General features: G+C 71.4%; 88 protein-coding genes and 3 pseudogenes. 49 read left to right on the forward strand and 42 right to left on the reverse strand.

What is annotated here, in order from left to right; genetic code table 11:
* Window positions 1–93 precede the first annotated feature (93 nt).
* Together ACWC21_RS24710 and ACWC21_RS24715 are read right to left on the reverse strand one after the other, a co-directional pair.
* Window positions 94–1,734, reverse strand: coding sequence for a protein kinase domain-containing protein (locus ACWC21_RS24710; protein WP_450884988.1), 1,641 nt, complete (start codon window positions 1,732–1,734; stop codon window positions 94–96).
* Between the two features lie 174 nt (window positions 1,735–1,908).
* Window positions 1,909–3,189 (reverse strand): lipase family protein, encoded by a 1,281-nt coding sequence (locus ACWC21_RS24715; protein WP_450884989.1) that lies wholly within the window; start codon window positions 3,187–3,189, stop codon window positions 1,909–1,911.
* Window positions 3,190–3,464: 275 nt separating this feature from the next.
* Between ACWC21_RS24715 and ACWC21_RS24720 the strand changes: the two genes are divergently transcribed.
* Window positions 3,465–3,920: a peptidoglycan-binding protein gene (locus tag ACWC21_RS24720; RefSeq protein WP_450884990.1), complete on the forward strand. Its 456-nt coding sequence runs from the start codon at window positions 3,465–3,467 to the stop codon at window positions 3,918–3,920.
* 6 nt (window positions 3,921–3,926) lie between these two features.
* Here ACWC21_RS24720 and ACWC21_RS24725 read toward each other — a convergent pair whose 3' ends face one another.
* Both ACWC21_RS24725 and argG read right to left on the reverse strand, forming a co-directional pair.
* On the reverse strand, window positions 3,927–5,078 hold the full coding sequence (locus ACWC21_RS24725; RefSeq protein WP_450884991.1) for a hypothetical protein: 1,152 nt from the start codon (window positions 5,076–5,078) through the stop codon (window positions 3,927–3,929).
* Window positions 5,079–5,212: 134 nt separating this feature from the next.
* Entirely contained in the window at window positions 5,213–6,658 is a 1,446-nt protein-coding gene (gene argG / locus ACWC21_RS24730) for an argininosuccinate synthase (protein WP_450884992.1), read from the reverse strand.
* A gap of 343 nt (window positions 6,659–7,001) precedes the next feature.
* On the opposite strand from argG, the gene ACWC21_RS24735 reads away from it, so the two are divergent.
* Together ACWC21_RS24735 and ACWC21_RS24740 are read left to right on the forward strand one after the other, a co-directional pair.
* A complete protein-coding gene (locus ACWC21_RS24735) occupies window positions 7,002–7,748 on the forward strand; it encodes an SOS response-associated peptidase (protein WP_450884993.1) in 747 nt (248 codons plus the stop codon).
* Between the two features lie 121 nt (window positions 7,749–7,869).
* The gene (locus tag ACWC21_RS24740) at window positions 7,870–9,060 is read left to right on the forward strand and encodes an alginate lyase family protein (protein ID WP_450884994.1); all 1,191 of its coding nucleotides are present in this window, start codon (window positions 7,870–7,872) and stop codon (window positions 9,058–9,060) included.
* A 188-nt stretch (window positions 9,061–9,248) separates the two neighbouring features.
* Here the strand turns inward: ACWC21_RS24740 and ACWC21_RS24745 are convergent, their stop codons facing one another.
* Both ACWC21_RS24745 and ACWC21_RS24750 read right to left on the reverse strand, forming a co-directional pair.
* On the reverse strand, window positions 9,249–10,169 hold the full coding sequence (locus ACWC21_RS24745) for a hypothetical protein (protein ID WP_450884995.1): 921 nt from the start codon (window positions 10,167–10,169) through the stop codon (window positions 9,249–9,251).
* Between the two features lie 163 nt (window positions 10,170–10,332).
* Window positions 10,333–11,661: an ROK family transcriptional regulator gene (locus ACWC21_RS24750; RefSeq protein ID WP_450884996.1), complete on the reverse strand. Its 1,329-nt coding sequence runs from the start codon at window positions 11,659–11,661 to the stop codon at window positions 10,333–10,335.
* Between the two features lie 169 nt (window positions 11,662–11,830).
* Between ACWC21_RS24750 and ACWC21_RS24755 the strand changes: the two genes are divergently transcribed.
* The 5 genes from ACWC21_RS24755 to ACWC21_RS24775 are packed head-to-tail and all read left to right on the forward strand — an operon-like array spanning window position 11,831 to window position 17,019.
* Window positions 11,831–13,180, forward strand: coding sequence for an ABC transporter substrate-binding protein (locus tag ACWC21_RS24755; RefSeq protein WP_450884997.1), 1,350 nt, complete (start codon window positions 11,831–11,833; stop codon window positions 13,178–13,180).
* A complete protein-coding gene (locus tag ACWC21_RS24760; protein WP_450884998.1) occupies window positions 13,177–14,130 on the forward strand; it encodes a carbohydrate ABC transporter permease in 954 nt (317 codons plus the stop codon). The genes ACWC21_RS24755 and ACWC21_RS24760 overlap by 4 nt, the downstream gene beginning before the upstream one ends.
* A complete protein-coding gene (locus ACWC21_RS24765) occupies window positions 14,127–14,963 on the forward strand; it encodes a carbohydrate ABC transporter permease (RefSeq protein WP_450884999.1) in 837 nt (278 codons plus the stop codon). The genes ACWC21_RS24760 and ACWC21_RS24765 overlap by 4 nt, the downstream gene beginning before the upstream one ends.
* A 14-nt stretch (window positions 14,964–14,977) precedes the next feature.
* Window positions 14,978–15,967 (forward strand): Gfo/Idh/MocA family protein, encoded by a 990-nt coding sequence (locus tag ACWC21_RS24770; protein WP_450885000.1) that lies wholly within the window; start codon window positions 14,978–14,980, stop codon window positions 15,965–15,967.
* 11 nt (window positions 15,968–15,978) lie between these two features.
* Window positions 15,979–17,019: a Gfo/Idh/MocA family protein gene (locus ACWC21_RS24775; protein WP_450885001.1), complete on the forward strand. Its 1,041-nt coding sequence runs from the start codon at window positions 15,979–15,981 to the stop codon at window positions 17,017–17,019.
* A gap of 17 nt (window positions 17,020–17,036) precedes the next feature.
* Here the strand turns inward: ACWC21_RS24775 and ACWC21_RS24780 are convergent, their stop codons facing one another.
* Window positions 17,037–19,853 carry an FtsX-like permease family protein gene (locus ACWC21_RS24780; protein ID WP_450885096.1) on the reverse strand — a complete coding sequence of 939 codons (2,817 nt, stop codon included), beginning with the start codon at window positions 19,851–19,853 and terminating at the stop codon, window positions 17,037–17,039.
* Between the two features lie 5 nt (window positions 19,854–19,858).
* Complete coding sequence (locus ACWC21_RS24785) at window positions 19,859–20,536, reverse strand: ABC transporter ATP-binding protein (protein ID WP_450885002.1); 678 nt, start codon at window positions 20,534–20,536, stop codon at window positions 19,859–19,861.
* A 112-nt stretch (window positions 20,537–20,648) separates the two neighbouring features.
* Here ACWC21_RS24785 and ACWC21_RS24790 point away from each other — a divergent pair, with 112 nt between their 5' ends.
* A complete protein-coding gene (locus ACWC21_RS24790; RefSeq protein ID WP_450885003.1) occupies window positions 20,649–21,248 on the forward strand; it encodes a PadR family transcriptional regulator in 600 nt (199 codons plus the stop codon).
* A gap of 101 nt (window positions 21,249–21,349) precedes the next feature.
* A complete protein-coding gene (gene rpmG / locus ACWC21_RS24795; protein ID WP_450885004.1) occupies window positions 21,350–21,514 on the forward strand; it encodes a 50S ribosomal protein L33 in 165 nt (54 codons plus the stop codon).
* A gap of 66 nt (window positions 21,515–21,580) precedes the next feature.
* Here the strand turns inward: rpmG and ACWC21_RS24800 are convergent, their stop codons facing one another.
* Entirely contained in the window at window positions 21,581–22,630 is a 1,050-nt protein-coding gene (locus ACWC21_RS24800) for a LacI family DNA-binding transcriptional regulator (RefSeq protein WP_450885005.1), read from the reverse strand.
* Between the two features lie 101 nt (window positions 22,631–22,731).
* Here ACWC21_RS24800 and ACWC21_RS24805 point away from each other — a divergent pair, with 101 nt between their 5' ends.
* The 5 genes from ACWC21_RS24805 to ACWC21_RS24825 are packed head-to-tail and all read left to right on the forward strand — an operon-like array spanning window position 22,732 to window position 30,227.
* A complete protein-coding gene (locus tag ACWC21_RS24805) occupies window positions 22,732–24,027 on the forward strand; it encodes an ABC transporter substrate-binding protein (RefSeq protein ID WP_450885006.1) in 1,296 nt (431 codons plus the stop codon).
* Entirely contained in the window at window positions 24,024–24,956 is a 933-nt protein-coding gene (locus ACWC21_RS24810; RefSeq protein ID WP_450885007.1) for a carbohydrate ABC transporter permease, read from the forward strand. Before ACWC21_RS24805 ends, ACWC21_RS24810 begins: the two co-directional genes overlap by 4 nt.
* 8 nt (window positions 24,957–24,964) lie before the next feature.
* Window positions 24,965–25,831 (forward strand): carbohydrate ABC transporter permease, encoded by an 867-nt coding sequence (locus ACWC21_RS24815; protein WP_450885008.1) that lies wholly within the window; start codon window positions 24,965–24,967, stop codon window positions 25,829–25,831.
* A complete protein-coding gene (locus tag ACWC21_RS24820) occupies window positions 25,831–27,579 on the forward strand; it encodes a DUF2264 domain-containing protein (protein ID WP_450885009.1) in 1,749 nt (582 codons plus the stop codon). Before ACWC21_RS24815 ends, ACWC21_RS24820 begins: the two co-directional genes overlap by 1 nt.
* Window positions 27,576–30,227, forward strand: a complete 2,652-nt coding sequence (locus ACWC21_RS24825) for a discoidin domain-containing protein (RefSeq protein WP_450885010.1) — start codon at window positions 27,576–27,578, stop codon at window positions 30,225–30,227. Before ACWC21_RS24820 ends, ACWC21_RS24825 begins: the two co-directional genes overlap by 4 nt.
* Window positions 30,228–30,287: 60 nt before the next feature.
* Here the strand turns inward: ACWC21_RS24825 and ACWC21_RS24830 are convergent, their stop codons facing one another.
* On the reverse strand, window positions 30,288–30,779 hold the full coding sequence (locus ACWC21_RS24830; protein WP_450885011.1) for a peptidylprolyl isomerase: 492 nt from the start codon (window positions 30,777–30,779) through the stop codon (window positions 30,288–30,290).
* A gap of 67 nt (window positions 30,780–30,846) precedes the next feature.
* On the opposite strand from ACWC21_RS24830, the gene ACWC21_RS24835 reads away from it, so the two are divergent.
* From ACWC21_RS24835 to ACWC21_RS24850, 4 genes are read left to right on the forward strand one after another with little or no spacing between them, the layout of a single operon-like run.
* On the forward strand, window positions 30,847–31,350 hold the full coding sequence (locus ACWC21_RS24835) for a hypothetical protein (protein ID WP_450885012.1): 504 nt from the start codon (window positions 30,847–30,849) through the stop codon (window positions 31,348–31,350).
* A gap of 27 nt (window positions 31,351–31,377) precedes the next feature.
* A complete protein-coding gene (locus ACWC21_RS24840; RefSeq protein ID WP_450885013.1) occupies window positions 31,378–31,656 on the forward strand; it encodes a hypothetical protein in 279 nt (92 codons plus the stop codon).
* A 31-nt stretch (window positions 31,657–31,687) separates the two neighbouring features.
* Window positions 31,688–31,861, forward strand: a complete 174-nt coding sequence (locus ACWC21_RS24845; RefSeq protein ID WP_450885014.1) for a hypothetical protein — start codon at window positions 31,688–31,690, stop codon at window positions 31,859–31,861.
* A 58-nt stretch (window positions 31,862–31,919) separates the two neighbouring features.
* A complete protein-coding gene (locus ACWC21_RS24850) occupies window positions 31,920–33,263 on the forward strand; it encodes a lanthionine synthetase LanC family protein (RefSeq protein WP_450885015.1) in 1,344 nt (447 codons plus the stop codon).
* Between the two features lie 10 nt (window positions 33,264–33,273).
* Here the strand turns inward: ACWC21_RS24850 and ACWC21_RS24855 are convergent, their stop codons facing one another.
* From ACWC21_RS24855 to ACWC21_RS24870, 4 genes are all read right to left on the reverse strand, one after another.
* Window positions 33,274–35,664, reverse strand: a complete 2,391-nt coding sequence (locus tag ACWC21_RS24855; protein WP_450885016.1) for an ATP-binding cassette domain-containing protein — start codon at window positions 35,662–35,664, stop codon at window positions 33,274–33,276.
* A 219-nt stretch (window positions 35,665–35,883) separates the two neighbouring features.
* Window positions 35,884–36,537, reverse strand: a complete 654-nt coding sequence (locus ACWC21_RS24860; RefSeq protein ID WP_450885017.1) for a hypothetical protein — start codon at window positions 36,535–36,537, stop codon at window positions 35,884–35,886.
* Window positions 36,534–38,021, reverse strand: coding sequence for a sensor histidine kinase (locus ACWC21_RS24865; RefSeq protein ID WP_450885018.1), 1,488 nt, complete (start codon window positions 38,019–38,021; stop codon window positions 36,534–36,536). The genes ACWC21_RS24860 and ACWC21_RS24865 overlap by 4 nt, the downstream gene beginning before the upstream one ends.
* Window positions 38,018–38,710: a response regulator gene (locus tag ACWC21_RS24870; RefSeq protein ID WP_450885019.1), complete on the reverse strand. Its 693-nt coding sequence runs from the start codon at window positions 38,708–38,710 to the stop codon at window positions 38,018–38,020. The genes ACWC21_RS24865 and ACWC21_RS24870 overlap by 4 nt, the downstream gene beginning before the upstream one ends.
* Before the next feature lie 472 nt (window positions 38,711–39,182).
* Between ACWC21_RS24870 and ACWC21_RS24875 the strand changes: the two genes are divergently transcribed.
* Window positions 39,183–39,977 carry an FUSC family protein gene (locus ACWC21_RS24875; RefSeq protein WP_450885020.1) on the forward strand — a complete coding sequence of 265 codons (795 nt, stop codon included), beginning with the start codon at window positions 39,183–39,185 and terminating at the stop codon, window positions 39,975–39,977.
* Between the two features lie 120 nt (window positions 39,978–40,097).
* Window positions 40,098–41,204 (forward strand): NAD(P)/FAD-dependent oxidoreductase, encoded by a 1,107-nt coding sequence (locus ACWC21_RS24880; protein ID WP_450885021.1) that lies wholly within the window; start codon window positions 40,098–40,100, stop codon window positions 41,202–41,204.
* Window positions 41,205–41,247: 43 nt separating this feature from the next.
* Here the strand turns inward: ACWC21_RS24880 and ACWC21_RS24885 are convergent, their stop codons facing one another.
* Complete coding sequence (locus ACWC21_RS24885; RefSeq protein WP_450885022.1) at window positions 41,248–42,762, reverse strand: YfbK domain-containing protein; 1,515 nt, start codon at window positions 42,760–42,762, stop codon at window positions 41,248–41,250.
* 250 nt (window positions 42,763–43,012) lie between these two features.
* On the opposite strand from ACWC21_RS24885, the gene ACWC21_RS24890 reads away from it, so the two are divergent.
* From ACWC21_RS24890 to ACWC21_RS24900, 3 genes are all read left to right on the forward strand, one after another.
* A complete protein-coding gene (locus ACWC21_RS24890) occupies window positions 43,013–43,327 on the forward strand; it encodes a hypothetical protein (protein WP_450885023.1) in 315 nt (104 codons plus the stop codon).
* Window positions 43,328–43,465: 138 nt separating this feature from the next.
* The gene (locus ACWC21_RS24895) at window positions 43,466–44,233 is read left to right on the forward strand and encodes an SAM-dependent methyltransferase (protein ID WP_450885024.1); all 768 of its coding nucleotides are present in this window, start codon (window positions 43,466–43,468) and stop codon (window positions 44,231–44,233) included.
* 3 nt (window positions 44,234–44,236) lie between these two features.
* A complete protein-coding gene (locus ACWC21_RS24900) occupies window positions 44,237–44,986 on the forward strand; it encodes a Type 1 glutamine amidotransferase-like domain-containing protein (protein WP_450885025.1) in 750 nt (249 codons plus the stop codon).
* A 15-nt stretch (window positions 44,987–45,001) separates the two neighbouring features.
* Here the strand turns inward: ACWC21_RS24900 and ACWC21_RS24905 are convergent.
* From ACWC21_RS24905 to ACWC21_RS24925, 5 genes and pseudogenes are all read right to left on the reverse strand, one after another.
* Window positions 45,002–45,520 (reverse strand): annotated as a pseudogene (locus ACWC21_RS24905) (GNAT family N-acetyltransferase).
* Between the two features lie 29 nt (window positions 45,521–45,549).
* Entirely contained in the window at window positions 45,550–46,677 is a 1,128-nt protein-coding gene (locus ACWC21_RS24910; RefSeq protein WP_450885026.1) for a CapA family protein, read from the reverse strand.
* 67 nt (window positions 46,678–46,744) lie between these two features.
* Window positions 46,745–47,893: a site-2 protease family protein gene (locus ACWC21_RS24915; RefSeq protein WP_450885027.1), complete on the reverse strand. Its 1,149-nt coding sequence runs from the start codon at window positions 47,891–47,893 to the stop codon at window positions 46,745–46,747.
* Window positions 47,894–48,086: 193 nt separating this feature from the next.
* Entirely contained in the window at window positions 48,087–49,769 is a 1,683-nt protein-coding gene (locus ACWC21_RS24920) for a diguanylate cyclase domain-containing protein (protein ID WP_450885028.1), read from the reverse strand.
* A 361-nt stretch (window positions 49,770–50,130) separates the two neighbouring features.
* Complete coding sequence (locus ACWC21_RS24925) at window positions 50,131–51,432, reverse strand: RICIN domain-containing protein (RefSeq protein ID WP_450885097.1); 1,302 nt, start codon at window positions 51,430–51,432, stop codon at window positions 50,131–50,133.
* Window positions 51,433–51,932: 500 nt separating this feature from the next.
* Here ACWC21_RS24925 and ACWC21_RS24930 point away from each other — a divergent pair, with 500 nt between their 5' ends.
* A complete protein-coding gene (locus ACWC21_RS24930; protein ID WP_450885029.1) occupies window positions 51,933–53,864 on the forward strand; it encodes an N-acetylmuramoyl-L-alanine amidase in 1,932 nt (643 codons plus the stop codon).
* A 52-nt stretch (window positions 53,865–53,916) separates the two neighbouring features.
* Here the strand turns inward: ACWC21_RS24930 and ACWC21_RS24935 are convergent, their stop codons facing one another.
* Both ACWC21_RS24935 and rox read right to left on the reverse strand, forming a co-directional pair.
* Window positions 53,917–54,726, reverse strand: a complete 810-nt coding sequence (locus tag ACWC21_RS24935; RefSeq protein ID WP_450885030.1) for an SGNH/GDSL hydrolase family protein — start codon at window positions 54,724–54,726, stop codon at window positions 53,917–53,919.
* A 183-nt stretch (window positions 54,727–54,909) separates the two neighbouring features.
* On the reverse strand, window positions 54,910–56,406 hold the full coding sequence (rox, locus tag ACWC21_RS24940; RefSeq protein WP_450885031.1) for a rifampin monooxygenase: 1,497 nt from the start codon (window positions 56,404–56,406) through the stop codon (window positions 54,910–54,912).
* Between the two features lie 259 nt (window positions 56,407–56,665).
* Between rox and ACWC21_RS24945 the strand changes: the two genes are divergently transcribed.
* Entirely contained in the window at window positions 56,666–56,848 is a 183-nt protein-coding gene (locus ACWC21_RS24945; RefSeq protein WP_450885032.1) for a hypothetical protein, read from the forward strand.
* A 180-nt stretch (window positions 56,849–57,028) separates the two neighbouring features.
* Complete coding sequence (locus ACWC21_RS24950) at window positions 57,029–58,036, forward strand: NADP-dependent oxidoreductase (protein ID WP_450885033.1); 1,008 nt, start codon at window positions 57,029–57,031, stop codon at window positions 58,034–58,036.
* A gap of 35 nt (window positions 58,037–58,071) precedes the next feature.
* Here the strand turns inward: ACWC21_RS24950 and ACWC21_RS24955 are convergent, their stop codons facing one another.
* On the reverse strand, window positions 58,072–58,662 hold the full coding sequence (locus tag ACWC21_RS24955; RefSeq protein ID WP_450885034.1) for a TetR/AcrR family transcriptional regulator: 591 nt from the start codon (window positions 58,660–58,662) through the stop codon (window positions 58,072–58,074).
* Between the two features lie 117 nt (window positions 58,663–58,779).
* Here ACWC21_RS24955 and ACWC21_RS24960 point away from each other — a divergent pair, with 117 nt between their 5' ends.
* Entirely contained in the window at window positions 58,780–59,427 is a 648-nt protein-coding gene (locus tag ACWC21_RS24960) for a peroxiredoxin-like family protein (protein WP_450885035.1), read from the forward strand.
* 553 nt (window positions 59,428–59,980) lie between these two features.
* Here the strand turns inward: ACWC21_RS24960 and ACWC21_RS24965 are convergent.
* A complete protein-coding gene (locus tag ACWC21_RS24965; protein ID WP_450885036.1) occupies window positions 59,981–60,484 on the reverse strand; it encodes a peptidoglycan-binding domain-containing protein in 504 nt (167 codons plus the stop codon).
* Window positions 60,485–60,724: 240 nt separating this feature from the next.
* Entirely contained in the window at window positions 60,725–64,393 is a 3,669-nt protein-coding gene (locus tag ACWC21_RS24970) for an nSTAND1 domain-containing NTPase (protein WP_450885037.1), read from the reverse strand.
* 476 nt (window positions 64,394–64,869) lie between these two features.
* Here ACWC21_RS24970 and ACWC21_RS24975 point away from each other — a divergent pair, with 476 nt between their 5' ends.
* The 4 genes from ACWC21_RS24975 (at window position 64,870) to ACWC21_RS24990 (ending at window position 71,742) form a co-directional block, all read left to right on the forward strand.
* A complete protein-coding gene (locus ACWC21_RS24975) occupies window positions 64,870–66,132 on the forward strand; it encodes a GH25 family lysozyme (protein ID WP_450885038.1) in 1,263 nt (420 codons plus the stop codon).
* A 49-nt stretch (window positions 66,133–66,181) separates the two neighbouring features.
* On the forward strand, window positions 66,182–69,538 hold the full coding sequence (locus ACWC21_RS24980; RefSeq protein ID WP_450885039.1) for a hypothetical protein: 3,357 nt from the start codon (window positions 66,182–66,184) through the stop codon (window positions 69,536–69,538).
* A gap of 63 nt (window positions 69,539–69,601) precedes the next feature.
* Window positions 69,602–70,114, forward strand: a complete 513-nt coding sequence (locus tag ACWC21_RS24985; RefSeq protein WP_450885040.1) for a hypothetical protein — start codon at window positions 69,602–69,604, stop codon at window positions 70,112–70,114.
* A gap of 158 nt (window positions 70,115–70,272) precedes the next feature.
* Window positions 70,273–71,742: an FG-GAP-like repeat-containing protein gene (locus ACWC21_RS24990; protein ID WP_450885041.1), complete on the forward strand. Its 1,470-nt coding sequence runs from the start codon at window positions 70,273–70,275 to the stop codon at window positions 71,740–71,742.
* A gap of 24 nt (window positions 71,743–71,766) precedes the next feature.
* Here the strand turns inward: ACWC21_RS24990 and ACWC21_RS24995 are convergent, their stop codons facing one another.
* The 4 genes from ACWC21_RS24995 to ACWC21_RS25010 all read right to left on the reverse strand — a co-directional run bounded on the left by ACWC21_RS24995 (window position 71,767) and on the right by ACWC21_RS25010 (window position 74,489).
* On the reverse strand, window positions 71,767–71,892 hold the full coding sequence (locus tag ACWC21_RS24995) for a hypothetical protein (protein WP_450885042.1): 126 nt from the start codon (window positions 71,890–71,892) through the stop codon (window positions 71,767–71,769).
* Window positions 71,893–71,930: 38 nt separating this feature from the next.
* The gene (locus tag ACWC21_RS25000; protein ID WP_450885043.1) at window positions 71,931–72,650 is read right to left on the reverse strand and encodes an Lrp/AsnC family transcriptional regulator; all 720 of its coding nucleotides are present in this window, start codon (window positions 72,648–72,650) and stop codon (window positions 71,931–71,933) included.
* 95 nt (window positions 72,651–72,745) lie between these two features.
* Window positions 72,746–73,213, reverse strand: a complete 468-nt coding sequence (locus ACWC21_RS25005; protein ID WP_450885044.1) for an SUKH-3 domain-containing protein — start codon at window positions 73,211–73,213, stop codon at window positions 72,746–72,748.
* 421 nt (window positions 73,214–73,634) lie between these two features.
* Window positions 73,635–74,489 (reverse strand): NAD(P)H-binding protein, encoded by an 855-nt coding sequence (locus tag ACWC21_RS25010; RefSeq protein ID WP_450885045.1) that lies wholly within the window; start codon window positions 74,487–74,489, stop codon window positions 73,635–73,637.
* 87 nt (window positions 74,490–74,576) lie between these two features.
* Here ACWC21_RS25010 and ACWC21_RS25015 point away from each other — a divergent pair, with 87 nt between their 5' ends.
* Window positions 74,577–75,173, forward strand: a complete 597-nt coding sequence (locus ACWC21_RS25015; RefSeq protein ID WP_450885046.1) for a TetR/AcrR family transcriptional regulator — start codon at window positions 74,577–74,579, stop codon at window positions 75,171–75,173.
* Between the two features lie 138 nt (window positions 75,174–75,311).
* Here ACWC21_RS25015 and ACWC21_RS25020 read toward each other — a convergent pair.
* Window positions 75,312–76,213 (reverse strand): annotated as a pseudogene (locus ACWC21_RS25020) (IS110 family transposase); the annotation flags it as partial.
* A gap of 239 nt (window positions 76,214–76,452) precedes the next feature.
* On the opposite strand from ACWC21_RS25020, the gene ACWC21_RS25025 reads away from it, so the two are divergent.
* Together ACWC21_RS25025 and ACWC21_RS25030 are read left to right on the forward strand one after the other, a co-directional pair.
* Window positions 76,453–76,950 carry an inorganic diphosphatase gene (locus ACWC21_RS25025; protein WP_450885047.1) on the forward strand — a complete coding sequence of 166 codons (498 nt, stop codon included), beginning with the start codon at window positions 76,453–76,455 and terminating at the stop codon, window positions 76,948–76,950.
* Window positions 76,951–77,074: 124 nt separating this feature from the next.
* Window positions 77,075–77,893 carry a class I SAM-dependent methyltransferase gene (locus ACWC21_RS25030; RefSeq protein ID WP_450885048.1) on the forward strand — a complete coding sequence of 273 codons (819 nt, stop codon included), beginning with the start codon at window positions 77,075–77,077 and terminating at the stop codon, window positions 77,891–77,893.
* 32 nt (window positions 77,894–77,925) lie between these two features.
* Here ACWC21_RS25030 and ACWC21_RS25035 read toward each other — a convergent pair whose 3' ends face one another.
* On the reverse strand, window positions 77,926–78,189 hold the full coding sequence (locus tag ACWC21_RS25035; protein WP_450885098.1) for a transglycosylase family protein: 264 nt from the start codon (window positions 78,187–78,189) through the stop codon (window positions 77,926–77,928).
* A 274-nt stretch (window positions 78,190–78,463) separates the two neighbouring features.
* Between ACWC21_RS25035 and ACWC21_RS25040 the strand changes: the two genes are divergently transcribed.
* Window positions 78,464–79,489, forward strand: a complete 1,026-nt coding sequence (locus ACWC21_RS25040; protein ID WP_450885049.1) for a phosphotransferase family protein — start codon at window positions 78,464–78,466, stop codon at window positions 79,487–79,489.
* Window positions 79,490–79,534: 45 nt separating this feature from the next.
* Here the strand turns inward: ACWC21_RS25040 and ACWC21_RS25045 are convergent, their stop codons facing one another.
* Together ACWC21_RS25045 and ACWC21_RS25050 are read right to left on the reverse strand one after the other, a co-directional pair.
* Complete coding sequence (locus ACWC21_RS25045) at window positions 79,535–79,909, reverse strand: signal peptidase I (protein WP_450885050.1); 375 nt, start codon at window positions 79,907–79,909, stop codon at window positions 79,535–79,537.
* A gap of 121 nt (window positions 79,910–80,030) precedes the next feature.
* On the reverse strand, window positions 80,031–80,594 hold the full coding sequence (locus ACWC21_RS25050) for a DUF488 domain-containing protein (protein ID WP_450885051.1): 564 nt from the start codon (window positions 80,592–80,594) through the stop codon (window positions 80,031–80,033).
* Between the two features lie 77 nt (window positions 80,595–80,671).
* Here ACWC21_RS25050 and ACWC21_RS25055 point away from each other — a divergent pair, with 77 nt between their 5' ends.
* Window positions 80,672–82,402, forward strand: a complete 1,731-nt coding sequence (locus tag ACWC21_RS25055) for a SpoIIE family protein phosphatase (protein ID WP_450885052.1) — start codon at window positions 80,672–80,674, stop codon at window positions 82,400–82,402.
* Window positions 82,403–82,488: 86 nt separating this feature from the next.
* On the opposite strand, the gene ACWC21_RS25060 is transcribed toward ACWC21_RS25055, so the two are convergent.
* The gene (locus ACWC21_RS25060) at window positions 82,489–82,770 is read right to left on the reverse strand and encodes a DUF4190 domain-containing protein (protein ID WP_450885053.1); all 282 of its coding nucleotides are present in this window, start codon (window positions 82,768–82,770) and stop codon (window positions 82,489–82,491) included.
* A gap of 206 nt (window positions 82,771–82,976) precedes the next feature.
* Between ACWC21_RS25060 and ACWC21_RS25065 the strand changes: the two genes are divergently transcribed.
* Window positions 82,977–83,615: a LysE family translocator gene (locus tag ACWC21_RS25065; protein WP_450885054.1), complete on the forward strand. Its 639-nt coding sequence runs from the start codon at window positions 82,977–82,979 to the stop codon at window positions 83,613–83,615.
* A 124-nt stretch (window positions 83,616–83,739) separates the two neighbouring features.
* Window positions 83,740–85,650, forward strand: coding sequence for a molecular chaperone HtpG (gene htpG, locus ACWC21_RS25070; RefSeq protein ID WP_450885055.1), 1,911 nt, complete (start codon window positions 83,740–83,742; stop codon window positions 85,648–85,650).
* An 82-nt stretch (window positions 85,651–85,732) separates the two neighbouring features.
* On the opposite strand, the gene ACWC21_RS25075 is transcribed toward htpG, so the two are convergent.
* From ACWC21_RS25075 to ACWC21_RS25095, 5 genes are all read right to left on the reverse strand, one after another.
* Window positions 85,733–86,299, reverse strand: coding sequence for an antibiotic biosynthesis monooxygenase (locus tag ACWC21_RS25075; protein ID WP_450885056.1), 567 nt, complete (start codon window positions 86,297–86,299; stop codon window positions 85,733–85,735).
* Window positions 86,300–86,434: 135 nt separating this feature from the next.
* A complete protein-coding gene (locus ACWC21_RS25080) occupies window positions 86,435–88,417 on the reverse strand; it encodes an acetoacetate--CoA ligase (RefSeq protein WP_450885057.1) in 1,983 nt (660 codons plus the stop codon).
* Window positions 88,414–90,015 (reverse strand): bifunctional 3-(3-hydroxy-phenyl)propionate/3-hydroxycinnamic acid hydroxylase MhpA, encoded by a 1,602-nt coding sequence (mhpA, locus tag ACWC21_RS25085; RefSeq protein ID WP_450885058.1) that lies wholly within the window; start codon window positions 90,013–90,015, stop codon window positions 88,414–88,416. The genes ACWC21_RS25080 and mhpA overlap by 4 nt, the downstream gene beginning before the upstream one ends.
* Window positions 90,016–90,050: 35 nt before the next feature.
* Entirely contained in the window at window positions 90,051–90,989 is a 939-nt protein-coding gene (locus ACWC21_RS25090; RefSeq protein WP_450885059.1) for a fumarylacetoacetate hydrolase family protein, read from the reverse strand.
* Between the two features lie 29 nt (window positions 90,990–91,018).
* A complete protein-coding gene (locus ACWC21_RS25095; RefSeq protein WP_450885060.1) occupies window positions 91,019–92,173 on the reverse strand; it encodes a VOC family protein in 1,155 nt (384 codons plus the stop codon).
* A gap of 158 nt (window positions 92,174–92,331) precedes the next feature.
* On the opposite strand from ACWC21_RS25095, the gene ACWC21_RS25100 reads away from it, so the two are divergent.
* The 5 genes from ACWC21_RS25100 (at window position 92,332) to ACWC21_RS25120 (ending at window position 97,570) form a co-directional block, all read left to right on the forward strand.
* Entirely contained in the window at window positions 92,332–92,967 is a 636-nt protein-coding gene (locus ACWC21_RS25100) for a TetR/AcrR family transcriptional regulator (RefSeq protein WP_450885061.1), read from the forward strand.
* A 502-nt stretch (window positions 92,968–93,469) separates the two neighbouring features.
* Entirely contained in the window at window positions 93,470–94,405 is a 936-nt protein-coding gene (locus tag ACWC21_RS25105) for a GNAT family N-acetyltransferase (protein ID WP_450885062.1), read from the forward strand.
* Complete coding sequence (locus tag ACWC21_RS25110) at window positions 94,402–95,742, forward strand: ABC transporter substrate-binding protein (RefSeq protein WP_450885063.1); 1,341 nt, start codon at window positions 94,402–94,404, stop codon at window positions 95,740–95,742. Before ACWC21_RS25105 ends, ACWC21_RS25110 begins: the two co-directional genes overlap by 4 nt.
* Window positions 95,736–96,704 (forward strand): carbohydrate ABC transporter permease, encoded by a 969-nt coding sequence (locus ACWC21_RS25115; RefSeq protein WP_450885064.1) that lies wholly within the window; start codon window positions 95,736–95,738, stop codon window positions 96,702–96,704. Before ACWC21_RS25110 ends, ACWC21_RS25115 begins: the two co-directional genes overlap by 7 nt.
* Window positions 96,701–97,570, forward strand: a complete 870-nt coding sequence (locus ACWC21_RS25120) for a carbohydrate ABC transporter permease (RefSeq protein ID WP_450885065.1) — start codon at window positions 96,701–96,703, stop codon at window positions 97,568–97,570. The genes ACWC21_RS25115 and ACWC21_RS25120 overlap by 4 nt, the downstream gene beginning before the upstream one ends.
* Here the strand turns inward: ACWC21_RS25120 and ACWC21_RS25125 are convergent.
* Window positions 97,534–98,814, reverse strand: coding sequence for a hypothetical protein (locus tag ACWC21_RS25125; protein WP_450885066.1), 1,281 nt, complete (start codon window positions 98,812–98,814; stop codon window positions 97,534–97,536). The genes ACWC21_RS25120 and ACWC21_RS25125 overlap by 37 nt on opposite strands.
* A 469-nt stretch (window positions 98,815–99,283) precedes the next feature.
* Here ACWC21_RS25125 and ACWC21_RS25130 point away from each other — a divergent pair, with 469 nt between their 5' ends.
* From ACWC21_RS25130 to ACWC21_RS25145, 4 genes are all read left to right on the forward strand, one after another.
* Window positions 99,284–100,234 carry a quinone oxidoreductase family protein gene (locus ACWC21_RS25130; protein WP_450885067.1) on the forward strand — a complete coding sequence of 317 codons (951 nt, stop codon included), beginning with the start codon at window positions 99,284–99,286 and terminating at the stop codon, window positions 100,232–100,234.
* 94 nt (window positions 100,235–100,328) lie between these two features.
* On the forward strand, window positions 100,329–101,132 hold the full coding sequence (locus ACWC21_RS25135) for an IclR family transcriptional regulator domain-containing protein (protein ID WP_450885068.1): 804 nt from the start codon (window positions 100,329–100,331) through the stop codon (window positions 101,130–101,132).
* A 119-nt stretch (window positions 101,133–101,251) separates the two neighbouring features.
* Window positions 101,252–101,833, forward strand: a complete 582-nt coding sequence (locus ACWC21_RS25140) for a TetR/AcrR family transcriptional regulator (RefSeq protein ID WP_450885069.1) — start codon at window positions 101,252–101,254, stop codon at window positions 101,831–101,833.
* Window positions 101,834–101,880: 47 nt separating this feature from the next.
* Window positions 101,881–102,846, forward strand: coding sequence for a DMT family transporter (locus ACWC21_RS25145; RefSeq protein ID WP_450885070.1), 966 nt, complete (start codon window positions 101,881–101,883; stop codon window positions 102,844–102,846).
* A gap of 18 nt (window positions 102,847–102,864) precedes the next feature.
* Here ACWC21_RS25145 and ACWC21_RS25150 read toward each other — a convergent pair whose 3' ends face one another.
* Window positions 102,865–103,953 carry an AraC family transcriptional regulator gene (locus tag ACWC21_RS25150; RefSeq protein ID WP_450885071.1) on the reverse strand — a complete coding sequence of 363 codons (1,089 nt, stop codon included), beginning with the start codon at window positions 103,951–103,953 and terminating at the stop codon, window positions 102,865–102,867.
* Window positions 103,954–104,005: 52 nt separating this feature from the next.
* On the opposite strand from ACWC21_RS25150, the gene ACWC21_RS25155 reads away from it, so the two are divergent.
* Entirely contained in the window at window positions 104,006–104,257 is a 252-nt protein-coding gene (locus ACWC21_RS25155) for a DUF4242 domain-containing protein (RefSeq protein ID WP_450885072.1), read from the forward strand.
* A 114-nt stretch (window positions 104,258–104,371) separates the two neighbouring features.
* Here ACWC21_RS25155 and ACWC21_RS25160 read toward each other — a convergent pair.
* A pseudogene (locus tag ACWC21_RS25160) lies at window positions 104,372–104,650 on the reverse strand (DMT family transporter); the annotation flags it as partial.

Here is a 104,650-nt window from a genome sequence, read left to right on the forward strand (position 1 = left end):
AGCGGGGGGACCCCCATCGAGGGCTCTCCGGCGCCTTGCGATGCACGGCACCGGACCACGCGACCTCATCGGGCGCTCATAGTGCAAGGACCCCTAAGCCGTGCCGCGCAGTGCGCCCCAGGTCTCACGGCCCACGACGCCGTCGGCGCCCAGTCCCTTGTCGCTCTGGAACTCCCGCACCGCGGCCTCGGTTCCGGAGCCGAAGTCACCGTCGACGCCGGTGCTTCCCACGTCGTATCCGCGCTTCGTCAGCATGCACTGCACCTGTAACACGCGTTTGCCGCTGTTCCCCGCGCGGGTCCGTCCGTTGCCGTGGTAGTACGTGCAGTCGGAGATCCACGGCGGAGTCGCCGGCCCGGAGTGCGTGGCGCTCGTGGACGAAGCGGTGCCGGCCGAAGCCGCAGGGCCGGCGGTGGAGCCGGAGTGATCGGCCCGTCGGACGTCGTCCGTGGACCTGGGCACAGCGGGACGTGAGGTGTGTACGCCGGTGCCGACGGCGTCGCCCGCGCCCTTCCCGGCCCCGGAGGGGCCGGACGTCCCGTCCGCGGCCTCCGACACCGGGGCTGTGGTGTCCGGGGGAGAGGCGCCCACCTCGGTCGTCCCGCCGGTTGCGGTGGGCGGCGCGCCCGCGGTCGTGTCGTGACGCGGGAGGAGAAGGACTCCCGCCGCCACCGCGCAGAGTACGGCGGCCGCGGCGACGGTCAGCAGCGGTTTCCTCCGTGCCCACGTCCGGGCCCTCGGTGCCTGCTCCGCCGGCGTGGCAGCGGAAGGACCTCCCCGCTCCTCGGGTTCCGGCGAACCGGAGGGAGCGGCCCGCGGAAGACTCCGTAACGCCTCGAACGCGCGCAGGCGGGCCAGCACTCTGCCGTGCAGCGGCTCGGGCCAGCCGTCCGGCGCGCGCCCCCTGGCCGCCTCGACGAGTTGCCGCGGGGTGGGCCGCCGCCCGGGCTCCTTGGCCAGGCACGCGGACAGCAGGGAACCGAGCGCCGGATCCGCCTCGGCGATCGCACCGATCAGCTCGGGGTTCGGCTCCTCGAACGCCACCCGGTGCATCACGTCCACACCGGTGCCGTCACCGAAGGGAGCGTGTCCCGTGGCCGCGTAGACCAGCGTGCCGGCCAGTGAGAACACGTCCGCCGCCGTGTCGCACCGGCCCTCCCTCAGATGTTCCGGCGACATGTAGGCGGGAGTGCCCACCCGGTTGCCCGTGCCGGTGATCGCGCTCGCGTCGGCGGCCTTCGAGATGCCGAAGTCGATCACGTGTGCGCCCCGCACCGACAGCAGCACGTTGGACGGCTTGAGATCCCGGTGCACGATCCCCGCGGCGGACAGATCGGCGAGCGCCTGGCCCAACTGCGCGGCCAGGCGCCAGACCGCGGCCGTCTCCAGGGCGCCGACCTCGCGTACGGCGACCGCCAGATCGAGCCCCGGCAGGTACTCGGTGGCCATCCACAGCATTTCGTCCTGAAAACCCGTGCCGCACAACCTCGATGTGTGCGGCGTACGGAGCCGGGCGTGCACCGACGCCTCACGCTCGAACCGGCGCCGGAACCTGGGGTCCTCCGCGTACTCCGGCCTGATCACCTTCACGGCGACCAGGCCGGGACCGTCGTCCGCGGGGCGGGCCAGGTAGACCCGTCCCATGCCGCCGCTGCCCAGCAGTCCCAGCGGGACGTAGGGGCCGACGCTGCCGGGGTCGCCGGGCCGCAGAGGTGAGGCACCGGTCTGCCGCAACGCCGCGGCCTCGTTCGGTGATGAGACCGGTGGCAACGGCGGCTGTTCGGACAACGCATCCCCCGAAGTGCTATTCGACGTACGTCAGTTCGTAACCAAGAGGGGACGAGGCTAACGCAGCCCGGACGCACGTTCAGGGAATCGCCGACTTCCGCCGGGCGCGAACAGCGGTTGTCAGCAGTCGTTCTGCGCGGTGCGGCCGCCGAAGCGGTCGCCGAGCCAGGAGACGACGTCGCCGATGGCCTGGTTGTCGGTGAGGAGATGGTCGCCGAGGTAGGTCCGCCAGGTGGTGGGGATGCCGGCGGCGCAGTAGGCGGCGCGGGTGGCGTCCTCCGTGGCGGTGGGGATCACCTCGTCGAGCAGGCCGCGGTACTGCAGCACCGGGAAGGAGACGCGGTAGCGGGCCGGTGAGGAGGTGGAGCCCACGTCCGCGCCGAGCCGTTGGGCGTCGAGGACCTGACCCCAGGTGCGGCCGTCGGTGCCGCGCTGCTGGTAGAGCTGGTCGAGGCTGAGCCGGTCGGTGGTGAAGTCGCTGATGTGCTTGCCCGCGAGCGTGGTCGTGGTGCCGACCAGGCACACGGACGACGCGGTCCTGACGGAGTCGCGGCCCTGGTCGTTGAGCAGGGAGTCGAAGGGCAGCGCCGGGTAGGCGGTGTGGATGCCGACGGCCGCGTCGGCGAGGAAGCCGACGAAGGCGCTGCCGTCCAGTGAGGCGGCCACGGTCTTCAGATCGCCGGGGACACCGCCGGAGGCGTCCCCCACGACGTTGAGTTCGGGCGCGTAGCCGGCGGCGAGCTGGGCCGCCCAGAGACTGGCCGCGCCGCCCTCGGAGTAGCCCCACAGGCCGATGCGGGTCCGCGGCGAAAGACCGCTGCCCGGCACGGCGGTGGCGGCGCGGGCCATGTCGAGCAGGGCGTGACCGGCGTCGGTTCCGGACATGTACCGGTGCGTCTGCCCGTCGAGGTAGCCGGGGCCGTCCGTGGCGGCGACGGCATAGCCCGCCTTGAGCAGGGCCGCGATGTTGTCGCCCTCGTACTCGTCCTGGAAGGCGCCGGCGAGCTGCTTGGAGAACGCGCACTGGGAGCCCAGTCCGAGCGTGCCCGGGTTGAAGGCGACCACGGGTCGCGTGCCGGGACCCGTCCAGGTGGCTGCCGGTACGGCCACGGTGCCCGAGACGGCGGTGGGGCGCCCCTGGTTGTCGGTGGAGCTGTAGCGCACCTTCCAGGCCGACATGGGGATGCCGCCGGGTACCTGGGAGAGGGTGACCGGACGGCACGCCAGGACCGTTCCCGGTGTGGACGGCACGGTGGTGGGAGGGGTGTAGATGTCCTTGTCGGAGGCGGCGCAGGCGGACACCGCGACCGGCTGCCCGGTGGCGGCGGCGGACTGCGACACCAGCGCACCGGTGAGCAGGACGGCGGTCGTCAAGGCAGTGAGCAGGGGGGATCTCTTCATCGCTGAGGCGCATCCCTTTCGCGGAGGGCGGTGTGTGCTGGGGCCTTCCGACGCTAGGACGCGCCCGACTTGACCAATAGTCAGCAGACGCGCACCTTTGCCGCCCGCGCTGTGCCCTCGGGAAAAACCGTCGCCGCGCTCTTGCGTGAAGTGATGGCGAAAGCCCGTTGATTCGTAAACAGATGAAAACTGAATCAGTGGCAGGGGCCGGGCTTCGTGGTGCCTTTCGGGTATTTCGGCTTTTGGGTACGAGTGTCCGCCATTAGAGTGGTCATATGGACACAAAAACCTTGTATTACACGGTCGAAAGCGGTGACACCCTCTCCAGGATCGCGGCCAGATTCCATGTGACGCTGGCCCAGCTCCTGGAGTGGAACCCCGAGATCACCAACCCGGACGTCATCCGTGCCGGGCAGCGGCTCCGGGTGTCGTCACCGGACTCGCAACCGCCTCCGGACGGGCAGTACGTGCCCTTCCCGGGCAAGGACTTCTTCCAGCCCTGGAGGGCCGACCCGATCATCGAGGCCATGGCCGTCCGGCTCATCGATGTGGGCTGCTCCGCGTACGGAGGGGACGGGCCCGACTACCGGTGGGACGACGAGGACCGGGAATCGTACGCCAGATGGCAACGGCAACTCGGTTTCAGCGGCCCGGACGCCGACGGCATTCCGGGCAAGTTCACCTGGGACAAACTCCACGTGCCAGCGTACGCGACCGGGAGCGACGAGTAACATCCGTCAGCCCGTCGCCCCTTCCGTGCCCGCCGGCGGTTTGCCGCCGCTCCGGTTCACGGCAGGGGCCGACGGGCCACGCACCGCGTCGAGCACCATCTGGCCGCGCTGGTCGACGAATTTGGTGAACAGTTCCTGTGAATAGCCGAACACGATCGCCCAGGCGATGATCTGAGCGGAAGTGTCCAGCGCGCTGAGTCCGGGCACGAACCCACCCCGCATCAGCAGCAGTCCGCCCACCGCGGTCAGCGCCCCGGCGGGGAGTTTCAGCGCTGCGAGGGCGACGGGGATCGGGTACGGGGTGGAAGTTCCCCTGATCTTCCGCAGGGACGAGGCGGACGCCAGGCTCGCCGCCACGAGTCCCACGGTTTCCACCGCGATGTAGTCGCCCCGGGTGGCGACCTGCCCGAAGCTCACGTCGAGGTCCGTGGACGACGGCGCGGGATCGCTGCCCAGGGGACACACGACGGTGTAGCCGACCGCAGGCGGCTGCCCGGACCCGCCCGTCGTGCCGGAGGTGCTCGTGCCGGGCCTCGGGCTGAAGCACAGCGGCACCGCCATCGGCCACACCGCCGTGATCACGCACACGGTCACCGCGAGCGCGAAGAGACCTCCGGTGACGGCCCAGACGATGCGGACGAAACTGCCGGCCCGCAGGTTCTCCCGGAGGGCCGCCTCGTTCGCCGCCTCCAGCGCCTGGATGAGCCGTACGACACCCTGCCGTGTGAGCGGCTTGCCCCGGGGCAGGGCCTCCACCACCGCACGCCGCTCGTCGTCCCTGGCCAGGTGCTCGCGGATCACCGCGCGCAGCCCGGGTACGTACGGGTCGATGGCCTGCGGGGACGACGTGAAGGACTTGATCCACAGCAGTCGTGCGGTCTCGAGGTGGATGCGCGCGGCCGTGACGTGCGAACCCAACGGGGCTCTGCGGTGCTCGCCGAAACTGAGCAGCTTCCCGGCCGACTCCAGTTCCGCCGCGGCGGCCCGAAGCATCACCTTCGCCTCGTCGGTGGTGTCCGGAGCCGCCTGCCTCGCGGCCAGCAGCGCCTCGAGTGTGCGCAGTTCGGCCCGTGCCTGCTCGCTGAGCTCCCACGACCGGCGTTCGCGGTACCACTCGCTGAGGCGACCGGGAACCAGTCTGGACGTCGAAGCACTCATGACAGAGGGATTGCCTGCCGGCGGCGCGACCTGTCACCCGCTTACTCCAGGCGGCGCAGCGCATTACCGCGACGGTCGGCGGAAAGAGGCGGGCCCGGCGCCGTCCCCGGCGCCGGGCCGCGTCACGGGACCGGTCAGTCCGTGCCGAACTCCATGGCGGCGCGGTCCAGCATCTCGTCCTCCTCGGAGACCTCGCCGCGGGAGGCGATGGCCTCCGCGCCACCCTCGGGCATGCTGCCGATCAGACCGGTCGCGGCGGCCTGGGCGGCACCGATGGCGGGACCCGTGGTGCCGATCAGGCCCAGCCCCGCGTACTGCTCCAGCTTGGCGCGGGAGTCGGCGATGTCGAGGTTGCGCATGGTGAGCTGGCCGATCCGGTCCGTCGGGCCGAACGCCGAGTCCTCGGTGCGCTCCATCGACAGCTTGTCCGGGTGGTAGCTGAACGCCGGGCCGGTGGTGTCGAGGATCGAGTAGTCCTCGCCGCGCCGCAGCCGCAGTGTCACCTCGCCGGTGATCGCCGCGCCGACCCAGCGCTGCAGCGACTCGCGCACCATCAGCGCCTGCGGGTCCAGCCAGCGGCCCTCGTACATCAGCCGGCCCAGACGCCGTCCCTCGTTGTGGTACTGGGCGACGGTGTCCTCGTTGTGGATCGCGTTGACCAGCCGCTCGTAGGCGGCGTGCAGCAGCGCCATGCCGGGCGCCTCGTAGATGCCGCGGCTCTTGGCCTCGATGATCCGGTTCTCGATCTGGTCGGACATGCCGAGACCGTGGCGGCCGCCGATGGCGTTGGCCTCCATCACCAGCTCGACGGCGGAGCCGAACTCCTTGCCGTTGACGGTGACCGGACGGCCCTGGTCGAAGCCGATCGTCACGTCCTCCGTGGCGATCTCGACCTCGGGGTCCCAGAAGCGCACGCCCATGATCGGCTCGACGGTCTCGATGCCGGTGTCCAGGTGCTCCAGCGTCTTCGCCTCATGGGTGGCGCCCCAGATGTTGGCGTCCGTCGAGTACGCCTTCTCCGTGCTGTCCCGGTAGGGCAGCCCGTGGGCGAGGAGCCACTCGGACATCTCCTTGCGGCCGCCCAGCTCCGTCACGAAGTTCGCGTCCAGCCAGGGCTTGTAGATCCGCAGGTGCGGGTTGGCGAGCAGGCCGTAGCGGTAGAACCGCTCGATGTCGTTGCCCTTGAAGGTCGAGCCGTCACCCCAGATCTGCACGTCGTCCTCGAGCATGGCCCGCACCAGGAGGGTGCCGGTGACGGCGCGGCCGAGCGGGGTGGTGTTGAAGTACGCCCGCCCGCCCGAGCGGATGTGGAACGCGCCGCAGGCGAGCGCGGCCAGGCCCTCCTCGACCAGCGCCGCACGGCAGTCGACCAGGCGCGCGATCTGGGCACCGTAGGTCTTCGCGCGGCCGGGCACCGAGGCGATGTCGGGCTCGTCGTACTGGCCGATGTCGGCGGTGTACGTGCACGGGATGGCGCCCTTGTCGCGCATCCACGCGACCGCGACCGAGGTGTCGAGGCCGCCCGAGAAGGCGATGCCGACGCGCTCGCCGGCGGGCAGGGAGGTGAGGACCTTGGACATAGGAAGATTATGCATGGAGACGTATGGTCATGCAAAGCCTGGATCTGTGGTTCACTCCGCGTAATGACCCGGTGGCTCATCGGCCGGCCGGTCCGGGCGCGCGCCGATCGCCGTGCGACGCTCCGGCGGCCACCGTGTCGTCGTCGGTCGCGTGACGGCGACCGGGGGTGCGGCTCGCACCCGGTGCCTGCCGGTATCTGCGGGGCATGGCGACTCCGGGACGTCCGGCGGGCTGCGAGCTCGAACTGTTGCGGTGTCGCCGCACCGTGGTGAACGGATGCCTCCGCGGCCCCACCGGGTGGCACCGCCTTGCGTGCGGCGCGCGCGGTGCGAGAGTGGCTGCATGTGCGGTCGATATGTGTCCACGCGCAGCCCGCAGGACCTGGTGCGGCTGTTCCACGTCACCGACTGGCGCGCCGAGGAGAGGCTCGCGCCGAGCTGGAACGTCGCCCCCACCGACGATGTGTGGGCCGTGCTCGAGCGCACCCCGCGCGACCGTGGCGAGGGCGCTCCGGCGGAGCGGGAGTTGCGGCCGCTGCGCTGGGGCCTGGTGCCGTCATGGGCCAAGGAGCGTGCCATCGGTGCGCGGATGATCAACGCGCGGGTGGAGACCGTGCACGAGAAGCCGGCTTTCCGCCGCGCCTTCCTCCGGCACCGCTGTCTGCTCCCCGCCGACGGCTTCTACGAGTGGGAGCAGGTCAGGGATCCGGCCACGGGCAGGACGCGCAAGCAGCCGTACTTCATCCACCCCGAGGGCGACAGCGTGTTGGCGCTCGCCGGCCTGTACGCGTACTGGCGCGACCCGGCCGTGAAGCAGGACGACGACCCTGCCGCCTGGCTGATGACCTGCACCATCATCACCACCGAGGCCACCGACGCGGTCGGCCGCGTCCACCCGCGCATGCCGCTCGCACTCGCCGAGGCCCACTACGACGCCTGGCTCGACCCCGGCCACCAGGAGCCCGGCCGACTGCGCACCCTCCTGATCCGGCCGGCCGACGGCCGGCTGCACGCGCGGCCGGTCGCCACGGCCGTCAACGACGTCCGCAACAACGGGCCGCAGCTCCTCGACGAGCTCGACGAGCATTGACATGTTCACGCAGCACCCTTATGGTCCAGGCCAATCCGTCCGTATTCGGAACGGTGTTCTCATATCTGAACAGAATCTCAGAACGATTCTGCGCGGATTCCTGCAGGGAAGAGGTCATCGGATGCCACGGACCAGAACCGCACTGCTCGGCGTTCTCGCCCTCCTGACCGGCCTGCTGAGCCTTCAGTGGTCCGGCCCGGCCGCACGGGCGACGGCCGCACCGGCCGCCTTCACCCACCCCGGTGTACTGGTCAGCCGGGCCCAGCTCGACTACGCCCGGTCCAAGGTGCAGGCAGGCCTGCAGCCCTGGAAGGGCGCGTACGACAACATGATGGCCAGCTCCTACGCCTCACTGTCGCGTACCGCCAAGCCCCGGGCCGTCGTGGAGTGCGGCTCGTCGTCCAACCCCAACCACGGCTGCACCGAAGAGCGTCAGGACGCCATAGCGGCCTATACCGACGCGCTCGCCTGGTACTTCACCAGGGACAGCAGGTACGCCAGGAAGTCGATCGAGATCATGGACGCCTGGTCCGCCACCATCACCGACCACACCAACAGCAACGCCCCGCTGCAGACCGGCTGGGCCGGATCCACCTGGCCGCGCGCCGCCGAGATCATCAAGTACACCTATGACGGCGGCTGGCCGAACGCCGGCCGCTTCGCGACCATGCTGCGCGACGTGTACCTCCCTGAGGTGATCAAGGGTGCGGCGACCAAGAACGGCAACTGGGAACTGGTCATGACCGAGGCCGCGATCGGCATCTCGGTCTTCATCGAGGACCGCGCCGACTACGGCAAAGCGGTCAGCACCTACCTCGCCCGCGTTCCGGCGTACGTCTACCTGGCCGGCGACGGCGACCTGCCCGCGCCGCCCGCGAACAGCAGCATCGACACCGGCGCCGAGATCATCAAGTACTGGCAGGGCCAGAGCACCTTCACCGACGGCCTGGCGCAGGAGACCTGCCGCGACTTCGGGCACACCGGCTGGGGCATCGCCTCCATCGCGGACATCGCGGAGACCAGCCGCATCCAGGGACAGGACCTCTACCCGAAGATCCAGGAGCGGCTGCGCTACGCCCTGGGCTTCCACACCTCGTACGAGAACGGCACCGCCGTGCCGTCCTGGCTGTGCGGCGGCTCGGTCAGGACGGGGCTCGGCCGGGTCACCGAGGTCGGCTACAACGCCCTCCACAACCGGCTCGGCATCAGCATGTCCAGCACCCAGAAGTACACCGAGTCGCACCGGCCGTCCGGCACGGACAACTACTTCAACGCCTGGACCACGCTGACGCACGCGGACAACCGCGCCTGAGCGCCGCCGGCCCGTCAGTCCCGGACGTGCCAGACGAACACCTCGGTGCTCGGCCGGCGCTCGCGGTGCCCGAGAACAATGTCTCGTCCCACTCCCGGCCTGCCGTCAAGCCGGCCCACCGCCCTCAGGGATACCCGCAACCGACCGACCGCCCATGATGACACGGCGTGACGAACGGCTGCGCGCCGTCAGGGCCTCGGGGTCCGTCCTTCTCCGCGCAGCTGCTCGATGGCCTCCATGACGTGTTTGCGGTGGGCGTGAGTGCGTTCGTACTCATCGATCAGCGCCAGCTCCGCCTCGGACAGTTCGGGCAGCCGCCGCTGGATCTGCTCGGTGCTGAGCTGACTGAACCCGTGAATCGGCAGCTCGTCCTCCCGGATCTCCGCGGCGACGACGGGTGCGGCGTCCGCGCCGCTCCCGGGCATCCTCCGCACCGCGTTCCCGGCCGCGCCCGTGGCCTGCCGCCCGCCGCGCCGGCCGGCCTCGAGGGTCCGGTCGAAAGCCGTGCGCAGCGTCCGGGCCGTGGCCTCGGCCAGGCCGCCGTCGCGGCTCCCGCCCGGCTGGGAGCCGTTGGCTCCCGCCACGGCACGGGCCTGCTCGGCCAGGCTGTCCTCCAGTGCCCGCAGCAGCTCCTCGTCGTGGCGGCGCAGTGAGCCGAGCAGTTCGGCGGTGGTCCGGTCGTCGACCTCTTCGGCGAGGACCTCCCCGGCCCGGCAGACGGCCAGTGCTCGCGCCGCCGCCGCGTACTCCTCCTCCGTGTTCCTCAGGATCTGCCGGGCGTCGGCCGGGCCACCGCCGGGCAGCAGCCCCTTGACGACCTTCGCTCCGACCGTCATCGGCAGCATCGCGGTACGCATGGCGCCCAGCGACACCCATCGGGTCACACCGACCGCCGTGCCGAGCAGTCCCCGGTGTCCTTCCAGACCGCGCACCCGGTGCTGGATGCGCTGCAGACCGTCCTGGACCTCCGCGGCCCGGGTCTCGAGCGTCCGCCGGACCGGGCCCGGCGGTGTGACCACGGCGTCCGCCCGGAACCGGTCGAGGACCGCGGTGTGCGCTCGACGCGCGTCCTCCAGAGCGGGTACGAGTTCTTCCGCCATCACTGCCATGCGGGCTCCCTGAGTGAAGGATGGGGCGGCGGTCCGCCGCGTCCGGGAAGCGGCCGCCCCAGCGGCTCCATGGCGGGGCGACCCGGCCCCATTCTGCGGGACCCGTACCCGGATCGCCCGGCGGGCGCGGGGGACACTGGGCCGGGTCGGTGATCCGCGTCGGTCAGGGCGCGCCCTGGGCCCGTGCCGTCAGACTCGTCGGCCGCGTACGCAGCACGACCTCGACGGAGGACAGCGCGAACCGGACGGCGCCGGTGAGTACGGCGTCGTCGCCCAGGGCGGACAGCCGCCAGCGTGGTGGGTCGACGAGGAGGGTGTCCGCGTGTCCCCGGGCGGCGCCGAGCAGGAGATCGGCGGCCGGGGCGGTCCGGGGGAGCGGGAACTGGCCGGTGCCGAGGACGATCAGGGCCGGGTCCAGGGCCAGCAGGACCGGGGCGATGCCCTCGGCGAGCCGCCGGCCGTACGACTCGACGGCGCGGACCGCGTGCGCCTTGCCCGCGGCCGCGCCCGCGACGACGGAGGCGGGCAGTGGCTCCAGACCGGTGGAGGCGGGTGAACCCGAAGACCCCGGGAACCGGATGAAGCCGATCTCGCCGGCCGCGCCGTGGTGGCCGCGCAACAGCCGGCCACCCGTGATGACGCCCGCGCCGAGGCGTTCACCGAGCAGGACGAACACCATCTCACCGACCGCCGCCCCGGCCTCGCCGGACGGTTCACCGGACCGTTCGCCCGGCCACTGCCCGGACCGTTCGCCGCGGTCCGTGCCTCCGCCCGTGCCGTCACCGGGCGCCCGCCCGACCCCACGCCACTGCTCGCCCAGTGCCGCGAGGTTCGCGTCGTTCTCGACGGCGACCGGGCAGTGCAGCAGGTCGCGGAGGATGCCGGCGATGTCGGTGCCCGACCAGTCGCGCAGGTTGTCGGCCTGGCGGACGCGGGAGTTGGCCCGGTCGACGAGACCGGGGGTTCCGACGGCCGCCGCCCACACCCGGGCGGGATCGACCTCGGCACAGGCCAGGGCGGCCTGGACCAACGAGGTGACGGCACGCGCGCGGGCCGCACCCGTGAGGTCCGCGCGGACCGCCCGGCGCTGCACGGCGACCGCCTCGCCGTCGAGGTCGGCGAGGCAGGCGGTGACCGAACGGGGGCGAACGTCGACGCCGACGACGAAGCCGGCGTGCGGGCGGAAGCGGAAGCGGCGCGCCGGGCGGCCGGGGGACCGCCGGCCGCGGGCGGACACGGCGGGGGTGACCTCGATCAGGCCGCGGTCGGCGAGTTCCTCGGCGATGGCCTCCACCGTGGGCCGTGACAGGCTCGTCGCCTTGACCAGTTCCGACAGCCGCGGATGCGGATCGGCCGAGCGTACGACGGCCAGCACGGCTGCCGCGTTCGTCGCGCGCAGGTCCGCCACGCCGACGACCGCCGGCGCGCTCGGTGCGACCGGCTCCATGGCTCCGCTCAGCGGCCACACGGCCTCCGTCTCCAGGGCTGCCACCGCCACCTCCCCGGGAAGTCTTGACGTCCATCGACGCCGAGCTGATTATATAACGCAACTGCTTTATTAAAAGCCTCGTGCAGCGTCCGCGTCCCCCACGGCATGCGCCCGTCGGGCCGGCCCCACCCGGCGCCCGGCATCCCTCTCCGCTGTCACAGGAGATACCGCCATGAGCCACAGCCACACCCACCTCTCCGCCCCCCTGCCCAGACGCGTCTTCCTCGCCTCCGCCGGATCCTCGCTGCTCGCCGCGTGCAGCAGCTCCCTCACCCCCGGAGCCAAGGCGGCCGCGACCGCGAACGCCTCCGGGCCCGCCGCCACCGCGGTGCCCACCCACAAGAAGATCACCCTCGTGGTGGCCGACGCGGACGACACCACCATGACGCCCGGTCTGCTGGCCGCCTTCCACGCCAAGTACCCCAACGTCACCTTCAAGCGCCAGTACACCGGCTGGGACGACTACCTCAAGAGCATCGACACCACGATGTCGGCGGACACCGCCCCCGACATCGCCCAGTTCGTCTCCGGTATGAACAACCTGGTCAAGGGCCGGCTGCTGCTCGACGTCGGAGCGTACGGCAAGGCCTACGGCTGGCCGGGGAAGTTCCCCGGCCTCGACCAGATCACCTTCACCGCCGACGGCCGCACCACCGGCACCGGAGCCCTGTACGGCGTGCCCGGCGGCCTCTCCTTCGAGGGCGTCTACTACAACAAGGCCAAGGCGAAGAAGCTCGGGATCACCGTCCCGCCCGCCACCGTGGCCGAGTTGGAGGCGATGTTCGCCAAGGCCAAGGCGGCGGGCGAGACCGCGCTCGTCGCGGGCAACCTCGACGGCGGCCTCAACCACCCCTTCAACGTCCTGCTGTCCCTGTACATGAAGCCCGCCGACCGGGAGGCCTGGGCGTTCGGCCACAAGGGCGCCAAGATCACCGGTGCGGAGGCGGTCGCCGCGGCCACCACTCTCAAACGCTGGGTGGACAAGGGCTATGTGACGCCGAAGGTCAACGGCGTCAGCGACAACGACGCCACCGCCGCGTTCGCCAAGGGCACGGGTGTCTTCCGGATCAGCGGCAACTGGGCGGCGGCCGCGGTCGCCAAGGGACTCGGCGCCGACGCGGGCCTGTTCAACGCGCCGCCCGCCGACAAGGGCGGCACCCTGCACACCACGGGGGCGGGCGTCTACTACTGCGTCTCCAGCAGGACGAAGAACGCCGCGGCGGCCGCCGCCTTCCTCGACTTCTGCGCGAGCCGGCAGGCGGCGCCCGTCATCGCCAAGTCCGGGTTCATGGCCCCTGCCGCCACCGCCATGCCCGAGCAGAGCGGACTGCTCGGTGACGTCGGCAGCGGCTGGCAGGCGATCGTCAAGGACTCCGGTCTGGAGCCGTTCATCCAGAACGCCTCCACCCCCACGATGCCGGACACCCTCACCACCCAGCTGCAACTACTGGCCGGCGGCAAGGTCGGCGTCGAGAAGTTCCTCGCCCAGCTGCAGTCCGACTTCGACCGCTACCACACATGATGGCCGTCACCGCACACCGTCCCCGGCCCCTGGCGACCGACCGTACCCGCGCCGCGGCCCGGCGGCGGCCCGGGACCCGTCACCGGCGCCGCCGCCGCGCCACGGCGCTGCTCTACGTGCTGCCCGCACTGCTGCCCTACACCCTGTTCGCCGTCCTGCCCGCGCTGCACACCGCCTACCTGTCGCTGTACGACTGGGACGGGGTGACCCTGCCGACCTTCACCGGCATCGCCAACTACCGGCAGGTCTTCGCCGATCCCCAACTGCGCGCGGCGGCCTGGCACGCGGGCGCGCTGATCGTCTTCTTCTCCGTGCTGCCGATCTGCGTCGGCCTGGTCGCGGCGGCCGTCGTCGCCCGCCGCTCCGGCCGCCGCGGCACCGCGGCCGTCCGAACGCTGCTGTTCCTGCCGCAGGTCGTACCGCTCGTCGCGGTCGCCATCATCTGGCGCTGGGTGTACGCCGACGACGGCACCCTCAACCAGGCGCTGCGCGCCCTCGGGCTCGGGCGCTTCGCCGACTCCTGGCTGGGCAGCTTCACCTGGTCGCTGCCCGCCGTCGGACTGATCGGCACCTGGGTGGTGGCCGGGCTGTGCATGGTGCTGTTCCTGTCCGGAACGCAGCGCATCGACCGGGAGATCTACGAGGCCGCGCGGATGGACGGGGCGGGCCCCGTGCGGGAGTTCTGGTCCGTCACCGTGCCGCTGCTGCGGCCCGAGATCGCGGTCGCGCTGTCCGTCACGGTGATCGCCGCGCTGTCCAGCTTCGACCTGATCTACATCACCACCGGCGGCGGACCCGGCGACAGCACCGTGGTGCCCGGAATCCTCATCTACCGTCTCGCCTTCGGAGGCGGTCAGGTGGGACTGGCGAGCGCGCTGGCGGTGGTGCTGACGGCCGTCATCTCGGTCGCCGTCCTCGTCATCAACCGCCTTGCCAGGGAGGCCGCGTGACGTCGGCCGACACCCTCAGACCCGGACGGCTCGCCGCGCCCGCCGTGCTGGCGGTGTTCTGCGCCGCCGTGCTCGTACCGTTCCTGTCGCTGCTGCTGGCCTCCGTGCAGCCGGCCGGCACACCGCTCACCGGACTCGCGCTGCCGAGGCACGGCATCCACCTGGAGAACTTCGTCCACGCCTGGTCGCGGGCCGGGTTCGGCCCGCTGCTGCGCTCCAGCACGGTCATCGCGCTCGCCGTCGTCCCGGCCGCGGTGCTGTGCGCCACGCTCGCCGGATACGCGCTGGCCACCATGGACGTCCCCGGCGGCGGGAAGCTGTACGCGTACCTGCTGCTCGGGCTGTCCATCCCGACCGAGGTCACCGTCATCCCGCTCTACTACGACCTGCGGGCGCTCGGGCTGACCAACACCGTGCCCGGGCTGGCGCTCGCGGAGATCGCCGCCTTCATGCCGTTCGGCGTGTTCTGGATGCGGGCGCACTTCGCGACCATGCCACGCACCCTCATCGAGGCCGCCCGGCTGGACGGGGCCTCGTCGTGGACGACGCTGTGGCGGGTGCTGATGCCGAGCTCCCGGCCCGCCGTCAGCACCCTCGGCGTCCTGTACTTCGTGTGGAGCTGGAACCAGTTCCTGCTGCCGCTGATCCTCATCCAGGACCCGGACAGGCGGACCGCCCCGGCGGGCCTCGGCTTCTTCACCGGCCAGTACGACGTCGACGTGCCGCTGCTCGCCGCGGCGACGCTGATCGTGATCGCCCCGGTCGTGGTCGTCTACCTGTTCTTCCAACGGCACTTCATCAACGGCGTGCTCAGTGGCGCGCTCAAGGGCTAGGAGGCCCGCGACAGATGGCAGAACTCGACGTCGCGCTGATCGGCGCGGGCGGCATCGCCCGCCTCCATCTGCCCGCCTGGGCCGCGCTCGGTGCCCGGGTCCGCGTCTACGCCCCCGACGACCGGGCACCCGGCCTGGCCCGGGAGTTCGGCGCCACCGCGGCCGGATCACGGGAGGAGGCGATCGCGGGCGCGGACGTGGTGGACGTGTGCACCCCGACCGACACCCACCGGAAGATCGCCCTGGCCGCACTCACCGCCGGGGCGCACGTGCTGTGCGAGAAGCCGCTGGCGCTGACCGCCGCCGACGCCGGGGTGATCGCGCGTACGGCCGGGGCCGCGGGGTTGCGCCTCTACCCGGGGCACGTGGTGCGCTTCTTCCCGGCCTACGCCCGGCTGCGCGAACTCGTCTCGGCCGGCGCGCTGGGCCGGGTCGCGGTGGCCCGCTTCACCCGCACCGGGCTGTACCCCACCTGGAGCCCCTGGTTCGCCGACCCGGCACGCTCCGGCGGGATCCTGGTCGACCAGATGATCCACGACTACGACATCGCCCGCTGGCTGTTCGGCGAGGTGGTACGCGTCCACGCCCACCAACGGGGCCACCTCACCACCCCGGTGCCCGAGGGGGCCGTCGCCGCGGGCGTGGCCGTCCTCACCCATGCCGACGGCGTGATCACACAGGTGGTGGGTGTGTGGGCACCGCCCGGCACCCCCTTCCACACGACCTTCCACGTCGCCGGCACCGACGGCACGGCCGGGCACGACTCGCTGGCCGCGCCCGGGCTGCGGGTCACCGGCGGCGGCCGGGACGGAACCGGGGCCGAGGGCATTCCGTCCGGGGACTTCGGCGAGTCACCGTACGCCGTGCAGATACGGGAGTTCGCCGCCGCCTTCACCGGGAACGGCCCGGAGCCGAGGGTGAGTGCCCGGGACGGTGTGGCAGCCGTCCGCATCGCCGAGGCCGCCGCCGAGTCGGCACGTACCGGGCGTGCCGTCGACATCTAGGGGAGCCCCGTATGAGAGTCGCCGTACTGTCCTTCGCCCATGTCCACGCCGCCGCCTACATCAGGCTGCTGCGCGACCGCGAGGACGTGGAGCTCGTCACCGCCGACCCCGCAGCACCGTGGGACGACCCGGACCGAGGGCCGGCCCTGGCCGAGCGGCTCGGCGTGCCGTACGCCGAGACCTGGGACGAGGTCTTCGCACAGCCCCTCGACGCGGCCATCGTCACCAGCGAGAACGCCCACCACCGCGAGCTCGTCGAACGGGCCGCGGCGGCCGGCGCCCATGTGCTGTGCGAGAAGCCGCTCGCCACCACCGAGGAGGACGCCCGGGCCGTCATCGACGCCTGCGCCCACGCCGGGGTGGGCCTGATGACCGCCTATCCCGTCCGCTTCGGCTCCGCCTTCGCCGCACTGCGCCGCGCCGTCGGCGACGGCTCGCTCGGTCGCCTGATCAGCGTCCACGGCACCAACAACGGCCGCAACCCGGCCCGTTCACAGGCGTGGTTCGGCGAACGCGAACTCGCGGGCGGCGGCGCGGTGATGGACCACACGGTGCACATCGCCGACCTGATGGACGTGCTGCTCGACGGTGAACAGGCGGTGGAGGTGTACGCCCAGGCCAACTCGGTCCTGGACGCCGACCTCGGCCTGGACGTGGAGACCGCGGGCCTGGTCACCATCAGCTACCCCGGCGGTGTGGTGGCCGCCGTCGACTGCAGCTGGAGCCACCCGCAGGACCACCCCACCTGGGGCGGCCTCACGCTGACCTGCATCGGCGAGCGGGCCATCGTCGAGTTCGACGCCTTCCCCCGGCTGCTGGGCGGCTTCGACGCCGCTGCCGGCCGCGCCCGCTGGGAGCCCGGCGGCGACGACCTGGACGCGACGATGCTGGACGCCTTCCTCGACGCCGCCCGGACGGGACAGCGGCCCTCCCCGGACGGCGAGGCGGGCCTGCGTTCGCTGCGGGTGGTGCTGGCCGCCTACGAGTCGCTGCGCACGGGACGGCCGGTGACGCTGCCCGGGCAGCGGGCCGACGCGGTCGAAGCGCCGTAGCGGCCGGCTGCCCGACGTCAGTCGGCGGCGAGCAGTTGGCTCGGGGCGATCCGGCTCAGAGAACGGATGGGCACGGTCAGAGCGGCGCAGACCAGGCCGCTGGAGGCCAGCACGGCCACCAGCGCCGCGCCGGCCACGGCCGGCAGGTGTCCCTCCAGTACCCCCTGAGCGATGGTCAGGACGGTCGCCAGACCGATGAGGGCGCCGCTCAGACTGCCCAGGAGGGCGAGACCGAGGCCCTCGTACAGGGTGAGCCGGGCCAGTTCACGCTTCGTCCAGCCGGTGGCGCGCAGCACGGCGAGGTCGGTGGCCCGCTCGCGCTGGGACATGACCAGGACATCGACGGCACCGGCCGCACCCAGCAGCAGTGTCAGAGCGACGCTCAGATAGTCGGCGGTGCGTGCCCGGGCGACGACGGCATTGCCGAGCAGGGAGCCGGCCACCTCACCGCGGAAGGCGAGGGTCAGGCTCAGCAGCACGGTGAAGGCCGCCACCGCGAGAGCCAGTCCGGCCGCGCCGAGCAGGGTCCGGCCGCGCATCCGCTGCAGATTGCGCGCGGCGAGGCCCGGTACCGACCGCACGGCCGCCGAGCGCCGGACGGCGGTCACCGGGGGTGTGACGGCGTCCAGTGGGCTGATCCGGGTCGCCCGCCAGGCCGGGAGCAGACCCGCCGCCAGGGCGAGCAGCAGGGCGACCGGCAGAACCAGCACCGCCTTCGCAGCCGACTGATGCAGTCCGAGCAGGGCGCCCAGCCCGTAGGCGAGGAGCGAGCCCAGCGCACCCGCGCAGGCCCCGACCACCGCCAACTCGCCCAGGATGAGCCGCAGGACCTCGGCCGCGCTCCAGCCCGTGCAGCGCAACGTGCCGATCTCGGTGCGGCGGGAGCGCACCGAAGCCAGTGTCGCCTGGGTGAGGGAGAGCGCGCACACCACCAGCACCAGCCCGAACAGCACCGCGCTCTTGGTGTCCACGGCCCGCAGGATGCGCACCGCCACGCCCTTGGCGGTCCAGTTCTCCCGGATGGTCAGGTCCGAGGACAGGGCGACGGTCTGCGGTGCGGGGGAGCTGCCGACGGTGACGTCGACGCGCAGCTTCGGCAAGGCGTCCTGGATCCGGGCGGCGACGGCGTCGACCCGGGCCCGGGAAGCGGCGTCGACGCCCGTCACCCCGGCCACCCGGATACGGACGGCGCTGACGGGCGCCTTCTCCTGGGCGGTGGGCGTGTGGCGGCTCTTGGTGAAGGCCGCTATGGAGTCGAGGGTGGTGAGGAGGGTGGGCGGCGGGCTGAGGTAGCCGCCGAGGTTGCGGTCGGGCCGCAGGGGCCGGCCGCCGAGGGCGGCCCGGCTCGCCGCGTCGGCCCCGGTGACCTGCGGTGACCGGTAGGTCTCGAGCGGCACGTCGGAGAGCGCGGAGAAGCCGTGGAGGCGGGTGGGGTCGTAGCGGCCGACGAGGTTCAGGGTAGGGATCGGCTCGCGGCCGGAGTCGACGCCGGTGCAGTACCGTGTGGCCTCGCAGTTGGTGGAGGGGTGACTGGTGACCGTGCGGTACTGCGGACCGGCGTTCTCCTCCGGGATGTCGGCGAGGAACGAGGACGTGCCGTCGACGTTGTTCTGCCAGACCTTGGCCGGCTGTGCCGGGCGGGTCCGTGCCACCAGGCCGTGCGCGGTGGAGCCGTAGGTCACGGGGCCGACCGTCCAGTAGCCGCCCGTGTCGAAGTTGACGGCCCTGTTCGCCGACCGGAACGCCTTGTCGAGGTCGGCGCTCACCTTGCCGACCTGTCTGCCGCGCAGACCGGTGACGAAGGCGTGGGCGGCCGGGCTGCCGAGCTTGGCGGGCAGGCGGGCGGGGTCACCGGCGTCCAGCCGCTCCACGGTGGCCCGGACGCTGCCGGAGGTCAGGGCGTGGCTGCTGAGCATGACCGGGACCTGGTAGTCGTGCTGCCGCTTGGCCACCGGAGCCGGGTCGTAGGGGTCGGGTCCCCAGACCGGCCGTTCGCCGGCCTTGAGCATGCGGCCGGAGGTGACCGTGTCGCCGAGCCCCACCAGCCGGTTCTCGGCCACCGGGTCGATCGCCGACACCAGCACCGGGAAGGAGGCGGGGATCTGGGCGGTGCCCTTGTCGTGCCCGGACTGGCAGGTCAGACGCGAGCGCGCCTTCCTGTCGAACGCCGTCTTCGGCACGGGGTTGTAGGCCGGTTCGGCCTTCGGCGTCAGGGCGGAGCCGTCGACGCTCTTCCTCACACCGGACTTGTCCTCGTTGAAGTACCAGCACACCCAGTACTGTCCGTCGGGGGCCGTCTCCTGCTCCAGGCCGGACCAGCCGGTCTCCTCCATCAGGTCGTCGCGGATGGCGATCGGGTTGCGGGTGAGATAGACGTACTGGTCGGCGGAGGGGTAGCTGCGCAGGCCCGCCGTCACGGTCGATCTGATGCGCAGGAGCTGGCCGGACGCACCGGAGTCCAGGAAGCCGGAGACGTCGATGTCCAGGTGAGTGGCCACCATGAGGTAGCCGATGTTGGCGACGGGCGCCGCGACGTCGATGCCGGGTACGTCCTTGATGCGCCGGTAGTCGTCGAGGGTGATGCCGCCGAAGACACCGGAGAGGAAGTTGGGCTGGACCAGACCGCGGTGCCGCTCGACGGCGGTCCGGCCGGCGGGCGGGCGGACCAGGATGTCGTAGGCGGAACGGGCGTTGCGCCGGACCAGACCGGTGGTCTGCGCCTTGCTGGTGGCCACGGCCGAGGTGAGCAGCGTGAAGCTGGTCGCGGCGACCAGGACGGCAACGGCCAGGGCGAGGGCGCGGCCACGGCGGCGGCGCAACTGGGAGAGGATCATCGCGATCACGGACGCAGGCCTCCGAGCCGGCCGAGCACCTCGGTGTCCGGCGCGATCCGGTCGTCGGCGACGATCCGGCCGTCGTGCAGCCGCACGATCCGGTCGCAGTCGGCCGCCACCTCCGCGTCGTGCGTCGCGACCAGCATCGTCATCCCGTACTGCTCACGCAGGGAGAGCAGCAGATCGATGATCTCCCGCCCGGTCCCGCTGTCCAGGCTGCCGGTCGGCTCGTCCGCCAGCAGCAGCCCGGGACGGTTGATCAACGCCCGGGAGATGGCGACCCGTTGCTGCTGGCCACCGGACAACTCCGAGGGCAGCGCGTCGGCCCGGTCCAGCAGCCCGACCGCGTCCAGCAGCTCCCTCGCCCGGGAGCGCCGGTCGAAGTCCACCCGGCGGGGCAGTACCGGTGCGAGCACGTTGTCCAGGACGGTCAGCGCGGGCAGCAGATGGAAGCGCTGGAAGACGAAGCCGACCCGGCGGCGGTGCACGTCCAGGCGACGTGCCGTCAGCTCTTCCCCGTCGACGGCGACAGTGCCCTCGTCCGGCCGGTCCATGCCGCCGAGCAGATGCAGGACGGTCGACTTCCCCGAACCCGACGGCCCGGTGAGCGCGACCGCGGCGCCGCTCTCGATGTGCAAGTCGACGGCGTCCAGCGCGGTCAGCCCTGGGTACCGGCGGGTCACGCCTCGTAACCTCACGTCCACCGTGTTGCCCACCCTCCCTGCATTGCCACAATGCAGCGGTACATTGTCACAATCCAAGAGGCCTGTAAACGCCGACGCATGAGGGGTGTCCATGCCACTGCACCACGCGGTGCTCGCGTTGCTGGCCAAGGGGCCGGACCACGGGTACGAGCTGAAGGCACGCTTCGAGGAAGCCATCGGCCCGCAGTGGGGCGGGCTCAACATCGGTCACCTCTACCAGATCCTGGACCGCCTGGTCCGCGACGGCTATGTCACCCGATCCCATGTGGCCCAGGCGGACCGGCCGGACAAGACCCGCTACACCCTCACGTCTGCGGGGCGGGAGGAGTTGCTGGGCTGGGCGACCGGCGCGTGGGTGCGCACGGGCGGATTCCGTGACGAACTGTTCCTCAAACTGTTCGGCGCCTCCTCCCTGGGACCCGAGGCCCTGGAAGCCCTCGTGACGGCGCAGCGCCAGACCTACGTCTCGGAACTGGCCGGCCTGACCAGGCTGCGGCGCTCCCACACGGCCGATCCCCTGGTGTCCCTGCTCATCGACGCGGCCATCGCCCACACCAAGGCCGACCTGGAACTCGTCGACACCGCCGCCCAGCGGCTGGCACCCCTCGCCGGACGCGACGCCGGTGCGCGGTCGCGAGCCGACCTGCACGGTGACGAGGACCGTGGGCCGACGCGTGAGCAGGGGGCATGACCGGACGGGGCCCGCGGGAATGGTGCGGGAACTCGCGTTGTTGAGCTGGGCGACTGACATGCCCGGGTCATCACCGGGCGGTCGGTGAAAGGAGAAACCTCATGGCACGCAGCACCGTGCGTCCCGTCGTCAGGCTGAAGTCGACCGCGGGGACCGGCTCCACCTACGTCACGCGGAAGAACCGCCTCAACGACCCCGACCGGCTCGTCCTGCGCAAGTTCGACCCGGTCGCCGGCAAGCACGTCACCTTCCGCGAGGAACGCTGATCCCCTACCGGGGCCGACCGTCGGGCCCGGTCCCGCCACCCGCGGGGCCGGGCCGGCCCCGTCCTCCTACCGCGCGGCCGGCGGCGCACTGCTCTCCCGTACCACCAGTTCCGTCGCCACCTCCACCCGGGTCGGCTCCGGCTGCTCCCCGGACAGCAGCCGCAGGACCATCCGCGCGGCGAGCGCGGTCATGTCGGCCAGGGGGGTGCGGATCGTCGTCAGCCGCGGAGTCACCCAGTCCGCGAAGGGCAGATCGTCGAAGCCGACCACGCTGACGTCCTCCGGTATGCGCAGGCCGAGTTCGGCGGCGGCCCGATAGGTGCCCAGTGCCTGGTGGTCGCTGCCGGCGAACACCGCGGTCGGGCGGTCGGCCGTGGCCAGCAGGTCCAGGGCGTGCCGGTGGGCGAGGCCGTGGGTGAAGTCGCCGTAGCGCACCAGCGCCGGGTCGAAGGGCAGGCCCGCCTCGGCCAGTGCCGAGCGGTAGCCGTCGACCCGCGCCCGTGAGGTGAGCCGCCGTTCGGGGCCGCTGATGATCGCGATGCGCCGGTGGCCCAGTTCGATGAGGTGGCGGGTGGCCACCAGTCCACCCGGCCAGTTGGTCGCACCCACCCAGGGTGTACCGGGTGCTGGTTCGTCGATCGGCGCCACCAGCGCGTACGGGATGCCCAGCCGGCCCAGTTCCTCGTGCTGCCGCGGGGTCAGTTCGGGCACCACCAGGATCGCCCCGCGGGTGGGGCGGGTGGCCAGCGAGTCCAGCCACTGGCGGGCACGCCGGGTCCTGCCGTGCGTGGCCGATACCACCAGCCCCATGCCCGCCTCGTGCAGCGCCTCCTCCGCCCCCCGGATCAGCTCGACCGCCCAGGGGCTGTCGAGTTCGTTGATGACGAAGTCGATCAATCCGCCGGGCGCCGCCGCGGTGGCCACCGGACGGTGTTTCGCCAGATAGCCGTGCTGCTCCAGGAGCCGCTGGACGCGTGCTCTGGTCTCCGGCGATACATCGGATCTGTTGTGCAGGACTTTGGAGACGGTCGACACCGAAACGCCAGCCTGTTCCGCAATTTCGGCCAGCGTGCGCGGCCTTCCCTCGCCTGATCCTGTCCGAACCGTTGACGTCATCGGATGAATCTCCTACGTTTCCGGGGGCGGTCGCCGGTTGCGAAAACTATCGCAATCCGGGTCACCGGAGTAGAGCTCCCCGGCTGTAAAGGTGGTCCCCGATGAAGAGATGGCACGCCGCTTCCCTGGCCGCGGCCCTCGCGCTGGTGGTCTCCGGATGCGGAGGAACCGGCGGTGGCGGCACATCGGGAGGCGGGAAGGGCGAGCTGCTGGTGTGGGTGGACAACACCCGGATGCCCGCGGCGCAGCAGTACGAGAAATCCCATCCCGGTCTGAAGATGCGGATCGTCACCATCCCGCCCGACGCGGGCTACGTACCCACCAAGATCTCGCTCGCCAACCGGACCAGGAGCGGCTGGCCGGACGTCGCCTTCCTGGCCAACCCCGCCGAGGCGGCGATCCTCGCGAGCGCCAAGTTCGGCTACGCGGCACCGCTCGACGACCTCGTGCCCAAGTCCGTCCGCGACGGTTTCGCCCCAGGCGCCCTGGACACCTGCACCTTCGGCGGCAGGACGTACTGCCTGCGCAACGACATCGCCCCGACCGTGCTCTGGTACGACACGACTCTGATGAGGAAGTACGGCTACGACGTCCCCAGGACCTGGGCCCAGTACCAGCAGACCGGTCTGAAGGCGGCCAAGGAGCACCCCGGCACCGTCGTGGGAGCGATCAACGGCAAGTACGGCGCCGGAATCTACTTCGGCAGCAGCGGCTGCCCCACTCGCGACACGCTCAGCCTCACCAAGGTCGACATCGACCTCACCGACCGGCGTTGCGCCCGGGTCGCCGACCTGCTCCAGCCACTCGCCCGCAAGAAGGCCGTCACCACCGTGGCCCCCATCGACCCCGCCTTCGCGAAGCTGGGCAAGGACAACAAGATCCTGATGCTGCCGGGGCCCGCCTGGTTCGGCGACTTCATGTTCCAGCCCGCCTTCAAGGTGCCGAAGGGCCGCATCGCCGCGGCCCCCATGCCCACCTGGCCCGGTGAGGACAAGTCGTACGCGGGACAGGTCGGCGGCGGTGCGTTCCTCGTCTCCACCCACGCCGGGCAGCGCGCCAAGGCCGCCGCGGACCTCGTGCGCTGGATGACCACCGACGTCGCGCTCCAGGCGAAGCAGCCCACCTACCCCGCCTTCACGGCAGCCGCCCGGAAGTGGGGCGAGGCCAAGTCGAAGGACCCCTACTACGCCTCCGACCCCGTGCCCGCCCTCAGCGCGGCGGCCGGCGCCCTGCGCCCCGGCTTCGGCGCCGTCCGCTACGAAGCCGACTGGCAGAACAGCTTCAACGACACCGTCGGCAGGGCGGCCGACTCCGGCGGTTCCCTCGAGGACGCACTCGGCCGGTGGCAGGACAAGCTCGAGGACGCCGCCGAGTCCACCGGATACACGGTCGGATGAAGACGCTGACCCCGCCCCGGCCCATGACGGTGAGTGCCGTGCCGCCGGTGCGGCCCCGCCGCAGGCGGCCCGCGCACACCGCCGCCGTCTGGATCCTCGCGGGCCCCTACGCCCTGTTCCTCGTGGTCTTCGGGCTGGCCCCCGCCGGATACGCCCTGTGGACCTCCTTCGTCCACGACGGCTCCTTCACCGGGGGACGCGAGTGGACGGCCGTACTCCACGACTACCGGCTCGGCGACGCGGCCGCCCACGTGACCACGTATCTGCTGCTGTGGCTGCCGATCCTGCTGCTGACCGTCCTGTCGCTCGCCTTCACCCTGCACGCCCGCCCCGGCCGCGCCACCAGCGCGCTGCAGCTCGTCTACTACCTGCCGGGCGCGGTCACCGGATCGGCCGCCGCGCTCCTGTGGCTGTTCATGGTCAGCCCCGACAGCAGCCCCTTCGCGCCCCTGCTCCGGCTCATGGACGTCAGGAGTGCCACGGACGCTCTCTCCGGCGGCAGTCTGCTCGCGGTGCTCACCGTGATGGGTGTCGCGGTGCACGCGGGCGGCTGGATCGTCGTCCTCCACGGTGCGCTCAACGCGCTCCCCAAGGACGTCCTGGAGCAGGCCCAGGTCGACGGCGCCTCGGCCTGGCGGGCCATGTGGCACGTGAAGCTGCCGATGGTCCGCACCTACGTCGCCTTCGTGCTGATCTCCAGTTTCGCGTCCGGCAGCCAGGTGTTCGTAGAACCGACCGTGCTGTCCACCGGCGCCCCCGGCCAGATCAGCCCGGCCTGGTCCGTCAACCAGCTCGCCTACCTGTACGCCACCCAGGACGGCGACTTCGGCAAGGCCGCCGCCCTGTCGCTGGCCATGCTCGCGGTCGGACTGCTCGCCGCCTGGATCGTGATCACCCGCACCCGCATGTACACCACGGAATCCCGGTAGGTGAGGCGATGACCGCCCTGTCCCGCGGCGCCCGCGCCCTCTTCCTGCTCGGCGCGGCCGTCTTCTTCGCCCTTCCCCTGCTGTGGTTACTGCTCGCACCCACCCGCACCGCCGACGACCTGACCACCGGCTCACCGCTCGGCTTCGGCTCCCTCGGCAACGTCGGCTCGGCCTGGTCACACCTCACCTCCTACAACGACGGCGAGATCACCCTGTGGATCGGCAACTCCGTCATCTACGCGGTCGCGAGCGTGGTCCTCGCCCTGCTGCTGTGCGTGCCGGCGGGCTACGTGCTCGCCAAACACGAGTTCGCCGGACGCCGCACGCTCCTGACCCTGTCGGTGGTGACGATGATCCTGCCGCCGGCCGCACTGGTCCTGCCCCTCTACCTGGAGATGTCGGCGGTCGACCTCACCGGCACGGTCTGGTCGGTGATCCTGCCCCTGTCGTTCTACCCCTTCGGCGTGTACCTCGCCTTCCTGCACTTCCAGGCGAACCTGCCCGACAGCCTGCTGGACGCCGGACGGGTGGACGGCGCGAGCGAGCTGCGCCTGTTCTGGTCGGTCGCGCTGCCGCTGGCCCGCCCCGCGGTCGCGCTGATCGCCTTCTTCGGGTTCGTCCGCTGCTGGACCGACTTCTTCCTGCCCTTCGTGATGCTCTCCGACGACCGGACCTACACCCTCCAACTCGGCCTGATGTCCCTGCTGCAGTCCACCGGCGCCGTCAACAACTCCAGTGGTTTCGCCGACCTCGACATCCACCAGCCGGAAGCCGCCCTGGCCGGACTCGTGGCCTGCGCACCCCTGTCGATCGGGTTCGTCCTCGCGCAGCGCCACCTGCGCACCGGGCTGCTGGCGGGGGCGGAGAAGGGCTGATGGACGTCTGGGGCGAGACCCACGCACGCACGGAACTGACCAAGCGGTTGACGGAGTTGACCGCACCCCTCGCGCACCGCTTCAGCCCAGGCCGGGCCCGGGTACGGCTCGGGGTGAACACCGCGATCCACGACGACACGGCCGCCGAACTGGAGGCGTTCGCCCGGCCGCTCTGGGGCCTGGCCCCGCTCGCCGCGGGCAAGCAGACGGTGCCGCACGCGGAGTTGTGGATCGCGGGACTCACCCACGGCAGCGACCCCGCGCACCCCGAGTACTGGGGCGAGCCTGGTGACCGCGACCAGCGCGTCGTCGAGATGGCCGCCATCGGCTTCGCCCTGGCACTCGCCCCCGAACAGTGGTGGGACCCGCTGAGCGGGGCGGCACGCGACCGGCTGGCACGCTGGCTGCGCAGCGCGCTGCCCCGCGAGACCGCCGACAACAACTGGCACTTCTTCCCGGTGCTCATCGGTCTCGGCCTCGACCGGGTGGGAGTGTCCCACGACCGCTCGCTGACCGCCGCCCGTCTGAGACGCCTGGAGACCTTCTGGCTCGGGGACGGCTGGTACACCGACGGCCCCACCGAGCGGCGCGACTACTACGTGCCGTGGGCGATGCACTTCTACGGGCTGCTGCACGACACGCTCACCGGCGGGACACGCTTCAAGGAGCGGGCGGCCCGGTTCGCGCACGACTTCCGGCACTGGTTCGCGGACGACGGCGCCGCCGTCCCCTACGGCCGCAGCCTCACCTACCGCTGGGCACAGGCCGCCTTCTGGGCCGCGCTGCCCTTCGCCGGCGTGGACGCACTGCCCTGGGGTGTCGTCAAGGGCTACCTGATGCGGCACCTGCGCTGGTGGCAGGGGCGACCGGTGACCGGACCGGACGGGCTGCTGTCCATCGGCTACGGCTACCCGCAGCCCGCGCTCGCCGAGCAGTACAACGCGCCGGGCTCCCCGTACTGGTCACTGAAGGCGTTCCTGCCGCTCGCCCTGCCCGAACACCACGCCTTCTGGGCCGCCCCCGAGGAGCCGGCACCCGAACTGCCCACGACCAGCGCCCAGCCCCACGCCGGCGCGGTGCTCATGCGGGCCCACGGCGACGTCACCCTGCTCGCCGGACGCCAGCACCACTCCTGGCTGCGCCACGGCGCCGAGAAGTACGCCAAGTTCGCCTACTCGACCCGCTTCGGCTTCAGCCTCCCCGGCGGCACGGTCGGCCTGGCGCAGGGCGCGTACGACTCCATGCTGGCGCTGAGCGACGACGGCGGAACGCACCACCGGGTGCGTGAGGAGCCGGCCGGCTGGTACGTCTCGTCCGGCACCGGCACCGTGCACAGTACCTGGCACCCCTGGCCCGACGTGGAGATCACCACCTGGCTGACCGCCAGGCCACCCTGGCACCTGCGCGTCCACCGCGTCCGGACCGGCCGCGCCCTGCACACCGCCGAGGGCGGCTTCGCCGTGGACCGGGACGCCGGCACCCACCGCAGGACCGGCCCCGGTTACGCCCGGGTGTCGGCCCCGGCCGGACTGACCGGCATCCGCGACCTCGACGGCCCGCGCCCGGGCGAGGTCGTCGACTGCCTGCCCGGCACCAACGTCCTCGCCCGGCGCACGGCCCTGCCGGTACTCGTCGGCCGGCTCCCGCCGGGGGAGCACTGGCTGCGGTGCGCGGTGCTGGGCGCCCCGGACGGACCCGAGGCCGAGAAGGCCTGGCGACAACCCCCGACGACTGGAGACGGGACATGAGACTCAGACATCTGTCCGTACTGGCCGCCGTGACCGCGCTCCTGGCCCTCCCGGTCCAGGCCCACGCGGCAGGCCCCGCCCGCACCTACCACGTCGCCCCCTCGGGCAGCGACCACGCGTCCGGCTCGCCGGCGCGCCCCCTGCGCACCATCGGCGCCTGCCTCGCCCACGTCCACCCCGGCGACACCTGCCTGGTCCACCGCGGCACCTACCGCGAACAGCTCACCCCGCCCTCCGGCACCGAGGGCGCCCCGATCACCATCGCCGCGTACGGCGACGGCCCGGTGACCGTGGACGGCACCGAACCGGTCACCGGCTGGCAGAAGGCGGGCGGCGACCTGGTCGCCGCCGACACCGACCTGCCGCTCGACCCCGACTTCAACGCGGTGTTCCTCGACGGCGGCCGCGCCGCCGAAGGCCGCTGGCCCAACTCCGGCGCAGATCCGCTCAACGCCACCTGGGCGGAGGCCGACGCCACCTCCACCGACCAGCACATCGACGACACCGACCTGCCCGACGCCGACTGGACCGGCGCCACCGTGCACCTGTGGGCCGGCTCCAACCCGTGGGCCCAGCAGACCGGCACGGTCACCGCCACCGCCCACGGCGAGCTCGACTTCAAGGGCGGCAACCACCGCTGCCCACCGCTGTGCATGGGCAACCAGAACTACCGGAACTACTACCTCGTCGGCTCCAGGGCGGCACTCGACCAGCCGGGGGAGTGGTACTACGACAAGGCCGCCCACCGCCTCTACCTGGTGCCCCCCGAGGGCGGGCTCGCCGGACACACGGTGACCGCCAAGCACCGGCAGTGGGGCGTCGACCTGAGCCACAGCTCCTTCGTCACCGTGCGCGGCCTGAACCTGTGGGGCACCTCCCTGCGCACGGGCAAGGACAGCACGGGGGTCGTCGTCGACGCACTGCACGCGACCTACATCTCGGAGTTCTCCACCCTCCCCATGCCACCGGACAGCGACCTCGCGATCCCGCCGTTCGAGGGGCACATCGTCGCCTCGCGCATCCTCGACTCGGGCGTCCAGCTCCTCGGCACCGGCAACACCCTGGAGAACAGCGAGATCTCGCAGTCGGCGGGAGACGGCGTCCTGGTCCGCGGCACCGGCAACACCGTCACGGACAACTACATCCACGACGTCGGCTGGATGGGCAGCTACACACCCGGAATCGAGATCAACGGCAACGGCCACACGGTCACGCACAACACGATCCGCCGCACCGGACGGGCGGCCATCGACACGGCCTGGCAGCTCAACGGCACCGAGTTCCACGACAACCGCATCGCCTACAACGACATCTCCGAAGCGATGCGCACCTCGCGCGACGGCTCCCCCTTCTACGTCTGCTGCAGCCTCGACGGCTCCGGCAGCTCCATCGACCACAACACCGCGCACGACGCCGACGGCCAGGTCGGCTACTACGTCGACAACTACTCCGGACACTTCCTGCTGCACCACAACGTCGCCTGGAACACCGGCAGCCGGGGCGCCTTCTTCAACGGTCACACCGGCCCGAGCATCGCCAACCAGGACCACAACTCCAGCTACGGCGTCGGTATCGACGGTACTTCGGTGCAGCTGAGCGGTGCGACGGACGCCTCCGGTTCGTACTTCAGCAACATCGTCGGCCCGAAACCGGTCACCGCGACCCAGAAGGGCGACCCGCTTCCGGTCGTCCGCTCCAACCTGATCAGCGCCGACCCCGGCTACACCGACGCCGTCAACGGCGAGCTGTGGCTGAAGCCCGGTTCACCCGCCGTCGACGCCGGCGAGTCGATCGAGGGCATCACCACCGACGTCCGCGGCGCGGCCCCCGACCAGGGCGCGTACGAGTACGGCGCACCGGTCTGGTCCGCCGGCTGCGACCTGCCCGGCTGCCAGGAGCGGGTGCGTCACGGCAACTGGAGCGCCACGGCGAGTGACGGCACCGACGCCTCGGCCGCCGTCGACGGGGACATCGACACCCGCTGGACGGGTGCCGCCGCGCAGGCCCCCGGACAGAACCTGACCGTCGACCTCGGCGAAAGCAAGACCTTCGACCGGCTCTCGCTCGACGCGGGACGCGACACCAGCGGCCAGCCGTACGGCTTCTCGGTCTCCGTGAGCCGCGACGGCACCCACTGGGGCCGGCCGCTCGCCCGGGTCTCCGGCCGGTCCTTCACCCAGGACGCGGTGTTCCCGGCGCAGACCACCGCGCGCTACGTGCGCGTCACGCTCACCGCCGCGGGATCCGCCCCGTGGGTCGTCAACGACATCCGGCTGTACGGCGCCGGACCCGACGCCGCCTCGACGCTCCAGGCGGAACAGGCCACCGGGACACGAGGCGCGGAGCGGGACACCGCGGCCGCCACCCTGCGAGGCGGGGGCCGGGTGGCATTCCACGAGGTCGACGTCCGGGGCAAGCACCTCACCCTGCGCGTCGCCCCCGCCTGCGAGCGCGGCTGCTCACTTCAGCTGCGCCTGGACGCGACCGACGCGCGCCCGGCCGCGGTGGTGCCGCTCAGCGGCGCCGGTGACTGGCAGGAACGGTCCGTCACCCTGGCGCACGAGGTCACCGGAGTACACGACCTCTACATCGTGGCCAAGGGCACCGGCCGGGTCGCCGCGCTGGACTGGCTGACCATCCGCCCCTGACCCACGCCGGACGGGCCGGGCGGGAAAAGGTGCCCGGCCCGTCCGACCGCGACGGTCCGGTCAGACCGTCCCGCTCGCGGCGATCGTGACCTTCGCCTTGGGCGCTCCGCTCTGGCTGCCGAGGCCTTCGATCCTGTCGACGATGTCCTGGCCCTCGACGACCTCGCCGAAGACCACGTGCTTGCCGTCGAGCCAGCCGGTCACGACGGTGGTGATGAAGAACTGGGACCCGTTCGTGTTGGGACCCGCGTTCGCCATGCTCAGCAGGTAGGGCCGGTCGTGCTTGAGGCTGAAGTTCTCGTCCTGGAACTTCTCGCCGTAGATGCTCCGGCCGCCGGTGCCGTTGCCCCGGGTGAAGTCGCCGCCCTGGAGCATGAACTGCGGGATGACCCGGTGGAACGAGGAACCGGCGTATCCGTAGCCGTTCTGCCCGGTGGCCAGCTCACGGAAGTTCCTGGCGGTCTTGGGAACGACGTCGTCGAAGAGCCTGAAGGTGATCCGGCCGGCCGGTTCGTCGTTGATGGTGATGTCGAAGTAGACGTTCTCGCTCATGCCGATCAACCTACCCTCAACCGCTCTCCGGGGTCGCCGAGGGCCCTCGCGTGGCACACTGCACCGCATGACCACCCTGACGCCCGCCCGCGCGCTCCTGCTGCTGTCCAGCGGGATCACCTGCCTGGTGGCCGTGGCCGGAGGCGTACTGGGTGCGCTGCTCGGCGGCTGGACCGCGTCGGCCGTCACCGGGCTGTCCGCCGGAGCGGTCTGCCTGACCACCTCCGTCTTCGTCCGACGGCGGGCCATGGCCGGGTTCGCCGTCGCGGAACAGGAGGCGATGGCCCGCGGCTATGCCGAGGGTCTCTCCCACGGCCTCCTCACCGTCGTCGTCCAGTACGAGGCGGCCGTCTTCCCCCTGAGCGCCGGCGGAGTGACCGACGAGGAGCGCTTCGCCCGTCGCGGCGCGGCGTACCGCGTCGCCGCCGAGGCCGCACTGCCCACCCCGGTACGCGCGGCCGCGGCCGCCGCCCTGGCCGCGCTGGACGAGGGGGACCCTCGTCGCTCCCGCGACACCATCGGCAAGCTCCTGGCCACCGTCAACGGCGGAACCGGAGTCCTGGGCCGGTAACGGCTCCCTCCCGCCTACCATGGACTCATGGGCGAGATCGTCGTCGTGTACGAACTCGACAAGCCGAACGCCACACACGCCTCCCCGGACCCGGACGGCGAGGAGCGGCCCGTGCGCAGGGTGCACGCCGCGCCCACGGCTCCCGGGGCGCCTGCCGCCACCGGACCGCGGACCCTGTGCGGCAAGGACACCTTCGCCATGCGGACGGCCTCCCGGACCTCCGCGGAAGCCCCCGGAGGACGCTGGTACCCGGCGCGGTACGCACCCCTGGTGTGCCCCGACTGCGCCGCCGTGATCGAGACCTGACCGGCACACCACCTCGCGAGGGAGGCCTGCCATGACGACCGGAGCTTCCGAATACGACACCTGGCTGTACTCTCACACCCCCTCCCAGGCCGAGGGCGAGCGCGACGAGCCGACGGAACGCGCGGCCGTGGAGCAGCACCCGGACGTCCCCCGGACCGAGCCGTCCCAGGCGGAGGGCGAGAGGGACGACACCAGGCCCGCGTGACCGCCGCGAAACTTCCGGCCATGTGCCCCTGGACGGCGCTCAGTTGTAGCGTGGCCGGATGATCTCGAGCGATGTCTACCGGGAACTGGGCGAGGCCGCCTGGTCGTGGGTGCTGAACCAGGTGCGGGAGGACGAGGGGCCGTGGCTGCCGGAGACGGTGCCGGACGACGGCCCGGACACGGCACCGTCGAAGCACCGCGACACCCTGTACTCGGGGATCGCGGGACTCGCCCCGGTACTGGCGGAGATCGCACAGTACCGGGAACCGGTCGAGCGCGAGCGCACCCTGGCGACGGGGATCGTGACCAGGCTGTCGGCGCAGGCGGCGGACCGGACGGAACCGTCGCTGTACGACGGCCTGGCCGGCGACGCCATGGCGCTGAAGCTGCTCGCACCGGGCATGGAGGCGGTCGCGTTGCGGCGGCTGGCCGACCTGGCGACCCCCGAGGGCTGGCGGACGACGGTCGAGTTCGTACCGGGCTCGGACGCGCCCCTGAACGACATCATTGCGGGCACCGCCGGTGTGGTGATGACGGCGGTCTGGGCGGGCGGAGAGCATGCGGCGGCGATCGCGGCCACCGGCTGCGAGGCCCTGCTCCGAGTGGCCGACCGCACGCCGGCCGGTCTGGACTGGGGGATAGCGGCGGACACGGAGTGGAGGGCGCCGAACTACTCGCACGGCACCGCGGGAGTGGCCGCGGCGCTGGCGGTGGCCGGTGCGGCACTGCGCCGGCAGGAGTTCGTCGGGGCAGCGGTGGAGGGAGCCCGGCACGTACTGGCCATGGGCTCCCTGGAGGACGGCGGGTTCATCGTCCCGCACACCATCCCGCCGTCGAAGCGGGAGGTGGAGCCGGTCACGTACACCTGGTGCCACGGTCCGGCAGGCACCTCCCACCTGTTCGCCGCGCTGTCGTACGCGGGTGTGGCCGAGGTGGCCGGCATCGAGGTCGGCGAACTGCGGGACCGGTGCCTGACCTCGATCCTCACCTCCGGAGTCCCGCAGCGTCTGCGCCCGGGGTTCTGGGACAACGACGGCCGCTGCTGCGGAACGGCGGGGGTCGGCGACATACTCCTGGACGCGGTGCAGGACTGCGAGGACCCGGCGAGAGCGGAAACCCTCCTGCGTGCGGCACGCACGATGGGCGACGCGCTCGCCCAGCGGGTCGTCAGGGACGAGGACGGAGCCCGCTGGCGCTTCCGGGAGCACCGCCAGGATCCACCGCTGCTGCCCCCGGGCACCGCGTGGATGCAGGGCGCGGCCGGTATCGCCGCGTACCTCCTGCGCCTCGCCCGGTTCCTCGAAACCGGTCCGGAGGCTCCGGTGGTGGACCGCCCGGACCAGTGGTGGGCGGTACCGGCGCGTCTGCGCAGTACCGCCGCGCCACGGGGTGCTGAGAGGTGAACGGCCTCGGTCAGGCGCCGACGTAGGCCGCGAGGTGCTCGCCGGTGAGGGTGGACCGCGCGGTGACGAGGTCGGCGGGAGTGCCCTCGAAGACGATCCGGCCCCCGTCGTGGCCGGCGCCGGGACCGAGGTCGATGATCCAGTCGGCGTGCGCCATGACCGCCTGGTGGTGTTCGACGACGATGACCGACTTGCCGGAGTCGACGAGCCGGTCGAGCAGGCCCAGCAGCTGTTCCACGTCGGCGAGATGCAGGCCCGCGGTCGGCTCGTCGAGGATGTAGACGCCGCCCTTCTCCGCCATGTGCGTGGCCAGCTTGAGCCGTTGCCGCTCGCCGCCGGACAGTGTGGTGAGCGGCTGCCCGATGGTCAGGTAGCCGAGCCCGACGTCGACCAGCCGCTGCAGGATCCGGTGGGCCGCCGGGGTGTGGGCCTCGCCGGCGCCGAAGAACTCCTCGGCCTCGGCCACCGGCATCGCCAGCACCTCGCTGATGTCGCGGCCGCCCAGGTGGTGGTCGAGGACCGACGCCGCGAACCGCCTGCCGTCGCACTCCTCGCACGTCGTGGCGACACCGGCCATCATCGCCAGGTCGGTGTAGACGACTCCGGCGCCGTTGCAGGTCGGGCAGGCGCCCTCCGAATTGGCGCTGAACAGCGCCGGCTTCACGCCGTTGGCCTTGGCGAACGCCTTGCGGATCGGGTCGAGCAGTCCGGTGTACGTCGCCGGGTTGCTGCGGCGCGACCCCCGGATCGCGGCCTGGTCGACCGACACCACGCCCTTACCGGCGGGGATCGACCCGTGCACGAGCGAGCTCTTGCCGGAGCCGGCGACGCCGGTGATGACGGTGAGCACGCCGAGCGGGATGTCGACGTCGACCCCGCGCAGGTTGTGCGTCGTCGCCCCGCGGATCTCCAGCAGGCCGGTGGGCCGGCGCACCGTCTCCTTGAGCGCCGCCCGGTCGTCGAAGTGGCGGCCGGTGAGGGTGCCACCGGTGCGCAGCCCCTCGACGGTGCCTTCGAAGCAGACGGTGCCCCCCGCCGTGCCGGCGCCGGGGCCGAGGTCGACGACGTGGTCGGCGATCGCGATGACCTCCGGTTTGTGCTCGACGACGAGCACGGTGTTGCCCTTGTCCCGCAGCCGCAGCAGCAGGTCGTTCATCCGCTGTATGTCGTGGGGGTGCAGGCCCGTGGTCGGCTCGTCGAAGACGTACGTGACGTCGGTGAGCGAGGAGCCGAGGTGGCGGATCATCCTGGTGCGCTGTGCCTCGCCGCCGGACAGCGTGCCCGCCGGCCGGTCGAGCGAGAGGTAGCCGAGGCCGATCTCCGTGAACGAGTCGAGGGTCTCACCCAGCGTCACGAGCAGCGGCGCCACCGACGGCTCGTCCAGGCCCCGCACCCAAGCCGCCAGGTCGCTGATCTGCATCGCGCACGCGTCGGCGATGCTGATCCCCCCGATCTTCGACGACCGCGCCCCGTCGTTCAGCCGGGTCCCGTCGCAGTCGGAGCAGGTGGTGAAGGTGACCGCCCGGTCCACGAACTCACGGACGTGCGGCTGCATCGCCTCCCGGTCCTTGGCGAGCATCGACTTCTGGATCCGGGGGATCAGCCCCTCGTAGGTCATGTTGATGCCCGCGATCTTCATTCTGGTCGGCTCGCGGCGCAGGAAGTCGTGCAGTTCCTTCTCGGTGTACTCACGGATCGGCTTGTCCGGATCGAAGAAGCCCGACTCGGCGTAGAGCCGGGAGTTCCAGCCGCCCCCCTTGTAGCCGGGGACGGTGATCGCGCCCTCGGTGAGCGACTTCGAGTCGTCGTAGAGCTGCGTGAGGTCGAGGTCGGTGACCGTACCCCGGCCCTCGCAGCGCGGACACATCCCGCCGGTGATGCTGAAGCTGCGGCGCTCCTTCACGGTCTGCCCGGCACGCTCCACGGTGACCGCGCCCGCACCGCTGATCGAGGCGACGTTGAAGGAGAACGCCTTCGGCGAGCCGATGTGCGGCCGCCCGAGCCGGCTGAAGAGGATGCGCAGCAGCGCGTTCGCGTCGGTGGCGGTGCCGACCGTGGACCGGGGGTCGGCGCCCATCCGCTGCTGGTCCACGATGATCGCGGTCGTCAGTCCTTCGAGCACGTCGACCTCGGGCCGCGCCAGCGCCGGCATGAAGCCCTGAACGAAGGCGCTGTAGGTCTCGTTGATCAGCCGCTGCGACTCCGCGGCGATGGTGTCGAACACGAGCGAGCTCTTGCCCGATCCGGAGACACCGGTGAACACGGTCAGCCGGCGCTTCGGGATCTCGATACTGACGTCCTTGAGGTTGTTCTCGCGCGCACCGTGCACGCGGATCAGGTCGTGGCTGTCGGCGACGTGCGACACAGGGGACTGCGTGTCCGTGCTCGTGGCCATGCTCATCGTGTCTCCCTCTGCCGTCTGGCTGTCCTTCGCCGGCGCGCTGGTGGCGACGGTATCGCGGTCACACTAGGTCCGCCTCGACGGCCGGCGCTTCTCGAATCCTGATCCGTGCGGCCGTCGGTCAGGGCCGCTGCACCCGGCCCGAAGCATGGTTCGCGCGGTCCCCCCGTGCCGGGACACGTCGGGCCGGCGCCAGGCACCGGGACGGACGCCGGATCTTCACTGAACGCCCCCCGAGAAACCCGACCAGTCGTGCACCTCACCCGAGGAGCCGTGGGGGCACCGCGCGGCGCTTCCTTCGACGCGCCGGCCGTCAGGGCCCGTGACGGTGACCGCTCCCGGTGCGGCCCCGGGGTCGGCGACGCGCTCCGCCGCGACAGCCGTGCAGATGATCTGGGCCGCCGCGAGCTCGCTCAACCCGTCTTCGGACGCGGAGAGCCGCACGGAAACGGTGCCCTCCCGTGTCACCACCCGCACGGTGGAGCCCTCCGTGGGCGCGGGAGTCGGGGCAGCCCGGGTAGTGGGGTCGGCTGTGGTGGTGGCCGGTGCAGTCGTGGCGGTCGGCGGCATGCCCGCGGGCAGCGGCAGCCGCGTGGTCAGCCGCCCGCTCCGCTCCGCGTCCGTGGGGCCCAGGAGCAGCATCCGCAGGGCCGACTCGACGTCGCCGGGTGCGTCGGTCCGGCGGGACACGGCCGTCAGGTGGCCGTCCAGTACGAAGTACAGCCAGGTCATCGGCACGACGCCACTGGCGGGACCGCCGGCCTGCACCACTCCGGTCGTGGGGATGCCGCACGACGTGAGTGCGCACACGGCGGGAACGAACAGCAGCGCGGACCGGCGCAGCGCGGTCATGGCTCGGCGTGCGGATGTCACCACTGGCTCTCCTGGGGCGGCTCGTCACTGGGCAACGGGAGACGAACGGTGAAGACGGCGCCCCCCTGGGGCCGGTTCTCCGCGCGGACGGTGCCGCCGTGCACCCGGACGTTCTCCGCGGTGATCGCGAGGCCCAGACCGCTGCCCTCGGTGCGGGTACGGGCGGCGTCCGACTTGTAGAACCGCTCGAAGACATGCGGCAGCACGCTGTCGGGGATACCGGGCCCGCTGTCCAGGACCTCGATCACCGCGAGCCGCTCCCCGCCGGGCTCCCCGCCCTCGTACAGGCGGAGTACGACGGGCCGGGCGCCGTGCCGCAGCGCGTTGCCGACCAGGTTGGCGACGACGACGTCGAGGCGGCGCGGGTCGACGCGTCCGCGCAGGGTGCCGGGCGGCGGCAGGTCGGTGTCCACCAGGTCGGTCCAGGCGCGGGCGGCGAGGGTGCGGCGCAGTGACTCGGCGAAGTCGATCTCGTCCAGGTGCAGCACCGCGGCGCCCGCGTCGAAGCGGGAGATCTCCATGAGGTCGTCCACCAGACGGGCCAGCTTGACGGTCTCCTCGCTGATCAGACGGACCGCTGTGGCGGTGTCCGGGTCCAGACCGGCGGCGTCCTCGTCGAGGACGTCGGTGACCGCCGACATGGCGGCCAGCGGGGTCCGCAGTTCGTGCGACACGTCGGCGGCGAAGCGGCGGGCCCGGGCCTCCATGCCGCGCAGTTCGGCCACCGACTCCTCCAGCGCGGCGGCCGTCTCGTTGAACGTGTGTGACAGATCGGCGAGTTCGTCGGATCCGTTGACCGCGAGCCGGGTGTCCAGCCGTCCCTCGGCGATGCTGCGGGTGGCGCGGCGCAGTGCCCGTACCGGCCGCAGAACCCCGCGCGCGGCGAGCAGCGCCAGGAGCACGGCCAGCGCCAGCGCGGGCACGGTGGCCCGTTCGACGGCGGTCACCAGGGCGTCGACGTAGGCCCGTTCCGTGGTCTGCGGCACCGTCAGGAAGACATGGACCCCGGAGGCGTAGACGCCCTTGACGCCGGGGGTGGCGAACGTGACCGACATGCCGACGACCAGAAAGGTGCGGTCGCCGCTGTGCACCCGTTGGAAGACGGTCGCCATGCTGGAGTTCACGGCCTCGCGCACGGCGGGTGTCAGCTCCTCGAAGCGGTCGTCGGGGACGGAGGTGGCGCTCAGCCCGCCGTAGGTGACCATGACCCGCCAGGTCCCGGACGGCTCGGCGCGGGCCACGTCCGCCGCCAACCCTCGCAGCTCGTCCTGGCCCGGAGGGAAGCCGAGTTGCGGGGCCAGCCGGCCGACCTGGGCGCGCAGCAACTGGATCACGTTGTCCTGGCTCTGCTGGAGCACGCCGGTGCGCGCCTCACGGAAGGTCAGGGCACCGGTGGTGGCCGCGGTGAGTGCGGCGACGAGCGTGAAGGCCACCACCAGCCGTACGCGCAGACCGCGCAGTTGCGGGGCTCGTGGACGTCTCACCGTGCCGCGAACCGGTAACCGAAGCCGCGCACGGTCTGGATGTGCCGAGGCTCGCGCGGTGGTTCGCCCAGCTTGGCACGCAGCCGCTTGACGCAGGCGTCCACCAGCCGGGCGTCGCCGTGGTAGCTGTGCTCCCAGACCGCCTCCAGCAGCTGTTGCCGGCTGAACACCTGACCGGGCGAGGCGGACAGGGTGAGCAGCAGCCGTAGTTCGGACGGGGCCAGCGCGATCGGTACGCCACCGCGGGCGACCGAGAGTCCGGCCCGGTCGACGGCCAGGTCCCCGTACGTGTCGATCTTCGGAATGCCGCCCTCGGCGGGCGCGCCGGCCACCCGGCGCAGTACGGCACGGATGCGTGCCTGCAACACGCGCGCCTGAACCGGCTTCACCACGTAGTCGTCGGCTCCCGCCTCCAGTCCCACGACGATGTCCTCGTCGTCGCCCCGCGCGGTCGCCATGATGATCGGCAGGGCCTGGTCGATGGTGCGTATCTCGCGGCACACGTCCAGGCCGGCCATGCCGGGCAGCATGAGGTCGAGTACCACCACGTCCGGCCGGAAGGACCGCACGTGCTCCAGCCCGTCCTCGCCGGTCTCGACGGCGGCGACCTCGTGTCCCTGGCGGCGCAGGGCGAGTGCTACTCCCTCCCGCACGGCACGGTCGTCTTCGATCAGCAGAACGCGTGGCATGCGCTCAGTATCCGCAGGGCATCCGGCCGTCTGCGCGTTTGTTACCGGATGATCATATAAACCCGAGTGCGCGTTGCCCGTCGTCCGCCGGCATATCTCCGCTCGAGAGAGCCACCTGTCCTGGGAGCCAGGAGAGCACATGAGCTGGAGGACGCTGCGGTGGAGGCCAGGCGGTGGAGGATCGCCGAAGTACGGGCGCGGGCCGGGGACATGAACTGGTCGCGGGCGGTGCCGTGGGCGGGGCTGCGGTACGCGCTCGGGGCGGGCACGGTGCTCGCCGCCGCGACGGCCCTGTGGGGCCCGCGGCCGGGCATGATCGTCGCCTCGGGCGCCGTCAACGCCGGGGCCGTGGGCACCACGGCCGGGCCGGCCCGCCCGCGCGCGGCCATGTGCGTGTCGCTCGCCGCCCTCGCCTCGGCGGCCTTCCTGGGCATGGTCACGGCAGACAGACCTCCCCGTCTTCTCCATCGCCGTGCCGGCCCTCCTCGGGGCCGTCGCCGGCCTGCTCGCCGGCACCGGCCAGGCGGCCGCCACCATGGGCGTGCAGGCCATGGTGGGGTTCGTGACGCTGGGCCGTTCTCCCCAGCCGGCCGGCACCGCCGCGCTGCTGGCCGCGGGCACCGTGATCGGCGGCCTGGCCCAGATCGCGCTCGGTCTGCTCTTTCGCGGGGCCACACTTCGCGCCGCGGTACGGGCGGTGTCGTCCGCGCCGAGCCGGCCGCCCGGCCCCGACCCGGAACGGCCACCGGTCCGGGCCGTCCTGCGGTCGACCGGCCGGGCGCTCAGGCATCCGGCTCCACTGGCCCGCTGGCACGCCCTCCGGCTCGCCCTCGGGCCGGCACTCGCACAGACGGCCGCCGCACGGCTGCTGCCGGACGAGCGGGGTTACTGGATCACCCTGACGTTGCTGAACGTCCTCAAACCGGGCTGGGTCTCCACGGCCAGCCGGGGTGTGGACCGCTGGGTCGGCACCCTCACCGGGGTGCTGGCGGTCGGGGCCCTGGCCGACGCCGTTCCGCTGCGGGGCCTCGCACTGGTGGCGGCGGTGACGTTCCTGCTCTGGGGCGCGTTCGGGCTGCAGTCGGTGAACTACGGGCTGTTCTGCGCCTTCATCTCGGGTTACGTGCTGCTGTTCCTGCAAGTGGTGGCCGCACCGCCGAGCGACTCCGCCCTCTACCGCGCGGTCGACACCACCCTTGGCGGGCTGTTGGCCCTGCTCCTGCACGCCCGGCTCCGCCGCCCGGGCAGCCGCCCGAGCGGTGACTGACCACCGGCTGCTGCCCGAGGGCAGAGCTCTTCACAGCACCCACACCAAGCCCGCCATTAGCTTTAAGTTTCAAGTGTTAGTTTCCTTCTCGTTCCCCCCACCACGGCACAGGAGACCGTTGTGCGAGACGCCAACGTAGTAGTGATCGGCGGCGGTTACGCGGGCGTCCGCCTTGCGAAACGGCTCGACTCGACGGCGCGGGTCACGCTCGTGGACCGCAAGGAGGTGTTCTTCCACCGCATCGCCTCCCTGCGGGCCGGCGTGCGCCCCGCCTGGACGGTGACCCCCTTCATCCCGTACGACCGCCTGCTGCGCAACGGCAACGTGGTCCTGGGCAAGGCGGTGCGCGTCGACACCGACGGGCGACAGGTCGTACTGGCCACGGGCGAGCGGCTGCCGTACGACGTGCTGGTCGTCGCCACCGGCGCCGACTACCCCGAACCGGCGCGCTTCACCGGCACCACGGCCGAGGAAGCGACCAAGTCGTTCGCGGAACACCAGCACAAGGTCGCCACCGCCGAACACCTCCTCGTCGTCGGTGGCGGCCCGTCCGGTGTCGAACTCAGCGCCGAGATACGGCTGGCCCGGCCTGACGCACGAGTGACGCTCGCCCACTCCGGGCCGGAGTTGCTGCACTCCACCGGCAGCGCCCGCGCCGGGCACAGGGCCCGCGCCTGGCTCGAGACCCACGACGTGGAGGTACGGCTCGACTCCTTCATGTCCCCGGGGAACGAGTTCGGCACCTACCGCGACGGCCGAGGCGCCGTCATCACCGCCGACGTGTCCTACTGGGCCACGGGCACCACCCCCAACACGCTCTGGCTGCGTCTCGCCGGGCTCGGTGACTGGCTGAACGGTACGGGGCACGTCAAGGTCGACCGGATGCTCCGTGTCGAGGGACGGCCCGACGTGTACGCGGTCGGTGACGTGAACGACACCGGCGAACTCAAGGTCACCCCCGCCGCGCTCGCCCAGGCGGAGGTCGCCGCGCACAACATCTGTGTCTACCTGCGCGGTTCGGGCAGGCACCGCAGACAGCCCCGCTCCTACCGGGCGGTTCACCGCACCCCGCTCATCGTGCCGTTCGGCTCCAGCGACGGAGTGACGATGCTGCCCGTGCCGGGCGGGGAGAGCGCCGTCCTCGGCAGCCGCGTCACCACACTGGCCAAGGCCAAGACGCTCATGACGCCCTTCATGAGGCGCCAGCTCGGATACACCGCCGCCTGACGACGGCCGTCACCCGTTCCGGTCGGTGGCGGCCGATCCGCCGTCAGTCCAGGCCTTGACCCGCTTCCGCGATGGCATCGGCCAGCCGGCGTACCGCCGGGTCCTCGGTGGTACGGGCCAGCGTGGCGGCGTGGCGGTGCAGGGCGTCGAGGCCGGGTGCGCCCGGAAGCGGGGCACGGTCGTGGTCGGTGGAACGCAGGGCGTCGGCGAAGTAGGCGGCGACCGCGGTCACCTGGAAGCGCGGGCCGGCCGCCCAGAGGGAGGGGTGCAGGGCGCCGGTCTCCAGGCCGCCGGAGGCCTCGTGCGGGGACCTGGTACGCGGGTCGAGCCAGCGGACGGTGGCGGTGGCGAGGTGCCCGTCGTGGCCGGGCCGGGTGCGCACGGCGTAGACGGCGGTGACGGTGTGGCCGGGGCCGACCTCGCCGCCGTCCACGTGGTCGTCGCGGAAGTCGTCGTCGGCGACGCGGCGGTCGTCGTAGCCGACGAGACGGAACTCGGCGACGGTCTCGGGGTCGAAGGCGACCTGCGCCTTGGCGTCACGTGCGGTCAGCTCGATGTTCTGCGGGAGTTGCTCGACGAACACCTCGCGGGCGGCGTCGGCGTCGGACACGTACGCCGTGTGCCCGTCGCCCTTGTCGGCGAGGCGTTCCATGAGGGCGTCGCCGTAGTCGCTGCCGACGCCGACTCCGAAGAGGGTGATGCCGTGTTCGCGGCGCGCGGTGGCGATGCGTTCGAGGATGGCGTCCGGGTCGGTGTTCCCGTCGTTGGCGAGTCCGTCGGACACCAGGACGACGCGGTTGGTGGCGTCCTTGCGCAGCCCCTGGACAGCCGTGGCGTACCCCCTCTCGACGCCCGCGCCGAGGTCGGTCGAGGACAGCGCCTCGAGACCGTCGATCGCGTCGTGGACCTGCCCGCGATGGCCGCCGAGCCGGGTCATCGGCAGGACGGTCTCCGCCTTCTCGCTGAAGGTGACGAGCGCGACCGAGTCGTCGTCACGCAACCGGTCCGTCATCGTGGCCAGGGACTTCTTGGCGAGGTCCAGGCGGCCCGGTTCCTCCATGGAGCCGGAGACGTCGACGACGAAGGTGAGGGCGGCGGGCGGCCGTCCGCCCTCCGGGTCCGCCGCCCTGGTGGCGAGACCGACCCGTACCAGGGACCAGTTCGCCTTGTCGGTGCGGGCGCCGTCGACGGTCACCGAAAAGCCGTTGCCGTCGGGACGGGGGTAGTCCTGCCGGAAGCTGTTGACGAACTCCTCCGGCCGGATGGTCGACGGTGCGGGCCGGCGTCCCTCGGCGAGCAGTCGGCACGCATAGCCGTAGGAGGCGGTGTCGACATCGAGGGCGAAGGTGGACACCTGGCCGGACGGCGAGTTGGAGCCGGCGGCCGTCCCGTCAGAGTCCCTGGTCCGGGCGGGAGCCGGCACCCAGTGCTTCCCGCGCTCGGGGCCGTCGACCCGGGAATCGTCGTTGTACGCGCCGCAGCTCGTCAGCAGCAGGCCGCCCGCCGTCGCGAGCGCGAGCAGGGCGCCGCTCAGCCGCCTGATCCGGTTCCGCTCCATGTTGTCCGTCCCCTGTGTCCGTTGACGCCATCCTGTCCTGTGTGACTGTGACGGCGCGAGCGGCGGGAACGTGCGCCGTGATGTGTTGCGGACGGATGTCGAAGCGGCCACAAAAGCAGCCTTCCTGGACCGGTGGGTGGGCGTTTCCGCCGACCCTGGACGCCAGTTGCCGGACGTACGATCGGGTGTAGTTGCCCGCGCAGGGGCCTGTCGGCTTTCCGGCGGAGCTTCCCGTGCGCAGAGTGTGATCATGAAGAATCCGCGTTCGCACCGTGTGCACCGCTCCCTCGCACACTCGGCCGCTGCAGCAGTCATCGTCCTCGCAGCGGCCCTGGCCTCCGCCGCACCCGCCGCCGCCCGCACCGCTCCTGGTCCCGACCTCGGCAGACAGGAGGAGAGGTGTGAGGTGACGGTCAAGGATTCGGGTGGTGGAGGCGTTCTCTGGGCACTCGCGCCCGGGGCCGCGGGCACCACGGTGCAGACGACCCAGTGCGCGACCCAGCCGTCGGGCGGTTCCGCGACGCGGGAAGGGGCCGGAGCGGAAGATCCGGTCCCGGTGTCCTGAGCAGGGGCTTGCCGCGCCGCACAACGCCGGCCATGGTTCCGGCCCGGACCTGACGGTCCGGGCCGTGCGCCCGACCGTGGGCCGCCGCACCGAAAACCGGTGTCGCCGACGGCCCGACCCTCCTTACTGTGCGGGTTCATGGATGACAGCGCCGCCCCACCACGACTGACCCGGCTCACCTTCCACGGTCCCCTCTCCGAGGACCGCGCGGCCAGGATGATCCGCCGGCTCACCGCGCAGGCCGCCCCGGCAACCGTGCTCGACATCGGTTGTGGCTGGGGCGAGTTCATGCTGCGTCTGCTCGAGGCGACCCCCGGTGCGACCGGCACCGGCATCGACCTGAACGAGGAGGACCTCGCCCGCGGACGCGCCAACGCCGAGGCCAGGGGCCTGGGCCGGCGTGTCCGCTTCGTCCAGGAGTCCGGCGTCGGCACCACCCGCGGCCCCGCGGACCTCGTACTCTGCCTGGGCGCCGGCCACGCCCTCAGCGCCGCGCAGCCACCCGGGCACATCACCGCGGCCCTGCGCGCCCTGCGCACGCTGGTCACCCCGGGCGGCCGAGTCGTTCTCGGCGAGGGCTTCTGGCAACGGCCGCCCACGACGGACGAATTGGCGGCGATGTGGCCCGACGCCTCCTCCTCCGAGTTCCACGACCTCGCCGGCCTTGTCGACCTCGCCATCACCGCCGGCTTCCGCCCTGCCTGGATCGAGACGGCGAGCGACGACGAATGGGAGGAGTTCGAGTCGGCCTACCAGTCGGACGTCGAGGAGTGGCTGGCCACCCACGCCGGCCACCCGCTGGCGAAGGAGACCCGCGACCGCGTCGACGAGCACCGCAGCCGTTGGCTCAGGGGGTACCGCGGCGTCATGGGCCTCGCCTACCTGACCCTCGTGCCGGTGAGTTGAGCCATGGACCGATCGCCCACTCCCGCCGCCGCTCCCGCCCGCCGCGTGGTACTCCTCGGAGGAGGCTTCTCGACCGACGACGACGGCCTGCTGGACGACTGGCTGCTGTCCCACGCGAGAGCCCCTCGGCCCAATGTCTGTTTCGTCCCCACAGCCAGCGGAGACGCACCTGCCTACATCGAGCGGTTCCTGAGCGCGTTCCGGTCCCGCGACTGCGAACCGTCCGTGCTGCCGTTGTTCCGGCGTGAGCTCGACGACGACGCTCTGCGGGCGTTCGTCCTCTCCCAGGACGTGGTGTACGTCGGTGGCGGCAACACCGCCAACCTGCTGGCGGTCTGGCGGGTACACGGGCTGGACCGGCTGCTGGGCGAGGCCTACGACAGCGGAACGCTGCTGTGCGGGATCAGCGCCGGTGCCAACTGCTGGGCCGAGGGCTCACACACCGACTCCTTCGGCCCGCTGACGTTCCTGCCGGACGGGCTCGGCCTGCTACCGGGATCGGTGTGCCCGCACTACGACGGCGAGCCGGGCCGGCGTCCCTCCTACCGGAAAGCCGTGGCGACCGGCATGCTGCCGGCCGGGTGGGCGGTGGAGGACGGCGTGGGCGCCCTCTTCACCGACGGACGCCTCACGGAGACGGTGACCCGGGCCCCGGGGGCCTGCCTGTACCGGATCGAGTGCGCCGGGGAGGACACCGTCAGCGAGCGGGCGGTGCCGTGCCGCCTGCTGGGCGGAGCGGCGGCCGGACCGTGACGCGCCCCGTGGAGGTCAGACCCCGCCGAGATCCACCCGCCAGTCGTTCGACGTGATCCAGTGATCCCTGGGGTATTCGAACCCCACCGCACCGAGCAGCTCGAATCCGGCCTTCCGGCAGACCGCGTTCGACGCGGGGTGATCCGCGCTCGGAAAGGCATGGAGGTAGCGGTGTCCTCCGGCCGCCCGCGCCGCCTCGACGAGCGCGCGGGCCGCCGTCACGGCGAGACCCCTCCCCTGGAACTCGGGCAGCACCCCCCACCCGGTCTCCCACACCGTTCCCGCCCGCCACTCCCGCTCCCAGAGACCGATCGAGCCCACGGTGTCACCGGTGCCGGCCGGCGCGACCCGGTACATCTGCCCCGACTCCAGCCGGAGGTAGCGCCGGTGCCGGGCGACGAGCTGCTGCTCCGTCTCCGGACCGCCCAAGTGCTCCGTCATCTCAGGGCTGTTCTATCTCCGCAGCAGCCAGAAGTCGTCCTGCGCCCAGGGCTCCAGCGTCACTTGTGCGTCCATGGCGTCCACGGCGGTCATCCTAGGGCGCGGGTCCGACAACCCCCGGCTCAGAGCGCGGGTCCTCCCGGTGACCGGAGGAAGAGTGTGTCGTCCGGCTCGCGGGCGACACGCGACCCGATGCCTCGGCCTACCCGGTTCAGAACGGTCCGCAGCCACTCCGCGTCCTCGTGCGACGCGCGCACCAGCCGCATCCGCCGCGCCTGGAGCGGCACCATCCGCACGGTGGCCGGCGTCCCGGTGCCCGGCTCCATGGTGACCAGGTACAGCAGCCGCAGGTCGTCCCGGTACCGTTCGTGGCCGCTGATTCCCTCGTAGTCGTCGACGAAGTCGCCGCAGCCGTACAGGATGGGCTTCCCCCGGTAGAGCTCCACCGGACGCGGATGGTGCGAGGAGTGTCCGTGCACGACGTCCGCTCCGCCGTCCACGAGCGCGTGGGCGAAGGCGACCTCCTCACGGGAGATACCGAACCCCCAGTTCGTCCCCCAGTGCACCGATACGATCACGATGTCGCCCGGCCGCTTCATCTGCCGCACGCGGCGGGTGATCGCGGACGCGGCCGCACCGGACGGCTCGGCCACGAAGTCCACACCGCCGTGCGCGCCGGTCGCGGCCCAGCCGCCTGGTATGCCGCTCGACGCCGTCCCGCACGAGAAGACCAGCACCCGGCCCCCTCCGGCGAGGGGGACGATCGCCGGCCGTCGCGCCTCGCCCGCGTCCCGGCCGGCCCCGGCGGTCCTCAGCCCCGCGTCGGCCAGGGCGACGAGCGTCTGGTCGAGTCCGCCGAGCCCGAAGTCCAGCACGTGGTTGTTGGCGATGACACAGACGTCGGGACGGACGGCGGTCAGGCACGGCAGGTTGGCCGGGTTCATCCGGTAGTGGACCTCCTTGCCGGGCGCGAACCGGCCGGCCTGGGTGACGCTGGTCTCGAGGTTGATGATCCGGGCGTCGGGAGCGGCCTCGTCGAGTATCCGCAGTGCCTCGCCCCACGGCCAGGAGAAGCCGACCGGTGCCGGAATCGCTCCGTTCACGGCCTCGGCCATCTCGACGTAGGCACGGGCGTCATGGACGTACGTCTCCCGGAGCACCGGATCCCCGGGGTGCGGAAGGATCTGATCGACACCCCGGCCCAGCATCACGTCACCGCAGAGGAACAGGGTGACCGGGCCCCCGCGCATGCCCCCAGGCTAAGCCGTTCGAAGCCGTGCCGCAGACGGAGTGCGACGCAGGAGGGCCGGTCGCCCGTCACCGTCCGCCGTGTCCACCGTGGGCGGACGGGGCCGGCCAGGACAGGGCGCGGGCGACGTCGGCGACGGTCAGGATGCCGACGAGGCGGCCTTCATCGAGGACCAGGGCACGGCGGGCGGGGCTCGCCTCCAGACGGGGGAGCAGATCGAGCACCGGCTCCTGAGGGGTGACCGTGACGATGTCGCCGAGAGGGTGCATCACCTCACGCACCGTGGTGCTCGCCCGCTTTCCCGGTGGTGTCGCGTCGACGCGTCGGACGGTGAGCAGTCCGGCCACCGAGCCGTCCGCCTCCAGGACCGGGAACGCCGAGTGGCGGTAGGGGCCGAAGGGCCCCTCCGCCAGGAAGCCGGCGAGCGTGGCCGTGGCCGGCACGGCGACCGGGTCGGGGGTCATGACGCGGCCGACCGGCACTCCGCCCAGTACGCCCCGCGTCTCGGCCTGCCGGGCCTCGGCCGTGGCGGCCGCGATCAGGAACCAGCCGATCAGCGCCAGCCACAGGCCGGACAGGTCACCGGCGAACAGCACGGTCGCGAAGCCTGTCACCACCATGATCCAGCCCAGCACCCGACCCGCCGCCGACGCGCCCTGCGTGGCCCGCAGCCGGTCACCGGTGCGGTGCCACAGGTACGCCCGGAGCAGCCGCCCTCCGTCCAGCGGCGCGGCGGGCAACGCGTTGAACACGGCCAGCAGTACGTTGATCGCGGCCAGCCAGGCCACCGCCTCCACCACCAGCCCGGACACGTGGAGCGCGTCCAGGCCCACGGCCGCGCCGGCCAGTACCCCGCCGGCCAGCAGGCTGGTGAGCGGACCCACGCCCGCGATGCGCAGTTCCGCGGCCGGTGTCGGGGCCTCGCCCCGCAGGCGGGCGGCACCGCCCAGCATCCACAGGGTGATGCCCTCCACCTGGACGCCGTTGCGGCGGGCGACCACGGCGTGCGCCAGCTCGTGGGCCAGCAGCGAGCCGAGGAAGACGACCGCGGTGAGCAGGGCGAGCGCCCAGTACAGGGCGGGGGAGTGGCCCGGGTGCGCGTCGGGGAAACGGCCGCGCGCCAGCGCGACCGTCACCAGGACGATGATGACCAGGACACTCCAGTTCAGACCGACCCGCACGCCGGCGATCCGGCCGAGGGACACCGTCTCGTTCATGATCCTCGCCTCACAGCACGGTGCGACACCTCCATCCTCCGGCGGAGCGGTTCAGGACGGGAGGGGCCGTTCGGCTCGGATCCGGCGCCGGGCCACGGCGGAGTGTTCCGCTTCCCGGCCGTGCCGCGTCGGGCCGCCGTCATCCTGACCGGTGCGCGGCGCGGCCACTCCCGCTGATGTCGCGAACGGGACCTCAGTGACGAGTCGGCGTGCGGCTCCGTCCGGGGAGTTGCCGCAGGCCGTGCACGTGGACCCGGCCCTTCCCCGCGGTTTTGGCCTCGTACATAGCCAGGTCGGCCCGGTGCAGCAGTTCCTGCGGGGTGCTGTCCGCGGCGGCCGCCGCCATGCCGATGGACGCCGAGACCACGGCTGTCGTGCTGCCGAGCCGGTACGGCTCCGCCAGCGCGGCCAGCATCCGCCGGGCGACCTCCAGCGCGCCGGAGGAGCCCGGTCGGCCGTGCGAGACCAACAGGGCCGCGAACTCGTCGCCGCCGAGACGGGCGACGACGTCACCGGCCGGTACCGAGGCCTCCAGCCGCCGGGCGGCCTGTACCAGGAGGGCGTCGCCGGCCGCATGCCCGGCGGAGTCGTTGACGGCCTTGAATCCGTCCAGGTCCACGAAGAGCACCACGGGCGCCGCCGCCCCGGCGGTTCGGTTCCGCAGTGCCCCGGCGACGCGGTCGGTGAACAGTGCCCGGTTGGGCAGCCCGGTCAACGGGTCGCGGAAGGCGAGACGCTCCAGCCTGGCCCGTTCCGCGACCCGGTCGCCCGCGTCACGGCTGATGACGATCAGTCCCTGGGGGTGGTGCCCGATCACCGCTTCCACATGGCGCCACCGTCCGGCGGCGTCCCGCACACGGGAGACCACACGGTGGCCGGTGCAGCGGCCGTCCGTCGCGGCGTCCCGCCGCAGGACACGGACGGCGCGCAGCAGTTGCTCCACGTCATCGGGGTGGCACAGCCGGAGCATCTGCACACCCACCAGGTCCTCGGGCCGGTAACCCAACGCCGGGTGGACAGCCGGACTGACGTAGCGGACCCGCCCGTCCGGCGAGGCTGTCGTGATCACGTCGCAGCTGTGGTCGATCAGGGACCGGTAGTGGTCCGCGCGCGCCGTCGACTCATGGGTGAGACGCAGATGATCGGCGTGAGCGACCCCCTGCCGCACGCACAGCGCAACGAGCACCGAGCCCATCAGAACCCACATCGGCACATCACTGCGAGCCCCGACGGCGGCGTGGGCGGCGAAGGCCGTCAAGCAGACGGCCAGGGGAACGAAGGGGGTCACCACGCCGATGACGGGAGACATCTTCCGGTCGAACCCCACCGCGCTGACGCTCCCGGGCAACCACGGTGAGACCGCCACGAGCAGCAACCCGGTCACCCAGCACACCGCCGCGGGACCGCCGGTGTCCGAGCGGGGGAGCGTGACGCGCAGGATGTCACCGGCGGTCACACCGGCCAGCCCGAGTAGGGCCACCGTGAGCGCGGCGCGGTCCGTGCGACGCAGGCAGTACCGGAGCGCGATCAGCAGTCCCAGCACCAGGACGTCCGCCACCGCCCGGGCGACGCCGAGGAACGACATCGACACATCACCGCCCTGGTCGGCCCGGTACAGCAGGACCGCTCGCCCGAGGGTGAGCAGGGAACCCGCGATCAGCCAGCCGTCGCAGAGCCTTCGCAGCCGGATCAGTACCGGGTCGCTCTCCGCCGCGGCCATCACCACCGCGGCCGCCGTGCCCGCGGCGATCACGACGACCGCCAGGGCACACACCAGCGCGTGGAGAAGGACCGCGGAATGCGCCCGGGAGGAGTCGAGGCGGGCCAGGACGAGGTGGTGCAGCCCGCCGGCGCCCATCGACACGGCCGATGCCATCAGGCGAAGACGGGCTCTCCCCACAACCGTCCGGGCGCGCAGGAAGATCGATACGGACGCCACCCCATAGGCCACCGGCACTCCGATGTCCGCCGACACGGCAGTGACCGCGGCCGCGCCCCCCGCCACTGCAGTGACCAGAACACCGTTCGCGCGCAGGATCATGCGAACCCCCAGGAAGACCGAGCGCAGAACCGGACGCAGAGGGTCCGGGGAAGGCTCAAGCAGGGTCAGGAGGATAAGAGGACCGGCTGCCGGGCCGCCCGGGTGGTTGGCATATGCCACTCGAACTAGCGAAAGTCATGGCCGACGCTTGCCAACAGCGGGCACGCGTGCATGCAGGCGGAAGTACGGTCGTCGATCACTGCCCGGAGGCGAGGACGTAGGTGTTGAGGGTGCCGACCGTTGCGAGCGGCGTGGGGGAGCCCAGGTCGTAGCGGTCCACGGCGAGGTAGTTGGGCTTCTTGCGGGCGGCGGGCGTGCAGAAGTTCTGGGCGCGGTTGAGGAGCTTGCCGTTGTCCGTCGCGGCGGTGGAGCCGATCGGGTAGTCCCGGAAGTGGTTCATGACGAACAGCGGGTGGAAGGCGGCCGAGTCCGCGGTCAGCGGCCGGCCGGTGCCCCAGCGGCTGTAGCACGACCAGTCGGAACCACCGAGCCCGCCGCCCATGGACCAGTAGTTCTCGACGGTCCACTCACGCTGGTACATCACACCGAAGGTGTCGCGGGTCGCCCAGCCGTTCGCGGTGTCGCTCGCCCGGGTCCGGTCGCTGAAGACCAGCAGCTGCTTGCCGCGGGCCGCGAGGTCCGCCATGGTCGGCCATCCCTTCGTCGCCACCCCCTCCTGGTCCGGCCGGTAGAGCACGTCGTACAGCCCGTTCACGGAGGCGAGAGAGGACTTCAGCACGTCGGAGGAGGCGTAGTCCTCCAGGAACACGGTGACGAACCGGCTCGGATCGGCCTTGAGGAAGTCGACGATGCGCTGCAGGTCGGTGGCGAGGGGGACCGGGTTGCTCACTCCGTCGCAGCTGTTGTGACAGAGCACGGCCTTCCCGGAGACGGTGTAGTCGTCCAGCATGAAGCCGCGCACTCCGTCGCCGAGTTGCCGGCCGATGCCGTAGTTCTGGTTGGGGAAGAGGCTGACCGGGAACGAGGCGAAGTTCCCGTCGGCGCCGTTGGCGAAGGCGTTGTGCGCGGTGAGGAACGTGACCTGGTCCAGGGTGCGCCCGTCGGCGGACGGCATCCCGGTGGTCGCGTACGTCACCGGGGTGAGGTACCAGCGGGCGAGGTCGCCGCCGGGGCCGAGTTGTACGGCACCGGAGTCGGAGGAGGATCCGGTGAGGTACTGGGAGGTGCCGGGCACGCTCACGGTGTAGGTGCCGTCCGTGTCCGCGCTGATCGTCCAGGTGGTGCCCTCCGCCCCGCAGGCGGCGGTCACCGCGGAGGCGCCGCTGTGGCCGAGGCAGGTGCCGGACTCGTCGGTGTTCTGCAGCCGGTATCCGCCGTCGGCCGCGACCGGGGTCCACTGCTGGTGGTCCTCGTTGCCCTTCGGGTTGTGCGCGGCGACCGTGCCACCGCTGTCGGCGGCGTTCAGTCCGGTGGTGTAGTTCTGCAGATAGACCGAGTGGGCGGGAACGGCCGCCGCGGCCCGGCCCGGGGACAGCATCGGCAGGGTCAGGGCGAGCGCGGCGGTGCCGCACAGGAGCCGCAAGGGGGGCAGGGGGCGCAGACGCACGGGGGTTTCCTTTCACTCCGGCACTCCGAGGTGAGTGGCAGAGACATGACATACATGAACTCTCGTGCGCAGTGCCAGAGTTATGCTCGCCTGCCTGACCGACGAACGAACACGCCGCTTCGCCGCCGGCCATCCGGCCCTCCCCACGCATGGTCGTGAAGCCGCCGGCCGACCATGACCGCCAAGTGGTGGCGGCAGCGGCCGCCAACCCGGCACTGCCACGCGACGTGATGTCCCGTCTGCTGCACGGCGACCCGTCTCACGGCTGCCGAGTCATGACGCGGCAGTAGAGCCGGAAGCCCGGGCACCGCGGTTGCCGACGCCCGTCGGAAGTCGCCCGGCCGTCAGTGGCGAGGCGTGTGCTAGCTTCGTCAACCACACGGTGCCGATGGGCCGTTGGGCACCCCCGTCATCCATTCACAGGATCCTTGATGTCGAGACGCAGCATCACTGCGCGGGGCCGTGGCACCGCGTTCGTCGCCGCCGGCCTGCTGGCCGCGGCCGGCGTGGTTTCACCCACCGTGGCGGTCGCCGCTCCCGGCGGCGCATCCCCGGTCACCTCCGGAGCGTCCCAGCGGCAGCACCAGTTCGCCGCCGCGGCCGCCGAGTACCGCGTGCCGCCGGAGGTGCTGCTGGCCGTCGCGTACCAGCAGTCGGCCTGGGAGGCGCACCAAGGCAGGTACAGCAGCGACGGCGGCTACGGACCCATGCACTTGACGGACCTCACACCGGCGATGCTGGCCGGTGGCGACGCCGGCGCCGTCGGCCGTGCGGATCTGGCGAAGACGGCGGCGGACCCGGCCCTGCACAGCCTCAGGAAGGCCGCCCGCCTCACCGGTCTGCCGGCCCACGAGCTGCGTACCGACCCGGCGGCCAACATACGTGGCGGCGCCGCGCTCCTGGCGTCGTATCAGAAGGAGGCGACCGGCGCACTGTCCCCCGACCCGGCCGCCTGGTACACGGCGGTGGCCCGGTTCAGTGGCAGCACCGAGCGCCGGGCGGCCGACGCGTACGCTGACCGGGTCTACGCGACCATGCGCAAGGGGGTCTCGCGCACCACGGACGACGGCCAGCGGGTCACCCTGCGCGCCGTGCCGGGCCTCCGCCCGGCCGCCTCACCGTCGGCCGGGCGAAAGTCGGTCACCGCTCAGGACGGCACGACCGAGTGTCCCGTCACCGTCTCGTGCACCTTCGTCCCGGCGTCCCCCTCGAACGGTCAGGTCTCCGACCGCCCCGCCAACGGAATCCGGATCGACTCCATAGTCATCCACGACACCGAGTCTTCGTACGAGTCCGCGATCAGCTTCTTCCAGACCCCCGGCCGCAGTGCCGCGCACTATGTGATGCGGTCCTCCGACGGCGCGGTGACGCAGATGGTGCCGACCAAGGACCTCGCGTTCCACGCGGGCAACTACTCGACCAACATGCACTCGATCGGCATCGAGCACGAGGGTTACGCCGCCCACGGCGGCACCTGGTACACCGAAGCCCAGTACGAGGCCACGGCGGAGCTGGTGAAGTACCTGGCCGCGCGGTTCGGCATCCCACTGGACCGGCAGCACATCCTCGGACACGACAACGTGGCCGGGCCCAACACGGCGCTGGTCTCCGGGATGCACTGGGACCCGGGGCCGGAGTGGGACTGGGAGCACTTCATGCGACTGCTCGGTGCCCCGGTCGCCGGGCGCCACGGCGTGGGCCAGGTCGGCTCGGTTGTCGCGATCACTCCCGGCTTCGACCGCAACCAGCAGACCATGCAGGTCTGCCCTTCCGACGACCCGACCGGTGCCACCACGGAGTGCACCGAGCGGTCCGGTCCGGCGAACTTCGTGTACCTGCGCACGGCACCCCAGGAGGACGCCCCGCTCTTCGGTGACCAGGCGCTGCACCCGAACGGCTCGGGCACCGACCGGATCAACGACTGGGGCAGCACCGCGCAGGCCGGTCAGCAGTTCGTCGTGGCCGGGCAGGAGGGCGACTGGACGGCGATCTGGTTCAGCGGGTCCAAGGTGTGGTTCCACAACCCGCACGGCTGCAACACCACCCGCGTACACGGTGTGAGGGTCGTCCAGGGCTCCGGCGAGGCGCCCGTGTCCGTCTACGGCTCCAGCTACCCGGACGCCAACGAGTACCCGGCGGGCCTCGGGGCCTCGACCCAGGCGCCGCTGGGCCAGTACACCGTCCCGGCCGGTCAGGCCTACGTGGCCACCCAGCCCCCGGCCGCCACCGACGACTACTTCCCGTCCAGTGGCCGGGTCGTCCTCGGCGGCAAGAAGATGTACACCATCCAGTACAACCACCGGGTGGCCCTCGTCTACGCGGGTGACGTCACGGAGACCACGGCGCCGGAGCCAGGGAACTGAAGCCGGGCATACCGCCATCGGCCGTCCCTGCTCACCGGCGCGGCGCAGACGCTCAGCTCGCGCCGGTCAGCGGGGGAAGGTAGCCGAGGGACTGCCCCGCCGCCGTGGGATGGTAGGAACCGGTGAGGTCCAGCAGGTCGACGCTGTGCAGCCAGGGGCTGGACGAGCAGATCTCGTGGCCGGTGAAGGCGGCCCGGACGTCGGCGAACGTGAACCCGTGGGCGGTGGCGAGCCGGGCGATCACACCGTCGAGGCGGTCCACCGCCTTGTTGAGCGCGGACCTCTCGTTGTTCTCGAGGCCGCTCGAACAGGTGCCGTGGAGCCGGTAGAGGTGAGGGTAGCCGAGCACCACGACGTGGGCGGCGGGCGCCTTGTTCCGGACGGCCGAGTAGAGACGGTCCAGGTTGCCCGGGAGAGTGCTGTCCATGAAGGAACCGGCGGCGGCCACTGCGGACAGACAGGCCGCCTGGCCGGGCAGCACACAGGTCGTCATGACGCGGGCGAATCCCGCGTCGCTGCCGCCGACCGTGATGGTGACCAGTCCGGTGCGCGGGCCGAGCCGGCCCATTTGGTTCGCCATGACGTCGCTGGTCCTGGCGTGGTTGCACGCGGCGAAGTCGAACGACGCCGGCGCGTGTGTGGCGGCCCACAGGACGGGATACGCCAGGCTGCTGCGCCTGCAGCCCGCGTCGGAGGGAAGGTAGTCGCCGGCTCCGACACCGGCGGCGTAGGAATCCCCGAGGGCCACGTAGCCGAGGGCTGCCGAGCCCGACGCCGCCTCCCCGGCCACGGGACCGGCGAGGACGCAGGTGGTGGCGAGGAGCAGGGAGGACGCGCCGGACGCTATTCGGGACTGTCTCATGACTCTCCTGTACCGCGGCCCGGTCGCGCCCACCCGCCGTGTCCGTCCCGCCTGCTCGACCGTGTTGACAGACGTCAGCGGCGGTGCCGCTGCCCAGGCGCCCCCACGGTCGGCGGGGGCGCCGGCCGGTGTGCGGGGCGCTGCCGCGGGCCGCGGCCCCGGCCGGATTCACCCGGTGAGCCGTCACCCGCCCGGCGTAGCCCCCGGCGGCTCGGCGAGCGGCGCGGGTCCGTTTCGCACCGGACCGGGCGCCCGGTCGTCGGCGGCGCCGAACCACCGGGACAGCCGGCCGAAGAGGTCCCGCTGGTCGTCACCGGCCCATGCCACGTGGCCGTCCGGTCGGAGCAGTACCGCGGGCACGTCCAGCTCCTCGCTGACGTCGACGACGTGGTCGACCCGGTCCGTCCATCCCGCCACGGAGAGCCGGCCGGTCTGATCGAGCAGCAGTCCGCGGCCGTCGCGCATCAGCTCGTAGAGGCGCCCCCGCTCGAGTCGCACGTCCCGCAGCCGGCGGCCGAGCAGTTCGTGGCCCCCGCCGAAGTCGTAGCGGACGTCGATGGCGGTGATCTTCTCGATCAGATACCGGTTCACCTCCTCGAAGTCCATCAGTTCCGCCACCAGTCGGCGCACCGCCTGCGGGCCCGGCTCGGTGGACATCAGGTGCATCTGTGCGCGGGTGTAGTCCAGCACCGCGGCGGCCACCGGGTGCCGTTCGGTGTGGTAGCTGTCCAGCAGCCCCTCAGGTGCCCAGCCGGCGACCGCGGCGGCCAGTTTCCAACCCAGGTTGAACGCGTCCTGGATTCCGAGGTTGAGTCCCTGCCCTCCGGCGGGCGGGTGGATGTGCGCCGCGTCGCCGGCGAGCAGCACCCGGCCGACGCGGTAGCGCTCGGCCTGCCGGGTCGCGTCGCCGAAACGGGACAGCCAGCGCGGCGAATGAACGCCGAAGTCGGTGCCCGCGACGGCCCGCAACTGCTGCTTGAAGTCCTCGAGTACGGGCGGGGCCGTACGGTCCTCGGCCACTCCCTCGGCGGGCACGACGACGCGGTACACGCCGTCCCCGAGCGGCATGAATCCGAACCGCTTCTGGGTCTTGCGGACTTCGGCCGTCACGGCGGTCAGCGTCTGGGGCGACACGTCGACCTGCATCTCCCCCAGCAGTGTCTCCACGCGGCTGGGCTCGCCCGGGAAGCCGACGCCGAGCAGCTTGCGCACCGTGCTGCGGCCACCGTCGCAGGCGACGAGGTAGCGCGAGCGCAGTCGGGTTCCGTCGGCCAGTTCGGCGGTCACCCCCTGGGCGTCCTGGATCAGCCCGACCAGTTCGCGGCCACGCCGGACCTCGGCGCCGAGCCCGGTGGCGTGCTCGGCCAGCAGGCGTTCGGTGGCGGTCTGCGGGATACCGAGGACGTACGCATGCGCGGTGTCCAGCCGGTCGGGCCAGGGCCTGTCGATGCCGGCGACGAAACCGCCGACCCTGTGCTGCTTGCCGAGAGCGAGGAACCGCTCCAGCAGACCGCGCTGGTCCATCACCTCGATGCTGCGCACATGCAGTCCGAGCGCGCGGACCTCCTTCGCCGGTTCCGCCTCCTTCTCCAGCACGAGCACCCGCACACCGTGCAGACGCAACTCGCCGGCCAGCATCAAGCCGGTCGGTCCACCACCGGCAACGATCACATCAATCATCAAACCCCCTGGCTAGGCCGGAGATTGTGCAGCACGACCCGGGGCTTGCCGCAAGGTCCCCAGTGCGCTATATGTTAAGAGTGGCAAGGAGTGGGCGAGCTCCTTGCCTTTGTTCTTGCCACCCGAGCCGGCCGGTCGGTTTTGGAAAGCCACGCCCGCCAGCGGTCCCTGGCATCGGGTCAGTCCCGTGAGGGGGACGCCGAACGGGAGGAAACCGCGAAGAGCAGCACGGTGTTCACGGGCCGAGGAACGCGCCGCGATGAAGGACCGCGCCCAAGAGGTGAAGACGGCTCGCAAGGCCCGCTACTCGACCCTCGGTTTCAGTGACCAGGCGAACCTGGACGACGGCGCGACGTGGCCGGTCTCGTACGCGCTGACCGGGGACCTGACGAGCGGCGACGGGGCACGGATCGCGGAGCTGGTGAAGCGGGCCGCGGGCTGACACCTCGTCGTCGGCCGCAGCAAGGCGGGGGACAGGCCACCGTGGGCGGGCCGTGCGGGCGGTGTCCGCCCCTTCCGTCGTGTTCTGCGCAGCGCAAGCCGAGTGTGGCGCAGATCATGCATACCTTCGTACCTACTGGTCGGTATGGTCACTGGGAGCCGCGAACAACTGGAGGCACTGATGTCTGCGACCAACCGCCAGGTCCGTCTGGCAGCCCGTCCCGTGGGCGAAGTGGGGCCCGACGACTGGGAGCACTGTTCCGCACCCGTCGAGGAGCCCGGCCCCGGCCGGTTCCTGGGCCGGACGCGCGTCATCTCCCTCGACCCGGCCATGCGGGGGTGGCTGGACGACCGCCCCTCCTACCTGCCTCCGGTGGGCATCGGCGAGGTGATGCGCGCCGGGTCGGTCGTCGAGGTCGTCGCCTCCGACCACCCCGGCTTCAAGCCCGGTGACCATGTGGTGGGCGCGTTCGGCGTCCAGGAGTACGTGGTCTCCGACGGACGGGGCGCCATGAAGGTCGACATCTCGCTCGCCCCGCCGTCGACGTATCTGGGCGCCCTGGGGATGCCGGGCATGACCGCGTACTTCGGGCTGCTGGACGTCGGGGCGCTCAAGGACGGCGAGACCGTCGTGGTGTCGGGGGCGGCCGGTGCGGTCGGAACCATCGCCGGTCAGATCGCGAAGGCCAAGGGGTGCCGGGTCGTGGGCATCGCCGGAGGACCGGAGAAGTGCGCGTTGCTCACCGGTGAACTGGGCTTCGACGCGGCGATCGACTACCGGGGCGACGACGTCAAGAAGGCGTTGCGTGAGCACGCCCCGGACGGCATCGACGTCTACTTCGACAACGTCGGAGGGGACATCCTGGACATCGCCCTGACCCGGCTCGCGATGCACGCCCGCGTCGTGGTGTGCGGTGCGATCAGTCAGTACAACAACACCACCCCGGTCAAGGGCCCCTCGAACTACCTGTCGCTGCTGGTGCGTCGCGCGCGCATGGAGGGTTTCGTCGTCTTCGACTACGCCGAGCGCTACGCGGAGGCCGCGCGGGAGATCTCCGCCTGGATCGGGGCCGGCCGTATCAAGGTCAAGGAACACGTGGTGCGGGGGACCGTGGACGATTTCCCCGAGACGTTGCAGATGCTCTTCCGCGGCGAGAACGTCGGCAAGCTCGTGCTCGAACTGGTGTGACCGCCGGCGGCCGTACGCCCCGACCGTACGGCCCCTCACCGGCTGCCGAGGGAGGCCAGCGCTGCGGACACCGTCCCGCGCAGGGCGCGGGCGTCGGCGCCCGCACGAGAGCGCGCGTTGACCCCGTAGGCGAGCAGGGTCAGCAGCTCGGCGGCGGTGGCCAGGTCGGTTCCCGGGTCCAGCTGTCCCTGTTCCCGGGCGGCGCGCAGGGCGGCGAGAACGGCGTCCCGCAACTGGTGATGGTGCTGCTCGAGGACGCGGCGGACCGCCGCGTCACCGCTCTCGGCGCCGGCGTGCGCATTGACGACCATGCAGCCCCACCGTGCGTACGGTCCCGAGCAGCGCACCTCGATCAGCCCGTCGAAGAACTCCGCGACGGCCGGCAGGCCCCGGTCGTCCCCGGCGAGGCGGCGGAAGGCGGGCCGGGAGTGGGTCTCGACGTAGCGCCGGAGTGCCGCGAGGTAGAGGTCCTGCTTGCCGCCGAAGGTCGCGTAGAGGCTGGAACGGTTGAGCCCGGTCGCCGTCACGACGTCCTGGACACCGGTCGAGGCGACGCCCCGCTGCCAGAACAGCCGCACGACCGTGTCCAGGGCGGCGTCCGGGTCGAAGTGCTTGATGTCCGGCATGGCTCCCTCATCATCCTGAAACAGGGGTTCCAAGATAACGCCGCGGCCCGCTAGGCTGAACACATCTCGGAACGTTCATTCCGAGATGACTTGTCGTCAGCTGGAGGAAAGGCAGGCATGACTCTCGACGCCGAACTGCGCGCCTTCTTGGAATCCCGCCATGCGCAGATCCCGGCCGCGCGACGGGAGGTCATGGACCGCGCGGCGCGGGAACTCGCCGCGTCCGGACAGGCCGACCGCGCCCTTTCCACGGGCGACCGGGCACCCCGCTTCAGCCTCCCCGCCGCCACCGGGCGGGTGGTCGCGCTGGACGAACTGCTGGCCGCGGGGCCGGTCGTGCTCACCTTCTACCGCGGTGCCTGGTGCCCGTACTGCAACATCGCCCTGCGTGCCCTTCAGCAGCACCACGACGCCATCACCGCCCGCGGAGCCCGGCTCGTGGCCGTCTCCCCGCAGACCCCCGACGAGTCCCTGACCCTCGCGGAGAAGCAGGCGCTGGCCTTCGACGTGCTCAGCGACCTCGGCTCGGACACCGCCAGGCAGTACGGCCTCGCGTTCGACCTGCCCGACGACCTGGCCGCCGTCTACGACGAGTTCGGCTTCGACCTCCAGCGCGTCAACGGCGGCCATGCCCGCACCCTGCCGCTGCCCGCCTGCTACGTCATCGACCGCGACGGCATCGTCCGCTGGGCCTTCGTCGACTCCGACTACACCAGGCGCGCCGAGCCCGCCGACATCCTCACCGCCCTCGGCTCCCTCGGGTGACCGGACGTCATGCTCCGTAGCGCAGCACGAGGAGCGCTATGTCGTCGGTGCGCTGCCCGGCGGTGCTGACGTGCTTCAGTAGATCGCCGACGGAGCCGCCACCACATCGCCGGCGGTGCGGACCGCATCGTCGGCCCGAACACCTGTATACATCTGCGTACCTGACCGGTCGTCGAGCGGTACCGGTTGACGACCCCTGCCGCCTCTCCCTTCCCTCTCCCTCATACGCCCGGCTCTTCACCCTGCAAGCCCTGGCTGCGTCGACGGCGACCGGGTCCTGGTGAGCCGTCCGGGCCGACTGGTGCCGGGGCGCGTGGTGGTCCTGGAACGCAGTCGCCCGGACGGCGGTCGACGCCTTCCTCCGCTCCCGCCGGGTGCGTCCCCCCAAGCCGCCTGCGGCCGGCACTGGACCATCAAACGCATCGTCGCGGTCCCGGTCGACCCTGGTGTCGACGCGGCCGACCGCGTCCAGGAGCAGGCGGGCGCGTCGACAACCAGGCATCGCACGGGGCAGCCGATGCCTGCGGGCATCAGTGAGCTGATGCCCGCAGGATCAGCTGCAGGTCAGGTAGTCATAGCCGGCGATGCGTCCGTTGCCGCCGCCGTCGTAGAAGTGATAGCGGCCCTGGTCGTCGCGGCTGACGCTGATCGAGTGAGCGGAGCCGACGTAGGTGTCGACGGCTCCGTCGCCGTCGGTGTCCCGCAGCCATTCGCCGGCCTTGCCGAAGGTCTCCTTGCCGACCGCTCCGTCAGGACTGGCGTCCCAGTCGCTCTGCCAATCCTCGGTCGCGGCCTTGGTCTTCGTACCGAAGACGCCGTCGATGTCGGAGGCGGAGGTGAGATTGCCGTCCGCCCAGAGGATCTTCTGCCACAGGCAGGTGGCATTCGAAGAGGTGTTCGTGCCCGTCGACAGGATGCCTTCGTCGTCCCAGTCGTTCCCGAAGGCTCCGCCGCCGTAGACGTAGGCGAGACCGCTGTAGGTGCCGATTGCGGAGGCCGGTGAGGCGCTCAGCGCGAGCGTGACGGCGGTCAACGCGCCGACTGCGCATGCGGCCACTCTGACACGCTTGATGCGTAAAGCCACTGGTTTTCTCCTCTGTCGTGAGTCCGGCGGATGCGGCCCGCGGCCGTATGACGGGTCGCCGGCCAGGTCCAAGGCTTCTGCAGGAGTCCGTTGTTGCGCACCCCGGTGCCGCCGTGTGCAACAAACCTCCGGGGCCGGTGCCCCCTTGGAGCGAACGGCTGCGACGCTCGAGCGGCGGGAAGCCGGACCGGCGCTGACGTGCGGGACGCCTCCTCAGTCGCGGCATGCCGGGGCATACGGCCGTTCCGGTATGTAGTCCGGCCATTGCTCCGGGGTGAGCAGACCGTTGGTGCTCGCGCAGATCCGCCGGATTGCCCGGTCGAGTCCGAGGGAGGTGAACTCGATCGCACCGTCCGGCCCCCCTGTGGCGAGCATCTGCCCGTCAGGGCGGTAGGCGGCCGTGTCGATCGTGCCGGTGTGACCGGCGGTGAGTCCCTTGCCCCATGGAACCGGCCGGACCGGGTCGGTGACGTTCCACATGAGGACGCTCCGGTCGCCGGCGGCGGCCACGGTACGGCCGTCCGGGGTGAAGGCCACCCAGGTCACCGCTCCGGTGTGGCCGGTCAGTGCTCGGCCGAGGGCCGTGGCGTGCGCGGGGGCCGAGACGTTCCAGATGCGCACGTCGTGTCCCATGCCAGCGGTGGCGAACAGCCGTCCGTCGGGGCTGAACGCGCCCCACAGGGTGCCGCCGGTGTCACCCGTGCGGAGGTCCGGCAGGACTCGGGGACGTACCGGATCGCGGATGTCCCACCGCCGGACCTTGTCGTCCTCGCTGGTACTGGCCAGGGTGCGGCCGTCCGGGCTGACACCCGCCCAGTGGACGAAACTGATGTGCCCGGTCAGTGGGTCGCCGAGGGCGGTGGGGCGGGTGGGATCGGTGACGTTCCACAGTCGCAGGCTGTACTCCGGACCGCCGGTGATCAGTACGCGCCCGTCGGGCGTGAAGGCCAGTACGTCGCTCTGGTCGGCGCCGCCGGTGCGAACCGTGCCGACATGCCGGGGACGTCTTTGGTCGGAGACGTCCCACAGACGCACGGTGCCGTCACTGTCGGCGCTCGCCATCAAGCGACCTCGCGGGTGGAACACGACCCGGGTGGCGGAGCGCTCGCCCGGCAACTCGCTCAGCTCTCTGCCGCGCGCCGGATCGCGGACGTCCCACAGCCTTACCGTCCCGTTGCCCGCGGCGGCCATGCTGCGGCCGTCGGGGTTGAACGCAACGCTGGTGACGGCACCGATGTGGTCGGCGACAAAGGTACGCGGTAGCTGCCACAGTCGTACGGTGTGGTCGTCGCTCGCACTGGCCAGTGACCGTCCGTCAGGGCTGAACGCGAGCCAGTTGACGAATCCGGCGTGACCGATCAACGGCTGCCCGAGTGCGGCTGGATGCGACGGGTCGGAGACATCCCAGAGCCGGATGGTGTGGTCCGCGCCTCCGGTCGCCAGTGTCCGGCCGTCCGGTGAGAACGCCACCGCGAGCAGGGTGTCGCTGTGGCCGGTCAGCGGCCGGCCCAGGGCCTTGGCGTGGGCGGGGTCGGAGACGTCCCACAGCCACACCTTCCGGTCGTTGCCCACACTGGCCATCAGCCGGCTGTCCCGTCGGAAGGCGACCGCGTAGACGACGTCCGGGTTGTTCAGCGGCTTGCGCCACAGCTTCGGATCCGTCCGGTCGGTGACGTCCCACAGACGAATCGTGTGATCGTGGCTGGGCGCCGCCACCGTGCGGCCGTCCGGGCTGAAAGCGGCCGAGGCGACGGAGTCGCTCGCCCCGGTGAGCGGGTGTCCCAGGGCTTTGGCGTGGGCAGGGTCGGATACGTCCCACAGCCGTACGGTGTGGTCATGGCCGGCGGTGGCCAGCGTGCGGCCGTCGCGACTGAACGAGACGGAGAAGACGTAGTCGCTGTGCCCGGTCAGTGGTCTCCCGAGGGCCTTCGGGTGCAGCGGGTCCCGGACGTCCCACAGCCGTGCCGTACCGTCCCGGCTCGCACTGGCCAGGGTGTGGCCGTCCGGGGAGAACTGCAGCCAGTACACCCAGTTGGTGTGCCCGGTCAGCGGTCTGCCCAGCGCGGCGGGGTGCGCGGGGTGGGCCAGGTCCCAGAGCCGGATGGTGTCGTCACCGGCCCCGGTCGCGAGAGTGCGTCCGTCCGGGGAGAACGCCACCGCGTACACAGCCTGGGTATGCCCGGTCAGCACGGAGGAGAGTGCGACGTTCTGGCTGTCAAGGAGCCCTGCGGCCGCTTCGGGGTCCGACCGCAGCCGGTGTGCCGTCACGTACATCCGGGCTGCCAGGGACGGATCGGTCGCGCTGAGCTGACCCGCCCGGGCCACCACCTGCTCGGCCACCGCCCGGTCGCGGCCGGCGCGGACCAACGTGCGCTGCTGGAAGGCGACGACGGCGGCCGTCGATGCGAGCAACAGCAGTGCGGTCACCGCGGCCAGCAACACGCGGAAGCGCCGGGCCGTGCGGGCCGCCGCCCGCTGCTCCTGCTCCCGAGCGGCGACGCTGGCGTCGAGGAACGCACACTCGACCAGGGCGAGTTCCTCCCGATGTCCGCTGAAGCACTCCTCGGCTGTGGCGAGGCGGGTGCCGCGGTACAGTGCCCCGGGGTCCCGGTCGAGTGCGCTCCAGGCACGGGCGGCTTCCGTGATCTGACGGTGGACGCGCAGGCGGTCGCGAGCGCTGTCGATCCAGGCCTGAAGCCGCGGCCAGGCGGTGATCAACGCTTCGTGGGCCAGGTGCACCGTTTCGCCGTCGAGGGTGATCAGCCGTGCGCGCGCGAGCAGTTCCAGTACGGAGGCCGTGTCGCCGGGCCGGTCGGTGGAGCCGTGCGCCTGTAGCTCGGCGCGGTCGGCGGGACGGCTGGTGTCCTGGGCTCCTTCACCCGGCGTGATCAGCCGTAGCAGGATGCGCCGCGCGACCTCGGCCTGTTCCTGGGGGAGCCGGGTGTACAGCTCTTCGGCGGTGTGGGTCAGGGCACCATGCACACCGCCCGCTGCCTGGTAGGCGGCCAGCGTGAGGGTACGGCCCCTGCGGCGGCGCCAGGTTTCCAGCAGGGCGTGGGACATCAACGGCAGCCCGCCGGGTTCGTCGACGACGTCCTCGACGATCTTCGCGGTCAGAGTGCGCTCGATGATCAGTCCTGCGGCTGCGGCGGGCTTGACGATCGCTTCGCGTAGTTCGGCGGGGCCCATGGGACCGAGGACGAGGGCGGCATCCCGGATCGCCGCGGCGAGGGGCCGGTGCTCGGCGCAGCGGCCGAAGAAGTCCGCCCGTACCGCGAGCACCACCCGCAGCCTGCTCTCCGGTTCCACCGCGGTCACCAACTGGTCGAGAAAGGCCGCACGCTCGGCCGGATCCGCGCAGAGGGTGAACAGCTCCTCGAACTGGTCGACCACGAGGACCATGTCCCCGGGTTCCTGGCCGGCCGTCATCGCGTCGGCGTGCGTGGACAACGGGCGCGGTCCCGGAGTGAGGATCCTGATGGCCGCCAGTCGGCACCCCGCCGAGCCACCGGTGCGGAGGGCGGGGATGACTCCCGCGCGCAGCAGGGAGGACTTCCCGCTGCCGGACGCGCCCACCACCACGACCATGCGGCGGGTGCGCACGCGCTCCACGAGTTGAGCCACGAGCTGGTCGCGCCCGAAGAACAGGTCCCGGTCATCGGGCTCGAAACGGGCCAGTCCCCGGTAGGGGGCGTCCGCATCGTCGGCGTCCTGACCCTCGGTGGCAGCTGCCTGAGCCGTCGCGCGCCAGCGCTGCTCCCACTCCTCGGGGTCTGCGCCGCACGCCCGTACATAGGCCAGCGTCACTGCCAGGGACGGCAGTTGATCGCCCGCGGCGGCCCTCGACAACGTTGCCACCGAGTAGTCCGTGTTCTGCGCCATGACCCGGTAGGTCGGACCTCCCGCGTTCCGGCGCAACATGCGCAGCTCGAACGCGAACCGCTGAACCGGCCCGGCTGCCGGATCCAACGGACTCTCGCGGCGTCCCATCACATCCCCCTTGGTCAGCGCGAACAGTGCATGAGCGGTGCGGCACAACCCTCGCACCGCCTCATGTCGGCCGCATCCCTGAACGGCACGTTCCAGCCGTTCGAACCCCATGGCCGACGGTAGGAACGGTTTGTTTCACGGGGCGGTGGGCGGGTGCGCAACAACGAGCCGATCCAGAACCCTGTTCCGTGACCGGCGGCGACGGGGGTGCCGCCGGAACACGCCTCGCAAGCGGGCGCGGGCATGCGGCCTCCCGGCCGCATGCCCGTCGCGGCTCCGTGGCGGCACGACCGCCGCCCAGACGGGCGGACGACCCGAAAGGACATTCACGGATGGCGCATGGCCTGAGAGCTCCGCAATCGTCCCGAATGGCTTCTCCCCGTGGCGAATACCGCCTGCGCGCGGCGGTGTTCGGCGCGCTGACCGCGGTGGCCGCGACCGCCGCCCTGCTGGCCCCGACCCCGGCGTCGGCCGCGCTCGACACGCCCCGGGCACACAACGGTGTCAACAGCCCCGGCCGAGGCTCGGGCGGCATCGGCCCGGTCCACGGAACGCGGCCGCGTCAGACCGCGGACAACGCCGTGCGAGGGCTCGACGTCAGCGGCTACCAGGAAAATGTGGACTGGTCCTCGGTGGCTGCCGACGGGGCCTCCTTCGCCTACGTCAAGGCGACCGAGGGCACCTCGTATGTAAGTTCCCAATTCAATCAACAGTACGACGGATCAGCGGCAGCCGGCCTGATCCGCGGTGCCTACCATTTCGCCAGGCCGGACAAGTCCTCAGGCAGCGCCCAGGCCGACTACTTCATCGACCACGGCGGGGCCTGGCGGCCCGATGGCAAGACTCTGCCCGGTGTCGTGGACGTCGAGCCCTCCCCGAACGTGCCAACCTGCTACGGGCTCGGGCCGGCCACGATGGTCGACTGGATAGCCTCGTTCGACCACGAGTACCTGAGCCGCACCGGTCGTCACCCGGTGATCAACACCAACATGTCGTGGTGGTCGCAGTGCACCGGCAACTCCTCCGCGTTCGGTGCCACCAACCTGCTCTGGATCGGGAGTTACACCGGCACCGCTCAGCCCCTGCCCAGCGGATGGTCCACCTACGCCGTCTGGCAGACGTCCGACTCCGGAACCTTTCCCGGGGACCAGGACCTGTTCAACGGCACGCAACAGAACCTGCGGGACTTCGCCGCCGACGGTACCTACAAGCCGTCACCACCGCCACCGGCCGGAGCGTGGCCGGTCGTCCAGCAGGGCTATGGCGGCCGCCAGGTGACCACCGTTCAGTACCTGCTCGCCTACCGCGGCGCCGCGCTGTCGGCGGACGGCGCCTTCGGCCCGGCGACCCGCGACGCCGTGATCGACTTCCAGACCCGCAACCGGCTCACCGCCGACGGGATCGTCGGACCCAAGACCTGGCAGGCCCTCGTCGCCACTGTCGAAAAGGGTGACCACAACGCGGCCGTCAAGGCGGTGCAGGCCGAACTGAACGCCCACGGCGCGTCGCTGTCGGTCGACGGCACCTTCGGCACGGCGACCCACGACGCCGTCGTCGCCTTCCAGACCCGCAACCAGCTCACACCTGACGGCATCGTCGGACCCAACACCTGGCTGGCGCTGGTGAATTGATTTTTCGGCGTAGCTGTACCGATTCCTCACCCATTGCGAAAGGACCGCTTTGGATACCACTTTCTGGAGCAGACGACGTGTCCTCGGCGCCCTCGCGGCCTCCGCGGCCGTCACCGCCACGAACCTCGTCGTCTCCCCCTTACCCGCCAGAGCCGGCACCGCACCGAACGACGACGCCGACGGTGACCCCTTCAACCTGCCCGACACCGACCGGGCGAAGATCGTCAAAGCATGGCTGCTGGGCGGCAAGGCAGTCCGTGCAGCCGCAGAAACGGCGCTGACCGGCACCGACACCGATGTCCAGGCCTTTCTGGCCGTCGACCTTCCCAAGGCCACGGCCGAGGACAACCGCGTCGCACTCGTCACCTCCCTCACCAGTGGCGGTAAGGGCACCCGGCGAGAGGCCGGCGCGGCACTCGACAACGGCGACGCCGCCATCGCCGACTACCTCAACGGCGGTTTCGAGGCCGCCATCCTCGAGGATCTGCAGGTGGCCACCACGACCGTGATGGCCGCGGGCGCCAAAGCGGTACGCCGCGACGGCAGCGCCGCCCTGGACGCGGGAACCCAGGACGCCCTGGAGAAGTTCCTCACCGACGGCCAGTACACGGCCCGCTTCGAGGACATGCGTGTCGAGGTGTCCGCCCTCATGGTGCAGGCGGGTCCGGAGGTGCAGAAGTACGCCTCGCGAGCCCTGTCCGGCAGCGACGACGATGTCGAATGGTTCCTCGACACCGGCCAGCACATCGCCCGTGCCCGCGACCAGGAGGCCTCGACGATCGAGGAACTCGTCGCGGTCGTCGAACGCGAGGGCAAGAAGGCCGACGCGAACACGAAGGAGGCCGAGGAGGCCGCCGCCCGCGCCGTCGAGGCCGCCGACAAGGCCAAAGCAGCGGCCGAGAAGGCCGCGGCCGAGGCACAGGCGGCCCAGGACGATGTGGTCAAGTCCGGTAAGGCAGCCCGGAAGGCGGCCGAGGCCGCGAAGGGTGCGGCCGACTCGGCCCGGGTCGCCATCCGCGCCTCGCACGCCGCCGTCCAGGCGTCCCGCCGCGCCGCCTACGCCGCCACCGCCGCGAGCCAGGCGGCGGCCACTGCCGGCTCGGCCGCCGCCAGGGCGTACGGCGCCGCCATCGCCGCCTCCAAGGACGCGACCAAGGCGTCCGCCGCCAAGGACGCCGCAGTCGCCGCGCGCAACGCCGCGGCCAGGGCCCGTAGCGCGGCCGGTGCCGCCGACTACGCCGCCACCGCCTCGGCCCAGGCCGCGAACGCCGGATCCGCCGCCGCCTCGGCGGCCCGGAACGCCGCCGCGGCCGCGAACGCTTCGGCCTCCGCAGCCTCCGCCGCGGGCAAGGCGCAGGACGAGGCCGCGGAGGCCCGGCGGCAGGCACAGATCGCGAACAGCAACGCCCAGCTCGCCACCAACGCCGCAGGCACCGCACAGGCCTTGGCGAACAACGCGGCGGCGGCCGCCCGTACCGCACGCGACGCCGCGAACAGTGCGGCCGACCACGCGGACAAGTCCGCGGACGCCGCCGAGTGGGCGGCCAAGTACGCGGGCCAAGCCGTGGAATACGCCAAGAAGGCCACCGAGTTCGCCAACGAGGCCACCAAGGCGGCGAACACCGCCACCGACGCCGTCGCCCAGGCGGTCGAGGTGGAACAGCAGGCGCGGGACGCCGAGTCGCAGCGTCTGGACGAGGACATGAAGCAGGCGGTGGCAGAGGCTGGCCTGCTGGCCCGGATCGAGGATCAGGAGAGGACAGAACTCGCTGGGAAACGTACGCAGGCCGACCTGGAGGAGCAGGCCACCAAGGATCTTGTCTCCCAGGCCGAGTCGGCGTTGGCCTCGGGAGATCTGGAGCGTGCCGCCATCCTCGGGCGCAAGGCGGCCGTCGCCCTGATGAACTCCCGCGGCACCTGGTCGCGGGAGGCGGCGCGGTTCGCCCTGTCGGGCGCGGACGCCGACGTCCATGCGTGGATCGACAGTGACCGGCAGCTCGCGCAGAAGCAGGACGACCGGGAGACCGCCCTCTACCTGGCCCAGGTCGCCACCCCGGACGTGGCCGACGCCGTGACCACGGCGCTGGCGAGCCAGGACCCGGACGCCGCCACGAAGTTCCTGGGCGACGGCGTCATCGAGGCGGCGGCGACGGACAACCGCGTCGCGGTCTCGCGCGTGCTGGCCAACGCCCCCGGCAGCGCCGTGAAGAAGGCGGCCAACGCCGCACTGGACACCGGTACCGCCGAAGCCCTGCACGAATTCCTCAGCGTGACCTACGAGGCGGCGCAGCGGGAGGACGACGCGGTCGCCGTCGCCGCACTCATCAGCACGGGCGGCCCGTACACCAAGGCGCACGCCCAGGCCGCGATGGAAGGCCCGGCCTGGATGCGTCGCAACTTCGTCGCGTCGGTGCAGTACAAGACCGCACAACTCGACTACGACTTCGCCACCCACACCGCCGCCATGCAGGGCGCGATCGCCGCCGCCGCCAAGATCGCGCACAACGCACAGGAAGACGCAGCCCGTGCCCAGGAAGCCGCGGCGAAGGCCCGCAACGCGGCCGACGAGGCTCAGCAGTGGGCGGCCAAGGCGAAGGAATCGGCTGCGAAGGCCGCCGGCTACGCCAAGCAGGCGGACGCCAACGCGGACGCCGCCGAGCAGTCCGCCAAGGACGCACAGGCCTCGGCCGAGCGGGCGCAGCAGGCAGCCAGCGTCGCTCGCCGGGCCGCGCGGTCGGCCAACTATTCCGCCAACCGGGCCGTGGACGCCGCCCACCGGGCGGTGGCTTCGGCCAACTCGGCACAGGCTTCCGCCGCTTCAGCCCGCGCCTCGGCCGTCCAGGCCGGCAAGGACGCCCGTACGGCTGCGGCAGCCGCGAGCCAGGCGCATCAGATCGCCCTGAACAAGCGGCGGGCCGAGCTCGCGGAGGCGGCCAGGCAGGCGGCCGAGGCAGCACGCAAGGCCAAGGACGCCGGGCAGAACCCGGCCGACTCGCCGGGCAACGACGACCCCGACGTTCCGCAGTGGCAGTCGGAGGCGCGGTGGCTGGCGAACATGTTCAACGAGTTGAGTATCGGTGCCGGTCTCCTCTCCGCCGGCATCGGCGTCGGCAGCCTGCTGGTCGGCTTTTTCGCTCCGCCCGCTGTGCCGTTCCTGGAGGCCATCGCGGGCGGCTTCGGGGCAGTCTCCGTCGGGTTCTCCGTGCTCAACGTCATCTGCACGGGCATCGGCTACGGAGTGACCAGCGGCCGGTTCTGGCATTCCATGGCGAGTGCCGGGCTGTCCGTGCTCACCTTCGGCCAGTCGAAGTGGATCGGTGCCTACGGCGCCGTCAGCGTGGGCACGAAGGTCACGCAAATCGGTTATGACCTCATTTCACCGATCACCAGCATGCTGGGGCTCTGAAACCCGGACGCGACTGCGCGCGACACCACTCTCACCACCACGTGCTTCCCCAAGGAGCCCTGTATGAAGCTCACACGGCGGATCACCGCCATCGGTGCGGTCACGCTGGCATGTGCCGCCGCGGCCGTCGTCGCCGGCGGCCCATCCTCCCGTGCCGGTGACTCCGGCATGCCGGTGATGGCGGCCGACAGCCAGCCCGGGTACGCCGTAGAGGACTTCGGTTACCCGGACGCCGACAAGATCAAGGCCGAGAAGGGGATCGTCCTCAAACGCGGTGACGGCCACATAGTCCTCGTCGACTGCTCGTCCGCCACCGGGCTGATGGAGGTGTGGTCACGGAAGAACGGCAAGGCCTGCTTCCGCACCACCGGCACCTCCGGCTGGCTCACCCTGGAGATACCCATGGCCTTCGCGGTCAAGGGCTCGGCCGACCACACCGCGGACGTCACCCTGACCGCACCGGATGCCACACCGCAGGAGGTCCCGGTCGGCGTGGGCGAGTGGACCCCGGTCGGGGAGTCCGCCGACCCGCAGGCCCGCGACTTCACTCTCATGGAGATCCGAACCAGCAAATGACCCTGCCCCGGCCCACCCTGGCAGACGCCGCCCGGCTCAGGCGGCAGCAGTGCCACTTCCCCGCCGCGCAACCCCCACCAAGGACAACTATGACTGGAAAGAGTTCATGTGTCGCGTGGACTGCAGGACTTCTCGCGGCCGCCACGGCTGCGAGCGGCTTGGTCTCCACCTCTTCCGCCACGGCACTTCCCGGCGACGACGTCCAGGACATCGCTCTCGCATTCACCGCGAAGATCGACGTCGGGGAGCAGCAAGCCTGTTCTGGCGTACTGGTGGATCCGCAGTGGGTGCTCACCGCAGCCAGCTGCTTCGCCGACGGCGGCAAGCCCGTTCCGCCCGGAAAGCCCGCGGTCAGGACCACCGTCACGGTGGGTCGTACGGACCTGTCCCAGACGGGGGGGAAGGTCGTGGACGCCGTCGAACTCGTACCGCACGCCGACCGGGACGTGGTGATGGTCAAGCTGGCGCGCCGTGTCCCCGGTGTCACCCCGGCAGGGCTCGCCGGCGGGGGCCCGGCCTCGGGCGAGCAGCTCATGGTCCTGGGCTTCGGCCGCACCACCACCGAATGGGCCCCGGACAGATTGCACTCGAGCCCGTTCACCGTCGCTGCCGTGTCCGGAAGCGACGTCAGCCTCACCGGTTCCGGTCAAGCGGTGATCTGTCAGGGGGACGCCGGGGGCCCCGCACTCCGCGTCACCAGCGGCGCACCCGAACTCGTCGCCATCAACAGCCGTTCCTGGCAAGGGGGCTGTCTCGGCGTGGATCCCGCCGAGACCCGTACCGGAGCGATCGACGTGCGCGTCGACGACCTCGCGGGCTGGATCCACCGGACAGCCTTCCACGCCCAGGACGACGCCACCGCCGACGGTGTCGCCGACCTGGCCGGCATCTGGGAGGACGGGACCCTGCACCTCTATCCGGGTGACACCGCCAAGGGACTGAGTGGCCAGAACATCGGCCAGCTTGGCGGCACCAGTTGGAAGACCATGAAACAGCTCACCAAGGGCGACTTCACCAACGACGGTGTCACCGACCTGATGGCCGTGTGGGGTGACGGCAGCCTCCACCTCTACAAAGGCGACGGTAAGGGCGAGTTCACCGCCGGCGTCACCGTGACCGAGGCCGGCAGCACCTGGGGCACGGTGAAGCAGCTTGCCTCCGGCGACTTCAACGGCGACGGGATCGCCGACCTGATGGCCATCTGGAACGACGGCACCCTGCATCTCGACACGGGCAAGGGCGACGGGCAGCTTGCGCCGGGCGTCAAGGTGAACACGGGCGGCAGTACCTGGGGCACGGTGAAGCAGCTTGCCTCCGGTGACTTCAACGGCGACGGGATCGCCGACCTGATGGCCATCTGGAACGACGGCACCCTGCATGTCTATACGGGTGACGGCACGGGCCAGGTCGCCGGTCAGGTCCCGGTGCCGGTCGGCGGCAACACCTGGGGAACGGTCCGTCAGCTGACGGCCGGCGACTTCACCGGGGACGGTATCGCCGACCTCATGGCCATCTGGAACGACGGAACCCTCCACCTCTACCGGGGCGACGGCAAGGGCGGCGTCGCACCTGCCACCGCCGTGGCCTACGGTGGCAGTACCTGGAAGACCATGCTGCACCTCGCCTGAACCTCCCACAGGATCGGACGACTCTCAGGGGCCGCCCAGCTCCGCCTCCACGAACAGGCCGTGACCGTGCTGCCAGCGGGCTGCCTCGCGGGGCGCGGCACGGCAGCCGAGGCGGGCGGCCTTGCCGGCCTCCAGCACGTCCTCTTCCATTCATCGTCAGTCAGGACAAACCCAATCCGTGGTGTGGATCACACGCGAGGCCGGTTCAACAGCCGGGAGAGCACGATGGCGCTCTCGGTCCGTTCGACGGGAGCGGTGGCGCGTACGCGTTGGATGGCCTGTTCCAGGTGAGGGATGTCTCTGGCGAGCATGTGGACGACTGCGTCGGCGGCGCCGGAGGCGGTACAGGCTTCGACGACCTCGGGGATGTCCTCCAGGGCTCGGCGCAGTTCGGCGGGGGTCGGATTGCCGCTGCAGTAGTCCTCGACGAACGCCTCGGTGTGCCAGGCCAACGCCTGAGGATCGACGAGGGCGGTGAAACCGCGGATCGCGCCCGTGGCCACCAGCCGGTCGAGGCGCCGTTTGGCGGCGGGCGCGGACAGCCCCGCCGCCCTGCCGATCTCGGCGTACGTGGCGCGGCAGATCCCGTCACTGCACCGCCACCGTCGCCTCGCGCGGTCGCCGGCTGGATCCTCCGCCACCCCGACACCCTCATTGAGGCGGAACAGCTCCGCCTCAAGGCCGTCGTGGTCCACTGCCCCGAACTGGATGCACTCACCGGACATCTCCGTTCCTTCGCCGAGATCCTCACCAAGCGGCAAGACCAGCGGCTGCACCAGTGGCTCGGCGCAGTCCGTAATGACAACGTGCCCGGCCTCCACACCCTCGCCGCCGGTATCGACCGCGATCGCGACGCTGTCGTCGCCGGTCTCAGCCTGCCCTGGAACTCGGGCGTCGTAGAGGGACATGTCATCCGGATCAAGATGCTCAAACGGGAGATGTCCGGCCGAGCCGGATTCCCGCTCCTGTGGAAGCGAGTCCTGCTCGGCCGGTGACCGACGCGTCAGGACGGCTGTTCCGCTGGCTCGTACCCCTCATCGACTCGGCGAGGAGCCACGCCGCGAACCAAGTTCTCCATGGCGTGAGGCATCGGTCCGAAACTGGCAACCCAGGTCTCGACGAGATAGATCACGCCCACTTCGTCGATGCCCAGAAAGTACCGGCCGTGGTCCAGCTCGCCGAGCGGGTAGAGATGGCGTCCGATCGCTTCGCCCCACTCCGTGAATCGGTCATCCTCGCCCCAGGCCAGCTCGGGGTCCAGCTCGAATGGCGTGCGTGCACAGCTGATCCCTGGTCCGCTGACGGTCACAATCAAACCGCCGAACTCTTGCAGGAAGGCTTCCGCAGCGTCGTGCATGGCGAGGCCGACCGCTTCGAACACGGATCGCCAGCGGGGCGTGTCTGTCTTCCGTCCAGGCGTCCATCCCGACGCCTCCAACACCTCATCTACCTCTGGCGACCAGCTACTCATCTGGGCCCCGACTCCTCAGCCGTGGATGAGTAGTGATCATCTCAGCGGCCGACGTCACTGAACAGTGTGTGACCGTTTCACGGAATGTGTGCCAAACCCGACTTCGGGAGGCGCCCCGCTCCCGGGAGCGGGGCAGTGGGCAACGCCACTGCCACAACCGACTACCTCCGCCCGTAGCCAGCGTTTGTCCTCAGCCCGTGCGGAGCCGCACACGCCCGGACGGGGCTCGCCACCTCCGGAGCCTTCGCGCTGCTGCCCATCGTCGTGAACATCCGGAGAGCGCCGACGGCCGTAGTGCCTCCCGAACTGCTTTCGACGTGCTGCTCCTTGCTGCTTACGAAGCCGGAGAGGAGGATCTGCAGGCGGAAGGAGGCGGACAACTGAGGGCTGCGGCCGTAGATGTGGGTCGCGGTCGGCCAGGTTACGAACCCTCCGTGAACTCGGCAGCGTGGTCGGAGGCCCACTGACGAAACGTTCGCGGCGCCGTCCCGAGGATGTCGGCCACCGCAGTGGTGATGTACGCGGGCTGTCCGACCGCCGCGCTCCACGCGGCGAGCAGCATGTCGACGACCGAGCTGGGAGCCGTGCCCTCCGACAGGCTCCGGAACTCGTCCGGCGTCATCTCCTCGAATGCGATCCGCTTGCCCAGGGTGTCACCGATGACGTCCACCTGCGCGGCCTGGGTCAGCGATTCGGGGCCCGTAAGCACGTAGTCAGCTCCGACGTGTCCGTCCTGATAGAGCGTCCGCGCCGCGACGGCTGCGACGTCGCGGTCGTCGACCGGTGCCGACTCGGCAGCGCCGTAGGGCCACCGGACGACGTCACCGGCCCGGATCGCGGGTGCCCACCAGGCCAGCGAGTTCGACGCGAACATGCCCGGCCGGATGATCGTCGACTCGAGTCCGGTGGCCGAGATGAGCCGCTCGATGTCGGCGTGCAGCACCGCCATGGGATTGGGCTGCTGGAAGAAGGGGTGCGGCGTCTGGTGCGGGGAGGAGAGGAAGACGACCCGCCGCACGTGGGCTGCCAGCCGCTCGACGACTGCCGCGGCGGTCTGAGGCGGCGCTGTCCAGACGAGGAAGACCGCACCGGCGCCCTTCAATGCCGGGTCGAGCGACTCGGGCACGGTGAGGTCACCGGTGAAGACCTCGACCTTCGCCGGCAGCGTCGCCGCCATCTCGGCGCGATGGGTGAGGGCGCGGACCGGCACCCCCGCATCGAGGAGTTGGTCGATGACGACGCGGCCGACCCGGCCCGTCGCCCCGGTCACGAGCACGGGAGGAATGTCCGTCTGATTCACACCAGACATGAAAACGTTACTTGGTTAAAAAAGCAACTCGGTAATGAATGTTACGCTGGTCGTATGAGCGAGCCGACGGGACTGCGGGCCCGCAAGAAGGAGCGGACACGCGACGCCATCGGCGACGCGGCCGTCTCGCTGTTTCTGGAGCACGGCTTCGACCGCGTCTCGGTCAATGACATCGCCGCGGCGGCCGAGATCTCCAAGCCGACCCTCTTCCGGTACTTTCCGACCAAGGAAGACCTGGTACTGCACCGGTTTGCCGACCACCAGGGCGAGGCGGCACGCGTCGTACGTGACCGTGAGTCCGGCATCAAGCCGGTGACGGCGCTGCACCGGCACTTCCGGGCCGGCCTCGATCGGTACGACCCCGTCACCGGCCTCAACGACCACCCCGAGGTGGTGGCGTTCCATCGGCTGGTGTTCACCACACCGAGCCTGGCAGGACGGCTCACGCGGTACCAGCTCGAGGACGAGGAGGCACTGGCGGACGCCCTCGGCGAAGGCATCCAGGCACGCCTGCGAGCCGCCCAGGTACTCGCGGTCCAACGGGTGCTCGCCCGGACCAACTGGCAGAAGATCGCCGACGGTCGAGCCGCCCACGACGTCCACCCCGAGGCCGTGGCCGACGCCGACCAGGCATTCAACCAACTGCGGTGACAGGTGACGCTCCCAACGGCGGGACACGGAGCGGCCCGTGCCGCGGACGCCTAGCGCGCACAGCACCTGCGACAGCGACCGTGTCCTGGCCGCGGCGAACGCGGTCAGGCGCGGGGGCGGGTGCCTCTATGTCTTTCGTCAAGCGAGGCGTGGGGTTCGGGGTTCGTAGAGGGTGCCGTCGCGGAGCATCGCGAACACCACGTTGATCCGCTGGCGGGCCAGGCGGAGGAGGGCCTGGGTGTGGGTCTTGCCGCGGGCCCGGCAGCGGTCGTAGTAGGCGCGGGAGGCGGAGTCGTGCAGCGCGGCGAACGCGGACAGGAACATCGCGCGTTTGAGCTGTCGGTTGCCGCCTCTGGGTGCGTGTTCGCCGTGGATCGAGGTCCCCGACGACTTGGTCGTGGGGGCGAGGCCGGCGTAGGAGGCCAGGTGGGCGGCGGTGGGGAAGCCGGCGGCGTCGCCGACGGTGACCAGCAAGGTGGCGGCGGTCCTGACCGCGACCCCCGGAATCGAGGTCAGGACCGCGGAAAGAGGGTGAGCCTCCAGCAGCTGTCCGATCTGCGCTTCCAGGGCTCGTCGCTGTTCGTGGACGGTGGCGGGAGCGGGCCAGGGAGGGGATGACGAGGTTCAGGGGGCCGGTGCCCGGGACCACGACGGTCTGTTCGTCGAGTGCGTCGAAGATCTCGTCGAAAAGCCGTTGGGCCATGTGCGGGGCTTTCGGCCGGAGCACCCCGACGAGCCTGCGGCGTCCGGCTTTCCGCAGGGCGGCTGGGGATCCGTAACGTTCCAGCAGCCGGGTGATGGCGGGGTGGTCCAGGCGCGGGCCCAGGAAGCGTTCCAGGCTGGGGTGGAACTGGGTGAGCAGGCCGAGTATCGGAGGTGCGGGTGGCCTCGGCCGCGAGGTCCTGGTCGAAGCCCACCAGCACGGTGAGCTCGGCGGTGATCTCGTCGGTCAGTTGAAGCGAGCGCAGGGTGTGCGGCTTGGTCCGGGCTGCGTCCGCGATCACCGCGGCGTCCTTCGCGTCGGTCTTCGCCTCGCCCGGGGGGGGAACAGTCATGCCGGGCCCGGAGGCCGGCGGCCCCCTTGCAGGACCGAGGAAAACATAACGGGGGGATCCGGTGCCCTCCCGCCCATGGCGCCAGCCCGCGGCAGGCCCGGTGGGCCGCCGGTGGGAAGGTGGCGCACACTGGAAGTGCACGTCCGGTGTCAGGCGCGCCGTGTCGGCGTACGGCGGGTGGACTTCCCGACGGCGCCGGGTGCGCGGACGGCGAGGAGGCGGACGTGGAGTTCGACGTGACCGTGGAGATCCCCCAGGGGTCCCGCAACAAGTACGAGATGGATCACGAGCTGCACCGGATCCGTCTGGACCGGATGCTGTTCACCTCGACCCAGTACCCGGCCGACTACGGCTACATAGACGGCACCCTCGGCCAGGACGGCGATCCCCTGGACGCTCTGGTAGTGACCGGCGACCCCACCTTCCCGGGCTGCACCATCGAGTGCCGCGCGGTGGGCATGTTCTGCATGAGAGACGAGCACGGGCCCGACCACAAGGTCCTGTGCGTGCCGGCCCACGACCCCAGATACGCGGACCTCCAGGACGTCGGCGACGTCCCGGAGTTCGACCGGCTGGAGATCACGCACTTCTTCGAGGTGTACAAGGACCTGGAGCCCGGCAAGAGCGTGGAAGGCTCCCACTGGGAGGGGCGGGATGCCGCCTACGCGGAGATCGAGGCGTCCCGACGTCGTGCGGAACAGCACAGCGGAGAGCCCGCGTGAGCGTACCGGCACCCTTGCCGAACGTACGGGGGAGCAGTCCTTCGACGCCTGCGCGCCGGGCTCTCGTACGGTGGCCCCCGGCCGGGCCGGCTGAGAAGACGGCGCTCGGACAGGAGGTCCTGCCATGACCGGGTCACCGCCCTCAGACCGGACGCGCTCCCGCGACGGCTGTTACGGCGAGGACCTGTTCGAGCCGGAGCACCCACGGGAAGCGGAGCGGATCGACGCGGCCGCGCTGGTCTACGACCCCGTCACCACCGGCCGTCTGCGGGCACTGGGCGTGGGACCGGGCAGCCGCTGCCTGGAGGTCGGTGCCGGCACCGGAACCGTGGCGCGCTGGCTGCTGGAGGAGGCACGCGCGGCAGAGGTGGTCGCCTTGGACCGGGACACCGGTGCCCTGGCCGCCCTCGCGGGCCCGAGGCTGAGAGTGGTCACCGCCGATCTCACGGACGAGAACCTGCGGCCGGGCAGCTTCGACCTGATCCATGCCAGGTTCGTCCTCATGCACCTGCCCGAGCGCCGCCGCCTCGTCGCACGGCTCGCGCGCTGGCTGAACCCCGGAGGCTGGCTGGTGCTCGGCGACGCCGTGGAAATACCGGACGCGCTCGACACCTCGTCCGCCTACCGGCGGACCATGGACGCCATGTGGCAGGCGCTGAAGTCGACGATCGGCACCGACACCTCGCAAGTCCCGGCGTATCCGCACTTTCTGAGAGAGGAAGGCCTGGGGGGAGTCGCCGCGGAACTGTACTGCCCGCCACTGGCCGCGGGCGGCCCTCTGGCTCGCTTCTGGTCCGAGACCTGGAGCCGGATGCGGCCCGCGCTGGCGGAGACCGGCCGGGTGGACGACACCGTCATCGAGGAGGCACGGGCATACCTGTCCTCACCCGGGCTCGCCGAACTCGGCCCGGGCATGCTGATGGCCTGGGGGCAGCGGCGCTGAAGCGACGGCGGCCGCCCGGTGCGGCAGAGCCCTCACGCGCATGCCCAGGCACTCATGCCCTGAAGTGCGGCGAGGCGGCGGGCCACGGCGATCTGCTCCCATTTCGTCGCCAGGTCCGCCCGCGGTGCGTACTTGCGGCCACCTGCGGCGATCCAGCTCGACTGCTTGAACTGCAGACCTCCGTAGTGTCCGTTGCCGGTGTTCGCGCGCCAGTTACCGCCTGATTCGCATCGTGCGATGGCGTCCCAGTCGGCGCCGAGACCCGTGGCCGCCACGGCTTGAGCGGACGGCGTCATGAAGGTGACCACGGTCGCGACCAGCGGGAACAGGCCCAGCACCAAGCGGCGCGCCTGGGGCGGCCTGCCGCGTTCGCACACACCATCATCGTGGGTTGAAATCATGTCAAATGACTATAAAGCAAGACATGTATTTCCTTCGGCTGCGACGCGGAACCGGCCCTGCGGCGCGGTCGGCACGGACGTCCCCGGGCCGGCGGCTCCGACAAATCGTTCGGCATCGACGGCGTGGCTCGCGTACGGTGCCCCGGTTGCCGAGCCGGAGAGGTGGCGGATGGATGTGACGTGGAGGAAAGTGACGCGCGACCAGTTGGCGGGTACGGCCCGGGCCGCGCTGGGCGGCGGGCGGCGACTGGAGACGGTCGAGCGACTCGCGGGCGGAAGCAGGAAGGGCGTGTACCGCCTGACGATGGACGATGCCACGACCGCGATCGCCTACCTGTGGGACGAGTCGGAGAACTACTGGCCGTCGGCCGAAGGCGACGGCGACCTCACGGATCCGTTCTCCTCCTGTGCCGGGCTCGACCTGTTCGAGGCGGCCCGCACCCGGCTGGCCGCCCTGGGCCTACGGGTCCCCGAGCTCCACCTGGCCGACCGCGACCGCACCCGCCACCCGGCCGACCTCGCGATCGTGGAGGACTTTCCGGGCGAGAACCTGATGCATCTGCTCGAGCGCGATCCGAGAGCCGCGGAGCCGACGATGGACCGTCTCGCCGATGCCCTGACGGCGATGCGAAGTCATCGGGCGGCGTCCTTCGGCAAGGTCGGCCTGATCGACGCAGGGGGGATGTCACGGGCGACGTGCTGCGAGGACGCAGCGCTCGACTTCGCGATGAGCTGCCTGGCCGAGGCCGCTTCGCGCGACCGGAGGATGGCTGACGCCCGTGACCGGCTGGAGGAGCGGCTGCGAGAGCTCGCCGCGGCGGTGCGGCCGCGTACCGAGTACGCGGTCGTCCATGGCGAACTGGGGCTGGACCACGTGCTGGTGGACCGGGACGGCAACCCCGTTCTGATCGACATCGAGGATCTGCTGTACTTCGACGTCGAGTGGGAGCACGCGTTCCTGCGGCTGCGCCATCCCGACGGGCACGTGTCCCGCCGGTTGGCGGTGGAGGGCCTGGACGAACACCGGCTCGCGCTCTACACGCTCACCCACCGGCTGTCACTGACGGCCGGGCCGCTGCGGCTGCTCGACGGGGACTTCCCCGACCGGGAGTTCATGCGGGGAATCTCGGAGTACCACTTGAACGAGACGCTGGCCCAGGCCCAGGCCCAGGCCCAGGCCCAGGCCCAGACGTAGCAGTCGGCCGAGGGAAGCCGGGCGGGGCAGGCCCCGGTTCCGGCCTTACCGATCCTCCTGCGCCACCGCGTAACCGGGAACGGACGGCCACCGGACGGTCAGCACCACCGACTCCTCCTCCGCGAACCACGAGTGGTCGACGCCGCGGCCCCAGACGACGTAGTCGCCCTGCTGCTCCAGAACGACGCTGCGGCCGGGAAGTTCGACGCGGAAGCGGCCACTGATGAGCACCAGGAGAGCTGTGCGTACCTCGCCCTCCACCCACTGGGCGCGCTCGTCGCCACGGGGATGCACACCCCATTTGATCTCCACGGCCTCGCTGTGGCGCGGATCGCCGGCGTCCTTGAAGTGCCCGAGGATCCAGCCCCGGTCCAGCGCCGCATCCTTGCCCGCGTTCCCCACGTACACGCTGTCGTCCATGTGGCGGGACGCTAGCAGTTGCTCGTCCCGAGGATGCCGTCCGCAGGGCCATGGTCAACGGCGGCGGATCCGCACCGGGGCGCCGGCCCGCGAGACACCGGGCGCCGCGGCCGGGGCACGATCACGGTGCCGCCCCACCGACCCGGTGGTCCGCGCTGTCGAGTCCGTCGTAGACGAGCAGTCCGTCGTCGCGCAGTCGTGCACCCTCTGTCGGTGTGTGCACGCTGACGCGTCCGTCGTGCATGAGGTGGTGGGCCGGTATGCCCCGGGCGAGCACCACGAAGTCGGCGATCAGCCGGCGGTGACAGCGCCACCAGACCGCCTCACTGCACATGACGGCGGTGCGGGCGCGAGCGGCATCGTGCAGCAGCCGGTCGACCGCGGTCACGAACTCGGGGGAGCGGGTGTGGGCGGCGTAACCGCGGAAGGAGGCGTTGCGCCAGACGACGTCCGGGCTGTCCGGAGGCGGTCTGCGGAATCCACCGAGAGCGGGTTCCCAGCGGTAGGCGATCCCGCTGGGCGGCATCCATTCGGCGAGCCGCTGCCGGGACAGGTCGGGATCGCGCCGGCTGCCCGGGGCCGTGCGTACGTCCACGACGGCGGTGACGCCGGCGGAGCGCAGCAGATCGGTGATGCGACCATGATCGGCTGTGCTGTGGCCGAAAGTCAGCAGAATCGTGTCCACACTGCCGGACTTTCCATTTTTCCCGGGTACACGCAGGGAACCCGGGACGGGACGAGGAACGAAAGGGAGGCGAGGACATGACGGGGCCGGAGCAGAGGGGTGTCGTCGATGACGGGGCCCTGCCGGCACCGGCCGCCGCGCTGCCCGAAGCACTGGCCGCCCTCGGCACCGGGGCCTACGTGGTGGACGAGCAGGGCTGCATCATCGCGGTCAACGCCCGTGCCGAGAATCTGCTCGGCCGATCCGCCCAGGACCTCCTCGGCCACGACGCACACGACCTGCTGCACCGCGACCCGCACGGCCAGTCGCTCTCCAGGACCCGGTGTGTGATGCGGCAGGCCTTCCACGCCGGACGCACCGCACAGGCCGAGGAGGAGCACTTCGCACGTGGCGACGGTTCCGTGCTGCCCGTCTCCTGGCTGATCACCCCCTACGACATCGGTGCCCAGGAGGCCGGCGCGCTCGTCCTCTTCCACACGCCCGACCGGCCGCGGGCCACCGCCCGGCAGCCGGAGCCCGCGGCCGAGTCGCTGACGGAGCTCGAACGGCTGGCCCTGTTGGCGGAGACCACCGGGAGCCTGACCTCCACCCTCGACGTCGACGAGGCGCTGCGCCGACTGGTGGACCTGGTCGTGCCCCGGCTCGGGGACTGGGTCGTCATCGATCTGATCACCGAGCGGGACGAGGTGTGGCGCGCGGCCGTGGTGCACGCCGACGGCGACACCCTGGTGCACCACGAGGACCTGCAGGGCCCGATGCCGCCGGTCCCGGACGAATCCCCGATGCCGCTGTCCAGGGCCCTGCGGGGGGTCGCGTCCAACCTGGCCGGACCCGAGACCTACCGGGGCCAGCCGGATTCCGGCATCGCGGTGGAACAGCGCCGCCTGTTCGACGCCACCGGCATCCACTCCGCGGCCATCACCCCCATCCGCAGCACCCGCGAAGTGCTGGGCGCCCTGACCGTGGGCCGAGCGGAGAAGCCGGGGAACTTCACCCCCGCCGATCTTCCCCTGCTGGAGGACATCGCCCGCCGCGCCGGGCTGGCCCTGGACAACGCCCGCCTCTACCAGCGTCAGCGCAAGGTCGCCGAGACCATGCAGAACCACCTGCTGCCGCTGATGCCGCACGTTCCCGGCCTGCAGATGACCGTCCGCTACCTGCCCGCCCCCGACGCCTCACAGGTCGGCGGCGACTGGTACGACGCGTTCACACTCCCCGACGGCCTCACCGCCCTGGCCGTCGGGGACGTCGTCGGGCACGACCTGGAGGCCGCGGCCGGCATGGCGCAGCTGCGCAACATGCTCCGCGCCTACGCCTGGTCCCAGCAGGATCCTCCCAGCCGGATCGTGGAACGGCTCGACGAAGCGATCGTGCCCATCACCGACGTGCCCATGGCCACCCTTGTCTTCGCCCGGCTGGAAGCGACGCAGGACGGTCAGTGGGAGCTGTCGTGGACGAACGCCGGGCACCCGCCGCCACTGCTGGTCACCCGCGACGGCCTGACCGAATACCTGACCGAGGGCCACGGCATTCTCCTGGGAACGGGAGCGCGCATCCCCCGCCCCGACGCCACGGCCGTGCTGCCGCCGGGGTCCACGCTGGTGCTGTACACCGACGGTCTCGTCGAAGAAGCCGGCCACTCCCTGGACGAGGGCCTGAACCGCCTGCGGCAACACGCCGCCGCTCTCGCCCACCGCCCCCTCGCGGCCTTCACCGACCAGCTGCTGCGCCGGGTCCGTCCGGCGCGCAACGACGACGACGTGGCCCTCCTCGCCCTGCGCATCCCTCTCGAAGGTGCCCTCACCTGAGGGGCGAGCCCCCGGAACGTCCCGCCGCACCGTAGTGAGCGGCCACCTGAGTGGCCGCTCCGAGCGGATACCGCCGCGTGCGGTGATCAGCTGCCCACGTACCAGGCGAAGCCGCCGTTCGACGCCGCCACGGCGAACAGCACGAAGAAGATGACTAAATCGACGATGCCCAGGACGATTCCCGCCTTGGCCATGCCCGCGCCGTTCCGGGCCCCCGCCTGCCGCAGACCCAAGGCGCCGAAGACGATGGCCAGCGGACCGAGGACGATGTTCAGGAAGAAGATTCCGACGATGCCGCAGACGAGACCGGCGACGGCCATCCCGTTGGTACGCGAGGTCGCGGCAGGGGAACTCCCGTAGCTTGTCATGGGGCACACTCCCGTGTGGTCGACCGGCACACGCGGCGTCACATGCCGTGTGTGCTTCACCTTTGACTGACCGTTCGGTTGCCCTCCGCCCACCCGAACATTCCCCCGCGGTGCCCGACAGCCCGCCTGGACGCATGAGGGACGGCATCGGTGGAACCCACGGGAGTGAAGCGCGTCCGGCGGCCGGGCGTGGAACGGAGCAGACGGTGTCGGTCGATCTCTTCGGGTTCCTCGCAGTGGTGCTGCTCGCCTACCTGGTGCCCGGCCCGGACTTCCTGGTCGTCGTGCGGGCGGCCGCCCGGCGTGCCTCGCTGGGCCGGGCGGCGGCCCTGGGCACCCTGACCGGGCTGTGCGTGCACACGTGCGCCGCGGCGCTGGGCCTGTCGGCGATCGCCGCACGGTCGGCCCATGCCTTCACCCTGATCAAACTGGCCGGCGCCGCCTACCTGGTGTACCTGGGCGTGCGGGCCCTGTTCGATGCCCGCGCAGGCGCCGCCGCACCGCGTCGGCCGACCGGGCGGAAGGAGAAGACACCCGGTGGACACGGCCTCCGGGACAGCTTCCTCCAGGGACTGCTCAGCAACGTGCTCAACCCCAAGGCGGCCCTGTTCTTCCTCAGTGTCCTGCCCCAGTTCATCGACCGGGGCGGCGGTTCGGTCACGGGACAGGTCTTCCTGCTCGGCGCGCTCGACGTCCTGGGCGGTGTCGTCTACTGGTTCGCCCTGGTCGCGGTCGCGGCCCGCCTGCGGGCCCTCCTCGACCGCCCGGCATGGCGCCGGCGCTGGGAACGGGTCACCGGCGCTCTGTTCATCGTCATCGGTATCGGGGTGGCAGCGGCCGACTAGGGCCTGTCCTCGCCCACGGCGCGGATCCAGCCATCGCTCCGATATCCGGCCACTGCCTTGACGTGGTGTTTTACAGTGGCTGGCACCAGTTTCTGGCGACAGCACCTGTGAGGTATTCGCGACCATGCCGACTGAGACGTTTGAGTTTCAGGTGGAGGCCCGTCAGCTGCTGCAGCTGATGATTCACTCGGTCTACTCGAACAAGGATGTCTTCCTGCGGGAGCTCGTCTCCAACGCATCCGACGCCCTGGACAAGCTTCGCCTCGAGAAGCTCTGGAACGACTCGCTCGAGGCCGACGTGTCCGACCTGCACATCGACATCGACATCGACGAGGACGCCCGCACCCTCACCGTGCGGGACAACGGCATCGGGATGTCGTACGAGGAGGTCGGCCGGCTCATCGGCACGATCGCCAACTCGGGCACGGCGAAGTTCCTCCAGGAGCTGCAGGAGGCCAAGGACGCGGCCGGGGCGGAGGGGCTGATCGGCCAGTTCGGCGTCGGGTTCTACTCCGGCTTCATGGTGGCGGACGAGGTCACCCTGGTGACCCGGCGCGCCGGAGAGAGCCAGGGCACCCGCTGGACTTCGCGGGGCGAGGGCACCTACACGCTGGAGACGGCCGACGACGCGCCGCAGGGCACCTCGGTCACGCTCCACCTCAAGCCGGCCGACCCGGAGAACCAGCTCCACGACTACACCTCCCCGTGGAAGATCAGGGAGATCATCAAGCGGTACTCGGACTTCATCACCTGGCCCATCCGGATGGTGCCCGAGCGTCCCACCGAGGCCGGCGAGAGCGACGAGGCGCCCGGACCCGAGACGCTCAACTCCATGAAGGCGCTGTGGGCGCGGCCGCGTGACGAGGTGTCCGACGACGAGTACCACGAGCTGTACAAGCACATCGGCCACGACTGGCGCGACCCACTGGAGACCATCCGGCTCCAGGCGGAGGGCACCTTCGAGTACCAGGCACTGCTGTTCCTCCCCGCCCACGCCCCCCACGACCTGTTCACGCGCGACTTCCAGCGCGGCGTGCAGTTGTACGTCAAACGCGTGTTCATCATGGACGACTGCGAGGCGCTGCTGCCGCCGTACCTCCGCTTCGTCAAGGGCGTCGTCGACGCGGCGGACCTCTCGCTCAACGTCTCCCGGGAGATCCTGCAGCAGGACCGCCACATCGAGATGATGCGGCGACGGCTGACGAAGAAGGTCCTGTCCACGGTCAAGGAGATGATGACCAAGGACCAGGACCGCTACGCCACGTTCTGGCGGGAGTTCGGCACCGTCCTGAAGGAGGGGCTGGTCACCGACTCGGAGAACCGCGACGCCATCCTCGCCCTCGCGTCGTTCGCGAGCACGCACCACGACACCGAGCCGACCACGCTCAGGGGTTACGTGGAGCGGATGAAGGACGGGCAGGACGAGATCTACTACCTGACGGGCGAGTCCCGGCAGAGCATCGAGGACTCCCCGCACATGGAGGCGTTCCGGGACCGCGGCATCGAGGTGCTGCTGCTCACCGACCCCGTCGACGAGGTGTGGGCCGACGCCGTCGGCGAGTACGAGGGCAAGAAGCTGCGGTCCGTCGCCAAGGGCAGGATCGACCTCGACGCGAAGGACGAGGACGCCGCCGACGACGAGCGGGAGAAGCAGACCGAGGAGTACGCCGGGCTGCTCGGCTGGATGAAGGAACAACTGGACGAGGACGTCAAGGAGGTGCGCCTGTCCTCGCGCCTCACCGTCTCCCCGGCCTGCGTCGTCTCCGACGCGCACGACCTGACCCCGGCCCTGGAGAACATGTACCGCGCGATGGGCCAGGAGGTGCCCCGCGCCAAGCGGATCCTGGAGCTCAATGCGAACCACCACCTGGTGAAGCGCCTCAACCAGGCGTACAAGGAGCTCGAGGACCGCACGGGACTGGCCGAGACCGCCGAGTTGCTGCACGGCCTCGCGGTGCTCGCCGAGGGCGGCCAGCCCAAGGAACCGGCCCGGTTCGTCAAACTGATGGCGGACCGCATGGAACGCGCGCTGTAGCCGGGCACCGCCGTGCGTCGGCGGCCTGCCCCACCGCCGGACGGGCAGGCCGCCGACGCACCGGCCCCGGGTGTCCGAGTGATCACCGGTCCGGCGGAGGGTACAGCCACCGCCGCAGCAGGCGGCTCAGCCGCGGCATCACCAGGTACGTCAGCGTCGGCAGCAGCACCACCGGGAACACCGCGGCCCGCAACGGCAGCGGCCAGGCGCCCGTGCGGGGCGTCGCCAGCCACTGGATCAGCAGTGTGAACGGATAGGCGCCGAGGAACGTGGTGAGCACCATCTTCCAGCGGGGCGGGGGTTGCACGGTGGTGCCGGGCAGGCTGAACCAGGTCTCCATCCCGGACGTCGACTGCCGTTCGCTGCCGATCTCGGTGGCGACGCCCTCGATCCGGGCGTGCCATGCCGCCCGCTCGTCCGAGTCCAGCCATGCGGTGAGCCGGTGCGGATCGGACCAGCGCAGCACCGCGTGGAAGCGGTGGCCCTCCTCCGGGCGCAGCCACGAGACGCCCTCGTTGCCCGGGAACCGTCTGGCGCAGCGGGTGATCCCGTGCGTCCAGTCCTCGAACTCCTGCTCCCGGCCGGGGCGCACCTCCCAGGTCAGAACCGTGGTGACCGGCTCGCCCCGCCGGGCTTCGGTGGTGCTCATGTTCATGAGGTGTGCCACGTACGGCGCGGATCATGCGCCGGGACTGTGCGGGCCGCCGGCCCCGGGCGCGCCGCCGGGCATGGGCGCGGCCCGGGAGGCGGACCGCACGTCGGCGATCCATCCGGCGGCCTCGCCTCACCGGTTGCGGCGTTCGGCTCCGATGCGGGCGAAGTAGTCGACGAGTTCAGGGGCATCCACCGCGGCGCGGTTGACGACCTGCTCGGCGGGGGCGCCCTGGAGGAGGCGCTTGACGGGGACTTCCAGTTTCTTGCCCGTGCGGGTGTGCGGGATGGCGGGGACCTCGAGGATCTCGTCCGGGACGTGGCGGGGCGAGGTGCCGGCGCGGATCGCCTCCTTGATCTTCTCGCGGAGGGTGTCGTCCAGGGTCGCTCCGGCGGCGGGGACCACGAACAGCGGCATCCAGTAGCCGCCCTCCGGTTCCTCCGCGCCGATGACGAGGGCTTCGGCGATCTCGGGGAGGCGTTCGACGACATCGTGGATGTCGGCGCTGCCCAGGCGCACACCGTTGCGGTTCAGCGTGCTGTCGGAGCGGCCGTGGACGATCACCGAGCCGTGACCGGTGAACGTGATCCAGTCGCCGTGCCGCCAGACACCGGGGTAGGAGGAGAAGTAGGCGTCGCGGTAGCGGATGCCGTCGGGGTCGTTCCAGAAGTACAGCGGCATCGACGGCATGGGGCGGGTGACGACCAGCTCGCCGACCTCGTCGGTGACCGGACGGCCGTCGGCGTCGTACGCGGCCAGGGCCACGCCCAGGTGCGGTGCGGACAGTTCCCCGGCCCGGACCGGCAGGTTGGGGGCGCTGCCCGCGAAGCCGGACACCACGTCGGTGCCGCCGCTGATGGACGCCAGCAGGACATGGTCGCCGACGTGGTCGCGGACCCAGGGGTAGGCGGAAGCCGGCAGGGCCGATCCGGTGCAGCCGACCACACGGACGCTCGACAGACCGTGCCCGGACGGGTCGATGCCGAACTTGGCCATGCCCAGCAGGTACTGGGGGCTGGTGCCGAACACGGTCACCCGGTGGCGGGCGGCCAGCTCCCACAGGATGTCGGGCTTGGCGAAGGGCGCCGGGCTGCCGTCGTACGTGCACGTCGTGGCACCGGTCAGCAGTGTGGAGGCGACCAGGTTCCACATCATCCAGTGGGTGGTGGTGTACCACAGGAGGCGGTCGCCGGGGCCGAGGTCGGAGTGCAGACCGAGAGTCTTCAGGTGCTCCAGCAGCACGCCGCCGTGGCCGTGGAGGATGCCCTTGGGCAGCCCGGTCGTGCCGGAGGAGAACACGACCCACAGCGGGTGGTCGAAGGGCACCGGAGTACAGGTGAGTTCCTCGGTGCGGGTGGCGGCCTCCTCCCATGGGACCACCACGGAGGGGTAGTGGTCCGCGAGCCGGGGCAGGCCCACGTGCTCCACCAGCAGCGTCGCCTTCGACGTCGGAAGCGCACGGGCCAGCTCGAGGGCTGCCTCCCGCCGGTCGTGCAGAGTGCCGTTGAAGAGGTAGCCGTCCGCGGCGATCAGTACGGTGGGTTCGAGCTGGGCGAACCGGTCAGCGGCTGCCTCGGGTGCGTAGTCCTGGCCGCACACCGACCACACGGCGCCGAGACTCGCGGAGGCGAGGAAGGCCACGATGGCGTGCGGGGTGTTGGGCAGGTAGCCGACGACCCGGTCGCCCGGCCCCACTCCCAGGGCGCGCAGCGTCGCGGCCACCGAGGCGACCTGGGCGCGCAGCCGCTTCCCGGTCATCTCGTACGCCGAGCCGGTCTCGTCGAGGGCGATGATCGCCACGTCGTCGTCCGTGGCACCGCGCAGGGCATGGTGGGCGTAGTTGAGGGTGGCGCCGGTGAACCAGCGGGCGCCCGGCATGGTCTCCTCGGCCAGGACCTGCTCGTAGGAGGTGTCCGCGGCGACGTCGAAGTACTCCCACACCGCGCCCCAGAAGCCCTCCAGGTCGTTGACCGACCAGCGGTGCAGGGCGGCGTAGTCCGCGTCGGCCGCCACACCCCGGTGCCGGGCCGCCCAGCGGGCGAAGTCCACGATGCGGCTGGCGGCCGCGGCCTCCGGATCGGGCCTGGAGAACGGGTCCGGGTACGGCGTGTTCATCGCGTCATGCTCCTCAGCAGGCCTTCCGCGACGGTCTCTCGGGAAGGAAGGGGGGTTCGTGTGGTGTGCAGCAGGCACGCCCATGCGGTGGTCGCCGTGAAGGCCTCGCCCCTGGACGGGACGACGTCCATCACGACCCGGTCAGGCCGTAGCAGCACGGCGTCCGCGCGCCCCTCGCGCAGCCAGGCGGCGAGCCGGCCGTCGTCGCCGAGGCCGTCGACGCGGACGACCCGGGCACCGAGGCCGTCGGCGACCGCCTGCAGCGAGGGGGACGGCGGTACGGCCGTCAGCACGGCGAAGGAGTCGCCGAGCAGGTCGTCGAGGCGGGTGCGGCGCCCGTGGACGGTCACCCACGGCTGCGGGCAGAAGCGGCCCACGAGCCCACCACCGGGCCCACGGACGCGGCGGTGCACGAGCGGCCCGGCGGTCAGGGCCGGACTGAGATCGCGGGAGACCGCCGTACTCAGCCCGGGGACGCGGACGGCCGCGCTCAGCAGTCCGCGCCGGACGGCGGCCGCGCCGTCCTGGCCGCCGGTCATGGCCCAGCCCATGGCGACCGCGAGTCGTATCACATGGCGGGCGTGCGGCTTGCGCTCGCTCTCGTAGGTGTCCAGCAGCCGCTCCTCAGCACCGTGCCGGAGGACGAGAGCAAGCTTCCAGGTCAGGTTATGGGCGTCGCGCAGACCCGCGCACAGCCCCTGCCCGATGAACGGCGGAGTGAGATGGGCCGCGTCACCGAGCAGGAAGACGCGACCCCGGCGCCAGCGGTCGGCGATACGCGCCCGGAAGGTGTAGCGCGCCTGCCGGAGCACCTCGAAGTCGGCGCCGGGGACCGGGTCCACCCACGGAGCGATCAGCTCCCGCAGCCGCTCGTGATCCAGCTCGGTGTCGTCCCGCAGCCGGAACTCCCAGCGGTAGCGGTCGGCACCGATCCGCATGAACGTCGCCGGTCGCTGAGGATCACAGATCTGTTCGACGCCTTCCCAGCAGCGGACCGGGAGACCGGTGCGCACGTCGACGACCGTCCAGCGCTCCTCGAAGCGCAGGTCCTTCCACGCGGCGCCGACGGCGTCGCGGGTGAGGCTGCCCGCGCCGTCGCAGCCGAGGACGGCATCCGCCCGCAGCAGGTGTTCGCCCGCCTCGTCGCGGTAGGTGACGCGGACCGGGCCGCCGTCGTCCTGTTCGACGCCGACGACCTCGACTCCGCCGCGCAGCTCGCACTCCGGGGCGCGGGCCAGGGCGGTGCGCAGTACCCGCTCCAGTTCGGGCTGGTCGAACATGCTGGTCTGCGGGTAGCCGTGGGCTCCCTGGGCGGCGCGCGGGAACTCGGCCATCACCCGGTGCCGGGCGTCCAGCAGCCGCAGCCCCCGCGCGGGACGGGCGATCGCGGCGAACTCCTCCTGGACACCTGCGGCCTGGAGGATGCGGCGCACCTCGTCGTCGGTGGCGACGGCACGCGGCAGGGGATAGACGGCGTGGTGGCGTTCGAGGACGACGGTACGCACGCCGCGCCGGGCCAGGAGGATGGCTGCGGTCACGCCCACGGGCCCGGCTCCGACGATCACCACGGGTACGTGCGCCGGCTTGTGGACGGTCATGTGCGGCTCACTTCCGGTATGGGTTCGCGCATGGGTCACTGCGCGTCGGTGACGGGCGTGCGCTGCTCACCGAGTTGGATGCGCCCGTCGGCGGTGGCGATGGTCGCGGTCACCACATCGCCGTGCCGCAGGTAGCGGGGATTGCTCGCCTGGCTCTTGAAGAAGGCCTTCCACTTCACCGCCGGCGGCAGCAGCGCGCCGATCTTCTCCACGGCCTTCGGCGGAGCCTTGAGCGCGGTCCCGCCGGGCGTGCCCGTCAGCAGCAGGTCCCCGGGGCCGAGGGTCTGGAACCGGGCCAGCAGCGTCAGGGCCTCGGCCGGTCGGACGATCATGTCGGCGAGGGTGCGGTCCTGACGCGGCTCGCCGTTCACGGACAACTGCAGCCGCAGGTCGAGGAGACGGTCGAAGTCCTCCGGTCCCAGCAGGGAGAGGTACGGCCCGGTGGGCGTGAACGTGGGGTACGACTTGCTCTCGTAGAACTGCGTCTTGGTCAACTGCACGTCACGGGCGCTGACGTCGTTGGTGATCACGAGTCCTGCGACGTACGACGGCACGTCGCGCTCCTCGACGACGGTGCCGACCGGGAGGGGCGCGCCCATGACCAGGCCGAGCTCGATCTCGTAGTCGAGGAACCTCACGTGCGGCGGCCGCACGATGGCCTCTCCCGGGCCGCTGACGGACCCGGACGCCTTGCGGAAGAAGGCGGGCGGGATGTCCCCGGTGAAACCCGAGTCCCGGGCGTGACTGCGGTAGTTGACCATCTGGGCGACCACCCGGCAGGGGGTGGTGACGGGGGAGAGGGCGACCAGGTCGGCCACGGGTGTGTCCACCGCGCCGGACGCGGCGGCCGCCTCGACCGCGGCCCGGTCGGCCAGCAGCTCGGCCGTGGTGACGGCCTTGGTGCCGACCGGGACGGCATGGTCGCCGAGGACGGCCCACCAGCCGTCGGCGGTGCGCAGGACGTTGGTGCTCATGTCGGTTGCCTTTGCTGAGAGGGAGGGGGTCAGGAGTTCACGGCCTTCAGCAGGCCCACCAGGCGTGCCGGGTCCACCTCGTTGTCGCCCCGCAGGGCCCGGACGACATCGCGGATGCGTTGCGGGGAGGGACTGGCGCCGAGGAAGTCGCGGGTGGCCGGCGGCCCCCACTGGGCCAGGCCGCTCGTCGACATGGGCGCCCAGCCGGGCTCGACGTCGCAGGAGAACAGGTCGCCGTCGGCGAAGTGCTCCAGCATGAAGCGGTCGGGGTCGCGCCAGTAGTCGAAGACCTGGCTGCCCTGGATGTGCCGCCCGATGCCCCAGCTGCGCTTGTAGCCGCGCTCGGCCAGGTACTCGCCGCCGGCGGCGAGCGAGTCCAGGTCGGTCACCTGGTAGGCGGAGTGGACATAGCCGTTGCCCGGCCCCAAGTGCATGGCGAGGGTGTGGTGGTCCACGGCCAGACTGCCCCGGTCGCAGCGGACGAACGCCATCGTCGGCCCGCGGTCGCGCTGCCCGTCGAGGAACAGGAAGTCGGACACGATCATCCCGAGCGTGTCCAGGTACCAGTCCAGGGACCGGCCGAACACACGGGTCTCCAGGACCACATGGCCCAGCCGCTGGATACGGGACGGTTCACGCGGAGGCCGCTGCGCAGCGTTCGTACGGCGGTGATCAGTGCCGAAGTTGAGCAGCAGCGGCTGCTGGCCGGGCAGCGCCGGAAGTTCCTCCCGGAGGTGCACCACACGCACCGGGAAACCCGAGGGATCGAGCAGCGCGACCGCCTTGCCGCCGCCCGGCACATCGGCGTCCCGTACAGCCGTTCCCGTCGCCCGGGCCAGCCGGTCCAGGTCGGCACGCTCCGCCGCACGGAAAGCCGGACCGATGAAGCGAGAGGTCCGACCGCGCCGGATCACCATGCAGGGCGACCCCGCGAAGGTGCCCCGCAGCCACAGTTCCTGTTCCGAGCGGGCGGCGATGCCGAACCCGAAGTCACGGGCGAAGACCTCCGCCCGGTCCAGGTCGGGCTTCTCGAACTCCAGCCAGGCCAGGTCGGCGACCTTGATCACGGGGTTCCGCGACCGCCCGGGGTGCTCGCCGCGCAGGGCTCCCTGTTCGCTGTGGAGGTCCTGGTGGGCCGTCCTGACGTCCGTGACGCCGACCGCGTCGGCGCGGGTTCCGGCCATGGTGTCCTCCAAGAAACGTCGCCGTGATGAGGAAATCATCAGTGTTGATGCTTCGATCGTCAAGCGTCTCCCCGGTGGAGGTGATGGAGTCATCAGGTATGTACTGACGGAATCATCAGAACTGTGGCGCCATGCGGCTCGTTGCTAGACTTCCGCCCATGCCGACGTCAGCTCCGCCCCGCAACCGGTTCGAACGGCGCCGCGCCGAGACCCGCCAGGCGCTCGTCCGCGCGGCCCGGCGCATACTCGCCGAGACCGGGGACACCAGCGCGAGCATCCAGGCGATCGCGGAACGCGCGGACGTCGGCTTCGGCTCCTTCTACAACCACTTCGAGTCGAAGACGGAGCTGTTCGACGCGGCGGTGCAGGACGCCCTCGAGGAGTTCGGCCAGGCTTTCGACGAGCATCTGCGGGGCATCGACGACCCGGCGGAACTCGTTGCCGCGGGCTTCCGCCTCAGCGCACGCCTTGCCGACTCCCGGCCCGAACTGATGCAGGTTCTGCGCCGCCGTGGCCTCGGTCACATCCACGCGGACTCGGGCCTCGCCCCGCGCGCCAGGCGCGACCTGGAGAGTGGTGTCGCCTCCGGCCGCTTCACCATCGCCGACCCGACCGTCGCGCTGACCGCCCTGGGCGGCTCACTGCTGGCGCTGGTGGAGCTGCGCTTCGCCCGGCCGGAGCTCGACGGCGACGAGGCCGCGTCGAGTCTGGCCGAGATGCTGCTGCGCATGCTGGGCGTCCCGTCCGAGGAAGCCCACGACGTCGCTAGGCGCCCCCTGCCCGACCTCGCCTGAGGACGGGCCGGGTGCTGTGACCCGACCCGCGGCGGAGGGGACCGGCAGACGCATCGGCACCACCGTGGCGGTCGCCGGCACCATCCAGGAGCCGGCCGGTCTCGGCGCTTCGCCCGCCTCTTCCGGCCTCCCGGCCCGGGGATCCGCCTGACGGGGATGTGCGACGAGGGGAAGCGCGGCCGCCACGCCCGCGGCCCGGAGCCGGGCCGGTGTGGCACAGCGAGGAGCGCAGGATCCGCCACGGCCATGCCCTCGCCGAGGCCCTCGGCATCGACCGCCCACCCGCCCCGGCCGACGGCCTGCTCGCGCGCCGCTGAGGGGAACGGGCCGACAGGGTTCCCGTCGGCGGCCGTGACATCCCGCGCATCCAAGGGATATACCGGTACATTTCTGGCTGCCGCTTCGGGAGATCACCAGCAGACGGGGGCGAAGGATGAGCACGACAACCCCGCCGATGACCCCTCGCACAGCGCAAGCCCGGGCCGGGATCCGTGGCTTTCGCGTGGGTGACGGACCGCCGTTGGTGGAGGCGTGGTGCCGGAGTGCGCCCGCCGACCCCATCACCCCGGACCGTTTCCGCTCCCTGGTCCTGCTGGACGCCAACTTCGACCCGGAAGGGCTCCGCGTCGCCGTCGCCGGCGACCGTGTCGTCGGCGCGGCCTACGCGGTGCGCCGTCTGACGCCGATGACCGGCACCGACCTGGAGCCGGAGCAGGGCTGGCTCCCGTTCTTCTTCGTCGACCCGGCCGCCCGCGGGCACGGGCTCGGCCGGCGGCTGCTGAGCGATGCCCTCGACTGGCTGCGCAGCCACGACCGCACCCGGGTGGACTTCTCCCCCTACACCCCGAACTACTTCCTCCCCGGCCTGGACGCAGAGGCCTACCCGGAAGCGGCCGGCCTCCTTCGTTCGCTGGGGTTCCGGACCCTGTACGAGGCGGCGGCCATGGACCGCGGCCTCGTCGGCTATCGCCTCCCGGAGGGTGTCGCGCGCCGACGGGCCCAACTGACGGCGCAGGGCTACCGGTTCACCACTCCGTCCGACGACGACGTGGTGGAACTCGTCGCCCTCGCCGGGGCCCACTTCAACCCGGACTGGGCACGCGCGATCCGCGCCGCGTGCCTGGCCGCGGGCACGTCGCTCGACCGCATCGTCGTCGTCCGGGACCCGTCCGGCCGCCTGGCCGGCTGGGCGATGCACGGCGCGTACGAGTCGGTGGACGAGCGGTTCGGCCCGTTCGGAGTGCTCGAGGACATGCGCGGTACCGGACTCGGGAGCATCCTGCTCCACCTGGTCCTGGGCCGTATGCGGGCGCGTGGCGCGCACTCCGCGTGGTTCCTCTGGACGGGCGAGCACTCCCCGGCGGGTCACCTGTACCGCAAGGCCGGCTTCACCACGACCCGGGTGTTCCAGGTGATGCGCCGGGAGGCCGCCGGATGACACGGTCGCACCGCGCCGGCGGCCTGAGCCGCCGTCACTTCGCCCTCGCTCTGCCCTCTTCGCTGCTCGCCGCCGGATGTGCCGCGCCGCACCGGGGCACCGGGCGGCCCGGGGATCCGATCGTCCTCACCCTGCTGTCCCACTACGCGAGCGGGACACTCAAGGCGGCCCTGCAGGGTCCGGTCGACGAGTGGAACGCCACCCACGAACGGGTGAAGGTGCAGACGAAGGCCGTCGAGTTCACGGACCTGCTGACCACGTTCATGGTCCGGCAGGCCGCGGGTCAGGGCGCCGACATCATCCATCCGTACTGCCTGTGGAACGGCCAGCTCGTCCAGGCGGGCGTCCTGCGGCCCGCTCCGCAGGAGCCCGCCGAGGAGATCACCCGCGGCTACGGAACGGCCGCGGTCGCGGCCTCCTCGGTGGGGGGCAAGGTCTACGGCTACCCCACCGAGGTGCAGACGTACGCCCTCTACTACAACAAGCGGCTCCTGCACGAGGCCGGCATCGACGGCCCTCCGCACACCTGGCGGGAGCTGGAGGAGACCGCCTACCGGACCGCCCGACGCGACCGGTACGGCAACACACTGGTCCAGGGATTCGGGCTGTCGACGTACGACGACTCCACCACCGTCGGCCAGACCCTCGCCCTGCTCAGTGCCGCCGGCGGAACCTTCGTCTCCGCGGACGGCAGGAGCACCGCGATCGACTCGCCGGCCGGCCGGGCGGTGTTCGATCTGGAGCACCGCCTCATCGCCGAAGGAGCGAGCGACCCCGGCGTCAACGTCTACAAGGCGTTCCCGTCCGGGCAGGTGGCCATGGTGGTCGGCGCCGGCTGGTGGACCACAAGTCTGAAGGCGCTGATGGGCACGGACTACCGAGATGTCGGCGTCGCGCCCGTGCCCGTCCCCGAGACGGGCGACGAGCGTGCCACGCTCTCCACCGGATTCATGCTGGGGGTCAACACGGCCAGTGCGTACCCGCGCGAGGCCTGGGAGTTCCTGCGCTGGCTCAACACCGAGAAGGTCCGCGTGAAGAGCGAGGGGAAGACCGCGACAGCGACCCGGATGAGTTCCCTGCAGGTGTCCGTCGGCTCCCTGACCGGGCGCGCCGACGACATACGGACCCTTCTGGGCCAGGGTGGCGACCCGAACCTGCGCCCGTTCCTCGACGCGTTGGCATACGCGGTGCCGGAACCGAACGTGCCCGGGGCGCAGCAGGCCAAGTCACTGCTCCGCAGGAACATCGAGGCGTTCTGGACCGGCCGGCAGTCGGTCGACGAGGCACTGCGCACCACCCGCCGTCAGGTCGATCAGGAGGTGTCGCGCTCATGGTGAACGCGCTGGCGCCGGAACCCACCGGACGGGCGGCGCACAGCAGGCGATCCGCCGTACCCGCCGTCGACGGCCGCGGCCGGATCCGGCACCGGCACCGCCAAGTGGTCGTCGCCTACCTGTTCCTGGCGCCGACGCTGCTGTTCTTCGCGGTCTTCCTGTTCCTGCCGCTCGGCTTCGCGCTGCTGCTGTCGATGTCCCACTGGACCGGTTTCGACCTCGGCGACATCGACCCCGTCGGCCTGGACAACTTCACCGGCCTCTTCGCGGACGGATCGACGTTCCTGGTGCCGGTCCTCACCAACACGCTCCTGTTCGCCCTCGGCACCGTGGCTCTCGCCCTCTCGGGCTCCCTGCTCGTCGCCACCTGCATCGACAAGCTGCGGTTCCAGGGACTGTGGCGCACCCTGTACTTCCTGCCGATCGTCACGACCGTCGTAGCCGTCGGCAACGTGTGGAAGTTCATGTACGAGCCGGGCGGGCTCGTCAACGGAGCCCTCAACACCCTCGGGTTCGACTCGGTGGCGTTCCTCCAGGACCCGGACACCGCGCTGCCCTCCGTAGTGGTCGTACAGGCCTGGGCCTCGGTCGGTACGGCCATCCTCGTCCTGACCGCCGGGCTGAAGTCCGTCCCCGGGGCGTACTACGAAGCCGCCGCGCTCGACGGCGCCGGGCCCGTCACCGTGTTCTGGAGGATCACATTGCCGCTGCTGAGGCCGTCCCTGCTGTTCGTCTGCGTCACCCAGTTCCTCACCGGCCTGCAGTCATTCGCCCTGATCACTGTGATGACCAAGGGCGGCCCGGGGGACGCGACCGATGTGGCCGCGCTGGAGATGTACCGGCAGGCCTTCGCCCACGGCGACTGGGGCACCGCGAGCGCCGCGGCCTTCGTGCTGTTCGTGGTGGTCCTCGCGGTCACCCTGGCGCAGTTGTGGGTCTTCCGGCGCAAGGGGGAGGACGCGTGATCCGTCGCCGTTTCCCCTGGCCGGCGTATCTGCTGGTGGTGGCCGGTGCCGTGGTCACGGTGGTGCCGTTCCTGGACATGGTGATGACGTCCTTCAAGGGGCCCGGCGAGTCCGGCACGCTGCCCTACCGGTTCCTGCCCAAGGCGTTCGACCTGTCCAACTACCGTGCGGCGATGGACCAGCTCGACCTTCCGGTGCTCTTCCGCAACAGCGTCACCGCCACCGCCGTGATCACCGCCTCCGTCCTGCTCACGTCGTCACTCGCCGGATACGCGCTCGCCAAGCTCCGCTTCCCCGGCCGGGGCTTCGTCTTCCGTCTCGTGCTGTCGACGATGATGTTCCCCCCGTTCCTCTTCTTCGTCCCGCACTTCCTCATCCTGGCGCACTGGCCGCTGGCGGGCGGCAACGACCTGTTCGGCCGCGGCGGCGCCGGACTGACCGTCAGCATCGTCGCGCTCGCCGTGCCGTTCCTCGTCAACGGCTTCGGGATCTTCCTGATGCGCCAGTTCATGGTCGCGATCCCGGACGAGGTCCTCGAGGCCGCCCGCATCGACGGAGCCGGTGAGTTCGCCGTGTGGTGGCGGATCGTGGTGCCGCAGACCAAGCCGGTCGTGGTGACCCTCGGACTGCTGACCTTCGTCGACGCCTGGAACGAGTACATCTGGGCGCTGCTCGTCTCGACGGCCAACCCGGACGTCATGACGCTTCCCGTCGGCATCCAGCTCCTGCAGGACCACGTCGACCCGGCCCGCACGATGCCCATCGTCATGGCCGGGCTCGTCCTGAGCATCCTCCCGGTCCTGATCCTCTTCCTCCTGCTGCAGAAGTACTACGTCCGCGGCGTCATGCTCAGCGGCCTCAAGTAGTCCTCCACCGCCCGGATGACGCGGTAGTCCGCCTCGACGGCGTCCGGCTCGTCGCTGCTGAGAACGACCTCGGCGCACCGGGACGCGGGGGTGACCGGGGCGTGCTCCAGGAGGTCTGCGCTGACCGCGACCACCGTCGGAAGCCGGCGCAGGGAACGCCCCAGCTGCGGGCCGAACGCCTCGCCGCCCCGGCGCACGCACACTCGGACGACCCGGTGCCCCGTCGCACCCGGCGCGAACGGAACGGGCAGCGGCGGCACCGTGGTGTCCAGTGCGTCCGTCAAGCGGTCGTAGCCGGTTGCCGTGCGCAGCGCCTCGTCGGCCGGTGAAATGTCGGGCACCGCCAGTGCCGAGACGAGGAGCGGGCCCCGGCCCTCCTGGTAGGCGACGCGTGCGGTGACGGGTCCGCGCAGCACGCCCAGGGCGTCGAGCACGCGCAGCACGTACGCCGAAAGGACTCGTGTCAGCGGCTCGTGGGGGAGCAACAGGTCGATGCGGTCCAGGGAGCGGTCGCAGGAGCGGGTCTCAGCCCATACGTCGGTGACGGCATGGTCCGGCCGACCGTCCGTACCCGGGCGGCTGACACTGTTGACCACGAACTGCCGGACGGGCAGCCGCTCGGTGAGGACCAGGCGCGCGTCGTCGGAGTACCGGGCGGCCGCCCGCTTCATGGCGGGCCAGAAGGTGTTGATCTGCTTCTTGCCGTCGCAGGGCACCGGCTCGACCGGAACTCCGGCCGCGGCGGGGGCCAGCAGGTAGCCGGGCAGGCGGCAGGTCTCGGCCCAGGCCAGTACCTCGGCGAGGCTCGCGCTGCGGATGCCGCGTGGTGCCGGTATGCCGGCTCGTGCCAGGGCGGCCGCCTGAACACCACGGTCGTAGCGCAGCCCCGATGTCTCGGGATCCCCCTGGGGCAGGCCCAGATGCCAGGCGATCCGCTCCGCCAGCCCGACGCCCGCCGCACTCCCGGCGACGACGGCCGACACTCCCAGCCCCCGCAGCGCCTTGACCGTACGCCGCAGGGATCCGCGATGCTCCACGAAGTCCGCACAGCCACTTGCCCCGTGCGCCGGTGCCGACGCCGACGGCCGGCACCGGGTGTCCGGTTCGACGGCCACGCATCGCCAGCCGCGCTGCCCGAAGGACTCCGCGGGCAAAGCGCTGCCGCGGGGGGCGACGATCGCCACGGTACCGGCGACGGCCCCGAACCGGGGCGCGACGACGGGTACGGCGGAGGTCATGGTCATGGAAGCGGGCTCCCTAGGAGGACCAGATGCGCGCGGCACCCTGCCAGTTGGTCTCAGGTGTGATCGGCCCGCCGCACGGCCTTCCGGCGGGCGGAGTTGCGGACGGGGGCCTGCCCGGCGCTTCGCCGACGAGTCCGGGCACGGCCGTCGCGACACCCGGTGTCCGGCTTCGTGAACGGCCACGGTGAGTAGAAAGGGAAAGGGGCACAGCAGCCTCCTGCGCTGGTCCTCCTGTAGCGCTCGAGCGGGGGGCATCACTATGTCTGTCCGAAAGGGCAAATGCAATCCGCGGATTCCCCTTCTCACCTCCCGAGAAGTTCGACGTTGAATTTTCTCGCCGAGTGAGAAACGGATGGCTTCTTCTCACCTCGTGAGAAAGGTGTAGACGGCAAGATGGCCAGGTGGGAGTCGTTGTGCGGATGCCCTAGCCTGTCGTGGTACACATCCGCCCCGCGTCCATAGGAGTGCCGTGCGCGCCATTGTCATGAGGGAATTCGGCGGCCCAGAGGTCCTGCAGCTGGAACACGTTCCCGACCCCGAGCCCGCGCCCGGACAAAACCTGCTGGATGTGAGACTGGCGGGTGTCAACTACGCGGATGTCCATGTACGCGGAAACACCTACCTCGCGCCGGTCGAGCTTCCGTACGTTCCTGGCAACGAGGTCGTCGGCACCACCGCCGACGGCAGGCGTGTCGTGGCGCTGACCCAAGGCGGTGGCTACGCGCAGAAGGTGGCCGCCCACCGCAGACTGCAGTGGGAGATCCCCGACGAAGTCACCGACGAACAGGCGGTGTCGCTGGCTCTGCAGGGGAACAGCGCGTACCACCTCCTCTTCACCGTCGCGCAGATCGTGAAGGGGCAGACCGTCGTCATTCCTGCCGCCGCCGGCGGCGTCGGTTCGCTGGCCGTCCAGTTGGCGCACCGGGCGGGCGCCCGGGTCATCGCTCTCGCCGGTACGGACGAGAAGCGTCGGCTGGCCTTGGAGCTGGGAGCGACGGCGGCCGTCGACTCCTCCGACGAGGACGGCCTGACGGAGCGGATCCTCGACGCGGCCGGAGGGCCCGTGCACGCCGCGTTGGAGATGACCGGCGGCAGGACGCTGCTGCAGACACTCGACGTGGTCGCCCCGCGCGGCAGGCTCGTCGTGTACGGCTTCGCCGGCGGGCAGCTCGCCCAGGTCCCGGTGCACACGCTGCTCCAGAAGTCCGTCACCGTCGCCGGTTTCTGGCTCCCGCATCTCTACACGGACCGGACGCTCCCGCTGGCGGCGTCCATGAGGCAGCTCTTCGACGCCGTCGGCAACGGCTCGCTCAAGACCGTGAGCGGCGGGACCTATCCGCTCGCCGACGCGGCCAAGGCGCACCACGTGCTCAACAGCCGTACGGGGACGGGTAAGTTCAGTCTCGCTGTCACCGAGTAATAATCTTGTGCCCTACCGTATGCGGTGGCTTCGGAGCCGTGTACCACCGTGCTCCGGGCAGAGGGGCGCGGGCCGGATGAAGGGGGTACGGCTGATGAGTGGACGGCGCGGAACCGGGACCGGTTACGCCGACCGCTTCATGCGGGTGCAGCAGGCGTTCATCACTCTGGGCCCCGGTGCGCACCGGCTGTCCGAGATCGCCAAAGCAGCCGATCTCGACGACTCCACGACCGGCCGCATGCTCACCGCCGGAACCTACAACAGCACTTTCGTCCGAATCGACCGAGGCCTGTACCAGCTCGGCAGCACGGTCGCCGACCTGGGGCTCCACGCACTGGCCGAGGACAACCTCTCCGGCAGCGAGGCCACCCATGTCCTCCAAGGTCTGCGCGGGGCGACCGACAGCGGCCTGGTCTTCCTGTACATGAGGGCTCCGTTCGGCATAGCGGGCAGACAGTGCCTGGACATGGCGGTGGGGGACTCCGATCTCGTCGAGCTCGGAATGACGCCCCGCGACGTCCTGTCGGTCACACGGTCGCTGCGAACCGGCGCCTCGGGTCGGACGATCCTCGCCTACCTGCCCGAGCAGATCCAGCAGCGGGTGGCCGACGACCCGGTTCCGGAAGAAGCCGGCCCCGGGGTCATCCGCGACGGCGGCGAACTGCTCGCCTCCCTCGCCGACATCCGTGACCAGGGGTACGCCCTGGGGCGCCAGGAGTGCATGGCGAAGTGGAACTCCATCGCCGCGCCCGTCATCTGGGACGGCGCGATCTGGGGTGCGGTCCTGCTGCTCAAGCCCATGGACGTCATGCCGGAAGCTCCCCAGCACTACATCTACGCCACCATCACGGCGGCCGCCAGGCTCAGCCGGCTCGGCGGGGCCTGGCACGCCGACTGATCACCCGCCGGCGTCCGCCGCCCGCCGTCGATGACCTCGGTCCCTTCGTCTCTCTGCGCCGTCCGCTATGGTAGGTAGACCGACCTACATAGAAGACCTCTCTTCTCCGGGGACGAGCGATGAGTGAGACCAGGCGGCGACCGGCCCGGGAGCGCCTGCTGGCGGCCGCGGCGCGCCGCTTCTACGCCGACGGCGTCACCGCGACCGGGATCGACACGATCACCGCCGAGGCCGGCGTGGCGAAGATGAGCCTGTACAACAACTTCGCCGGCAAGGCCGAGCTCGTCATGGCCTATCTGGAAGCCCGGCACGAGGAGTGGCTCGCCCTCTACCGAACCCGGGTCGAGCGGGCCGACACCGCGCGCGACGGCGTCCTGGCGGTCTTCGACGCCTACGCCGACCATGCGGAGTCCGCCTACGAGCGCGGCTTCCGCGGGTGCGGTCTGCTCAACGCGGCCGCCGAGCTGCCCGCGGGGGACGAGGGGAGGGCGGTCGTACGCCGCCACAAAGAGGAGGTCGAGCGCCTGATCGCCGGCCATCTAGAGGACCTCTTGCCCGGACGGCCCGGTGACGCACGCGCGGCGGCCGAACACCTGTCGTTTCTGCTGGAGGGCGCGATGGCGCGCGCCGGCCTCGAGGGGGACAGCACCCGCCTGCAGCACGCCCGCGCGATGGCGGCGGACCTGCTGGACCGGCTGTGAGGCGCCCCGCTGTGCCCGGCCCCTCGACGGCCGCCGGCTCCTTGTGCGTGCTCACCGCATCCCTGCTGTGGGGCACGACGGGCACAGCGGCCACCTTCGCTCCCGCCGTCGGGCCGCTCGCCATCGGCGCCGTCGCCATGGGGCTGGGCGGACTGCTCCAGGCCCTGGTCGCAGCCCCTCGGATGGCTCGCCAGGCAGCACGGCTGCGTGAGCGGCTCGGCATCGTCGTGCTCGGCGCCGTCGCGGTGGCTGCCTACCCCCTGGCCTTCTACAGCTCGATGCGTCTGGCCGGAGTGGCCGTCGGAACCGTGGTGTCGATCGGCACCGCCCCGCCGGCCTCGGCGCTGATCGAACATGTCCTGGACGGCAGGCGCCTGACGGGGCGTTGGAAACTCGGAGCCGCCCTCGGACTCCTGGGCACCGTCATCCTGTGCGCGGCCGAGGCCACGCGGACCCCCGCCGGTCCGGAGCGGGCGTCTCCGGGGGCGACGGTACTCGGTGTCGCGCTGGGCCTTCTCGCCGCCACCGCCTACGCGCTCTACTCCTGGGCGGCACACCGGTTGATCACCCGGCGGATAGCCCCCCGCGCCGCCATGGGATCGGTCTTCGGGCTGGGCGGACTGCTCCTCCTGCCCGTCCTGCTGCTCACCGGCGCCCCGCTCCTCGCCTCCTGGTCCAACGCGGCGGTCGGCGCCTACATGGCGCTCGTACCGATGTTCGCCGGCTACGTCCTCTTCGGATGGGGGCTGGCACACGTGCCGGCCAGCACGGCTACCACGCTTTCCCTGCTCGAGCCGGCCGTCGCGGCGGTGCTCGCCGTGCTGGTCATCGGCGAGCGCCAGCCCGGCGCGGGCTGGATCGGTATCGCGCTCGTGGTCGCCTGCCTCGCCGTCCTCACCGCCCCGGCGTCTCCCACTCGGCGCCGGCGGCCGCGGCCGGAGGACGCCGCTGCGCCGCGGAGGAGCGCCGAAAAACGGCCCACAACCGCCGAACTCGCCGGCCGCTCCGACTGACAGCCCGGACGACTTCGCTCAAGCCCGGAAGGGCCGGCCCTGGGAACGGGCCCTGCCCGGCTGTGCCCGACGCCACGTGCCAGGGGCCATGGCGTGGACACGTTTGAACGCCCGGCTGAACGCCTCCTCGGAGTCGTACCCGACTCGGTGGGCGACGGCGGCGACCGAGTGCCCGGTCGTGGCGAGCAGGTTCTCCGCCAGGTGCATCCGCCAGTCGGCGAGGTAGCGGATCGGTGAGCGGCCGAGCACCTGGCGGAACCGCTCGTCCAGTGCGGAACGGGAGACCGCCGCCGTCTCGGCGAGTCGCTGAACCGTCCAGCGGTGGTCCGGCGCGGCGTGCAGGCGTGCCAGCGCCGGCGCGAGGACCGGATCGGCGAGCGCCGCCATCCACCGTGTGTCGATCGCCGCCACCGTTGCCAGATGCAGTCGGAGGGTTTCCAGCAACACCAGCTCCGGGAGTCTCGTCGCCGTCCGGTCGGTGCCCGGTGCCGCGGAACCGAGCGCCAGAGCGTAGTCGACGCTGGACCGGATCCAGGCCGCCGCGGGTCCGTCCGGCGGGCGCACCACGAAGAGGGACGGCAGTGCCTGAAGGGCGGGGTTGAACAGCGGATGGTCGCAGTGCAGATAGCCGCACACGACGTCGGTACGTCCCCCGCCGGCGCCGTGCCGAAGCACCGGCAGGGTCCGCCAGGGGGGCGGACTGAGCAGATCGAGGATGGGAACCTCCTCCGCCGCGTCGGATCCGCCCATCGAGTGCTGCTCGCCGTACGGCACGACGACGACATCGCCCTCACGGGCCCACAGGCGTTCACCACCTCGGGCCCGGGCCCAGCACTCCCCGCGGGCGACGATATGGAAAACGATCAAGCGTCTCGCGCCCGGTCGGAGGGCCCGGACCAGCTGGTCGGGCGTCGGTGACCGGTACGCCCACCCTTCGGTGAACTCGGCGCGGAAGAAGATCGCCCCGTCCAGCCGCAGTCCCTGCAGGGCCGAATCGAGCGTGCCCCACGCCGCCGCGGGCGGTGTGACCACCTCGCCGGAACCGTGCGCGGGGCTACGGCTAGGAGTCCCGGTCGTGCGGTCATGGCTCTTCCTGCCGAGCGTCACGAGTATCAAGTGTGGCACCGCCAGGAGTGCCGGGCACACGAAGGGAAAGATCATGGCGCTGTATCTCGACGTCCACACGATCAGTGGGGGCGTGACCGCGGAGGACGCGGCGAAGGCTCACCAGGCGGACCTGCAGACACAGGGCAGGTTCGGGGTCCGCTACCTGCGGTACTGGGTCAACGAGCCGCAGGGAAAGGTTTTCTGCCTCATCGAGGCACCGTCGGCGCAGGCCGCCACCGCCGTGCACCAGGAGGCGCACGGCCTGCTCGCCGAGGACGTCTTCCTCGTCCAGGAGGGCGACTGACCGGCGGGGTGAGGCGCGGGCCGGCCGGTGCGCGGACGCGCCGTCGAGTGAGCCGGCCGGCCCGCGACGCCCCTCGCCCGCTGCCGAGACCGCCGGCAGGCCCGCCGGCCGGGTTCAGGTGTCACGGCTCGCAGCGGTGGATTCCGGTGCCGCCGTGTCCCAGCTTCGGCCCGCGGCCAACATGGGCGATCTGGTCAGACCGACGATGCCCGCCGCCATCAGACCGACGCCCGCGGCCTCGGGCAGCAGGTTCCAGCCCAGAGCGATGCTCTCCCCGAACAGCAGACCGCCGAGTGTGACGCTGATGAGGGCGTCTCCCAGGGTCAGGGCCGGCTGGGAGGCGGCCAGGGTGCCGGCCCGCAAGGTCCACTGGAGCAGCAGTACGCTCAGTAG

The organism is Streptomyces sp. NPDC001348 (assembly GCF_053597535.1).

Excerpts from the sequence above, each read along its gene's own strand:
- ACWC21_RS25095 (WP_450885060.1), bottom strand. The coding sequence starts at position 92,173 with ATGGCCGGAACCCGCGCCGACGCGGTCGGCGTCACGGACGTCAGGACG.
- ACWC21_RS24800 (WP_450885005.1), bottom strand. The coding sequence starts at position 22,630 with ATGACGTCAACGGTTCGGACAGGATCAGGCGAGGGAAGGCCGCGCACG.
- ACWC21_RS24985 (WP_450885040.1), top strand. The coding sequence starts at position 69,602 with ATGAAGCTCACACGGCGGATCACCGCCATCGGTGCGGTCACGCTGGCA.
- ACWC21_RS24805 (WP_450885006.1), top strand. The coding sequence starts at position 22,732 with ATGAAGAGATGGCACGCCGCTTCCCTGGCCGCGGCCCTCGCGCTGGTG.
- ACWC21_RS24935 (WP_450885030.1), bottom strand. The coding sequence starts at position 54,726 with ATGAGACAGTCCCGAATAGCGTCCGGCGCGTCCTCCCTGCTCCTCGCC.
- ACWC21_RS25100 (WP_450885061.1), top strand. The coding sequence starts at position 92,332 with ATGCCGACGTCAGCTCCGCCCCGCAACCGGTTCGAACGGCGCCGCGCC.
- ACWC21_RS24770 (WP_450885000.1), top strand. The coding sequence starts at position 14,978 with ATGGCAGAACTCGACGTCGCGCTGATCGGCGCGGGCGGCATCGCCCGC.
- ACWC21_RS24830 (WP_450885011.1), bottom strand. The coding sequence starts at position 30,779 with ATGAGCGAGAACGTCTACTTCGACATCACCATCAACGACGAACCGGCC.
- ACWC21_RS25060 (WP_450885053.1), bottom strand. The coding sequence starts at position 82,770 with ATGACAAGCTACGGGAGTTCCCCTGCCGCGACCTCGCGTACCAACGGG.
- ACWC21_RS25125 (WP_450885066.1), bottom strand. The coding sequence starts at position 98,814 with ATGACCATGACCTCCGCCGTACCCGTCGTCGCGCCCCGGTTCGGGGCC.
- ACWC21_RS25115 (WP_450885064.1), top strand. The coding sequence starts at position 95,736 with ATGGTGAACGCGCTGGCGCCGGAACCCACCGGACGGGCGGCGCACAGC.
- ACWC21_RS24745 (WP_450884995.1), bottom strand. The coding sequence starts at position 10,169 with ATGGCAGTGATGGCGGAAGAACTCGTACCCGCTCTGGAGGACGCGCGT.
- ACWC21_RS25030 (WP_450885048.1), top strand. The coding sequence starts at position 77,075 with ATGACCGGGTCACCGCCCTCAGACCGGACGCGCTCCCGCGACGGCTGT.
- ACWC21_RS24955 (WP_450885034.1), bottom strand. The coding sequence starts at position 58,662 with ATGCCGGACATCAAGCACTTCGACCCGGACGCCGCCCTGGACACGGTC.
- ACWC21_RS24960 (WP_450885035.1), top strand. The coding sequence starts at position 58,780 with ATGACTCTCGACGCCGAACTGCGCGCCTTCTTGGAATCCCGCCATGCG.
- ACWC21_RS24945 (WP_450885032.1), top strand. The coding sequence starts at position 56,666 with ATGAAGGACCGCGCCCAAGAGGTGAAGACGGCTCGCAAGGCCCGCTAC.
- argG (WP_450884992.1), bottom strand. The coding sequence starts at position 6,658 with ATGTCCAAGGTCCTCACCTCCCTGCCCGCCGGCGAGCGCGTCGGCATC.
- ACWC21_RS24925 (WP_450885097.1), bottom strand. The coding sequence starts at position 51,432 with ATGCTGTCCCCGGGCCGGGCCGCGGCGGCCGTTCCCGCCCACTCGGTC.
- ACWC21_RS24720 (WP_450884990.1), top strand. The coding sequence starts at position 3,465 with ATGGACACAAAAACCTTGTATTACACGGTCGAAAGCGGTGACACCCTC.
- ACWC21_RS25140 (WP_450885069.1), top strand. The coding sequence starts at position 101,252 with ATGAGTGAGACCAGGCGGCGACCGGCCCGGGAGCGCCTGCTGGCGGCC.
- ACWC21_RS25005 (WP_450885044.1), bottom strand. The coding sequence starts at position 73,213 with ATGAGTAGCTGGTCGCCAGAGGTAGATGAGGTGTTGGAGGCGTCGGGA.
- ACWC21_RS24760 (WP_450884998.1), top strand. The coding sequence starts at position 13,177 with ATGATGGCCGTCACCGCACACCGTCCCCGGCCCCTGGCGACCGACCGT.
- ACWC21_RS24915 (WP_450885027.1), bottom strand. The coding sequence starts at position 47,893 with ATGAACGAGACGGTGTCCCTCGGCCGGATCGCCGGCGTGCGGGTCGGT.
- ACWC21_RS24975 (WP_450885038.1), top strand. The coding sequence starts at position 64,870 with ATGGCTTCTCCCCGTGGCGAATACCGCCTGCGCGCGGCGGTGTTCGGC.
- ACWC21_RS24885 (WP_450885022.1), bottom strand. The coding sequence starts at position 42,762 with ATGGAGCGGAACCGGATCAGGCGGCTGAGCGGCGCCCTGCTCGCGCTC.
- ACWC21_RS24820 (WP_450885009.1), top strand. The coding sequence starts at position 25,831 with ATGGACGTCTGGGGCGAGACCCACGCACGCACGGAACTGACCAAGCGG.
- ACWC21_RS25045 (WP_450885050.1), bottom strand. The coding sequence starts at position 79,909 with ATGGACGACAGCGTGTACGTGGGGAACGCGGGCAAGGATGCGGCGCTG.
- ACWC21_RS24855 (WP_450885016.1), bottom strand. The coding sequence starts at position 35,664 with ATGAGCATGGCCACGAGCACGGACACGCAGTCCCCTGTGTCGCACGTC.
- ACWC21_RS25055 (WP_450885052.1), top strand. The coding sequence starts at position 80,672 with ATGACGGGGCCGGAGCAGAGGGGTGTCGTCGATGACGGGGCCCTGCCG.
- ACWC21_RS25000 (WP_450885043.1), bottom strand. The coding sequence starts at position 72,650 with ATGTCCCTCTACGACGCCCGAGTTCCAGGGCAGGCTGAGACCGGCGAC.
- ACWC21_RS24930 (WP_450885029.1), top strand. The coding sequence starts at position 51,933 with ATGTCGAGACGCAGCATCACTGCGCGGGGCCGTGGCACCGCGTTCGTC.
- ACWC21_RS24845 (WP_450885014.1), top strand. The coding sequence starts at position 31,688 with ATGACGACCGGAGCTTCCGAATACGACACCTGGCTGTACTCTCACACC.
- rpmG (WP_450885004.1), top strand. The coding sequence starts at position 21,350 with ATGGCACGCAGCACCGTGCGTCCCGTCGTCAGGCTGAAGTCGACCGCG.
- ACWC21_RS24780 (WP_450885096.1), bottom strand. The coding sequence starts at position 19,853 with ATGATCCTCTCCCAGTTGCGCCGCCGCCGTGGCCGCGCCCTCGCCCTG.
- ACWC21_RS24995 (WP_450885042.1), bottom strand. The coding sequence starts at position 71,892 with ATGGAAGAGGACGTGCTGGAGGCCGGCAAGGCCGCCCGCCTCGGCTGC.
- ACWC21_RS24870 (WP_450885019.1), bottom strand. The coding sequence starts at position 38,710 with ATGCCACGCGTTCTGCTGATCGAAGACGACCGTGCCGTGCGGGAGGGA.
- ACWC21_RS25155 (WP_450885072.1), top strand. The coding sequence starts at position 104,006 with ATGGCGCTGTATCTCGACGTCCACACGATCAGTGGGGGCGTGACCGCG.
- ACWC21_RS24715 (WP_450884989.1), bottom strand. The coding sequence starts at position 3,189 with ATGAAGAGATCCCCCCTGCTCACTGCCTTGACGACCGCCGTCCTGCTC.
- ACWC21_RS24740 (WP_450884994.1), top strand. The coding sequence starts at position 7,870 with ATGCCACGGACCAGAACCGCACTGCTCGGCGTTCTCGCCCTCCTGACC.
- ACWC21_RS24900 (WP_450885025.1), top strand. The coding sequence starts at position 44,237 with ATGGACCGATCGCCCACTCCCGCCGCCGCTCCCGCCCGCCGCGTGGTA.
- ACWC21_RS24895 (WP_450885024.1), top strand. The coding sequence starts at position 43,466 with ATGGATGACAGCGCCGCCCCACCACGACTGACCCGGCTCACCTTCCAC.
- ACWC21_RS24775 (WP_450885001.1), top strand. The coding sequence starts at position 15,979 with ATGAGAGTCGCCGTACTGTCCTTCGCCCATGTCCACGCCGCCGCCTAC.
- ACWC21_RS25080 (WP_450885057.1), bottom strand. The coding sequence starts at position 88,417 with ATGAACACGCCGTACCCGGACCCGTTCTCCAGGCCCGATCCGGAGGCC.
- ACWC21_RS25090 (WP_450885059.1), bottom strand. The coding sequence starts at position 90,989 with ATGAGCACCAACGTCCTGCGCACCGCCGACGGCTGGTGGGCCGTCCTC.
- ACWC21_RS24970 (WP_450885037.1), bottom strand. The coding sequence starts at position 64,393 with ATGGCGCAGAACACGGACTACTCGGTGGCAACGTTGTCGAGGGCCGCC.
- ACWC21_RS24890 (WP_450885023.1), top strand. The coding sequence starts at position 43,013 with ATGAAGAATCCGCGTTCGCACCGTGTGCACCGCTCCCTCGCACACTCG.
- ACWC21_RS24950 (WP_450885033.1), top strand. The coding sequence starts at position 57,029 with ATGTCTGCGACCAACCGCCAGGTCCGTCTGGCAGCCCGTCCCGTGGGC.
- ACWC21_RS24850 (WP_450885015.1), top strand. The coding sequence starts at position 31,920 with ATGATCTCGAGCGATGTCTACCGGGAACTGGGCGAGGCCGCCTGGTCG.
- ACWC21_RS24790 (WP_450885003.1), top strand. The coding sequence starts at position 20,649 with ATGCCACTGCACCACGCGGTGCTCGCGTTGCTGGCCAAGGGGCCGGAC.
- ACWC21_RS24815 (WP_450885008.1), top strand. The coding sequence starts at position 24,965 with ATGACCGCCCTGTCCCGCGGCGCCCGCGCCCTCTTCCTGCTCGGCGCG.
- ACWC21_RS24755 (WP_450884997.1), top strand. The coding sequence starts at position 11,831 with ATGAGCCACAGCCACACCCACCTCTCCGCCCCCCTGCCCAGACGCGTC.
- ACWC21_RS25135 (WP_450885068.1), top strand. The coding sequence starts at position 100,329 with ATGAGTGGACGGCGCGGAACCGGGACCGGTTACGCCGACCGCTTCATG.
- htpG (WP_450885055.1), top strand. The coding sequence starts at position 83,740 with ATGCCGACTGAGACGTTTGAGTTTCAGGTGGAGGCCCGTCAGCTGCTG.
- ACWC21_RS25110 (WP_450885063.1), top strand. The coding sequence starts at position 94,402 with ATGACACGGTCGCACCGCGCCGGCGGCCTGAGCCGCCGTCACTTCGCC.
- ACWC21_RS24910 (WP_450885026.1), bottom strand. The coding sequence starts at position 46,677 with ATGCGCGGGGGCCCGGTCACCCTGTTCCTCTGCGGTGACGTGATGCTG.
- ACWC21_RS24840 (WP_450885013.1), top strand. The coding sequence starts at position 31,378 with ATGGGCGAGATCGTCGTCGTGTACGAACTCGACAAGCCGAACGCCACA.
- ACWC21_RS25035 (WP_450885098.1), bottom strand. The coding sequence starts at position 78,189 with ATGACGCCGTCCGCTCAAGCCGTGGCGGCCACGGGTCTCGGCGCCGAC.
- ACWC21_RS24735 (WP_450884993.1), top strand. The coding sequence starts at position 7,002 with ATGTGCGGTCGATATGTGTCCACGCGCAGCCCGCAGGACCTGGTGCGG.
- mhpA (WP_450885058.1), bottom strand. The coding sequence starts at position 90,015 with ATGACCGTCCACAAGCCGGCGCACGTACCCGTGGTGATCGTCGGAGCC.
- ACWC21_RS24835 (WP_450885012.1), top strand. The coding sequence starts at position 30,847 with ATGACCACCCTGACGCCCGCCCGCGCGCTCCTGCTGCTGTCCAGCGGG.
- ACWC21_RS25040 (WP_450885049.1), top strand. The coding sequence starts at position 78,464 with ATGGATGTGACGTGGAGGAAAGTGACGCGCGACCAGTTGGCGGGTACG.
- ACWC21_RS25075 (WP_450885056.1), bottom strand. The coding sequence starts at position 86,299 with ATGAGCACCACCGAAGCCCGGCGGGGCGAGCCGGTCACCACGGTTCTG.
- ACWC21_RS24825 (WP_450885010.1), top strand. The coding sequence starts at position 27,576 with ATGAGACTCAGACATCTGTCCGTACTGGCCGCCGTGACCGCGCTCCTG.
- ACWC21_RS25015 (WP_450885046.1), top strand. The coding sequence starts at position 74,577 with ATGAGCGAGCCGACGGGACTGCGGGCCCGCAAGAAGGAGCGGACACGC.
- rox (WP_450885031.1), bottom strand. The coding sequence starts at position 56,406 with ATGATTGATGTGATCGTTGCCGGTGGTGGACCGACCGGCTTGATGCTG.
- ACWC21_RS24920 (WP_450885028.1), bottom strand. The coding sequence starts at position 49,769 with ATGGCATCGGCCGTGTCGATGGGCGCCGGCGGGCTGCACCACCTCGTC.
- ACWC21_RS24810 (WP_450885007.1), top strand. The coding sequence starts at position 24,024 with ATGAAGACGCTGACCCCGCCCCGGCCCATGACGGTGAGTGCCGTGCCG.
- ACWC21_RS24725 (WP_450884991.1), bottom strand. The coding sequence starts at position 5,078 with ATGAGTGCTTCGACGTCCAGACTGGTTCCCGGTCGCCTCAGCGAGTGG.